Below are 88,714 nucleotides of genomic sequence, written 5' to 3'. Positions count from 1 at the left end.
ACCGCGTCGATCATCTCGGCCCGCACCGCGTCCGCCACCGCCTGCAGCTCCGATTCGGGAAGCTGGCGCAACGCAGCCGGCTCCGGGACACGGTCGAGAAGCGCGCTCAGCTCGGGGGAAATCGCCACGGCATCAACCTCTATCGGACGGGATCGGTCTGACCGCCGAGCCTCAGGATATATCGAGCGGCGCCACGCCCTCGGGCCGCCCGTCGGCACCGAGGGTGATCCGCTGGATCCGCGCCTCGGCCCGCTTCAGCAGCGCCTCGCAGTGCTTCTTCAGCACCTCGCCGCGCTCATAGATCGCCACCGACTCGTCCAGCGGGACATCGCCCCGCTCGAGCCTGCGCACGATCTCCTCGAGTTGCTCCAGCGCCTTCTCGAAGGGCAGGTCGCCGGCGGCCTGGGCCACCTCGGGTCTGCTCGCGTTCATCCCACACACATCCTTTGGGTCGGTTCTAAGGCGGCAGCCGGTGCGGCCACAACCCACGCGAGGGCGGCACCGGGGCGATCCGCACCGTTTTGGCGTGACGCGGCGGCCTTTGCGCCACACTCGGCGCGCCTTGCGGAATGCCCTTCGGACGACCGCGCGCAGGGCGGCCGGGGCCGACAACCGGAAGTTTCGGGAGCGGCCGTCACGGAAGCGTGAGACAGAAGGGCGTCCCCTCGAACGCCTCGGCGCCGCGGCCGATCCGGGCGATCGCCGCGACCATGCGGCCGTCCCGGTCGAGCATCCGGTCGGCGATCGCCACGAACAGGGGATTGGGGGTGGCCGACGGGGAGGCCGCCCGCAGGGCGTCGGCGATCGCGCCCTCGTCGCGCTCCGGCGCCAGCGCGCAGGCGGCGATATAGGCCGCCGCGGTGGAGCGGCTGATCCCGGCATAGCAATGGATCACCAGCGGCTTGTCCCGGGGCCAGGCCCGCGCGAAGGCCAGGATGCCGGCGACGTGCTCGTCAGCCGGCAAAACGTGTCCGTCCCGGGGCTCCGCGATATCGCTGACCCCGATGACGGCGTGATTCTCCGCATCGATCAACGCCGGCCGCTCGAGCGGCGTGCCGACATTGACCAGCGTGAGCACGTGGCTCGCCCCGGTGGCGGCAACGGTCTCGGGTAAGCGCGAGAGCGGGCAGACGTGAAGACTCGGCATGCGGCGGCCCATGGCGTGGGATCGTGACGGATCGAGGGCGGAGGCCTCCGGCTCAGGCCCGGCACAGGGCCTGGAAACGGTCGAGGAACTGCGCTTCGGCCTGGGCGGTGGGCCACGGTTCGGCTAGCGTCCGGACGGACTCGGGCAGGTCCGGGGCCGCGCCGAAATAGAGCTCCGCCTCGTCGGGCGCGAAGCCCGCGAGTTCCACGGCCTCGATATGGGCGGCGATCCGGTCGGCGCGCTTGACCAGGCGGCCGAGGGCGGGCGCGGGCTCGGCCAGGCCGAAGCGGCCGCGCACGGCGGCGAGCAGGCGCAGCTCGACCCCGCGATAGGCGTCGCCGATCGCGGCCTTGAGCGGCGAGATGATGTCGCCGACCACGTATTCCGGGGCGTCGTGCAGCAGCAGTTCCAGCCCCTCGGGATCGGTGCAGCCGGGGGCGATGTGGCGGCCGACCGCCTCCACCAGCAGGCTGTGCTGCGCCACCGAGAAGACGTGCGGCCCGCGGGTCTGGCCGTTCCAGCGGGCGACCCGGGCGAGCCCGTGGGCGATGTCGGCGATCTCGATGTCCCGGGGCGCGGGGTCGAGTAGGTCGAGGCGGCGGCCGGACAGCATCCGCTGCCAGGCCCGGGGCGCCGGATCGTGCGTCTCGCTCATGCCGGGCGCCCCAGTTCGGCGCAGGGCGCGTGCCGGTGGCAGCCGACGAGGTGGTCGTTGACCATGCCGACGGCCTGCATGAAGGCGTGCACGATGGTCGGCCCGCAGAAGGAAAACCCCTCCGCCTTGAGAGCCTTGCCGATCGCCCGGGAGACCGGCGTCTCGGTCTGGACCTCGGCGCGGGCCCGGGCGGTACCCTGGATCGGCTGCCCGTCCACGAAATCCCACAGGAACGGCGCGAAGCCGGGGCCGCTCCCCTCGATGCGCAGCCAGGCCCGGGCGCCCGCGATCGTGCCCAGGATCTTGGCGCGGTTGCGGATGATGCGGGGGTCGCTCATCAGCCGGGCGACGTCGGCCTCGCCGTAGCGGGCGATGGCCTCCGGATCGAAGCCCGAGAATGCGTCGCGGAACCCGTCGCGGCGGCGCAGGATCGTGATCCAGGACAGGCCGGCCTGGAAGCCGTCGAGGATCAGCTTCTCGTAGAGCGCGCGGCCGTCGCGCTCGGGCACGCCCCATTCCGTGTCGTGGTAGGCGACGTAGAGCGGGTCGTGGCCGGCCCACCAGCAGCGGGGGCAACCGTCGGGATGGTCGATCAGGCCGGTCTCGGACATCCCGCCGGTTTAGCGAGAACAGGAGCGGAACGCCATCGCCGCTCCGCGGTCCGATGCCCGCTCAGGCCGCCGGCGATCCGGCCGCCTCCGGCAGCGCGAAAGTCGCGTAGGCCGGCTTCTCGAGCGTCACCGGACGATCGCCGGCCAGCGGCGTCGCACCGGCCGCCAGCGCGTCGGCCAGGCGGTCGAGCCGGACGAGAGCGAGGCCGTGCGCGCCCGCGGCGCTGCCGGTGGTGCCGAGCGCCTTGCCGCCCGCGGTGATCTCGGTGCCGGGGGGCGGGGCCTCGCCGGCGTAGCGGGCCGCCAGCATCCGGGTGCGGGCGGTGCCGCGGTGCTGCATCCGCGAGACCACCTCCTGGCCCACATAGCAGCCCTTCTTGAAGTCGACGCCGCCGAGCTGATCCATCAGCGCCTCGTGGGGGAAGGCATCCCCGTAGGCGTAGTCGCGCCCGCCCTCGGGCACGGCGAGTGCGATGCGGTGCCGGTGATAGTCGGCCTCCGCGGCATCCGCCGAGAAGGCGCCCTCGGCCGCGTAGAGCCGGGCGCCGAGATCGATGTGGCGGGTATCCGCGACCATGTCGGTCTCGACCGCCGGGGAGGCCCCCGCCCAGGAAGCCGCCACCGCCACGGTCGGGTCGACCGCGATCGCGACCTGCGCGCGCAGCCGGTAGAGGGTCAGGCGCTTGGCCAAGTCGGCGGCGCGGTCGATGGCCGTGTCGAGCCGGAACCCGTCCGGGATCCGCGAGATCAGGAAGTCGAACAGGATCTTGCCCTGCGGCGCCAGCAGGGCGCCGAGGCGGGCCTCGGCATCCTCAAGGGTCTCGACGTTGCAGGTCAGCACGCCCTGGAGCAGCGCGGCGGCCTCCGGCCCGGTAACGGTGACGAGGGCACGGTCGGGCAGCAGGGCGACGGGCATGGCAGGCAGATCCTCACGCGACGGGGGCGATCCGGCGTTCCGGATCGCGTGGCCGGGAGGTAGGTGCTGCGGGTGCCCGCCTCAACCGTCCGAATCGCCCGACGCCGCTCTCCTCAATGCTGGAGGGTCGTGGTGAAGGCGCCGCCGCGGATGCGCTCCGGAAAGCCTTCGGCGTAGCGCGCGGTGGCCTCCTCGCCGTAGGTCATCACCAGTTCCTGGAACGCGGCGAACAGGGCGGCCTGCGCCATGCAATCACCGTCGAGCCCGTCGAGGCAGCCTTCCGCGAACGCTTCCGAGACGTAACTCAGAGCGACGCGTTTCTCCTCGACATCGACCTCGATGGGGGCGGTCTGAGAGATGTGCTGCATGGGCCCGATACTTCCGTTGCGCCGGGCACGGGACCCGGCGGACGAGAGAATGATAGGCGGCTCCCCGCGCCTCGGCCAGCCGGGAATTTCAGATCGGTTAACGCGAGCGCTCGAACTTGATGCTTTTCGGGGATGCCGGAAAGGTGTGTTGCCTCTGCATCACCCGCCGAATCGCCCGGCCAAGGCGTGCGACAGCCTGTCGCCCTCGGCGACGTAGCGGGCGGCCGCCTCGTGCGCGGCCGGGGTGCAGACCCGGTAGGTCAGCGCGTAGCTGCGATAGCCGCGGTTGTAGGCGCCCGCCAGCCGGTCGCGGCGGGCCGGGGTCACACCCTCGGAGTCGATCAGCGCCTTCATGCGGGAGGGCCATTCCGCAGCGTCGGGCGCCGCGCAGAGGCTGCGCAGGAAGGCGAGCGCCCCGATGATCTCGGACATCCGCATCAGGTCGCGGTCGTAGGGAGCGGGCGCGTCCGCCTGCGGGCTCGTCTCCTTGGCGGATTCCTTGGGCGCCTCCTTCGCGGGAGCCGGCGCCGCGCGGGTGCCGCGCTGCTGCGCCAGGGCCGGGCCGGCCAGGGTCGCGGCCAGGCACAGGATGACCGGAAACCTCACGCGCGCGCCCCTCTGTCGCGCACCCGCGCGAACGCCTCGTCCAGGGTGTCGATCAGGCCCGGGGTCGTCGCGAGGCCGGCGACCTCCTCGCGCGTCGCCCAGCGGACCCCGAGGGCCTCCGGCCCGGCCACGGGCTCGCCGCCCAGCCACAGGGCGGCGTGCGGATGGACGACATAATGGTGGCGGGCGCGGCCCGCCTCGTCCCGGACGATGATCTCCGTGGGCGAGAGCACGCCGACCACCTCGGCCGTCAGGCCGACCTCCTCGGACAGTTCGCGCAACGCCGCCTCGGCCAGCGCCTCGCCCGCCTCGACGAGGCCGCCCGGCAGGGTCCAGACGCCGCGCATCGGCTCGTTCGCCCGGGCCGCCAGCAGGACGCGCCCGTCGCGGATCACGGCGATCGACGCCCCCACGAACGGCCGGGTCGGGAACAGGCGGCTGCCGCCATCGGCCACGCCCTCGGTCATGGCTTGCCTCCGTCCGGGGCGATGACGGCGACGCGCCCGTCGGCGAGGCCGACGAGCAGCCGCGTCGCCGCGCCCTCGCCCAACGCCACGATGCCGGTGGTCGCCGGCGCCGGCAGCGGTATGCGCAGGCGCTCGTGCAGCGACCCCTTGGCCTGGACGAGGGCGATCTCCGGACGGCCCGCCACCGGCAGGACGAGCTCGGGCGGCCCGGCAGCCGGGATCGCGACGGCGAGGTCGGCATCGCCCTCGCCGGCCGCGTAGCCCGGGGCCTCGCCGGCCGGTTCGATCGTGCCGGGGGACAGCGTCCAGAGCTGCAGCCCCCCCCGGGCGCTCACCGTCGCGGCCTGGACGCCGCCGGAACCGGCGAAATCCGCGATGCCGGCGATCTTGAGGGGCGGCCCGGGCTGCGGCGGCGTGCGCGCGGTGACGGCCCAGCCCGCCTGACCGTCCGGGCGCCCGATCAGCACGAGCCCGCCCGCATCCGCTCCCGCGAGGGTCGCGGCCAGGAGGGCGGGGCGGCCCGCGAGGCGCAGCAGGCGCGGCCGGAGCGGCGCGAACACCGCGTCGCCCCCCGCCGGCACCGTGACGGTGGCGACCGGGACGGGTTTCGGGTCGGTGCTGACCGCCATCGGCTGGCGTTCGCGGATCGTCAGGACCGCGGCGGCCTCGCCCCCGTCGGGCGCCCGGGTGCGGCCGGTGAGATAGGCGCTCAGCGCCCCGGCCAGGACCCGGCGCGAGCCCGGCAGGGCGCCCCGCGGCGTCTCGGCGGCGGTCAGTCCCTCGACGGCGTCGCGGCCGATCGGCCGGACCGTGACCGCGCCGTCGACCACGTTGAGCACCGCGCCGCCGTCCTCGCCCCAGACCACCGCGATCGGGGCGCTCTCCTCGTCACCCGCCGACGGGTCGGATTTTGCGCCGGCGATCGGCAGCAGGCCGGAGGTCGCCACCGAGACCGCGGCCTCGCTGCGCGGCCCGCGCAGGGCCCGCACCGTGAAGGGCAGGTCCAGGATCCGGACGCCCGGCGCCTCCGCGCGGGCAGGGGCGAGCGGCGCGCACAGACTCAGGCCGAGGAGGATCGCGAAGCTTCGGCGCCCGACGGCCGGAGTGTGGCGCATGGCGGTCGGCCGCCCGGATCGCCGGGTCAAACGTGCTGGCCGCCGTTGATGTGCAGCTCGGCCCCGTTCACGTAGGACGAGGCGTCGGTGCACAGGAAGTAGATTGCCTTGGCGACCTCGTCCGGGGTGCCGAGCCGCCGCTGCGGGATCTGCTCCACGAGCTTTTCCGTGCCGGGCGACAGGATCGAGGTGTCGATCTCGCCGGGGGAGATCGCGTTCACCCGCACGCCGAGGGGGCCGAAATCGGCGGCCATCTCGCGGGTCAGGCCGGCCAGGGCCGCCTTGGAGGTGCCGTAGGCCGCGCCCGCGAAGGGGTGGACCCTGGAGCCGGCGATCGAGGTGACGTTGACGATCGAGCCCCGGGCGCGGGCGAGCTCGTCGCGCAGGCCCCGGGCGAGCAGGATCGTGGCGAAGACGTTGACCTGGAACACCCGCTGCCAGCCGTCGAACTCGGTGGCCAGGGCCCCCAGGCGCTCGCCGCCCGGTCCCTTGGGCGAGATGCCGGCATTGTTGACCAGGGCGTGCAGCACGCCGCCCTCGGCGTCGAGCCGGCCCCGGACCTCCTCGATGGCGCGCATCGTGTCCTGCGCGTCCGCGAGATCGACCTGGAGGTGGTCCTCGGGACCCATCTCCCAGGGGCAGTTCTCGGGGAAGGCGTGGCGCGAGCAGGTGATGACCCGCCAGCCGGCCGCCGAGAAGCGCTTGACCGTGGCGTGGCCGATGCCCCGGCTCGCGCCCGTGAGCAGCATGATGCGCCGGCGTTCGTTGACGGGGAGGGCCAAAGCCGTAAGCCTCGCTGGCGGGGTTTCGGATCGCGTCCGGATCGGGCGCTCGTCGTCCCGGTGAGCCGGACGGGTCTAGGCTGACAGGCCTCGAAAATCCAGAGTGCGTCACGCGCGTACGGTACGGGAGATGGGGCAAGCCATGACGGATACGGACCGCCTGCCGGAGATCCCCGCCGAGACCCTCTCGGCGGCGCAGGCCGCGGCCGCGGAGGCGTTCCGGGCCGAGCGCGGGGTCCCGGTCTTCGGGCCGTTCGTCCCGCTGCTGCGCAGTCCCGAGCTTATGCTATGCGCCAGCCGCATGGGGCTGTACCTGCGCTACGGCAGCGCCCTGCCGCTGCGGATCAGCGAGTTCGTGATCCTGATCGTCGCCCGGTTGTGGAGCCAGCAGGTCGAGTGGCAGATCCACCACCCGATCGCCCTCAAGGCCGGGGTCGCGCCCGAGACCGCACAGGCCCTGGAAGAGGGGCGGCGCCCCGACACGATGAGCGCCGAGGAGGCGCTCGCCTACGCGTTCTCGATCGAGCTGCAGCACAACCGTGCGGTGAGCGACGCCACCTACGCCGCCGTGGTCGCGCAGTTCGGCGAGCAGGGCGCGATCGATCTCACCGGCATCAACGGCTACTACGCGCTGCTCGCCATGACCATGAACGTCGCCCGCACGGCGCTGCCAGAGGACGGGCCGCCGCCGCTGCAGCCGCTGGTGCGGTAGCGCCCCCGGCGCTTGTCGCGCCGGCCGCTTCGGTCTAACCGTCCCTCTATCCCGTGGGCGCCCGACGCGCGGCGCCCCGCCAACCCCCGAAAAACCGACCGGACGAAGCCATGGTCGCCCATACCCGCGCCGCCACGGCGCCGATGCCCGCGGATCCGGCGCTCGCCGGCGCCCGCATCCTCGTCGTCGAGGCGCGCTACTACGAGGCGCTCGCCGACGAGTTGCTGGCCGGCGCGCTCGCGGTGATCGAGGCGTTCGCCGCGCACGCCACCGTGGTCACGGTGCCGGGCGCCCTGGAGATCCCCGCCGCGGTGGCGATCCTGGCGGACGACTACGACGCCGTGGTGGCGCTGGGCTGCGTCATCCGCGGCGAGACCGGGCATTACGACATCGTGGCCGGCGAGAGCGCCCGCGCCCTGATGGACCTCTCGGTCCAGCGCCGGCTACCGCTCGGCAACGGCATCCTCACGGTCGAGACCGAGGCGCAGGCGCTGGAACGCGCCCGGGTCGCCGAGATGAACAAGGGCGGCGGCGCGGCCGAGGCGGCGCTCGGGGTGCTCGCCCTCAAGCGCGCGGCCGAGGCGGCGCGCCCGCGATAACGAGAACCGACATGACCGGGACCACCGAAACCAGGCCGGACGACGCCACCCCGGACAGCGCCGACAGCGCCGCCCAGGAGACCGCCCGCGCCATCAGCCCGCGCAGCGGCGCGCGCCTCGCCGTGGTGCAGGCGCTCTACGAGATGGACATTTCCGGCAAGGGCGTCCTCGACGCGCTCGCCGAGTTCGAGGCCTTCTGGATTGGCCAGGAGGTGGACGGGATCGTGCATCCCAAGGCCGAGACCGCCTTCTTCCGCGACCTACTGCGCGGCACGGTCGAGGAGCAGCGGGCGATCGACCAGAAGCTCGACCAGGCTTTGGCCCAGGGCTGGCCGCTGCGGCGGATCGAGATCGTGCTGCGGGCGATCCTGCGGGCGGGGGCCTACGAGCTCCTGTTCCGGCCCGACGTGCCGGCACCGGCCGCAATCTCGGAATATGTCGACGTGGCCCACAGCTTCTACACCGCCGACGAGCCGGGTCTCGTCAACGCCGTGCTCGACCGGGTCGCCCGGGAGGTCCGTCCGGGCGAGGTCAGCGCGCCCAAAGGCGGCGGCAAGTCTGCCGGCAAGCCGGGCCCCGGAAAGCCCGCCCCCAAGAAGGCCTAAGCCGTGGCCGGGCCGGATCGCGCCTCCGAGGAGGGGCTGATCGCCCGCTACTTCGCCCCCCTGGCGGGGCCGGGGGCGGACGGGCTGCGGGACGATGCCGCGACCCTGACCCCGACCCCCGGGCACGATCTCGTGGTCACTGCCGACGTGGTGGTGGCCGGGATCCACTACTTCTCCGACGATCCCCCGGCCTCGATCGCCCGCAAGGCGCTTGGGGTGAACCTGTCCGACATCGCCGCCAAGGGCGCGGTGCCGCGCGGCTTCCTGCTGACCCTGGCGCTGCCCGACGACTGGACCGAGGCCTGGCTCGCGGGCTTCTCCGAGGGGCTCGGGGCGGCGGCCGACGAGGCCGGCTGCCCGCTGCTCGGCGGCGACACGGTGCGGTCCGGCGGGCCGGCCTTGATCGGGGTCACCGCGTTCGGCGAGGTGCCGTCCGGCGGCATCGTCCGGCGCGGCACCGCGCGGGTCGGCGACCGGATCTGCGTCAGCGGCACGATCGGCGACGCCGCGCTCGGGCTGCGCCTGCGCCTGGAGCCGGAGGCGGCCTGGGCGACCTCCCTCGATCCGGCGCAGCAGGCGCTGCTGGCCGACCGCTACCTGCATCCGCGCCCGCGCCTCGCCTTGGCGGCCGCGATCCGCCGTCACGCCTCGGCCGCGATGGACGTGTCGGACGGGCTCGCCGGCGACCTCGCCAAGATGCTGGGCGCCGGCCGGACCGCCCGGATCGGGACCGTGCCGCTCTCGGAGGCCGCCGCCCGGGCGCGGGACGCGGAGCCCGGCCTGATCGAGCCGATCCTGACCGGCGGCGACGATTACGAAATTCTCTGCACGGTCGCCCCGGAAACCCTCGACGCCCTCCTCGCCGAGGCGGCGCAGGCCGGGATCCCGCTCACCGCCATCGGCACCGTCACCTCAGGCGACGGCCCGCCCGGCTTCGAAATGGGCGACGGCACCGCGCGCGTGTTCGCGGCTGGGGCGTTCAGCCACTTCTGAGGCGGGGCCCGGGCTGGTCCGGCCGAGGACGATGTGGGTCACGCCCTCGGGCTGGCGGCCGATCTGGCGGCGGACCTCGTCCATCATCCCGGCGGCCACGATCGGCATCCACAGGGCCAGGTCGCCGGGCGTCAGCGCGGAGCGGCCGGTCAGCGCCTCCTCCGGGCGGGGCGGCGTCGAGAGGGCCCGCTGCAGGATGTGCAGCAGCTCGCCCTGGATCGCCTCCGGCTGGGCCGCGACCCGCTCGGCGATCAAGAAATGCACCGCTCCGGTCAACACCTCGATCGTCGCCGCCAGCTTGGCGACCTGGTCGCTGCTCATGTCCAGCCCCATCCGGTTATACAACCGAAAGTAGAAGGCCGTATGGTTAACCGTGGGTTAAGCCCCGCGATCCGGCGACGAATCCGGTCCCATCGGCAGCCATCCCCTCGACGAGAGGAGGCCGCGCGATCCGCGTCCCGGCGCAGAGCCTTCGCAGCAAAGCCGCGCCGTTCATCAATGCAGTGCAGCATTCGCACGCTGCAGTGCCAACAACATCGGATGCGGCGTTTGCGCTCACCGGCGAAGTTTGGCAACTAGAGTCGGATCGATCACGCCATGATCGGTCCGATTCTAATCCTCTGCCGAGACGCGTCCACGTCGCCGAACCGGTCACCCTGTCGGCAATGGTCGCGCCAAGACGAACCTTTGGGAAGGAATGCCCCGAATCGAGCGCCACGTCCCATGACCGTCTCCGGGCGGTCAAGCTCGACACCAATCACAAGCCCCCGCCAGGCACGATAAAAATAAGGACGGTAGAGAGCATGATCCCTTTGACCTTGATCATCGTGGGCGGGCTCTGCGCCGTCGCCTACGGCATCGTCACGATCCTCGACGTGATGCGGCGGGATGCCGGCACCCAGCGCATGCAGGAGATCGCCGCCGCCATCGCGGAGGGCGCGCAGGCCTATCTGAAGCGGCAATACCTCACTATCGGCCTGGTCGGCGTGGTGCTGTTCGTGCTGCTGGCGGTGTTCCTCGGGATCAAGGTCGCGGTCGGCTTCCTGATCGGCGCGGTCCTGTCGGGGGCGGCCGGCTTCATCGGCATGAACGTCTCGGTGCGCGCCAATGTCCGCACCGCCCAGGCCTCCTCGACCTCGCTGGGCGCCGGCCTCGACATGGCGTTCAAGTCCGGCGCGGTGACGGGCATGCTGGTGGCCGGCCTCGCCCTGCTGGGGGTGGCTCTCTACTACCTCTACCTCACCCGCGGCGCCGGGCTTGACCCGTCGAGCCGCGAGGTGATCGACGCGCTGGTGGCGCTCGGATTCGGCGCCTCGCTGATCTCGATCTTCGCCCGGCTCGGCGGCGGCATCTTCACCAAGGGCGCGGATGTCGGCGGCGACCTCGTCGGCAAGGTCGAGGCCGGGATCCCGGAGGACGATCCCCGCAACCCGGCGACCATCGCGGACAATGTCGGCGACAATGTCGGCGATTGCGCCGGCATGGCCGCCGACCTGTTCGAGACCTACGCGGTGACCATCGTGGCCACCATGGTGCTGGCCGCGATCTTCTTCTCCGGCCCCACCGGCAGCGGCCGGGCGGTGCTCGAGCCGATGATGCTCTATCCGCTGGCCATCGGGGCGGCCTGCATCGTCACCTCGATCGCCGGCACCTACGCGGTGCGGCTTTCCGCCAACCAGTCGATCATGGGCGCCCTGTACAAGGGGCTGATCACCGCGGGCGTGCTCTCGGTGGCGGCGATCGCCCTCGTCAACCTGACCCTGCTGGGCGGCTTCTCCACCGCCTTCACGACCTCGACGGGCGTGACCTTCACGTCGGGCGGCCTGTTCGGCTGCGCGGTGATCGGGCTCGCCATCACGGCGCTGATCGTGGTGATCACCGAGTACTACACCGGCACCAATTTCCGCCCGGTGAAGTCCATCGCCGACGCCTCGGTGACCGGCCACGGCACCAACGTGATCCAGGGCCTGGCGATCTCGCTCGAATCCACCGCGCTCCCGGCCATCGTGATCGTGGCCGGCATCATCGCGACCCATGCGCTGGCCGGCCTGTTCGGCATCGCCATCGCGGTCACCGCCATGCTGGCGCTGGCGGGCTTCATCGTGGCGCTCGACGCCTTCGGGCCGGTCACCGACAATGCCGGCGGCATCGCCGAGATGGCCGGCCTGCCCCCGGACGTCCGCAAGTCCACGGACGCGCTCGACGCAGTCGGCAACACCACCAAGGCGGTGACCAAGGGCTACGCGATCGGCTCCGCCGGCCTCGGCGCCCTGGTGCTGTTTGCCGCCTACACGTCCGACCTGAACTACTTCATCGCCAATGCGAGCCCGACGCAGTACCGGTTCTTCCAGGGCGTCAGCGTCGATTTCTCCCTGTCCAACCCCTACGTGGTGGTCGGGCTGCTGCTCGGCGGCCTGATCCCGTTCCTGTTCGCCGGCATCGCCATGACGGCGGTGGGCCGGGCGGCGAGCGCGGTGGTCGAGGAGGTCCGGCGCCAGTTCCGGGAGAAGCCCGGGATCATGCAGGGCACCGACCGGCCGGATTACGGCCGCGCGGTCGACATGCTGACCCGGGCGGCGATCAAGGAGATGATCGTCCCGTCGCTGCTGCCGGTCCTGTCGCCGATCGTGCTGTTCTTCGTGATCCAGCTCATCGCGGGCAAGAGCCAGGCCTTCGCCACGGTGGGCGCGAGCCTGCTCGGGGTGATCCTCACCGGCCTCTACGTCGCGGTCTCGATGACCTCGGGCGGCGGCGCCTGGGACAACGCCAAGAAGTACATCGAGGACGGCCACCACGGCGGCAAGGGCTCCGACGCCCACAAGGCCGCGGTGACCGGCGACACGGTGGGCGACCCCTACAAGGACACGGCCGGCCCCGCAGTGAACCCGGCGATCAAGATCACCAACATCATCGCCCTGCTGCTGCTGGCGGTGCTGGCGCATTATTGAGGGGCGGGGCCCGGCGCCGATCCGCGCCGGGCTTACGCGCAGCGCGCGATTGGTGAAGGTCGCGTGTCCTTGGGTTGCTTCGCTGCGCTCGCAATGACGGTGAGGCCACGACGAGGTCTGGGCGAACATCCCGCCCGTGCCATCCTCCTGAAGCAGCGGAGCGAAGCGGAAACCTCCTTCGAGGCCCGCTACGCGGGCGCCTCAGGATGAAGGCGGCGGATGGGACATCCGAAAGCCTGTTGGCTTTCCAGGCCGGCACATCAGCCAGTCGGCCTTCGATATCGCTCTATCGGATGGCGCGCTCGCCCTAGGCGTCCTCGATCCGCCGAGTCTCACCCGCCCATAGTTCCGAAACCGCGAGGATGATCCCACCCCCCTGAGACGTGCGCTCGCGCACGGACCGAGCCCCGGTGCTGCGCTGCACCCTGGCATCACCGCGCAGCGACGCCACCTCGGCGTCTGACTGACGGGCGGCGCCGCCGCACCAGCACGAGGTTTCCATGCCGTCCCTGCTAGACCCGATCCGCATCGGCGCCATCGAGGCGAAGAACCGGATTTTCATGGCCCCGCTCACCCGCGGCCGCGCCACCCGTGAGCATGTCCCGACCCCGCTCATGGTCGAGTATTACGCCCAGCGCGCCGGCGCCGGCCTGATCCTCACCGAGGCCACCGGCATCTCCCAGGAAGGCCTGGGCTGGCCCTTCGCGCCGGGCATCTGGTCCGACCAACAGGTCGATGCCTGGCGGCCGATCGTGAAGGCCGTGCACGATCGCGGCGGCAAGATCGTCTGCCAGATCTGGCATATGGGCCGGCTGGTCCATCCGGACTTTTTGGGCGGCGCCAAGCCTGTCGCGCCCTCGGCCATCGTCGCCCCGGACCAGGCGCACACCTATTCGGGCAAGAAGCCCTATGCCGAACCGCGTGCGCTTGAGGTCGCCGAGATCCCGCGGCTGCTCGCCGATTACGAGCGCGCCACCGCCAACGCCATCGCGGCCGGGTTCGACGGGGTGCAGATCCACGCCGCGAACGGCTACCTGATCGACGAGTTCCTGCGCGACGGCACCAACCACCGCACCGACCAGTATGGCGGCTCCATCGCCAACCGCGTGCGGCTGCTGCGCGAGGTGACTGACGCGGTCGCCGGCGTCGCCGGGCCCGAGCGCACCGGCGTGCGCCTGTCGCCGAACGGCGAAATCCAGGGCTGCAACGATTCGGATCCGGAGCCCTTGTTCGTGGCCGCCGCCCAGGCGCTGGCCGACAGCGGCATCGCCTTTCTGGAGATGCGCGAGCCCGGCCCCGACGGGACCTTCGGCAAGGCCGACCACCCGCCGATCGCCCCGGCGATGCGCAAGGTGTTCCGCAACCCGATGATCCTCAACGCCGATTACGACGGGATCAGCGGCCAGAAGGTGCTGGATGCCGGCGAGGCCGACGCGATCGCGTTCGGCCGGACCTACATCGCCAACCCGGACCTGGTCGAGCGCATCGCCAAGGGTGCGCCGCTCGCCAAGGACGAGGCTGCGACCTGGTACAGCCAGGGACCGAAGGGCTACACCGACTATCCGACCCTGGACGAAGCCCGGGCGGCCTGACCCGGGTCGACGCGGTACCGGAGCCCGCGCGACGGGGTCCGGTACCGCGGTGGTCGCGGAGCGATGGTTTCCGAGGACACGTCCTGCGCTGCCGTCGCCTCTCTGGCGCGCAGGGGCGGGAGCGGTCGCCCCATATGTCCCGGCGCGCTTGTGCTCGCAGTGTTTCACGCGCCCCGGCCCGATCCGGTCCGTGGCGCCGGTCTCGACGGTTGGATTACGCTGCCCGGCAGCCCGGAAACGGGACCGTGAAAACCTTAATCTGCGGCGATGCCTATGCAGCCGCCTGTCACGCGCCTATTTGAGCGCGAGACCATGGATGCGCCGCCCCCCAATACACGCGCGGATTTCGAACCGACCGACCGGCGCTGGAGCAGAGCGGACCGGCTCGCGGAACTGCACGACCTCGCCATCCTCGATAGCGAGCCGGAGCCGCTCTACGACGACCTCGTCCGGATCGCCGCCCATGTCTGCCGGGCGCCGGTGGCCCTGGTCAGCCTGGTCGATGCCGAGCGGCAATGGTTCAAGTCGGAATTCGGCCTGGGCAAGCGCGAGCTGCCGATCAACTGCTCGGTCTGCGCCCACACGATCGAGGCCGGCGAGAGCCTGATCATCCCGGATCTCGCCGACGACCCGCGGACCATCGACAACCCGCTGGTGACCGGCGGCCCGGGCTTCCGCTTCTACGCCGGGGCGGTGATCCGGGGCACGCAAGGGATTCCGCTCGGGGCTCTGTGCGTCCTCGACCGGACGCCCCGGCCCGAGGGGCTCGACGCCGCCCAGACCGCGACCCTGACCGCCCTGGCCCGCCAGATCTCGACCCTGCTGGAATACCGGCGGACCCACGCCCAGGTCGCCGCCCGGGAGGCCGAGCTCGCCGCCAGCGAGCGCCGCTTCCGGGTCATGACCGCGGCGATGCCCCAGATGGTCTGGACAACCCTGCCGGACGGGTTCCACGACTATTACAACGACCGCTGGTACGAGTTCACCGGCATGCCCTACGGCTCGACCGACGGCGAGGGCTGGAACGACGTGTTCCACCCGGACGACCAGGAGCGGGCCTGGACGCGCTGGCGCCACTCGCTGGAGACCGGCGAGCCCTACGAGATCGAGTACCGCCTGCGCCATCGCGACGGCGCCTACCGGTGGACGCTGGGCCGGGCCATGCCGATCCGCGACGCCGAGGGGCGGATCGAGCGCTGGTTCGGCACCTGCACCGATATCGACGACCTGAAGCGGGCCGAGGCCGAGGCGCGCAAGCTCGCCGCCATCGTCGAGGCCTCCAAGGATTTCATCGGCCTCTACACGCTGGGCGGTGCCGTCACGCATCTCAACGAGGCCGCCCTGGCGCTGGTCGGGCTGCCCGACCTCGCCGCCGCCCGCCGGCACCGGATGGAGGATTTCTTCTCCCCGGAGAGCCGCCGGGTCCTGGCCGAGACCGTGCTGCCGGCGGTGCAGCAGAAAGGCTACTGGGAGGGCGAGCTCGCCTTCCGGCATTTCGGCACGGGCGAGGCGGTCGCGGTCCTGTACAACATCTTCCCGGTGCGCGACCCGACCGGTGCCGAGATCGGCTACGCCACCGTCACCCGGGACCTGCGCGAGGCCAAGCGCGCCGAGGAGGCCCGCGACCTGCTGATCCGCGAGCTGTCGCACCGGATCAAGAACATCTTCGCCGTGGTCGGCGGCCTGGCGGCGCTCACCGCCCGCAGCGATCCGGCGGCCAAGCCGTTCGCCTCCGCCTTCCGGGAGCGGCTCGGCGCCCTGGCCCGGGCCCACGAATATGTCCGCCCGCATTCCCCCGACAGCGCCCCCGAGGTCGCGGGCCAGACCGTGCTCGGGCTGATGCGCCTGATCATGGCCGCCTACGAGGAGGGCGGCCGGGCCCGGGTGGCGATCTCCGGCGACGATGCCGAGATCGGCGAGCGCACCGCCACGGCGCTCGCGCTGATCATGCACGAGCAGGCCACCAACGCGATGAAGTATGGCGGGCTCTCCACCAAGGAGGGCGGCGTCAGCTTGAGCGGGCTGCGCGACGGCGAGCGCTACACCCTCACCTGGGCCGAGGCCGGCGGGCCCCCGGTGACGGGAAGACCCTCCCGCCAGGGATTCGGCACCGTGCTGGCCGAGCGCAGCGTCGCCGGCCAGCTCGACGGCGTGCTGGAGCACGATTGGGCCCCGGAGGGCCTGCTGATGCGGCTCAGCATGCCGCTGGCGAATCTCCGCCACTGACATGGCGCGCCGCCCCGGCGAGGCCGGGCCCTCTCTCGTCGTGCTCGATTTCGACGGCACGCTCGCCGACAGCTTCGCCTGGTTCTGCTCGGTCCTGAACGGCGTCGCCGACCGCTACCGCTTCCGCCGGGTCGAGGCTCACGAGGTCGATGCGCTGCGGCTGCAGGGCGCCCGGGCGATCGTGGCCCATCTCGGCATCCCGCGCTGGAAGCTGCCCTTCATCGCCCGCCACATGCACGCGCTCGCCGCCCGCGACGCGGCCCAGATCACGCTGTTTTCCGGGGTGCCGGCGATGCTGGCCGGCGTGCAGGAGGCCGGGGTGCCGCTGGCGATCCTGTCGTCGAACCGCGCCGACACCATCCGCCGGGTGCTCGGCCCCGAGAATGCCGGCCGGATCGACGCCTATGCCTGCGGCGCCTCGCTGTTCGGCAAGGCGCAGCGGCTCCGGGCGCTCCTGGCGCGCCGCGGCGTTCCGCCGGAACGGGCCCTGTGCATCGGTGACGAGGTGCGGGATTTCGAGGCCGCGCGGGCGCTCGGCTGCCCGTTCGGGGCGGTGGCCTGGGGCTACACCGATGCCGGCGCGCTGGCGGCGCTCGGCCCGGACCATCTCTTCGCCGAGCCGGCCGAGATCGCGGGCCTGCTGCGCGGGCCCGAACAGGCCTGACACAGGTCGGGGTTTCAAAAGGTCCCCGACCTTTTGCGGGTGCAGGGCGGAGCCCTGCGAACCGCGATGGCTCCACTCCTGAACCCCGCCGAAGGGCTAAGCCCTTTGGAAATTCCCGGCTTGTGTTCAGAGGCCGCGGTTGGCGCCCGGGACGACGCTGGTGCCCTTACCGGTGCCGAACGGCTCGTAGCGGGTCAGGCCGCGGAACAGCTGGCTGAGGAAGGCCCGGTCGGCGCCGCTGGTCGGCGTGGTGCGCTCGATGAAGTCGAACACCCGGCCGTCCTGCAGGCCGTAGAGCGCCACGCGCTCGACCTTGAAGCCGGGGGTGAAGTAGACCGCCGTGACCTTCTGGTCCTCGACCTGCTCACCCAGGAACATGATCGTCCGGCTGGTGTTCTGGGAGATGTAATACCAGGACTTGTTGCCCACCGTGGAGACCGTCGACGGCGTGCCGAGGATCTGCAGCACCTGCTCGGGGCTCATGCCGGGCTTGATCGTGGCGAGCGCCGCCTGGTCGATCTGGTAGCCGTGGCGCAGCTCTTCGCCGACGCAGCCGGCGAGGCCGGCGCCCGTGAGGCCGAGCAGCGCGAGGCGCGCAAAGGACTGGACGAGACGGCGCCGCATCGGGCCCCCAGAGAGCGTGTTGACGGACGAGCGACGCAGGCCGCCGCCGGTCCATGTCTCCGACGGCGCTTGCGCCTTGGGCGTGGGTTGCCGTACCGCGGGGATATGGCTTTGACAAGGCAAGCTTGGCCACAGGGCCGGCCTACCCACCGCGGCCGCGGCCGGGTTTTCCCCTCTGCGAGGCACCGATGATCGCCGGGCTGTTCCGTCGCGACAACGCCCGGCGGCGGGCCGTCGAGGGGCTGCACACGGCCATCAGCGCGGCGGCGCGGCAGCCGGGCCTGTACACGCGGCTCGCCGTGCCCGACACGGTCGAGGGCCGGTTCGAGGCCCTGTGCCTGCACGTGATCCTGGTCCTGCGCCGGCTCAACCGGCTGCCGGCCCCCGCCGCCGACGTGGCGCAGGATCTGGTGAATTCGGTCTTCACCCAGCTCGACGCGTCTTTGCGCGAGCTCGGCGTCGGCGATATGGGCGTCGGCAAGCGGATGAAGAAGCTCGGCGCCGCCTTCTACGGGCGGGCCACGGGCTACGACGCGGCGCTGGATTCCGGCGACGCCGCCGCCCTCGCCGTCGTGCTCGCCCGCAACGTCCTCGGCGGGGAGGGTGACGCGGCGGGCCTCGCCGCCTACGTGCTGGCGGCCGACGCGGCGCTGGCGACGGAACACCTCGACGGGCTGCTCGCTGCCGGGCCGCCCTTCCCGGAGCCGGACGCCTTCGCGCCGGCCCCGACCGGAGACAGGATATGAGACACCGTACGGGCCCGGAGAGCGGGCCGCTCGCGCGCTGGGTCAATGTCGAGCGCCTGCCGCAGGGCCGGGGCGCCGTCACCGTCGAGGCGAGCCCGGCCGAATGCACGGCGCTCGCCGCCGACTTCAAGATTCCCGCCATCCGCGACCTCGTCGGGCGATTCGAGATCTCGGGCTCGACCAACCGGATGACCGTGACCGGCACGGTCGAAGCCGTGGTGACGCAGATCTGCACGGTCAGCCTCGAGCCGTTCGAGGGGCCGGTCCGCGAGCCGGTGGAGGTGGTGTTCACCGATACCGACCAGCTCGCCGGCACGGACGCCGAGGATGTCGAGGTGCCCGATCCGCTGATCGGCGGCCGGATCGATTTCGGCGCGCTCACGGCCGAGTTCCTGGCGCTGGGCCTCGACCCCTATCCGCGCAAGCCCGGCATCGCCTTCGAGCCCGTGGTGGTCGGCGAGGATGCGGGTCCCTTCGACGCGCTGCGCCGGCTCCGCGACGGGGAGGGGTGACGGCGGCCCTGCCCTGGCACGGTCCCTGAGCGAAAGCAGGATTGAGCGGCAGGTTTCTGCCGAGGGGCATCCAAGCCACCCCCTCATCCCGAGGTGCCGGCGTGCGGCGGAGGCCTTGAAGGAGCCCTCCAGCCGGCCGCGCGATCCCTGGAGGCCTCCTTCGAGGCGACCGCGACGCGGCCGCACCTCAGGATGAGGGGGGGTATTAGGATTGCTCGGGATCCCCCCGCAAAGCTCCAGCCCCGCCCGCCCCGAAACAATTGCCCGACCCGACCGGCCCGATTTCATTTGCCCGGCGGGCCGGTATCGCTATGGTCCGCCGCGCTTGGCGGGCGGCTCTCGTCCGTTCCGCCGCCGTTCCCCCTGCCGAGACCGCGACCCGCAAAGACATGTCCCAACGCGTGTGCATCTCGCTCGACGCCATGGGCGGCGACCACGGGCCCTCGACCGTCGTGCCCGGCGCCGCGCTGGCCCGTGAGCGCCATCCCGGCATGACCTTCCTGCTGTTCGGCGACGAGGCGGTGATTGCCCCGCTGGTCGCCAAGGAGCCGCGGCTGAAGGATTGCGTCGAGATCCGCCATACGAGCGTGGCCGTCGCCATGGACGACAAGCCCAGCCAGGCGGTGCGCCAGGGCCGGGGCAAGTCCTCGATGTGGCAGGCGATCCAGGCGGTGCGCGACGGCCAGGCCGATGCCTGCGTGTCGGCCGGCAACACCGGCGCGCTCATGGCGATGTCGAAGATCTGCTTGAAGACCATGTCGGGCATCGAGCGCCCGGCCATCGCCTGCCTGTGGCCGACCGTGCGCGGCGAGAGCGTCGTGCTCGATGTCGGCGCCACCATCGGCACCGACGCGGAGCACCTCGTCGAGATGGCCGTGATGGGCTCGGCCATGGCCCGCATCGTGTTCGACCTCGACAAGCCGACCGTCGGCCTGCTCAACGTCGGCACCGAGGAGATGAAGGGCAACGAGGCGGTCAAGGAAGCGGCGCGGCTGCTGCGCGAGATGGACAGCCCGGGGCTGACCTATCACGGCTTCGTCGAGGGCACGGATCTCGGGCGCGGCACCGTCGACGTGGTCGTCACGGAAGGTTTCACGGGAAACATCGCGCTCAAGACCGCCGAGGGCACGGCCAAGCAGATCGGCAGCTATCTGCGCTCGGCCATGACCCGGACGCTCGCGGCCAAGATCGGCGCGCTGTTCGCCCGCCAGGCGTTCAAGGCCCTGAAGGACAAGATGAATCCGAGCCGTGCCAATGGCGGCGTGTTCCTCGGGCTGGAGGGCATCGTGATCAAGAGCCACGGCTCGGAGAACGCGCAGGGCTTCGCCGCGGCGATCGACCTGGCCCACGACATGGCCCGCCAGGACATGATCCGCACGATCCGCGAGATGCTCGACCAGACGGCGGTCCTGGCGCCGGCTTGAGCGTCCGCAGAAGTACGAGATGGAAACGGGCCTTCTTCGAGCGCACCTGACGAAGCTTCCGTTCAAGAGACGCGTAGCGCCGTCCCCATCATGGCGAGCGCAGCGAAGCAACCCGGTGCAGCGGGCGATCCCCGAAGGTGACGTATCCCTAGGTTGCTTCGCTGCGCTCGCAATGACGGATGGGATCGTCGGGCGGGCGATCCGACCGCAAACCGACCGACACAGGGGCGGACCCGCCATCCGGTCTGGGGCGTTCAAACAAAACACGACCGCGTATGCCTCCCAGATCCGCGAGGGGAGGGCGATTCGCGTAACATGGTCAAGGCGTTGACGGCCGGCGGGAATGTCCAAGCCCACCGTCCGGGAAGGAAAGCGATGTCAGCCCTCCGCACAGATTCTCCGCAGGCGCTGCGCTCGGTGGTGGTCGGAACCGGGTCGAGCCTGCCCGCCCAGGTGGTGACCAACGCCGCCCTGACCGAGCGGGTCGACACCTCGGACGAGTGGATCGTCCAGCGCACCGGCATCCGCCAGCGCCACATCGCCGATGCGAGCGAGACCACCTCGGTCCTCGGCGCCCGGGCCGCCCAGGCCGCCCTCGACGATGCCGGCCTGACCGCCGACGACATCGACCTCGTGATCTGCGCGACCTCGACCCCCGACCACACCTTCCCGGCCACCGCGACCCAGATCCAGGCGGCGCTCGGCATCCATCACGGGGCGGCCTTCGACCTGCAGGCGGTCTGCGCCGGCTTCGTGTTCGCGGTCTCCACCGCCGACAAGTTCCTGACCACCGGCTCGGCCCGCCGGGCCCTGGTGATCGGCGCCGAGACCTTCTCGCGCATCGTCGACTGGGAGGACCGCACAACCTGCGTGCTGTTCGGCGACGGCGCCGGGGCGGTGGTGCTGGAGGCGCGCGCCGATGCGGGCGACCGGGGCGTGCTCTGCGCCAGCCTGCGCTCCGACGGTCGGCACCGGGACAAGCTCTACGTCGATGGCGGGCCGGGCTCCACCGGCACCACCGGGCGGCTGCGCATGGAGGGGCGCGAGGTGTTCCGGTTCGCGGTCGGGCAGGTCACCGACGTGATCGCCGACGCCTTCGCGCAGGCCGGCCTGACCGCGGAGGACCTCGACTGGTTCGTGCCCCACCAGGCCAACCGCCGGATCATCGAGGCCTCGGCCGACAAGCTGGGCATCGCCCGGGAGAAGATCGTGCTGACCGTCGACCGCCACGGCAACACCTCGGCCGCCTCGATTCCGCTGGCCCTCGACGTCGCCCGGCGGGACGGCCGGATCCAGCCCGGCGACCTCGTGATGATCGAGGCGATCGGCGGCGGGTTCAGCTGGGGCGCGGCGCTGATCCGCTGGTGAGCGGCTGGAGCGATTCCACGCCTCCCCGCGGTTGACCGGGCGGCGGGCGCCGATTAGCGTGCCGGATCATAGGGATACACCTTCAGCTTACGGTGCGGCGAGGTTCGCCGCCCCTGTGGGCTGCCGGAAGAGAAGAGCGGGCGAGGGGACACGGCATGGCAGGCAAGACGGTGACGCGCGCCGACTTGAGCGAGGCCGTCTACCACCAGGTGGGCCTGTCGCGGACCGAATCCGCCGCGCTGGTCGAGACCGTGCTGTCGGAGATCTGCGCCTGCCTGGCCGCCGGCGAGACGGTCAAGCTGTCCTCGTTCGGCTCCTTCGTGGTGCGCAGCAAGGGCAAGCGCGTCGGCCGCAACCCCAAGACCGGCGTCGAGGTCGCGATCGAGCCCCGCCAGGTGATGGTGTTCAAGCCCTCCAACGTGCTCAAGGCCAAGATCAACGGCCAGGCGATCAACGGGCTGGACAAGCACGACGAGGACGCCTGAGCGGCCGTTTCTCCAGCGATGGCGCGCTCTCCGTCGCCCGCAGCGGGGGAGGGAGACGCGAGGATCGGGCTTCTGTCGCCCCGAGACGATAAACAATATCCTTTCAACCCTCGGTAAGGCTTGAGCCCGGCCGCGCGGGCCGGCAAGATCGTCCACTCCCCGCCGATCGTCAGACAGCCATGCCTCCAGCCCTCGCCGCCGACACGCCGCTCGAACCGATCGGCGAGAAGAGCGCCGGCGCCTTCCGCACGATCAGCGAGGTTTCCGAGGAGCTCGACGTGCCCCAGCACGTCCTGCGGTTCTGGGAGACCCGATTCGGCCAGATCCGCCCGGTGAAGCGGGCGGGCGGCCGGCGCTATTACCGGCCCCAGGATGTCGAGCTGGTCGCCGGCATCCGGCAGCTCCTCTACGTGCAGCGCTACACCATCGCGGGCGCCCAGCGGGTGCTCAAGGAGAACGGCATCCGCTTCGTCCAGGCGGTGGGCCGGGGCGAGGCCAAGGCCGCCGAGCCGCAGATCCAGGAGGTCGAGGGCGGCCTCGATGCCGGGATCCGGGCCGACACCCCCGACCGCGCCGCCCTTCTGGGCGTGCTGGAGGATCTGCACGCCTGCCGGTCCCTGCTCGACGGGCTGTGCCGGCCCTACGACCGGGACGTGTGAGTCTCGCCGCGGCCTCGCGCAGGCCGTGTGAGGTGCATCGCGCACGCATCTTGCGGAACGGGCGAACTTTCCTGCCGGAGCCCGCGTTGACGCCCGCATGGCCGCGCCCAAATCCAAGCTGTCGCCCAGCCAGGAGCTGATGGCCCGCCTCATGCGGATCGTCCGCTCCTGTCCGGATGCGGCCTCCGAGGTCCTCGAGCTGATGTTCCTCGTCAGCCAGATCGAGGCCGCGACCTCGATCGACCGGGAGTACCGGGACGCCAAGCGGGTGATCAGCCGCCTGCGCAATCCCCTGTGGGAGATGGGCCCCCCGGATCGGGAGAAGCTGCTGGCGGCCGCCGAGACGATCCGCCGGGTCTGCCGCCTGCCCGAGGACCAGATTCCGCCGGTTCCGATCGCCGATGCCGGCGAGCGCGCCCGGGTCGAGGCGCGGCTCGCCGTGGCCCTCGCCGGGGAGTTCGACGCCGCCCAGATCGCGCGGGTCACCGGCGTGGTCGCCGCGGTGCTGCAGGACTAGGATCGGTTCCGGAAAACATTCGGCGTCCCGGCTCTGTCCGGGACGGGACAGCGATCCCAAAACCCTCGACGGCCGTGCCCGGCGTCCCCACATGCTGCTCGACCGATGGAAGGGGCGCCCGGCCGTGAGCCCGGAATCCGACCCCGGATCGGCACCGGAGAGACGCCGTCATGACCGCCCTTCGCCCGCTCGCCACGCTGCTCGCAAGCGGCCTGATCCTCGCAGGTCCGGCGCTGGTCCCGGCCTTCGCCCAGACCACCGTGACCCGCTCGAAGACGGTGGCGCCCGGCAAGACCGTGCGACTCGAGATCGCCCCGAATCTCAAGAAGGATTGCACGCCGGGCCCGATGCCGGAATTCAAGGTCTCGGGCGCGCCCAAGAACGGCTCGGTGATCACCAAGGTCGGCAAGCTGAAGACGCCGGCGAGCTACCGCTGCCCCAACAAGGAGGCCGCGGTCCAGGCCCTGTTCTACCAGCCCAACAACGGCTTCACCGGCTCCGACGAGGTGACCTTCGAGGTCAAGGGCGCCGACGGCCAAGTTCAGACCCAGAACATCAAGATCACCGTCGGGGCGACCGGGTCAAAATCCGGGGAGGATGCCAAGAAAGAAGGCACGGATCTCTAAGCAGAGGCAGGAAACCCTGGCGCGTGCATAGTTTTTCATCCTAAAATGCTCGCTCGAAGGAGACTGAAATCAACGTTGGAGCACGTCTAGGCTCGGTTTTGGCCAGATGAGTGTTGCAAGCAATCGACAGGCCGGCTGCGCGTTCGCCGCGCTGCGACAAAAGCGGGCCTGTCGGTTGCATCCGAGCCGAGACAGGATGAAGCTGTCAGGGTCTGAGAGGGTTATCGAATGTCGATGCATGCGACGAACGACCTTTTCCAGAGCTTCGCCCGAGGGTACGAGGCCCGCCGCGATACGGAGATGACGCTCTCCGAGTATCTCGAGGCCTGCCGCGACGAGCCGCTGATGTACGCCTCGGCCGCCGAGCGCATCCTGGCGGCCATCGGCGAGCCGGAATTCGTGGACACCGCCAAGGATTCCCGCCTCGGCCGGATCTTCATGAACCGGACGATCCGGACCTACCCGGCGTTTCGCGAATTCTACGGCATGGAGGAGACGATCGAGCGGATCGTCTCGTTCTTCCGCCACGCCGCGCAGGGCCTGGAGGAGCGCAAGCAGATCCTCTACCTGCTCGGCCCGGTCGGCGGCGGCAAGTCGTCGCTTGCCGAGCGCCTGAAGGCGCTGATGGAGGTCCACCCGATCTACGTGCTGAAGGCCGGGGACGAGGTCTCGCCGGTGTTCGAGAGCCCGCTGGGCCTGTTCGAGCCGGACACGATGGGCGAGGAGATCCAGAAGCGCTACGGCATCCCGCGCCGCCGGCTCACCGGCCTGATGAGCCCCTGGGCGCTCAAGCGCCTCGACGAGTTCAACGGCGACATCTCGCGCTTCAAGGTGATCAAGGTCCGGCCCTCGCGGCTGCGGCAGATCGCCATCGCCAAGACCGAGCCGGGCGACGAGAACAACCAGGACATCTCCTCGCTGGTCGGCAAGGTCGATATCCGCCGGCTGGAAACCCTCTCCCAGGCGGATCCCGACGCCTATTCCTACTCGGGCGGCCTCAACCGGGCGAACCAGGGCGTTCTCGAATTCGTCGAGATGTTCAAGGCGCCGATCAAGATGCTGCACCCGCTGCTCACCGCGACGCAGGAGGGCAACTATGTCGGCACCGAGAATATCGGCGCGATCCCGTTCACCGGCGTGATCCTGGCCCACTCGAACGAATCCGAGTGGCAGACCTTCAAGACCAACAAGAACAACGAGGCCTTCATCGATCGCATCTACGTGATCAAGGTCCCGTACTGCCTCCGGGTCACGGAGGAGCAGCACATCTACGAGAAGCTGATCTCCAGCTCGGAGCTGTCGGACGCCGCCTGCGCCCCCGGCACCCTGGAGATGCTGGCCCGGTTCTCGGTCCTGTCGCGCCTGCGCGAGCACGCCAATTCCAACGTGTTCTCGAAGATGCGGGTCTATGACGGCGAATCGCTGCGCGAGGTCGATCCCCGCGCCCGCTCGATGCAGGAATACAAGGACACCGCCGGCGTCGACGAAGGCATGGACGGGATCTCGACCCGCTTCGCCTTCAAGGTCCTGGCGGCGACCTTCAACCACGACACCACCGAGGTCTCGGCCGACCCGGTGCACCTGATGTACGTGCTCGAGCAGTCGCTCCGCCGGGAGCAGCTGCCGCCCGAGACCGAGAAGAAGTACCTGGAATTCATCAAGACCGAGCTGGCCCCGCGCTACGCGGAGTTCATCGGCCACGAGATCCAGAAGGCCTATCTCGAATCGTACCACGATTACGGCCAGAACCTGTTCGACCGCTACATCGACTACGCCGATGCGTGGATCGAGGACCAGGACTTCAAGGATGCCGAGACCGGGCAGCTCCTGAACCGGGAACTCCTCAACCAGGAGCTCACGAAGATCGAGAAGCCCGCCGGGATCGCCAACCCGAAGGACTTCCGCAACGAGGTGGTCAAGTTCGCCCTGCGGTCCCGGGCCCAGCACGGCGGCCGCAACCCGAGCTGGACCAGCTACGAGAAGCTGCGCGAGGTCATCGAGCGGCGCATGTTCAGCCAGGTCGAGGAATTGCTGCCGGTGATCTCCTTCGGCTCCAAGAAGGACGGCGACACCGAGAAGAAGCACGGCGAGTTCGTCGAGCGCATGGTCGCCCGGGGCTACACCGAGCGGCAGGTCCGCCGCCTGGTGGAATGGTACATGCGGGTGAAGCAGGCCGGCTGAGGGACGAAGACTCCGCCCGGGGTCGAGCCCGGGCGGCCCAGTTTCGACCCTCCGCCGCCATAGTTTCGGACGACCGGCCGGAGAGGCTCGCAAGCATGATGTGGGACAAGGAAAACCCGCTTTTCCGAACACATCATGCGGCAGCGGCGCGTTAGACCAGACTGTGCGAAAGGGGGAAGCCTCTTTCGGACGACAGCATGGTATAACGGGAGGCTAGAACCGGCCGGAGCACGCGGGACGAGGGTTTTCGCAGCGTATGCACATCGTCGACCGACGCCTGAATCCAGGGGGCAAGAGCCTCCCCAACCGGCAGCGCTTCCTGCGTCGCGTGAAGGACGTGGCCCAGCGCGCCGTACGCGAATCCGCCCGCGAGAAGGACATCAAGGATCTCGGCAAGGACGGCCGGGTGAGCGTGCCCGTCGACGGCGTGCGCGAGCCCCGGTTCTCCCGTCAGCCCGGCACCGGCCTGCAGGACCACATCCTGCCGGGCAACAAGACCTACGTGGAGGGGGACACGATCGAGCGGCCCCCGGGCGGCGGTGGCGGCCGCGGCTCCGGCGAGGGCGGGGAGGGCGGCGAGAACAGCGAGGACGCGTTCCGCTTCGTGCTCACCCGCGAGGAGTTCTTGGAGCTTTTCCTGGAGGATCTGGAGCTTCCGGATCTCGCCAAGCGGCGCCTCGCCGTGGTCGAGACCGAGGGGCTGCGCCGGGCGGGCTACACGGTGACCGGCTCGCCGGCCAACCTCGCCCTGACCCGAACCTTGCGCAACTCGATGTCGCGGCGGATCGCCCTCAAGCGCCCGAAGCCCGAGGAGGTCGCGGCGCTGGAGGCGCAGCTCGCCGCGATGCGCGAGTCGGATCCGGGCCGGCCCGACGTCGAGCAGGCGCTCCTGCGCTTGCGCGAGCGCGCCAAGCGCATCCCCTATGTCGACCCGATCGACCTGCGCTTCCGCCGGTTCGAGCCCTATCCGCGGCCGATCGCCCAGGCGGTGATGTTCTGCCTGATGGACGTGTCCGGCTCGATGACCGAGCACATGAAGGACCTCGCCAAGCGGTTCTACATCCTGCTGCACATCTTCCTGACCCGCCGCTACCGGCACGTGGAGATCGTGTTCATCCGCCACACCGACCGCGCCACCGAGGTGGACGAGGAGACCTTCTTCGGCTCAAGGGAGACCGGTGGCACCCTGGTCTCCTCGGCGCTCGTCGAGATGAAGCGGGTCATCGCCGAGCGCTACGACCCCAACGACTGGAACATCTACGCCGCCCAGGCCTCGGACGGCGACAACGTCTCCTCCGACGGCCCGACCTCGACGGAGCTGCTGCGCGCGCACATCCTGCCGGCCTGCCAGCACTTCGCCTATCTCGAGGTCGGCGACGAGAACGGTCCCCGGGCCGGGTTCGTGGAGCATCGCACCACCCTGTGGCGGACCTACGAGGCCATCGCCAAGGCCGGCGGCCCGATCGCCATGCGCAAGGTCAACCACCGCCGGGAGATCTACCCGGTCTTCCGCGAGCTGTTCGGCCGCAAGGACGCGCGGGCTGAGGCGGAGGCGTGAGATCATGAGGTCGCCGACACGCGCCTCTCCCTCCCCCCTCTGCGGGGGAGGGTGGGCCGGCCGTCAGGCCGGGTCGGGAGAGGGGAGCCCCGGTTCCGGGGAAAGCACAGCCGTCATGAAGGCCAACGTTTTCTTCTGCGCCGTTGCTCCCCTCTCCCGACCCCCTTCGGGGGCCACCCTCCCCCGCAAAGGGGGGAGGGAGTTCCCGTCCCGCGGATATACGCGACACAGTCGGATCGAACGGGAGGCCGCATGACGCTCGTCAAGGCACGGACGCCCCAGACAATCTCCGGCGGCCAGAAGCCCCTGTTCACCGGCAACGACTGGGATTTCGACACGATCCGGCGCATCCACGACGCCTGCGAGGGCATCGCCGGGCCGGAGCTCGGGCTGTCCTGGTACCCGAACCAGATCGAGATCATCACGGCCGAGCAGATGCTCGACGCCTACGCGTCGATCGGCATGCCGCTGTTCTACAAGCACTGGTCGTTCGGCAAGCACTTCGCCCAGCACGAGGCCGGCTACCGGCGCGGCCTGATGGGGCTCGCCTACGAGATCGTCATCAACTCGGACCCGTGCATCTCCTACGTGATGGAGGAGAACACGGCGACGATGCAGACGCTGGTGATCGCGCACGCCGCCTTCGGCCACAACCACTTCTTCAAGAACAACTATCTGTTCCGGCAATGGACCGATGCCGAGGGCATCCTCGATTATCTGGATTTCGCCAAGGGCTTCATCGCCCGCTGCGAGGAGCGCTACGGCCACCAGGCCGTGGAGCAGGTGCTCGACGCCGCCCACGCGCTGATGAGCCAGGGCGTCCACCGCTACCCGCGCAAGAAGCGGCCGGACCTCGCCTCCGAGCAGCGCCGCGAGCGCGAGCGGATCGAGCACGGCGAGCAGATCTACAACGACCTCTGGCGCACCCTGCCGCAGAAGACCGGCGCGGTGCGCTCGGATGCGGCCGCCGAGCGGCGCAAGGCCCTGCTCGAGCTGCCGCAGGAGAACATCCTGTATTTCCTGGAGAAGGTCGCGCCCCGGCTGCGGCCCTGGCAGCGCGAGATCCTGCGGATCGTCCGGCTGGTGGCGCAGTATTTCTACCCGCAGCGCCAGACCAAGGTGATGAACGAGGGCTGCGCGACCTACAGCCACTACCGGATCATGAATTCCCTGTCCGAGAAGGGGCTGATCACCGAGGCCGCCTATCTCGAGTTCCTGCAATCGCACACCAACGTCATCCGGCAGCCGACCTACGACGACCGCTCCTATGGCGGCCACAACCCCTACGCGATCGGCTTCGCGATGATGCAGGACATCGCCCGGATCGTGGAGCAGCCAACGGCCGAGGACCGCGAGTGGTTCCCGGACATCGCCGGCACCGGCGACGCCATGGCGGTGCTGCGCGATTGCTGGGCGAATTACCGCGACGAGAGCTTCATCCAGCAATTCCTGTCGCCCAAGCTGATGCGCGACCTGCGCCTGTTCCACGTGGTCGACGACCCCGACGAGCCGGAACTGCGCGTCGAGGCGATCCACGACGAGCGCGGCTACCGCAAGATGCGCCGCTCCTTCGCCCGCCAGTACGATGTCGCCTGGCTCGACCCGGATATCGAGGTGGTGGACGTGGATCTGGAGGGCGACCGCCGGCTGATCCTGCACCACAAGGCGATGAACCGGATCACCCTGCAGAAGGACGACGCCAAACGGGTGCTCCAGCACCTCGCCGACCTCTGGGGCTACGACGTGGTGCTGAAGGAGATCGAGCCCGCCACCGGCACGGTGCTGGGCGAGATCAGCGCCAGCGCGCGGCCGATCTTCTTTTGAGGTTTTCGGGGCGTCTTCCCACCCGCCCCCTCATCCTGAGGTGACGGGTGATCGAAGATCGGCCGGCCTCGAAGGATGAGGGGGTGGATTGGATCACCGGTGGATTGCCCCGCCCCCCAACCCATGCTGCAACCAGGCATGAGCGCCCCGATCCTCACCCTCGCCGAGACGCGCGACTTCCTCGACCGCGAATTCCCGCAGATGCAGGCCGGCGGGCGGGCGTTTCATCTGGAGGCGGTGGGGCCGCTCTCGGCGCGGATGCGGATGGAGGGGCAGGAACGGTTCCTGCGACCGGGCGGTACCGTGTCGGGGCCGGCCATGATGGCGCTGGCGGATTACGTGCTCTACGCCGCGATCCTCGCCCAGATCGGCCCGGTGGCGCTCGCGGTGACGACCAGCCTCACCTTCAACTTCCTGCGCAAGCCCGCTCCCGGCGACCTGCTGGCGGAATGCCGGCTGCTCAAGCTCGGGCGGCGGCTGGCGGTGGGGGAGGTGGGGATCACCGCCCCGGGCAGCGACGACCTCGTCTGCCACGCCACCGGCACCTACGCGATCCCGCCGCGCTAGAGCCAGATGACGCTCCCTAAGCAGGGTGGTCGGCGGAGCGGACACACATGGCGGTCCGGTCCTGATCGACGCTTCTCCAACCCATCCCGTCATCCTGAGGTGTGAGCGAAGCCAGCCTCGAAGGAGCCCTCCAGCCAGGCGCGCGATCCCTGGAGGCCTCCTTCGAGGCCATCGCTTCGCTCCGGCGCCTCAGGATGAGGGGGTGGGTTGGACGGGCGCTGATCGAGATGAAGCCCCCCGTCATGTGCCGGCCCCGCGGTCAGGCGCCCGGCCGCGCCTCGGTGAGCCGGGCGGCGTAGCGGGCGATCAGGTCGACCTCGAGGTTCAGCCCGTCGCCGGCGCGCCGCTCGCCCCAGGTGGTGACCTGGAGGGTGTGGGGGATCAGCAGCACCGAGAAGACGTCGCCGTCGACGCTGTTCACGGTGAGCGAGGTGCCGTCGAGGCAGACCGAGCCCTTCTCGGCGATGAAGCGCGACAGGCCCGCGGGGGCACGCAGCGTGAAGCGGTCGCTCGGCCCCCAGGCGCCAGCCGTGACGCTCTCGCGCTCCAGGATCTCGGCGACGCCGTCGACATGGCCGGTGACGAGGTGGCCGCCGAGCTCGTCGCCGATCTTCAGGGACCGCTCCAGGTTGATGCGCGCCCCGGCCACCCAGCTGCCGACCGTGGTCCGCGCCAGGGTCTCGGCGGCGGCGTCCACAGCGAAGACGCAGCCGCCCTCGGTGGGCTCCACCGAGACCGCCGTCAGGCACGGGCCCGAGCAGGCGATCGAAGCGCCGAGCGCGATGGTGGCCGGGTCGTAGGAGGTGCGGATCGTGATCCGGCGCAGGTCGCCCTCGCCCGCGATCGAGACGATGGTGCCGACGTCGCTGACGAGACCGGTGAACATCTCTAAACAACCTTCTCGTAGGTGGCGGCCTCGTCGGGGCCGAGCTGCAGCCGCTCGGCCAGCCGGAAGTTGTTCGGGTCTGCCAGCGCAGCGGTCAAATCTGGGCCCAGCGCCTTCAGGCCGCCCACCGCCCCGAGTTCGGCCGGCCCCGTGACCAGCGTGCAGGCCTCGATCAGATCGGCCCGCGCCAGGGCATTGGCAAGGCGTGGGCCGCCCTCGCTGCACAGCCGCGTCAAACCGCGCTCCCCGAGATGGGCCAGCGCATTCGGCAGGTCGACGCGGCCGGCCACATCCGCCGGCAGGATGGCGATCTCGACGCCGAGCGCCTCCAGGGCCCGCCGGGCATGGGCCGGGGCGGAGCGGGTGGTCAGGACCAGGGTGGCGGTGTCCCGGGCTGTCCGGGCGAGCACGCTGGCCGGCGAGAGCATCAGGTGCGAATCGAGCACGATCCTCAGGGGCGAGCGGGCGCCGAGACCCGGCAGACGGACGGTCAGGGACGGGTCGTCCGCCCGGGCGGTGCCGATGCCGATCAGGATCGCGTCGGCATGGGCCCGCCAGAGATGCACCGCCCCGTCGGCCACCGGGCCGGTGATCCGCAGGCGGTCCGGGCCGGCGCTCGCGCAGAAGCCGTCGCGGGTGCGGGCGAGCTTGAGGTGGACGGCCGGCCGGCCGCGGGTGACCCGGGTGATGTGGCCGATATGGTCGCGGGCCGCCGCCTCCGCCATCAGGCCGGTCTCGACGGTGACGCCCCCCCGGCGCAGGAGGGCGTGGCCCCGCCCGGCCACCCGCGAATCCGGATCCTCGACGGCGCTGACCACCCGGGCGATCCCGGCGGCCAGGATCGCGTCGGTGCAGGGGGGCGTGCGGCCGTAATGGGAGCACGGCTCCAGGGTGACGTAGAGGGTTGCGCCTTTTGCTGCCGCCCCGGCCTCGGCGAGCGCCAGGGGCTCCCCGTGCGGCCGGCCCCCCGGCGCCGTCGCCCCGGTCCCGAGGATCCGGCCGGTGCCGGGCTCGACCACGACGGCGCCGACCGACGGGTTCGGCCAGGTGGTGCCGAGCCCGCGGCGTCCGAGCGCCAGGGCGAGGCGCATGAAGCTGGCATCGTCGCTCATGAGCGGGCGGTCCGGCGGCGGGGCGGCGCGTCCGGCTCCGGCTCCTCGGGGGGCGGCTCCGGCTCGGCCCCCACGGTCAGCAGGCCGTCGCCCAGGGTGCCGAGCAGGGCCTCGAAATCCTTGGCCTCGCGGAAATTCTTGTAGACCGAGGCGAAGCGCACATAGGCGACGTCGTCGAGGCCCTTCAGCCCGGCCATCACCAGCTCACCGATCGCCTCGGAGGTCACCTCCGGCTCGCCCGCGCTCTCGAGCTGCCGGGTGATGCCGCTGACCAGGCGCTCGATCCGCTCCGGGTCGACGGCGCGCTTGCGCAGGGCCACGTCGATGGAGCGCTGGAGCTTGTCCCGGTCGAAGGGCACGCGCTTGCCCGAGCGCTTGAGCACCACGACCTCGCGCAGCTGCACTCGCTCGAAGGTGGTGAAGCGGCCGGCGCAATCCGGGCAGACCCGGCGGCGGCGGATCGCGGCGCCATCCTCGGAGGGCCGGGAATCCTTCACCTGCGTCTCGGAGCCGCCGCAATAGGGACACCGCATGGGATCTGTACTCGACGCATGGAAACGGCCGCGGACCGGTCTGGTCCGCGGCCGTTTCCTAGACTACGCGCCGGCGGGCCGGAAGGCCGCCGGGCACAGGCTTCAGCCGTAGATCGGGAACCGGTCGGTCAGCGCGTGGACGCGGCTCTTCACCGAGGCCTCGACCTCCGGATCGCCGGCCTCGCCCTTGGCCACCATGCCGTCCAGCACCTCGACGATGAAGCCGCCGATCTGCTTGAACTCGGCGACGCCGAAGCCCCGCGAGGTGCCGGCCGGGGTGCCCAGGCGGATGCCCGAGGTGATGGTCGGCTTCTGGGTGTCGAACGGCACGCCGTTCTTGTTGCAGGTGATGTCGGCCCGCGACAGGGCGGCCTCGGCGGCCTTGCCGGTGAGGCCCTTCCGCTGCAGGTCGACCAGCATCAGGTGGTTGTCGGTGCCGCCCGAGGTGATGTCGTAGCCGCCGGAGATCAGGGTGTCGGCGAGCGCCTTGGCGTTCTCCACCACCTGGCGGGCGTAGATCTTGAACTCGGGCTTCAGGGCCTCGCCGAAGGCGACCGCCTTGCCGGCGATGACGTGCATCAGCGGGCCGCCCTGGAGGCCGGGGAAGATCGCCGAGTTGAACTTCTTGGCCAGCGCCTCGTCGTTCGTCAGGATCATGCCGCCGCGCGGGCCGCGCAGGGTCTTGTGGGTGGTGGTGGTGACCACGTGGGCGTGCGGGAACGGCGACGGATGCACGCCGGCCGCGATCAGCCCGGCGAAGTGGGCGGCGTCGACCATGAAGTAGGCGCCGACGGAATCGGCGATCTCGCGGAACTTGGCGAAGTCCCAGTGACGCGGGTAGCCGGAGCCGCCGGCGATAATCACCTTCGGCTTGTGCTCCTGCGCGAGCTGGGCGACCTGCTCCATGTCGATGCGCTGGTCATCCCGGCGCACGGTGTAGGAGACCGGCTTGAACCACTTGCCCGAGACGTTGGGCGGGGCGCCGTGGGTCAGGTGGCCGCCGGCCGCGAGGTCGAGGCCCAGGAAGGTGTCGCCGGGCTGCATCAGGGCCAGGAACACGCCCTGGTTGGCCTGCGAGCCGGAATTCGGCTGCACGTTGGCGAAGCCGCAATCGAACAGGCGCTTGGCGCGCTCGATGGCGAGGTTCTCGGCGATGTCCACGAACTGGCAGCCGCCGTAGTAGCGCCGGCCCGGATAGCCCTCGGCGTACTTGTTGGTCAGCACCGACCCTTGAGCCTCCAGAACGGCGCGGGAGACGATGTTCTCCGAGGCGATCAGCTCGATCTCGTGCTGCTGGCGGCCGAGTTCCTTCGACACCGCCTCGGCGATCTCGGGATCGGCCTCGGTCAGCGGGGCGGCAAAGAAGCTGTTCGAGAAGTGCTTGTCGGCGGCGGTACCGGCGCTCATGGTCTGCCTCTGTTCTGGTAGGGGCGGGGCCCGGCCTTTCGTCGGCGTGCACGGGCGGGCATTCGAGCGGGATTCCTACACGGGCCGGCTCGTGCCGCCAAGCACAGGCATTTTGGATCGGCGCAAAGAATAATTTGCCGCAGGTGAGCGCAAGCTGGCCGACTTGAGCCGGCAGGCAGCCTCCCTCTGACGCGATCGAATCGCTCGACAAAAGGAATCTAATCCTGTAATAAAACATGAACAAACTTTTAGCGAGTCATGCTGCCATGTGGCGTGCTGATCGAGATTGGAGCTTGGATCATCACATCGCTGGGCTTCGCGTTAGCCTTGCGTTCATTGCTCTGGCTATTCTCGAGATAAAAGCTGGCTTCCGGCAGGATCAACCGAGAAACGATAAAGGCCGATGGTCTGGCGGCGGCGGATCGATCATTGTCACGCAAAAAGACAGCACTGGCGATCCGCGAATCGATGCAAAGACAGATCAGATTCTCGATGTTCTGAAAGAGGTCATCGAGAGCAGCGATCCCGGGCAGGGAGCTCTTTAGGGCATTGAGATTCACGCCAAGGCTGCGGCGCGCATGCGAGAACTCGATCTTCCCGGCATCGGGAAGCATGGCGTAGAACAGAGCTTCAGCGCTGGCGATACCGTGCGTTACGGTTTGGATGGGAGCGTCCGGACAGATATTAAATACCGCGATGGCAGAACCAGCGCCGCACCCATTAGGGCGATCTGGGATCTCAAGACCGGTCGAGCGAGACTGACGTCAAAACGAGTTGGCGAATTGAGGGACGCCGTCGGCGTGGATGGCAGCGTTCCTGTCATCGAACTTCATATCGATCGCAGCATCACCGTAAAAAACCATATGTTTTACAATTTTATTATTGGGGCAGCACACGCATGACCATGGAAGCCTATGCCCTTTGCACGCAGCCCATTTCCAGCATCTCGGAATGGCGGGCCGCCATCGATGCGATAGGATTCGACTTGAAGCTCGAAGCAGATCAAATTCCGCCAGCCGTATCAGGTCACCTTCCCGCCACATGGCAGGGGCGTGGGGCAGGCTTCGAGTGCTCGGTCATTCCGTTCTCCGACTTGGCGGAGACCTACCCCGAAACGGATTTCGGGGGACCATGGGCCTGCGCGTACGCCTTCTATTTCGCGACGTTCCCGGCCTGCGCGGGGACCTGGATCGCGATTGCCGCCGGTCTCAGGCTAACGGGCGGGATCGCCTTCGACCCGCAGGAGGACAAACTGCTGACTGCTGAGGCCGCAATTCGCTATGCCCACGACACGGTGGCCAGCATCGCAAGGCTTGAGGCGCAGTTCGGCAGAAACACGTCCCTCTGAGTCCGGATCGGGCGAACGTCGACCGCGGTCAGGAGACGAGATTCGTCTCCACCAGCACGGTTTCGGTCTCGAACGCGGCGGCATGCCACGTCCCGGCGGGGAAATGGAACACGCTGCCCGCGGCGAACGGCGTGCGGCCCTGCTCGGTCTCGAGGAATCCGGAGCCGGAGATCACCTGCACGAACTGCTCGTGCGCGTGGCTGTGGCGCCCCGCCGAGACGCCCGCGGGCACCACGACCCGCACGAGGCTCGCCCCGGCGCCCGGGATCGTGCGCTTGGCGACGCCGTTGCCGGCAACGGTTTCTTCGCAGGTGTCCCAGGCGGTCAGGTGGTCGGTCATCGGGCTCTCTCCGTCGCCGCAGGAGATGCCTTCGGGCCGCGCCTGGTCAACGTCCCTGGCGATCCAGATCGTGCGTCAACCGGTCCCGCCCTCGGGGCCGCGGCCGCGCCGGGGCTTGTGCGGGTTCGGCTCGGGCTTCGGCGGGGCGGGGTCCGCGGGCTTGCCCGAGGACGGCCAGAGGGTCTCGAACAGCTCCTGCATCGCCCGGATGTTGTGGCCCTGCACCTCCGCGCCGGTGCGCATCATCTGCTCGATCATCGCGGAGCCGGCCTCGCCGGCCTTCTCCCCGGCGGTCTTGGAGGCGGCCTTGGGGGCAGGCTTCGGCGGCGGGGCCGGATCCGCGGTGGCGCCGGGCATGAACGCCTTGGCCATCTCGCCCCAGGCGGGGCCGAACGGGAACGGCACGGGGGGCGGGGGCGCCGCCGGCCGGGCCTGGGCGGGCTCGGCCTGGGGCTGGTTGAGCATGACGTGGACGATGCTGGCCACCACGGCGCCCGCCATCATCGGCAGCATCTGGCGCAGCACCTGCGCGCCGACGCCGCTGGTGGCCGAGGCCTGGCGCAGCACCGCCTGCATCAGCTGGGCGGAGCCGAACATCTGGGTCAGGGCTTCGAGCCCCTGGGGCGCGGCGGCGCGGGCGACCTCGGGCATGCCGAACATCCGGGCGAAGGCGTTCGGGTCGAGGCCGGCGCCGCGCTGGAGGCCGAGGGTCAGGGCCGGCATCAGCGCCTCGAAGGCGCGGGCGGTCTGCTCGGGGGTCAGGCCGAATTGCTGGGCCATCGCCTGGATCCCGGCCTCGCCCTGGGCCTGGAACATCTCGAGCGGGTTGAACATGACGCCTCGTCCCCGTCCCGGTCGGACCGGCCGGGACGGGCCATGGTGACCGGTTGCGCGGCGAAATACCAGTTCCCGCGCGAGGATCTTGTGCTCAGCGCGCTCCGGCGGCCCGATCGGACGGTATTGCGGGCCGCGGCCGGCTCAGCTCACCGGGCCGGGATGGGGCTGACCGGCGGGCAGGGGCGCCTCGCGCTGCGCGGCCGCGTGGGCCTCATCCGGGGCACGGACGCGCCGGCCCCGGGTCTCCAGCCGGTCGACGGTGCGGCGGGCGAGCAGGATGCCGGTGATGCCGAAGACCAGGGAGCCGAGGCCCATGCCGGCCACCACGCCGCGCGGCCCGTAGAGCGCGGCGCCGAGCATCGCGGGCGGCACGGTGCCCAACGTCGCCCGGCCCCAGTTCAGCAGGGTCGAGCGGATCGGGAAGCCGAGATTGTTGAAGGCGGCATTGCCCAGGAACAGCAGGCCGTTGAAGAACCAGATCGCCCCGCCGGCGAGGCAGAAGAAGCCGAACAGGTCGCGCGCCACGCCCTGCAGCCCGAACAGGGACGCCAGGGGCTCGCGGGCGAGCGCCAGGACCAGCCAGACCAGGGCCGTGTAGGCGAGCGTCACCCGGATCGCCTCGCGCAGGACCCCGCGCATCCGGTCGAACCGGCCCGCGCCCCAATTCTGCGCCAGGATCGGCCCGATCGCCCCCGACAGGGCGAACAGGCCGCCGAACGCCACGGGGGTCAGGCGGTCGATCACGGCGGCGGCCGCCACAGCATCGGCCCCGTAGCTGGCAAAGAGACGCGCCAGGAAGGCGCTCGCCACCGAGGGCGCGAGGTTGGTCAGCACCGCCGGCCCCGCGACCGCCGCCAGCACGGGGGCGTCCGCGACCATGTCGGCGACCCGCGGCAGGCCCAGCAGCCCGTGCCGGCTGACGCCGCGCAGGCCCACCACCACGAAGGTCGCCCGCGCCACGCAGATCGTGATCGCCGCGCCCTCCACCCCGAGGCCGGCGCCGAAGATCAGCAGCGGGTCGAGGAAGGCGGTGACGATGGCGCCGGCCAGCGTCACCATCATGGCCTGCCGCGCCTCGCCGACCGCCCGCAACAGGCCGGTGAACAGCATGCCGGCGGCGAGCAGCAGGTTCGACGGCAACGTGATCGTCAGGAACAGCTCGGCCACACGCAGCGTCTCGCCGCTGGCGCCGATCAGGCTCAGCAGCCGCTCGGACAGGGCGAAGATCAACAAGGCGATGAGCCCGGCGGCGAGGCTCGCGAGCCCCAGGGACGAGCTCGACAGGCGCCGCGCCGCCGCGCGATCCCCCGCGCCCACCGCCCGCCCGACCAGGGCGCCCGCGGCGATCATCAGGCCGATATTCACCGCGGTGGCGAAGAACTGCACGATCGCCGCGAAGCCGATCGCCGCCGTGAGCTTCGGGTCGCCGAGCTTGGAGACGTAGAACAGCGACAGCAGATCGACCACGAAGATCGCCATCAGCCCCACCGAGCCGGTGGCGGCCATGACGACCACGTGCCGGAGGATCGAGCCGGTGACGAACCGGCCCGCCTGGGCCGGGGATGCGCTGTCAGGCATCGGGACGGTCACGCATCCCGGGCGGTGCCTTCCGATTCCAGCTCGGGCTCGTGATCGACCTCGATCTCGGCCTCGGCCGGCTCCTGCGGGGCGGGGGCGGGCTTCTCGAGGAGCCGCTCGGCCGCCTCGCGCCGGTCGTTGCCGATCAGGTCGCGGGTCTCGGTGCTCAAGGCGCGGGCCGGGCGGACCGGCTCGGTCAGCGGCTCGGGCTTCAGCTCCGCGGCGCCGCGCATCCAGCCGGCGCCCTCCGGCAGGGCGCCGGCCTGCTGCAGCACCAGGCGGGCGATGTCGCGCTTGCGCACGTCCTCGGCCCGGGCCGCGGCGACCTCGGGCGACAGGCCGAGCCCCTCCAGGGCCGCCCGCCCGAAGGCCAGGGCCGATTCCGCGGTCTCGCGGATCTGGTAATCCACGTCCCGGTTCATCAGCTCGACGGCGTGCAGGCGGTCATAGGCGCGCACGAAGGTGCGGACGTTCTGGAATTCCTCGTGCACGATGTCGACGATCTTGAGCGCGCCGGCGCGGTCGTCCACGCAGATGCAGACCAGCTCGACCCGGCCGATCCCGGCGGCGCGCAGCACGTCGAGGCGGGTGCCGTCGCCGTAATAGATCCGGAAGCCGAAGCGCGAGGCCGCGCGCAGCTGCTCCACGTCCTTGTCGATCACTGTCACCGGGATCCCCTCGGCGAGCAGCACCTGGGTCAGCACCTGCCCGAACCGGCCGAAGCCGATCACCAGCACCCGCGCCTCGCCGCTCTCGGCTAGCTCCGCCGACGGCTCCGACACATCGACCTGCTCGCGGGCGGTGCGGCGCTCGATCAGCTTGTCGAGGCCCTTGGCGGCGATCGGCCCGATCAGCATGGTCAGCGCCGCGAGCGCCACCGCGAAGCGCGTCGCCGTGGGGCCGGTGAGCCCAAGATCCTCCGCCTGCGGCAGCAGCACGAAGGCGAACTCGCCCGCCGGGGCCAGCACGGCCGCACCGCGCAGCGCCCCGAGGGTGTCCGAGCCGAACAGCCGGAACAGGCCGGCGACCAGCGCGACCTTGACCAGAATCGCGCCCAGCGTCGCCCCGAACAGGGCCGGCCAAACCTCCCGCACCAGGCTGCCGTCGATCGACATGCCGACGCTCATGAAGAACAGGCCGAGCAGCATGCCGCGGAACGGCTCGATCTCGGCCTCGAGCTGGTGGCGGAAATTCGATTCGGCGAGCAGGATGCCGGCCAGGAACGCGCCCATCGCCATCGACAGGCCGACCTGCTCCATCAGCAGCGCGGTGCCGAGCACCACGAGCAGCGCCGCCGCGGTCATGACCTCGCGGGCGCCGCTGGCGGCGAGCAGCCGGAAGAACGGGTTGAGGCCGTAGCGGCCGACCAGCACCACCGCCAGGATCGCCGCCACCGCCTTGCCGGTGGAGATCGCCGCCGCCCCGAGCCAGGGACCGCCGGTGGCGTCCCCCGCCGTGGCGAGCAGCGGCATCAGCGCCAGGATGCCGACCACCGACAGGTCCTGGAACAGCAGCACCGCGAAGGCACGGCCCCCGTAGGCGCTGCCGAGATCGCCTCGTTCCTCCAGGAGCTGCAGGGCCACCGCGGTGGCCGACAGGGCGAGCGCGATGCCGATCACCGAGGCCGCCCCGAGGCTGAGCCCGGCGGCCAGCCCGACGCCGCCCAGGACCAGCGCGCAGGCGACGAGTTGCGCCGCGCCCAGGCCGAAGATGTCGCGCCGCATCGAGACGAGCTGCGACAGGTGCAATTCCAGCCCGACGATGAACAGCAGCAGCACCACGCCGATCTCGGCGACGCTGGCCGCGGTGTCGGGCTCGGCGATCAGCGACAGGCCGGAGGGGCCGATCAGCACGCCGGCCACCAGGTAGCCGAGCACGGCGCTCTGGCCGATCAGCCGGAACACCGGCACGCCGATCACCGCGGCGGCCAGGAAGGTCAGGACCGGCGGCAGGAAGCTCGCATGTTCGACGGGGCTCGCCATGCAGATCTTCTCGGCGGATATCTTCGGGTTCGCGGGGCGCAGCCCCGGCTTAGCGCGCGCGGAGCCGCGATGCGAGATGTGCAGGGGTGCCGTTCGGCACAAGCGGGTTTTTGCGCCGATGGCGATTCAGATCGTATGGGTCCGTTCGGCACGTCCGGCCGGATGTCCCGGCGCGGAAAATCTCGGATCACACGCAACCCAGCCCGACCTGCTCGCCCCATCCAGCCTCACAGGAGATTTGGGTGGGCTATACCAAAATATGGTACATTGCGGTATCGGGAGGTTGCCATGGCAAAGAACACATCCGTGTCGCTCGGGGACCATTTCGCCGGATTCATCGATCGTCAGGTTGCGGACGGGCGCTATGGATCGGCCAGTGAGGTCGTCCGCGCGGGCCTACGCTTGCTCGAAGAGCACGAGGTCAGGATAGCCGCGCTTCAGGCAGCCCTGATCGCCGGGGAAGAGTCCGGTCCCGCAGAGGAGCTGGACAGCCCTGCTTTCCTTCGGGAGATGCGCGCCAAGTATGGCCGCTAGCCCCCGCGCCCGGTTCACCCCCCTCGCCCGTGCCGACCTGGAAGAGATCTGGCGCTACACGTTCGGCCGGTGGTCACCGGACCAGGCCGATCGCTACCACCAGGCAATCGTGGACGCGGCCGGCGAACTCGCCACCGGCGCGAAGGTCGGCCGTCCCGTCGAGATCCGCGCCGGCTATCTCAAATACGCGGTCGGATCGCATGTCATCTTCTACCGGCGGACAGAGGCCGGGATCGATGTCATCCGCGTCCTGCATCAGCGTATGGACGTGCCGTCTCGCCTCTCCTGAAGCGACGCGATAGCGATCCGCTCGGATTTCCAGCCTGCGTTAGGCGAGGTCGCTAGGGGCCCGGCTTGGGGCGCCCACAGGCTGTCCCGTCCAACATGCGGCCGGACCTTTTCTGGAGCCGCGTCGCGCTGATCGTGCACGCGTTTCCGGCTCCGCAATGCGAAGCCCTCACGGCACGCGCCCGGGATCACCCCAGCAGCCGCGACCGGGCCCGGCGCGAGCCGTCGATGAACTCGAAGCCGCCGGCCGCGCTCAGCATGTGCAGGCGCGAGCCCGGCCAGGCCGCCCCGGGGCCGAGGCGGGTCTCGACCCGCTGCTCGTAGCCCTCCGCGTCGAGCCGCAGGATGCGGGCGAGGCCGAGCGCCGCGCCGTAGCCCCGGCGGCAATCCTGCACCGGCCGGATCAGCGCGCCGTCGCGGGCCACGATCGGCCCGGCCGCCCGGGCCGAGCCGACATCGATCAGCACCGGGTTGCGCGGATGCGGCGTCCAGGGACCGCGGAAATGCGGCGCGCGCCAGAGATGCAGGGTGTCGGAATAGCTGCCCCCGCCCGCCCGGACGGTGGCGAACATCCACCAGCACCCGTCGTGGTGCAGCAGCGTCGCGTCGCCCGCCACCACGTGGTCGACCAGCACCGCCTCGTGGACCCAGCCCCCCGGAAAGGCGGTGGCCCGGTACAGGTCGATCGTGCCCGAGGCGTGGGATTCCGGGATCATCCAGACTGCCCCGTCCGCCTCGAACACGAACGGGTAGGAGAGGTGGGTCTCGAGCTCCAGCACCGGCTCCGGGCGGCCGCGCGGGCCCGTCGCGTCGAAGCCGAGGGCGGAGATCACGCCCTTGCCGCGGCGATAGTCGAATTCCTCGACGAACAGGGTCACGGACCCGCCATGCGCGATCGCGAACGGGTCGGCGTAGAAACGCCGTCCGTCATCGGGCAGGTCGGTCCAGCCGCCCTCGGGGTGGCGGCGCAGGTCGATCAGGTCCGGGCCGACGATGCGCCGCCAGCCGACCCGCCATTGCGGGCTGTGGAAGCAGAGCGCGTAGAGCCGGCGGGCAATTTGCCGGGCCAGCCCGCTGGCCGCACGCCGGCTGACGCCGAGGCCGCCGAGGTCGAAGGAGGCCTGCCGCTGCAGGGCCGTCGCGGTCCCGTCCGGCAGGTGCGTCGAGGCGGCGCCGTCGAGCGCCGCGGCGATCAGCGTGATGCTGCGGGCGAGGTAATCCTCGAAGGCGACCAGCATCACCGTGTGGGATTCCGCGCCGAGGCGCCCGACCGCCACCGGGATTCCGTCCGGCCCCCGCAGGGCCGCCACCGGGGCGCGGCCGGCGAACAGGGCGGCGAGCAGGCCGGCTTCCCCCGGCATGCCGTCGAAATCGAGCCGCCAGACCGGCTGTCCCCGGTCCGCGACCGCGTCCGATTCGGCCTGGCCGCCGGAGAGATCGAGGACGAGGTCGGGTTCGCCCGCCGCGACCTCCGCCCCGTAGGTCCCGAACGCCATCGGCTCGGCCGCCGTGGCCAGGCCCGGGCGGGGCAGGCCGTGGATCGCCGCTTCCAGGCGGAACAGCAGCTCGGCATTGGGCGGCAGGCCATGCGCGCCGAGGACCCATTCGACCTGGAGGCGCCGGTCGGGCCGCTGGCCGAGCTGGTCGAGAAGGCGGATGTGCCAGCCGCGCAGGGTCCGGCGGTCGAGGCGCACGGTGATCTGCCGCGCCACCGGCCGGCTGTCGAGTGTCCGGGGCTCCGGCCAGACCGGTCCGCGGCCGCTTCCGATTGTCGGCTGATCCGCGCCTCCGATCGAGCGCTCCATCAGGCGGACGACGCTGTCGGTCTTCGCTGAGGCGGCGTCGCGAAGGCTTGCCGTCCCGGTTCGGAGGGAGGGGGTCCCGTGCGGCGTGTCGAATCCCGTAGCGACGCTCACCGCGAATCCAGACCTTGAGGGACCTCGAAGACGACCGACGATACGGTCGTCGCCTGAACGAATGCTATCGCTTTGCGACGCAATCCAACAAGTCCGGCCGCCTCTCCACCGTTCCGGGCGGTTAATCCGGATCGGAGTCTGTTGATGAACAAAAGCACCGCGTCTCACGCAGCGCGATAACCCGTCGCCGCGCGGCCGTGATACCATGCCGCGCGGCCATCCCGGCGCAAAGCGGGAACTCACGGATTGGCTTGGCGGTTCGCCCGTTAGACGTGATGCGGAGACACGACATGACACGCAAGATGATGCCGCTGGCCGCGATGCTGCTCATCGGCCTCCCGAGCGCGGCCTTCGCCTGGGGCGGCGGTGGTGGCGGCGGTGGAGACAGCGGCAGCGGGCTCTCGCCCTACGCGGCGCTGAGCGGCAACGATCGCTCGGCCGGCGTCAACAACGGCAATTACCGCGATCCGGCCCTCGACCCCTATATCCGGGCCTACGATCCCGAGGCTGCGGCCCGCGCCGCGACGCCCCCGGCCGCCCAGCCGCGCCTGCGCATGCGGCCGTATTACGGGTATCCGTACTGAGCGACCTCGTGCCTGCCGGGACCCCCAACGGGAGGCCCGGTGGGCGCGTCAGGACCGCTCGGAGCCGGCTGCCTTGACCTTCTTGAGCACCCAATGGCCGCCCGACGGCTTGCAGCCGGTGCCGCGCACGAAGCGGCTGCGGCCGGGGCCGATCACCGAGGCCAGGAAGTTCCGGCAGATCAGGTCGTCGGCCACGTAAGGCAGGCCGGTCGGGTTGACCGCGCCGTGCAGGCCGGTCTCGGGGTTGTCCCACTTCACCGGACGGCCGTTGCCCTGGGGGTCCAGGGCGACCGACAGCGCCGCACGGGCCCGCCGCCAATCCTCCTCGCCGAGATCGTTGCCGAAGCTCGCCGGCCGCTTCTCGATGCTGCCGGTGACCACGGGCTCCTCGGCCACGGGCGGCGCGGCTGCCGCAGGCTCGCCCCGGAAGACGAGCAGCGGCTGGCTGCAGCTGCACAGGACCATCGCCAGCGACAGGGCTGCCATCGCCACAGGGACGCGCAACCGTCGACTTGGCTCTTTACACGCGCATCGCCGCATTACACCTGACTCACGACGGGCTATCCGCTCGACCGAACATGCCGATGTCGGTGCCCCCTCAGGCCCTTGACGCGGCAGGCAGGAGTCTTGCCGTGGATCAGTTAAGGACCGATGACCCGAAGGCCGGCGCGCCTGCCCCGACCTTGGACTTTACCCTGAGCGAGGATCCGTTCGCGCTGTTCGCCGCCTGGATGCGCGAGGCGGAGGCCGCCGAGCCCGAGGATCCGAACGCGATGGCGCTGGCCACCGCGGGCTCGGACGGGCTGCCGGACGTGCGCATGGTCCTGCTGAAGGGCTTCGATGAGCGCGGCTTCGTGTTCTACACGAACGTCCAGTCCGCCAAGGGCGAGGAGCTGGCCCAGAACCCGCAGGCCGCCCTGGTGCTGCACTGGAAGAGCCTGCGCCGGCAGGTCCGCGCGCGCGGGCCGGTCTCGCCGGTGACGGCGGAGGAGGCCGACGCCTATTTCGAGAGCCGCCGCCGGGAGAGCCGCCTCGGCGCCATCGCCAGCCAGCAATCCCGCCCGCTCGCCGACCGCGCCGCGCTGATGGCCGAGGTGACCGAGCTCGCCGCCCGCTATGAGAACGGCCCGATCCCCCGGCCGGAGCACTGGACCGGATTCCGTATCGCCCCGGTGTCGCTGGAATTCTGGCAGAACGGCGATTACCGCCTGCACGATCGGGTCCGGTTCACCCGCACCGGCAACGGCTGGAGCCGCGCGCGGCTGTATCCGTAGCCGAAGTCTTGGTTTCACAAGGTCCGAGACCTTGTGCGGGTGCAGGGCAGAGCCCTGCGGTCCTCGTGGGCTCCGCCCCCGAACCCCGCCACAGCGCTGAGCCCTTTGGGAGCCCTTGAAACGAAGAGAGCCCCGGCGGGGCCGGGGCTCTCGACGTGACGCGGATTGCGACGAGGCTCAGGCCTCCTCGCCGTCCTTCTTCTCGCCGTCCTCGGAAGCCTCTTCGGCCTTCTCCTCGGCGGACTCGGCCGACTGCGCCTCGGCGATCGCGGCCTCCTCGGCCTCGACCTCGGCACCCAGCACGGTCGGCGGGACGATGTTGGCGACCGGGTCGGTCGGCTCGCCGGTGTGGCTGCCGGCCGGGATCTTGATGTCGGCGACGTGGATCACGTCGCCGATCTCGCGGCCGGTCAGGTCGACCTCGATCGCGTCCGGGATCTGGTCCGGGGCGACCTCGAGGGTCAGGGTGTGGGCGACGATGTTGAGGGTGCCGCCGAGCTTCTTGATGCCGGGGGCCGCGGCCTCGTTGATGAAGTGCACCGGCACCTCGACGGTCACGGTCTGACCGGAGACGACGCGCAGGAAGTCGACATGCAGCGGCACGCCGCTGACCGGATCGAGCTGGAAGTCGCGCGGGATCGCCCGGACGGTCTTGCCGCCGGCCTTGATCTCGAACAGCGTGGTCTTGAAGCCGCCGGCATAGATCAGCGTGCGGGCGCGGACGAGGTCGATGGCGATGGATTGCGGCGGCTGGCCGCCTCCGTACACGACGGCGGGAACTTGACCCTGGCGACGAACGGCCCGGGCGGCCCCCTTGCCGACCCGGTCGCGTGCCACGGCCTCAAGCGTCTTGACTGCGCTCATGGCGTGATCCTTCAAAAGATGGCTGGACCCGGAAAACGAAAAAGCCGCCCGACGCGGACGGCTGTGACCTTCCCGGTGCGCCCCTGCCTCCAAGGGTGTCGGGGGGCGCGCCGTGCGCATACACGGACGGGGGCGGATTGGCAATGTTCAGGTGGGGCCACGCCGTGCCGCGACCGCTCTCAGCTCTGTTACGTCATCGAATCATTTGGCCACGCAGAGCACACCGTCATTGCGAGCGCAGCGAAGCAACCCAGGTCAGCGCGCGGTCGCAGGACGTAGCGCCACACTGGGTTGCTTCGCTGCGCTCGCAATGACGATGAGGCTTAATGCCGGCCGGCACGTATCGAGGCGGCGTGAACGAGGCTCACGAGCGAGCCCGTTACCGTCATTCCTGGGGTTCTCTGTCGATGCTTCCCGCCGATGAGGTGCGCGCCGCGCTGCGCTCCCAGGCTTCCCGTTCAGTTCAAGAACCCTACGGCCGCAGCCCCGCCAGCGCCCGCCGGGCCCGGCGCCGTTGCAGCCACACGGTCAGGCCGAGGGCGGTGCCGATCACCAGGGCGGAGAAGGCCGTCGTGGTGGTGCCGAGCGCGTAGATCTCCGGCGTCGTCACCGTGGTGGTCAGGCCCTGCAGCTCCAGCGGCAGGGTGTTGCGGCCGCCGATCGCCTGGCTGGTGCGGGCGAGCTCGTCGAAGGACAGGGTGAAGCCGAACAGGGCGACGCCGACCAGGGCCGGGGCCAGGATCGGCACCACCACGTGCCGGAGCGTCTGCGCCCCGGTGGCGCCGAGGTCGCGGGCGGCCTCCTCGTAGGCGGGGCTGAACCGGTTGAACACCGCGAACATGATCAGCAGGCCGAAGGGCAGCGTCCAGGTGAGATGCGCCCCGAGCGCCGAGCTGTAGAGGCCCATGAGGGTGCCGTGATCCTGCAGGAAGCCCCAGCCGGTGGCCTCCGCCAGCGCCTTGATCCCGTCGTCGAGGAGCCGGAATTCCAGCCCGATCCCGAGCGAGACCACGATCGAGGGCACGATCAGGCTCGACACCGCCAGGGCGAAGACCAGGCCGGCCCCCCGGAACCCCTTGCGGAAGGCGAGCCCGGCATAGAACGCGAGGGTGACGGTGAGCGCCATCACCACCAGCCCGAGCATCAGCGAGCGCCGGAGCGCCGCCCAGATATCGACGACGCCGACCCCCTCCCACAGCTTGGCGAACCAGTGGATCGAGACCCCGTTCATCGGGAAGGTCAGGCCGCCGGACGGGCCCTGGAAGCTCAGGGCCAGGATCGTCAGGGTCGGGCCGTACAGGAACAGGACGTAGAGGGCGAAAATTCCGGCGAGCCCGTAGAAGGCGAAGCCGCGCGGCCGGTCCATCCTACAGCTCCATCCTCAGAGTTCTCTGCGCAGGTCGATCATCCGGGTCAGCCCGAGGATCATCAGCAGCACGGCGGCGAGCAGCACCACGGCGTTGGCGGCCGCCGCCGGGAATTGCAGGTAGGCCATCTGCACCTGGATCACCTTGCCGACGCTGGCGATCTGCTGCCCGCCCATCATGCCGACGGTGACAAAATCGCCCATCACCAGGGTGACCACGAAGATCGACCCGATGGCGATGCCGGGCTTGGCCAGCGGCAGCACCACGTTCCACAGGGTCTGGAACCCGGACGCGCCGCAATCGCGCGCCGCCTCGATCAGCGACCGGTCGATGCGGGCCAGGCTGTTGAAGATCGGCACGATCATGAACACCGTGTCGAGATGCACGAAGGCCAGCACCACCGCGAAGTCGGAATAGAGCAGCCCCTCGATCGGCGCCTTGATCACCCCGAGGCTGCGGAGCGTGTCGTTGACCAGACCGTTGCGGCCGAGCAGCGGGATCCACGAGATCATGCGGATCACGTTCGAGGTCCAGAACGGGATCGTGCAGAGCAGGAACAGGCCCATCCGCACCGTGTCCGAGCGGATGTGGAAGGCCAGGAAGTAGGCGATGGCAAAGCCCAGCGGCAGGGTGATCGCCAGGGTCAGCGCGACGAATTTCAGGGTCGAGAGATAGGTCCGGACCGTGGTGCACAGGTCGGCGGAGAGGCAGCCGTCGAACACGTCGGCGTAGTTCTGCAGGGTCAGCGCCGGGGTGATCGCGTACTCGTTGTACTCCCAGAACGACACCACCGCGGTGAGCAGCAGCGGCACCACCAGGAAGACCAGGAACACCAGGGCGAGGGGCGCCGCCTGGAGATAGGCGAGGCTCGTCCGCGGGCGCCGGGGCGCGGCCGCGATCGGCGCGGCAACGGTTTCGGCGGTGCGGGGGAGGGCGAGGTCGTTCATCGGATCGGCCTCGACGATGCCGCGTCACCCGGCTGCCAGCGTTGGACTCCGAGGCTTGTAGCGGTCGCGACGTGCCCCCTCTCCCGCACGGGAGAGGGGACCCGCGCCGCGTCCGGAACAGCGCGAGGGCCATAGCTTCCCACACCGAGGAGGGAGGGGAAGGAAAGCACCAGCCCGCTCACGCGGCGATGAACTCGTTCCACTTGCGCACCATGTAGGTGTTCTCGTCCATCACGGCGTTCCAGCAGGCGACCGCGCCCATGCGCTGGTCGAAGGAGCCGCCGTCGCGGGTGGCGCCGACCTTCTCGATCAGGGTGCCGTCCGGGCCCAGGATGTCCTTCTCGGCGGGCTTGCCCTCCATCCAGAACGCCCATTCGTAGGGCTGCATGTTCTCCTTCGCGGTCTCCAGCACCGCGGAATAGTAGCCCTGGCGGTTGAGATAGGCCCCGGCCCAGCCGGACAGGAACCAGTTGATGAAATCGTAGGCCGCGTCGAGCTTCCGGCCGCTCAGCGTCTTCGGGATGCCGAAGCCCTGGGCCCAGGCGCGGTAGCCCTCCTTGAGCGGCTGGTAGATGCAGGGCACGCCCTGCGCCCGCACCTTGGTGACGGCGGGCGACCACATCGACTGGATCACCGTCTCGCCCGACGCCATCAGGTTCACGGATTCATTGAAGTCCTGCCAGAAGGCCCGGAACTGGCCGGCGCGCTTGGCCTCGATCAGCACCTTGATGGTGCGGTCGATCTCGGGCTTCGTCATGTTGCCCTTGTCGCCGTAGGTGTAGTCGCCCGTGGCCTCCACCACCATGGCGGCGTCCATGATGCCGATGGACGGGATGTTCAGGATCGACGCCTTGCCCTTGAACTCGGGGTTGAGCAGATCCTTCCAGCTCTCCACCGGCCGCTTGATCAGGTCGGGCCGGATGCCCAGCGTGTCGGCGTTGTAGGTGGTCGGGATCAGGGTCAGCCACTCGGTCGGCGCGGAGGCGAAGGTCTTGGCGGTCTGGCCCTCGAGGTAGAACACCTTCCGGGGCGCCGTGCCCTGGTCGCCGATCCGCTTCCCGTTCACCTCGCCTCGGGTGAACACGCCGGTGATCTTGTCGGCGAGCTTGATCCGCTTGGCGTCCAGGCCGCTGAGGTTGCCCGACGGGATGATCTTCTTGAGGCTGAAATACTCGGTGTCGACGAGGTCGAAGGAGTTCGGCTGGGTGACCACCCGCTTGGTCACCTCGTCGGTGACCACCGGAATATATTCGAGGGTGATCCCGAGATCCTCCTTCACCTTCCGGGCGATGTCGGCGGACTGGCTCACCGCGGTGCCGAGGTAGCGCAGGGTCACGGGCTCGGCCGCGTGCACGGCCGGGAAGCCGGTCACCGGCGTCGCCGCCAGGGCCGCGGCCCCCTTCAGCAGCGTGCGCCGGCTCGGCTTCGAGAACGGGTCCATGGTCGTCTCCAACTGTCTACGCGTCGAGGCGGTGGGCGGCGGCGGCGTCCCAGCCGACCGGGATCGTGTCGCCCGGACGGAGCGGGCGGGCCGCGAAGGCGGAATCGCTGAGCACGGCGGTCAGCGCGGCCGGGCTCTCGGCCAGGGTTTCGGGCGGCCGCTCCAGCCCGTCGGCATCGAGCCCGACATGGACGCTGGTGCCCTGGTACTCGACCGCGACCACCCGGGCCGCGAGCGCGCCGGGGCCGGCCGCCTCGCCCAGCCGCATCCGGTCGGCCCGGACGGCGATCATCCCGTCGGGCCGGCGGATCACGTTGTGGCCGCCGATGAACCGGGCCACGAAAGCGGTGGCCGGCCGCTCGAACACGGTGCGCGGGTCGGCGGCCTGCTCGATCCGCCCGGCATTCATCACCACCACCAGGTCGGAGAGCGCCATCGCCTCCTCCTGGCTGTGGGTGACGTGGATGAAGGTGAGCCCGAGCTCGGTCTGGATGCGCTTCAGCTCGACCCGCATCCGCACCCGCAGGAACGGGTCGAGGGCCGAGAGCGGCTCGTCCAGAAGCAGCACCTTCGGGCCGGTGACGAGCGCGCGGGCGAGCGCCACGCGCTGCTGCTGGCCGCCCGAGAGCTGCGCCGGCAGGCGCCCGGCGAGGTGGCCCATCTGCACGAGCTCCAGCATCGCCATGGCCTTGGCCCGGCGCTCGGCCTTGCCGATCCCGCGCATCCGCAGGCTGAAGGCGACGTTGTCCCGCGCGTCGAGATGCGGGAACAGGGCGTAGCTCTGGAACATCATGGCGGTGCCGCGCTCGGCGGGCGTTGCGTCGCCCACCGCCTTCGGGCCGATCACCACGTCGCCGGCGCTGGCGCACTCGTGCCCGCCGATCATCCGGAGCGTCGTGGTCTTGCCGCAGCCGGAGGGGCCGAGCAGGCAGCAATAGGCCCCGGACGGCACCTTCAGGTCGATGGCGTCGACCGCGGTCGCCGCGCCGTAGCGCTTGGTCAGGCCGATCAGCTCGACATTCATGCGAGGCTCCCCCGCCGCCCGCTCCGCGCGACACACGGTCGAGACATCATCGCGCGTGAAGGCCGCGCCATGCCCCCTCTCCCGTGCGGGAGAGGGCTGGGGTGAGGGACCAGGTCCATCCGAAGAAGTCGCATCCCTCACCCTGTCCCTCGCCCGTACGGGAGAGGGATCCGCGCCCAATCCGGCCGAGGATATGTCCGCGGCCTTGATCCAGCCTGATCGCCCACAGCCCCAGACGGCGGAGCAAGGGCCGGGCCAGGAGGCGTCATGCGCCCTGCCGCTCCGCCGGATCGACCGCCCGGTCGAGCACCCGACCGCGGCCCGGCTCGGACAGGACCTTGCCGTCCTCGGCGATCACCTGCCCGCCCGCGATGGTCATCACCGGCCAGCCGGTGACCGCGAACCCCTCCCAGGGGGTGTAGTCGGCGCCGTGGTGCAGGATCGCCTGGCGGATGGTCTCGCGCTTGTTCGGATCCCACAGGGTCAGGTCGGCGTCGAAGCCCGGGGCGATCGAGCCTTTGCGCGGATAGAGGCCGTAGAGCTTGGCGTGGTTCGTCGCGGTGAGCGCGGCGAACTGGTTCAGGCTGATCCGGCCCTTCGAGACGCCTTCGGAGAAGAACACCGGCAGCCTGGTCTCGACCCCCGGGATGCCGTTCGGGATCCAGCGAAAGGACGATTTCCCGCGCGGGTTCAGCTTGCCCTGCGGGTCGTCGTAGCGGAACGGCGAGTGGTCCGAGGAGACCACGTCGAAGATGCCCCGCCGGATGCCGGACCAGACCGCCTCCTGGCTGGCCTCGTCCCGGGGCGGCGGCGAGCAGACGTATTTCGCCCCCGCCATCGGGTCGTCGAGGCCGAGCCCCTTCATGTGCTCGGCCGTCAGGGTCAGGTATTGCGGGCAGGTCTCGGCCCGGATCTTCAGGCCGCGTCCTTGAGCCCAGGCGATCTGCTCGGTGGCCTCGCGGCCCGAGACGTGGACGATCACGATCGGCAAATCGATCAGCTCGGCATGGCTGATCGCCCGGTGCGCCGCCTCGCGCTCGACCACCTCCGGCCGGGACAGAGCGTGGCCGTAGGGCGCGGTCTCGCCGGCCCGCTCCAGCCGGTCGCTGAGATAGCGGATCGCGTCGTAGCCCTCGGCGTGAACCATCACCCGGGCGCCCTGCCGCCGGGCGACGTGGAACACATCGAGCAGCTGGCGGTCGTTCAGGACCAGGTCGTCGTAGGTCATGAACACCTTGAACGAGGTGTAGCCGTCGGCGACCAGGGCCGGCAGCTCCTGGCCGAGCACCGCCTCGCTTGGGTCCGCGATGATCATGTGGATCGCCACGTCGACGTGGCACTGGCCCTCGGCCTTGGCGCGATAGGCGTCGACCGCGCCGCGCAGCGACCCGCCCCGGGGCTGGACCGCGAACGGCATCACGCAGGTGTTGCCGCCGGCCGCCGCCGCCCGGGTCGCGCTGGCGAAATCATCGGCCATGACGATGCCGGGGCCGGGATCCTGGGCGATGTGGACATGGCTGTCGATGCCGCCGGGGAGCACCAGCAGCCCGGAGGCGTCGATCACCCGGGCGGCGTCGGCGATGCCCTCGGCCACAGCCACGATGCGCCCGCCGCGCACGCCGACATCCGCCCGCACCGTGTCGCTCGCCGTGACCACGGTGCCGCCGCGGATCGCCAGGTCGAATTCGGGCATGATGCGCTCTCCTCCGCGCCCGCGGGCGCCTGTCGGAACGGACGGATGCATCGTCCGCGCCGATTCGGACGCTGCGAGGAGGGCACAGCCATCCGGCAGGGTCCAGAGTGCGCACGTCATGGGTTCCCAAAGGGCTCAGCCCTTTGGCGGGGTTCGGGGGCGGAGCCCCGATGCATCGGGCCAAGCCCGACACCAGGGCTCTGCCCTGGACCCGCGAAAGGTCACGGACCTTTCGAAACCGAGACTCGGGTTCGGAGAGTCGAGGGGGCGGCTTCGTGGAACTCACGCCACACCCGCCGCATGTGACGGGCGGAGCCGAAGCCCGCGCGGTCGGCGACCTGCTCGAGGGCGAGGTCGGTCTGGGCGATCAGGTCCCGGGCCAGCGCGATCCGGGCGCGGTTGACTGCATCGGTCACCGTCATCCCGGCATGGACCCGGAACAGCCGGGCGAGGTTGCGCGGGCTCGCTCCGGCGAGGCGGCCGAGGATCTCGGGGGACCAGGCGCGGGCGGGTTCGGCCGCGATCGCGTCCTGGGCGCGGTGCACCACCGGATGCAGGTGGCTGCGGCCCTCCAGCCAGGGCGAGAGCTGCGGGTCGTCGGCGCCGCGGCGCATATAGACCACCAGGGTCCGGGCCGCCGCCAAAGCCGCGGCCGGGCCGGCCCATTCGGCGACGAGGTGGAGCATCAGGTCGACGCCCGCGGTCACGCCGGCGCTGCTGAACCGGTCCCGGTCCTGCACGAACAGCCGGTTCTCCAGCACCCGGGCCCGGGGCGCCAGGGCAGCGAGCCGGGCGCAGCTGGCGTGGTGGGTGGTGCAGGCATAGCCGTCGAACAGCCCGGCCCGGGCTGCCAGCAGGGTGCCCTCGCAGACCGTGACCAGGGTGTGGCCCGGCCGGACCGCGCCGCGCAGCCAGTCGACGATCAGCGCTTGGGCGGCCTCATCGTCCGGATCGGCCGCGCCGCCGAGCACCCGGGACGCCGCGCCCGGCACGAGCACCACGGTGCCCGGCGGGATCGAATCCGGCAGCGGCTCGGTCCCGCTGAGATCCAGCCCGATTGAGCAGCGGGTGCGCGGGGCCGGCGCCACGTAGCGCACCGAGAACGCGACCCGCTCCTGGGCCGCCCCGGCGATGCGCAGGACCTCCATAGGCCCCGCGAGGTCGAGCAGCAGGGTGCGCGGCGGCAGGACCACCAGGACCGGGATACGCCGCGCCGCCGCGCTCATGCGGCGACCGGCAGGTCCCGGCCGGCGAGCGCCTGTTCCACCGTGGCGATGCGGGCGAAGCGGTCCACCAGCACCAGCTCGGTGCGGGCCTTGATGTCGTCTGCCGCGAACCGACGGCCGTCCGGGTGGATCATCGCGAAGGTCAGCGTCGCCTCGGTGACGTAATCCACCTGCCAGCCGCTGTCGGAGGCGTGGCGGGTGGTGGTCTCGCAGCATTGCTCGGTGCGGATCCCCGACACGATCAGCCGGCGGATCCCGTGCTCTGTCAGCCAGCCCGCCAGCCCGGTATCGACCAGCGCGCTGTGCCGGCGCTTGTGGAAGATGGCGTCCGGCGCGATCACGATGGGCTCCAGGGTGCGGACGTGGCCGGACTCCACCGAGAACGGACCCGTCTCCGCGACGTGGAACACCTGCAGCACCGGAATCTTGCGCGCGACCGCGCCGTCGATGAGCGCCTGCAAGCGTTCGGTGAAGCGCGGCACATCCGCCTCGCTCCAGAACGGCCGGTGACGGAAGGACTCCTGGACATCGATGACCAGCAACGCAACATCGGACATTTCGTGTCTCCCGCTTGGTGAAGCGAGCGGCAGGATCGCGCTCTGACGAAACGCGCGAAAGAAACCGTACAGCCAACCAGCGGACATATCCGGCCATACACGGAGGATACAGCATGGGCGATCCGAACAACATCTTCGTGCTGACCGGGGCGGGCGTGTCGGCCGAGAGCGGGCTCGGTACCTTCCGCGACCGCGGCGGCATCTGGGCGCGGTTCGACCCGATGAAGCTCGCCACCCCGGAGGCCTATGCCGCCGATCCCGACACGGTGCTCGACTTCTACGACCATCGCCGCCGCGGCGTGATCGCGGCCGAGCCCAACGCGGCGCATGTCGCCCTGGCCCAGGCCGAGGCGCGGCTGGCCGCGCGGGGCGGGCGGCTGTTCCTGTGCACGCAGAACGTCGACGACCTGCACGAGCGGGCGGGATCGCGCGCGGTCGTCCACATGCATGGCGAGCTGCTCAAAGCCCGCTGCACCGCCTGCGGGACGGTCACGCCCTGGCGCGACGACCTCGACCGGGCCTCGATTTGCCCGGCCTGCGGGGGCGTCGGCCGGATGCGGCCGGACGTGGTCTGGTTCGGGGAGATGCCGATGCATCTCGACGCGATCGAGGATGCGCTTGCCGCCGCCGACCTGTTCGTGGCCGTGGGGACCTCGGGCGCGGTCTACCCGGCGGCGGGCTACGTGCGGGAGGCTCGGGCCCGCAACATTCCCACCTGCGAAATCAACCTGGAGCCCTCGGACAACGCCGACGCGTTCGACGATGCCCGCTACGGGCCGGCCAGCACGGCGCTGCCGCGCTTTCTCGCCGATCTCGGGCTGTGACCCGCCGGATCGCTGCAAACCGTTGAGAGGGTAAACGATTTCGATTCGGGAGCCCGTCCCTCGCGACAGGACCAGAGTCTTAAATGATGCGAATCACATCCGCGCGAGCTGTCAAGAACTGGTCGGACAGTTGCCCACCGGTTACAACGGTCAAGCTTGGGTTCGGCGTCGCGGCCCGCCCAGGCGTTCGTTGAAGCCACAAGGGGAAGACAAAGACCCATGCAGCACTTCACCGTAACCGACCGCGAGCGCGACACCGTCCTGGCGGCCCTGCGCTATTATCAGTTCTACCGGATGCAGGGTCATCCGTTCGACCCCCGCCAGGACCACCTGATCGACACCATCGCGTCCCGGGCCGGGGACGCCCTGGATCTCGCCGAGATCGACGACCTCTGCGCCGGCCTGAACGGCAACCCCCACGCGCTCGCCGCCGCGGCCGCCTGAGGTCGCCGCGCGGGGCGGGCTTCGCGCCGCCCCGGATCGTCCCGGCCGCCTAGCCGCCGGGGCCGGGGATCGTGACCTCCGAGATGAGCGATGCCGCCGCCGGAGCGATCCCCGACCGCGTTTCACCGATCGGGACGCGGCGCCGATCCCCGCGGACCTCGGGGATCCACCCGGTTCCGAACGAGGCACGGGTCTCGTCTCCCGGATGGGCTGCGATGTTCATACATCGCTGGCGGATACAGGCCGAGGCTAGCCCCAAGCGCGCCTCCCTCCCCCCTCTGCGGGGGAGGGTGGGCCTCGCGTGAGCGAGGGTCGGGAGAGGGGAACCCGGGTTCAGGACAGGGCGCGACCGGCATGACGGGCATAGCCCTGTCCTGCACCGTCGCTCCCCTCTCCCGACCCCCTTCGGGGGCCTCCCTCCCCCGCAGAGGAGGGAGGGAAGGTGCGTGTCGGCCTCGGAGAGACATCTCCTGCGGCCTAGAACCGTCCGGACCGCGTTCTGTGAATCCGCTAGCCCGCACGACAGAGGGGGCATGGCGCCGTCCCTAGGTAGATCTGCAAGCACCGCAGCCAGCCCGCCTCCCGGGCAGCCACGGCATCATCGCACCGGTGCTACGCCGAACCGGCAGCGCCTCAGGGCGCCTTCTTCAGCTGGCTCTCGGCGCGGGCCACGCCGGCCTCGCAGCCCTGCGCGTCGCCCTTGGAATCGGCGGTCCGTGCCTCATCCAGGGCGACCTTGGCCTGCTGTGCGGCATCCGCGCCTTCGCCGGCCTGGGCCGACTTCTCGGGCGGCGCCTGGGGGGATTCGTTGGCGCGCTCGCCCTCGGTGCCGGTCATGCCCTCGCCGCCGCGCTTGGCGGCGTTGCCCTGGCCGCTGGTGGAGGCCGAGATCGAGGCGGTCGCCTCCGACGTCACCCGCTTGGACAGGGCGTCGATCTTGTCCGAGCACGGGGAGGCGAGGACCGGGGCCGCCATCAGGACCAGGGCCAGGGGCACCGTGACGGAAACCGTGAAGGCGGCGGGACGCATCATCGTGTCGAACTCTCTCATGTCGGGGGGCCGGGGATCAGGTCCCCGGTCCCCCAACGCATCGCGAGGGAGTGCGGTTCAGGCGCTCAGCTGGTCGCGGATCGGCAATTGCCGCACGCGCCGACCGGTGGCGGCGAAGACCGCGTTGGCGATGGCCGGCGCCACCGGCGGCACGCCGGGTTCGCCGACGCCGCCGAGCGGGCCGTCATAGGAGCCGGTCGGCACCAGGTGCACGCGGACAACCTTCGGGGCGGCGTCGATCCGGATGATCTCGTAGCCGTCGAAGTTGTTCTGCTGGGCCCGGCCCTGCTTGAACGTGATCTCGGAGGTGAGGGCGAGCCCCATCCCCATGACCACGGCGCCTTCCATCTGCGAGCGGATGCGCTCCGGGTTCACCTGCGGCCCGCAATCGACCGCGATGTCGATGGCGTGGACCTTCACCTGGCCCTTGTCGTCGACCTCCACCTCAGCCGCCACCGACGTATAGGTGACGAAGCTGTAATGGCCGGCGATGCCGAGGCCGCGGCCCTTCGGCATCTGCCGTCCCCAGCCGGCGCCCTTGGCGGCGGCTTCGATCACGCCGCGCAGGCGGCCGGTATCGATCGGGTAGAGCTTCGGATCCTCGCCGTGGTTCCAGACGTCGCCGATGGAGGTCGGGTCGATTGTCCGGGCCGGGCCGATCAGGTCCAGCAGGTACTCCTTCGGGTCGCGGCCGGCGGCATGCGCCAGCTCCGACACGAAGGACTGGATCGCGAAGGCGTGGGGGATGTTCGAGACCGAGCGGAACCAGCCGATCCGGACATGGGCGGCGGCCTCCGGGTTCTCCATCCGGGCGTTGGGCAGGTTGAACGGCGTGTTCACCAGACCCATCCCGAGCTCGAACGGCAGCTCGTGCTTCGGATCGGGCGCGAAGATCGAGCCGATCGTCGGCGCCACCGAGCGGTGCAGCCAGGCCACCGGCATGCCCTTCTCGTCGAGGCCGGCCTCCAGGCGCTCCACCGAGATCGTGTGGTAGTAGCCGTGGTGGATGTCGTCCTCGCGGGTCCAGGCGAGCTTGACCGGCGCGCCGTCCACCGCCTGCGAGCACAGGGCGGCCTCGACCACGTAATCCGGCTTGGACTTGCGCCCGAAGCCGCCGCCGAGCAGCGTGACGTTCACCTTGACCTTGTCGTCGGGCAGCTTGAGCGCCTTCATCAGGCGATCGTTGGCCGCCTGCGGACCCTGCGTGCAGGCCCAGGCCTCGCAGAACCCGTCCTTGACCCGGGCCACGGCGGCCGGGGGCTCCATCGGGGCCTGGACGAGGTGGGGCACGAAGTACTCGGCCTCGACCTTGGTCTTGGCCTTGGCCATCGCGCCGTCGACGTCGCCCTGGTTGCGCACGACCTTGCCGGGCTTGCGCGCGGCGGCCTCGAGCTCCTTGCGGAACACGTCGGTGTCGTAGCCGGCGTTCGGGCCGTCATCCCAGGTGATCTTGAGCGCGTCGCGCGCCTTCAGGGCCGCCCAGGTGTTCTTGGCGACCACCGCGACGCCGCCGAGCGGCATGAACTCGCTCGGGATCTCGCCGCCATCGATCTTGAAGATCTTGACGACGCCCGGGACCTTCTTGGCCTCGGTGTCGTCGAAGGACTTGACCTTGCCGCCATAGACCGCCGGACGGGCGACCACCGCGTACAGCATCCCGTCGAGCTTGGTGTCGAGCCCGTAGACGGCCCGGCCCGTGGTGATGTCGAGATTGTCGATCAGCCCGATCTTGCCGGTGCCGATGTACCGGAAATCCTTCGAGTTCTTCAGCGTGACGTTGGTCGGAACCGGCAGCTCGGAGGCCGCCTGCGCCACGGCGCCGTAGCCGAGGCTGCGCTTGGACTTGGCATGCGTGAGCGTGTGGTTGGCCGCCGTCACCTCGGAGGCCGGCACGCCCCATTGCTTGGCCGCGGCCTCGATCAGCATCAGCCGCGCGGCGGCGCCGGCATGGCGGAAATGCTGGAAGAAGTGGCGCAGCGAGCGCGAGCCGTCGGTGTCCTGGTTGCCGAAGCGCTGCTCGTCGCCCCAGGCCTGGACCACCTTCACCTTCGGCCAGTCGGCCTCCAGCTCGTCGGCGACGGTGAGCGCCACGGAGGTGCGCACGCCCTGGCCCATGTCGGAGCGGTGGTTGGTCACCGTGACGGTGCCGTCCGGGGCGATCGACACGAAGATCTTCGGGTCGTCGCGCCAGCCATGCGGCATGCCGTCGGCGCCGAACTTCTGGGCCTTCTGCTCGGCGGTCTGGCCCTCGTCGGCCCGGGCGTCGCGCAGGGACAGGGCGAGCACCAGGGCACCGGCGCCGCCGAGGATGCCGCGGCGGCTGACATTGGCGAGCACCGGCTTGGCGGTCGGCTTGGCGTTGGCCAGTTCGGCCATCATCTGGGCGTCGTGAATCACAGGCGCTCTCCCTTGCCGGCGGGCGCCGTCTGGCCGGCGGCCTGATGGATCGCCGCGCGGATCCGCGGATAGGTGCCGCAGCGGCAGATGTTGCCGCTCATCGTGTCGTCGATGTCCTGGTCGGACGGCTTCGGCGTGTCCTTGAGCAGCGCGGCGGCCTGCATGATCTGGCCGCACTGGCAGTAGCCGCACTGGGCGACGTTGAGGTCGCGCCAGGCCACCTGCACGGGGTGGTTGCCGTCCGGCGACAGGCCCTCGATGGTCACGACCTCCTGGTCCGCGGCCGCCGAGATCGGCGTGATGCAGGCCCGGGTCGCCGCGCCGCCGAGATGGATCGTGCAGGCGCCGCACAGCGACACGCCGCAGCCGAACTTGGTGCCGGTGAGGCCCAGCTCGTCGCGCAGGTACCACAGCAGCGGCATGTCGGGATCGCCGTCGAAGCTGCGCGCAGCCCCGTTCACGGTGAGTTTGATCATCGAAATATCCTGTCTGGCGACGCCGGGACGGCGTTCAGTCGGGTCCGAGCCGAGCCAGAGGCGCCGACCGGTCGTCCGGTCCACGCATCCGCCTGTGCGGGCTAACCCGACGAACGGGCCTCTGGGTTCAGAATAGGAAGAATTCTAATCCACCCCGGGAGTCTTGTGCAACGCAAGGTGGATGCGGCACGCCGCCGGAGGCCCGCGCCAGGGACATGCCGCGTGCGGCGGCGCACATGCGGACGCGGTGGGAGGATGGCCGGAGATCGAGCTCGATCTCGATTTCACCGACCGGCTGGTCGACGTGATCGACGAAGGGTTCGACGCGGTGATCCGCACCGGCGAGGCGCGGGATTCCCGGCTGATGACCCGGGTGCTCGGCAGCTATGAACTCAAGCTGGTCGGCGCCCCGGCCTATTTCGCCGCCCACGGAATCCCGGAATCGCCCGGGGACCTCGCCGGGCATTGCTGCCTGCGCCATCGCTTCCCGACCACGGGCCGGCTGGAGGATTGGCTGCCGGATCCGGGCGATCCGATCGAGCTGCGCACCGCGGCGACGTCCAACACCATCGAGCCGCTGGTCTGCCTGGCCGAGCGCAGCCACGGCATCGCCTGCCTGCCGGATTTCGCGGTCCGTGCGCAGATCGAGGCCGGGACGCTGATGAGCGTGCTGGACGGTGCGGTGCATCGCTGCGGCACCTTCCGCATCCTCTGGCCGTCGAGCCGCCAGCTCGCGCCGAAGATCCGCGTCTTCGTGGATTTCATGGCGGAGAACCTGTTCGCGCCGCCGTGACGATCAGGGTTTCAAAAGGTCGGTGCGCTTTTGCGGGTGTAGAGTCCTGCCCATCACTCGGGGGCGCCGCCCCCGAACCCCGCCAAAGGGCTGAGCCCTTTGGAAACCCGGCACCGCCATTGGCGGAGCGTTACGGGACGGTCTCCAGATCCGTCCTGCGGAACTCGTCGGCCGTGGCGAGGATCGGCACGTTGAAGAACCGCGCCGCGGCGTAGTGGAGACAGTCGCCGAGATTGAGACCGTGACGACCTGCCCGGTATCGATGCGCCGCCGACAGGGCGAGGGCCGTCGTCGCGTTGGCGGGGGGAAGATCGCAGATTTCGATGCCTCGGGCTTCGAGGAATTCGAGGACGATCGGCCCGACGGCTTTGACCGTCATGTCGAACTTGTCGGGCCGCGCGAGGGCCAGCACCGTTTCCAGGATCGCGACGGGCGAGGTCCTGCAGCGGTTGGCCGAGGCGAGCGCGGCAGAGATCCGGCCGGCTTCCGGCTCATCCGCGAGCAGGGCGACGAGCGCGGAGGCATCCACGAACATCAGCGGCTTTCCCACATCGCGTCGTAGACATCCCGCGGAAGGGGCGTCCGGGCGGCCTCGCCGAGGGTGATTCCATGCTTCTCGCGCAACCGTGCGGCGGTCGCTTGCGGCGTCTCCCCCTGGTGCCTGCGCGCGATCGCCTCCCGCATGGCGATGACGATCGCTTCGGTGATGCCGACTCCCGCCAGGGCAGCGAACTGGCGCGTCAGCGCATCGGCTTCGGGATTGTTGACGTTGATCGGCATGCCGGTTCGCCCTCGACGAGCGATGTAGATAATCGCACGCGCAGATCTACACCAGGGCCGGCGCTACACCGTCACCTGCGTCCCCACCTCGACCACACGCCCGGTGGGGATCTGGAAGAAGTCCGTTGCGTCGTTGGCGTTCTTGGCCAGGGTGATGAAGATGCGGTCCTGCCAGAGCGGCATGCCCGAATGGGTCGCCGGGCGGATTGAGCGGCGGGACAGGAAGAACGACGTCGCCATGATGTCGAACTTGAAGCCCTGGCGGCGCAGCAGCACCAGGGTCTTGGGGATGTTCGGCGTCTCCATGTAGCCGAACTTCATCACCACCCGGAAGAAATGCGGCCCCACCGGCTCGATCCGGACCTTGTCGGCCTCGTTCGAGCGCGGCGTGTCCACCGTCTCGACGGTGAGGATCACGTTCTTCTCGTGCAGCACCTTGTTGTGCTTGAGGTTGTGCAGGAGCGCGGCCGGGGCGATCTCGGGGTCGCTCGTCAGGAACACCGCGGTGCCGCGCACGTGGTGGGGCGGGCTCTTCTCCAGCATGCCGACCAGCTCGACCAGCGGCACGTCGGTCTTGCGGGTCTTGTTGAACAGGATCGTGACCCCGCGCACCCAGGTCCACATCAGGATCACGAGGCCGCCGGCCAGGATCAGGGGCACGTAGCCGCCCTCGACCACCTTGATCAGGTTGGAGAGCAGGAACAGGAACTCGACCACGATGAAGGGCAGCATCACCAGGGCGGCGGCCACCGGCGACCAGCCCCACATCCGCCAGATCACCAGGAAGGTCATCGAGGCGGTGAGCAGCATCGTGCCGGTCACCGCGATCCCGTAGGCCGAGGCCAGCGACGACGAGGTCTTGAACAGCACCGCCAGCAGGACGACGCCGATCATCAGCAGCGCGTTGATCTGCGGCAGGTAGATCTGCCCGGCATGCGATTCGGAGGTGTGGCGGATCTCGAGGCGCGGCAGCAGGCCGAGCTGGATCGCCTGCCGGGACAGGGAGAAGGCGCCGGTGATCACCGCCTGGCTCGCCACCACGGTGGCCAAAGTCGCCAGCACCACCATCGGCAGCAGGCCCCAGGCCGGGACGAGCTGGAAGAACGGGTCGGCGGTGTCGGGTTTCTCCAGCACCAGGGCGGCCTGGCCGAGATAGTTCAGGGCGAGCGCCGGAAACACGAGGCAGACCCAGGCGACCTGGATCGGCTTGCGGCCGAAATGCCCGAGATCGGCGAACAGGGCCTCGGCCCCGGTCACTGCCAGGAACACCGCGCCCAGGGCCACCAGCGCCCCGGTGCCGTGGCCGAGCAGGTAATGCACCGCGTACCAGGGGTTGGCGGCGCGGAACACCTCCGGGTGCAGGCCGATATGCGGCAGGGCCGCGAGCGCCATGGCCAGGAACCACACGATGGTCATCGGCCCGAAGAAGGCCGCGACCTTGGCGGTGCCGCGGTTCTGCACCAGGAACAGGGCGACGATGATCGTCACCGTGATCGGCAGCACGTAATCGTCCAGCGCCGGGGTGACGAGCTTCAGCCCCTCCACGGCCGAGAGCACCGAGATCGCCGGGGTGATCACCGCGTCGCCGTAGAACAGCGAGGCGCCGAGCAGGCCGAGCATGAACACGATGCGCGAGCCGCCAAGCGCCTTCCGGGCCAGCGCCATCAGCGAGAGGATGCCGCCCTCGCCGTTGTTGTCCATGCGCAGCAGGATCAGGACGTATTTGACCGTCACGATCAGGAACAGCGCCCAGAGGATCAGCGAGACGGTGCCGATCACCTCCTCGGGCAGCAGGATGCCGTCGGTGCGGGCGGGGACCAGCGCCTCGCGGAAGGCGTAGAGCGGGCTGGTGCCGATATCGCCGTAGACGACGCCGACCGAGCCGACCAGCAGCGTCCAGAAGCCGGCATGGCCGTGGCGGGTCTCGGCCTTCTCGGGGGCGTCGAGGGCGCCGCCGGGCGCGGGCCCCTGCGCCGGGCCGGTGCCGCCGGTCTCGCCGACCGCCGGGGCGGAATCGGGCGGGGCGTCAGAGGCCGCGGGCACGGGCTGGGCTGCTACGCCGGGTGCGAAGGTCTGGCTCATGCGGGATGTCGGAGGCTCGGGCGTGGCCGGCGTTTCGCGGGTCGGCTCAGGGGCCTGGTGGGGCCGGGCAGGAGGACGCGAAAACTCCGCCGAACCACGCGGGCCGGCCACCAGGCCGACCACTCACGGGATCGTGCGGCCTTGCTATCACGGCCTCGGGCGGCCGGGAACCGGGTGCGCCGCGAAGATCGGGGTTTGGGTGGACGCGGAGGCGACCGGCTCAGTCGCAATCTCGGATTTAGCGGGCGTTCGGCAGAAGCGGAAGGAAGTATCCTTCTTTCTTGGTCTCAGGAAACTCCCACCCTTCAATCGCTCACCTTGTCATCCCGGGGCCGCGAAGCGGAGCCCGGGATCCAGATCCATAGGTGTAGCAAGGTCTTGCGCCGTCAGCGGATCTGGATCCCGGGCTCGCCTGCGGCGCCCCGGGATGACGGGGTGATTTATTTCGCTGCCGTTCTTTGGTGTGATCGCCCAGCCGCCCGGCGCGACCTGCGTCGCGCTACTCGGCCGCGGTGCGCGTGCCGCCGCCCTGCTGGCCGAATCGGCGCTCGATGTAGTCGATCACGACGTTCTCGAAATCCTTGGCGAGCGTCGCGCCGCGCAGCGTCATGGCCTTCTTGCCGTCGATGAACACCGGGGCGGTCGGGGTCTCGCCGGTGCCCGGCAGGGAGATGCCGATATCGGCGTGCTTCGATTCGCCCGGGCCGTTGACGATGCAGCCCATCACGGCGACGTTCAGGCCCTCGACGCCCGGATAGGTCTTCTTCCATTCCGGCATGGAGGTGACGATCCAGTTCTGGATGTCCCGGGCCAGCTCCTGGAAGGTGGTCGAGGTGGTGCGCCCGCAACCGGGGCAGGCCGCGACCATCGGCACGAAGGTGCGGAAGCCCATGGTCTGCAGGAGCTCCTGGCTCGCCTTGACCTCGACGCTCCGGTCGCCGCCCGGCTCGGGGGTCAGCGAGTAGCGGATCGTGTCGCCGATCCCTTCCTGCAGCAGCACGCCGATCGCTGCCGAGGCGGCCACCAGGCCCTTCGAGCCCATGCCGGCCTCGGTCAGGCCGAGATGGATCGCGTAATCCGAGCGGCGGGCGACCTCGCGGTAGACCGCGATCAGGTCCTGCACCGCCGAGACCTTGGCCGACAGGATGATCTTGTTCTGCGGCAGGCCCAGCGCCACCGCCCGGTCGGCCGAGCCGATCGCCGAGCGCACCATCGCCTCGCGCATCACCGCGCGGGCATCGATCGGCCGCGGCAGCTTGGCGTTCTCGTCCATCAGGTGGGTGAGCAGCTCGCCGTCGAGCGAGCCCCAGTTGGCGCCGATCCGCACGGTCTTGCCGTACTTGATCGCCTGCTCGATGATCGAGGAGAACTGGGTGTCCTTCTTCTCCTTGAACCCGACATTGCCGGGATTGATCCGGTACTTCGCCAGGGCCTCGGCGCAGGCCGGATGGTCGGCGAGCAGCTTGTGGCCGATATAGTGGAAGTCGCCGACCAGCGGCACGTGCACGCCGATCCGGTCGAGGCGCTCGCGAATCTTCGGCACCGCGGCGGCGGCCTCGTCCCGGTCGACCGTGATGCGGACCAGCTCCGAGCCGACCCGGGCGAGCTGGGCGACCTGCGCCACTGTCGCGTCGATGTCGGCGGTGTCGGTGTTGGTCATCGACTGCACGACGATCGGGGCGCCGCCGCCGACCGTGACCGCGCCTTCGCCCTCGCCGACCGTGACGCCCACGGTGCGGTGGCGTGGCGCGGGGCCGGCGATCTCCGGACCACCGCTGGCCAGCAGGGACTCGGGGGCGGGATTCTCGGAGCGGATGGCTTCCATGACTTCCATCGTGGACCTTCGCGGGCGCGCTTTGCGGAAGCGCCGGAGCCTTTCGAGGCCGGCCGGGCGTTTCGCGGCGCGCGCCTCGCCGGAGCTTCGGGGCTGCGGGCCGACCGCACTTAGCTGCGGACGACGCCGCGCAGCGTCAAGCCGACGCCACGCATGACAGCATCGCGGCTGTCATGTCGTATCTGGCCGCGGATGTCGAGTTTGCCGAGGGCGCGACATCGGTTTTCGTCCGCCCTGTTGCCGAATCGCGCGGTCCGGCCGGCTCTCGGACCGGCGGACGGCCCCGGCGCGGTTGATGTTGCAGTGCAGCATCCCATTTACGGGATCCTGTTCCTGGAGGCCGACATGAGCGAGCACCCCCACGGCGGTGAGCCGCACAACCCGGCGACCGCCGTCCCCGAAATTCCGGTCTCGGACGGGATCGAGCCCTTGGCGGTGCAGCCGGCCCACCAGCTCCTCGCCGGCCCCCGGGCCGAGAAGCCGGTGGCTTTGGCCCTGCAGGGCGGCGGCGCGCACGGGGCCTTCACCTGGGGCGTGCTCGACGCGCTGATCGAGGACGGGCGCCTGGCCTTCGAGGCGGTGACCGGGGCAAGCGCCGGAGCGATGAACGGCGTCGTGATGGTCGACGGCTGGCTGAAGGGCGGGCCGGACGGCGCTCGGGAGGGGCTGGAGCGGTTCTGGCGCGAGGTCAGCCTCGACGGCGATCTCGGGCCGACGCAGCGCAACTTCGTCAGCGGGTTGTTCAACCTGTGGAAGGGCAACCCGGTGGCCGAATTCTGGGCCAAGATGCTCTCGCCGAGCCCCTACGTGTCGAACCCGCTCAACATCAACCCGCTGCGCAAGGCGCTGGCCGAGCAGATCGATTTCGAGCGCCTGCGCGAGGCCGAGACCGCGGGCCTGTTCGTCTCGGCGACCAATGTCTGGACCGGCAAGCTCGCGGTGTTCGAGCGCGAGCGCCTGACCGTCGATCACCTGATGGCCTCGGCCTGCCTGCCGACGGTGTTCCAGGCCGTGGAAATCGACGGGGTGCCCTATTGGGACGGCGGCTATCTCGGCAACCCGCCGCTCTACCCGCTGCACCGGGCCGCCCAGACCCGCGACATCGTGCTGGTCCAGATCAACCCGGTCGAGCGGCGCGAGACCCCGCGCACGGAGAGCGAGATCCGAGACCGGCTCAACGAGATCACCTTCAACGCCAACCTGATGCGGGAATTGCGGGCGATCGACTTCATCGACGGCCTGATCGAGGACGGCACCCTCGGTCAGGGGGGCTACCGCCGGGTCCTGGTGCACCGCATCGACGGGACCGACGCGCTGGAGGATTACAACGCCGCCTCCAAGCTCGACGCGCGCTGGACCGTGTTCAAGCGCCTGCGGGACAAGGGCCGCGCGGCCGCGCAGGCCTGGCTCGCCGAGACCTACGGGACGATCGGCCAGGCCTGTACACTCAATCTGCGGGATGCGTATCAGTAAAGATCCGTATCTCCGACGCTTGGATCGATTTTTGTCAGGTGTCTGTGCGGTAGATTTGAGGGCCGGTGTTCAATAAGTGCTGTATATTTGCGTCATATGGCGCTTAATTGCCCGTCTGATGTGCGACCATAAAGCAGAAAATCCCAGTCGTAAGATATCTTTCATGGAGCTGCGCTAGCTCGGTCCCTTCACCGAAGACCGACAGGGCGCGGTGATTCTTGCTCCTGGGAGGACGGGCCGTGGGATTTCGTCTGATCGACCTCAAGACCGGCGTGAAGATCGCGCTGATCATGGCCCTGATGCTGGCGATCACGGCCGGCGTCTCGGCGATCTCGTTGCGCAACATCGGGTTGATCGAGGACGCCGAGGCCTGGACCGTCCATACCCACGAGGTGCTGGCGGAGGTCGAGCGGACGGTCGTGGCGATGATCGACCGGGAGACCGCCCTGCGCGGCTACCTGATCTCCGCCGATCCGCGCTTCCTCGAGCCCGAGGAGGCCGGGCGGAAAGCTTTCGCGGCGTCCTGGGAGGCGGCGCGCAAGCTCACGGCCAACAACCCCACCCAGCCCGCGCGCCTCATGGAGCTGAAGGCGCTGGTCGAGCGCTGGAGCGCCGAGGTGGCGGACCGCGAGCTTGCCCTGATGAAGGATCCGGCGACCCGGGAGGAAGCGCGGCGCCTCGAAGGCTCGGGGGTCGGCAAGGCGGTGATGGACGCCGTGCGCGCGAAGGCGGCCGAGATCGCGCAGGTCGAGCAGGACCTGCTGAAGGTGCGCAGCGCCGCCTCGGCGACCGCCATCGCGTCGTCGCGGGCGGCCAACCTGATCGGCCTCGGCCTGATCGTCCTCACCGCCCTGGTCGGGTCGCTGGCCCTGCATAAGGGCATCGGCAAGCCGATCCACCAGATGACCCAGGCCATGACCCGGCTCGCCGCCAACGACCTCTCCACCGAGATCCCGGCGGTCGGGCGCCGCGACGAGATCGGCGCCATGGCGAGGGCCGTGCAGGTCTTCCGGGACGGGCTCGCCCGCGCCAAGGCCCTGGAGGAGGAGGCCGCCCAGACCCAGGCCAGGGTCGAGGCGCAGCGCAAGGCCGCGATGCGCGACATGGCCGCCTCCTTCGAGAGCGCGGTCGGCGGCATCGTCCGCGCCGTCACCACGGCCGCGACGAATCTGAAATCCACCGCCGAGACCATGAGCGCCGCGGCCACGGAGACCGCCGCCCAGTCGACCACGGTCGCGTCGGCGGCCGAGGAGGCGGCCTCGAACGTCAACACCGTGGCGGCGGCGGCCGAGGAACTCGGCGTCTCGGTCAACGAGATCGGCCGCCAGGTCCAGGCCTCGGCCGACCTCGCCGACGCCGCCGTGACCGAGGCCGGGAAATCCGCGGAGCTGGTGCGCAGCCTGCGCGACCGCGCCGCCAAGATCGGCGCCGTGGTCGACCTGATCAGCGGCATCGCCTCGCAGACCAACCTCCTGGCGCTCAACGCGACCATCGAGGCGGCGCGGGCCGGCGAGGCCGGTCGCGGCTTCGCGGTGGTCGCCACCGAGGTCAAGGAACTGGCCGGACAGACCGCCAAGGCCACCGACGAGATCGCCCGGCAGATCGGCGAGATCCAGTCCTGGACCGGTGAGACCGTGGAGGCGATCGGCGTCATCGTCGGCCGCATCACCGAGATGAGCGGGCTGTCCACCGGGATCGCCGCGGCGATCGAGGAGCAGGGCTCGGCCACCCAGGAGATCGTCCGGAACGTCGGGCAGGCGGCGTTCGGGGCCAGCGAGGTCACGGCCAACATCGCCGGGGTCGCCAGCGCCGCCGAGGGGGCCGGAGCCGCAGCAACCCAGGTGCTCGGCTCGGCCTCCGAACTCTCGGTCCAGGCCGAGCGGCTTGACGTGGAGGTCCACCGCTTCCTCGACACGGTGCGGGCCGCCTAGGCGAAGCGCGGGGCTTCGAACCCCGCCGAAGGGCCGCGGGCGCTTCGGCGTCCCGGTGTTGGGATCTTCCGCGGCGCGCCCTAGATCCTGCTCGGGCGTGCCAGCGCCCGTGACCCTGCGAGGCCGCCATGACGTTGTTGCGCCGCGAGGCCCTGATCCTGCTCGGTGCCGGGCTCGGTGCCGGGATTGCCGGCGCGGCCCGGGCCGCCTCCGGGCGGGCGACCGACTTCGCCTTCGAGCATCCGGAGGGCGGCGCGATGCCGCTCTCGGCCTATGCCGGCCGGCCGATCCTCGTGGTCAACACCGCCACCGCCTGCGGCTATGCCGGGCAGCTCGCCGGGCTGCAGACCCTGTGGACCCGCTTCGGCGACCGGGGCCTCACGGTGATCGGCGTGCCGTCGCCGGATTTCGGCAACCAGGAACCGCTCGACGGGCCGGCCATCGCGGAGGCCGCGCGGAAGAACCACGGCGTGACCTTCCCGCTGACCGCCAAGACCCGGGTGAAGATGCCGGGCGCCCATCCGTTCTACCAATGGGCGGCGTCGGAGCGGCCGGGCGAGACGCCGCGCTGGAACTTCCACAAGTACTTGATCGCCCGGGACGGCTCGCTGGCCGCCGCCTTCGCCACGCAGGTCGAGCCCACCGATCCCCGGATGGTCTCGGGCATCGCCGCCACCCTCGATCAGGCCTGACCGGGTCCCGCGGCCGCAAAGCGGAGGCCCGGGATTAAACGCCCGGCCTGCCGCGTTCACACCCTATGGCATCAGACAAGCACAAGCATCCGGACATCGTCGATCTGCTGGTGCCCCTGAGGCGCTATGCCCGCTCGCTCACCCGCGACGCGCTGCGGGCGGACGACCTGGTGCACGATACCCTGGTGCGCGCCCTGGAGATGCAGGGATCCCTGCGCCCGAACACCAACCTGCGCACCTGGATGATGACGGTGCTGCACAACGCCTTCATCGACGAGCAGCGCCGCCGCCAGGTCGAGGCGCGGCACGCCGACGCGCTGGTGCGGATGAGCGAAGACATGGCGCCCCCCGCCCAGGAGGGCCGGGTGCGCCTCGCCCAGATCCGGCAGGCCTTCCTGACCCTGCCGGAGGAGCAGCGCGCCGCGCTCCACCTCGTGACGCTCGAAGGCATGGCCTATGCCGACGCCGCCGCGGTGCTCGGCATCCCGATCGGCACGCTGATGTCCCGCCTCGGCCGCGGCCGGGCGGCGCTCCGGGCCTTCGAGGAGGGCAGCCGGGCCAAGGCCGAGGCCGAGACCGAGGCGAGCCGGCCCGATGCGCGGCGCGGCACCTTCACCGGCCTGCGCCTCGTCACCTCCGACGAGTCGCGGGACCGGCCGCCCCTGAAACGCGCCGCGGGTGATGCCTGAGGCATCGGGCCCGCACGAGGCCGGCATCGCAGAGCCGGCACCTATGATGATGACGACCGGCGGATCCGCCCCGGCGGCACGCTGGAACCGAGGACTTCACCGATGATGGATCCGATCACAGACGACGATCTCATCGCTTTCGTCGACGGGCAGATCGACCCGATGCGCCGTCTCGATGTCGAGGCGCATCTGGCCGCCCATCCCGGGGCCGCCGCCCAGGTGATGGCCGACCTGCACGATCGCGACGCGCTCCGGGCCGCCTTCGGGCGCCTGCCCGGGCCGGGACCCGACCGCAACGTCGTCCTGGCGCGCCGCTTCGACCGCAACCTGCGCTGGCACCGGGTCGCCTCGCGGCTCAAGCGTGCCGCCGCCATCGCGGTGCTGGTCGGCGCGGGCTGGCTCGCCCATGACGAGATCGGTCGCTTCGGCGTGCCCGACACCCTCGCGGCGACCCCTGATCCGGCGCTGATCGCCGATGCCCGCCAGGCCCGCGCCGTGGCGCAGCTGCGCAAGAGCATCGCCAACCAGGGCGACCACCCGGCCTACGACCGGGCCCGCCTCCAATCGGTCACCGGCATCGACCTGCCGCCGCTCCCGGCCGGCTGGCAGGTGCGCGACATCCAGATCTTCCCCGGCCGCCACGGCACCGGCATCGAGATCGCCTTCGAGGCCGGCACCTTCGGTGAGGCCTCGCTATTCGCGACCCGGGGCCTGCGCGGCGGTCCGGCCGCCCTCACGGGCTCGGATGACGGCGCCCTCCTATCCTGGAACGCCGGCGACACCGCCTACGCGCTGAGCGGCCCGCAGGACGATGCCGTGCTGCGTCAGGCCGCCGGCCTGCTCGGGGCTGACGCGGCGGCGCGCTGAGCGATTCGCGCGGGGACGCTTGAGCATCGGCCGTGTCATTCCGGGGCGCCGTAGGCGAGCCCGGGATGACGGGACTGGGGTATCGACGCCTGTGAGCCGGCGCGTCCTACCGGAAGATCTGCCCGCGCACCCGCCACTCGACAGGGCGCCCCGCCGGGTGCCAAAGATCGGCCATGCAGGCGGCCGATTCAGCACAACGGAATGACGGGCTGACGGCCCTGTTCGAGGCCGCGCGGGCGGTGCGCGAACGGGCCCATGCGCCCTATTCCCGGTTCCGGGTGGGGGCGGCTTTGCGCGACGAGCACGGCGCGATCCATGCCGGATGCAATGTCGAGAACGCGGCCTACCCGGTCGGCACCTGTGCCGAGGCCGGGGCGATCGCCGCGATGATCGCGGGCGGCGGCCGGCGCATCGCCGAGATCCTGGTCTGCGGCGACGGCGCGGGCCTGGTGACGCCCTGCGGCGCCTGCCGCCAGCGCATCCGTGAATTCGCCGGGCCGGACACGCCGATCCACGCCGCCGGGCCGGACCGCGTCGCCAAGACCTTCACGCTGGCGGCGTTGCTGCCCGAATCGTTCGGGCCGGAGACGCTGGGTGACTGAGGCCGCCGCCCTCGACGCGCTGCGAGCCGCCGGTTTCGGCGGCGGCTACGCCTGCGCCCTCGTCACCGGCACCGGGCTCGGCGGCATCGCGGCCGCACTCGAGGATTCAACCGCCCTGGATTACGGCCGGATCCCCGGTTTCCCCGGCGCCGGCGTCAGCGGCCATGGCGGCCGGCTGCATCGCGGACGCCTCGATGGGCGGCCGGTGCTGGTGTTCGAGGGCCGGGCGCACGCCTACGAGCGGGGCGACGCGGCGGCGATGCGGGTGCCGCTCGCCTGCGCGGCCGGCCTCGGCGCAAAGCGCCTGCTCCTGACCAACGCCTCCGGGTCGTTGCGGCCGGAGCTCGGCCCCGGCAGCCTGATCCTGCTCGCGGACCACATCAACCTGTCGGGGATGAACCCGCTGATCGGCGAGGCGAGCGACGCCCGCTTCGTGCCGATGACCGAGGCCTACGATCCGGCGCTGCGCGCCCAGCTCCGGGCGGCGGCGGGGGCCTGCGGGCTTCCGCTCACGGAGGGCGTCTACGCCTGGTTCTCCGGCCCGAGCTTCGAGACCCCGGCCGAGGTCCGGATGGCCGGCATCCTCGGGGCCGATCTGGTCGGCATGTCGACGGTGCCCGAGGTGATCCTGGCCCGCTTCCTCGGCCTGCCGGTTTCGGCCGTGTCGGTGGTGACCAACCTCGCCGCCGGGATCGCCGGGGGCGCCCCCCATCACGCCGAGACCAAGGCAGTGGCGGCCCGCGCCGCGGCGGATCTCGGCCGCCTGCTCCGGGCCTTCGTGGCCGGCCTGCCCGCCGAGGAGACCGAACATGGATGAACCCGATGCCGGTGCGGTCGCCCGCCGGGCGCTGCCGCTCCTCGATCTCACCGACCTGACCGAGACCTGCACCGAGCCGAAGATCGAGGCCCTGTGCCGGGATGCGCGCAGCGGCGGCGTCGCGGCGATCTGCGTCTGGCCGCATTTCGTGGCGCAGGGCGCCCGGGCGCTCAAGGGCAGCGGCATCCGGGTCGCCACGGTGATCAACTTTCCCGCCGGAGGCGAGGATTGCGCCCGGGCGACCGACGACACCGCCGAGGCCCTGCGCGACGGCGCCGACGAGATCGACCTCGTCCTGCCCTATCGCGCCTTCCTGCGCGGCGATGCGGACACCGCCCGCGACATGATCGAGGCGGTGCGCGACACCTGCGGAGCCGCGTCCCTCAAGGTCATCTTGGAGACCGGCGAGATCGCCGATCCCGACGCGATCCGGCGTGCGAGCCGCCTGGCGCTGGCGGCGGGGGCCGACTTCCTGAAGACCTCCACGGGCAAGAGCCCGGTCTCGGCGACCCCGGAGGCCGCCGCGGTGATGCTGGCCGAGATCCGGGCGAGCGGCCGCCCCGCCGGGCTCAAGGTGTCGGGCGGCCTGCGCAGCGTCGCCGATGCCGGCGCCTATCTCGCGCTGGCCGACCGGATCATGGGGGCCGACTGGGTGAGCGCGAAAACATTCCGGCTCGGGGCGAGCAGCCTGTTCGGCGCCCTGATGCAAGCACGGGAGTCTTGAGGGCATGCGCCTGCCGCAGGAAACCATCCGGGCCAAGCGGGACGGCCTGACGCTCGATCCGGAGGAGATCGCGGCCTTCGTCCGCGGCCTCACCGACGGCGCGGTCGGGGAGGGGCAGGCGGCGGCCTTCGCCATGGCGGTGTTCTTCCGCGGCCTCGCGCTGCCCGAGCGCGTGGCGCTGACCCGGGCGATGGCCGAATCCGGCCGGGTGCTCGCCTGGGACCTGCCGGGCCCGGTTCTCGACAAGCATTCCACCGGCGGCATCGGCGACACGGTGAGCCTGCCGCTCGCCCCGATGGTGGCGGCCTGCGGCGGCTTCGTGCCGATGATCTCCGGCCGCGGCCTCGGCCATACCGGCGGGACGCTCGACAAGCTCGCCAGCATCCCGGGCTACGACGCCACCCCGGGGCTCGACACGTTCCGCCGGGTCGTTGGTGAGGTCGGCTGTGCGATCATCGGCCAGACCGCCGAGCTGGCCCCGGCCGACCGGCGCCTCTACGCGATCCGCGATGTTACCGGCACGGTCGAATCCCTCGACCTGATCACCGCGTCGATCCTGTCGAAGAAGCTGGCCGCCGGGCTCCAGGGCCTGGTGATGGACGTCAAGCAGGGCTCCGGCGCCTTCATGACCGGGCTCGACGAGGCCAGGGCGCTGGCCGAGAGCATCGTCACGGTGGCCGAGGGGGCCGGCCTGCGCACCGCCGCGCTGATCACCGACATGGACGCGCCGCTCGCCAGCGCCGCCGGAAACGCGCTCGAAGTGGCCTACGCGCTCGATTACCTGACCGGCGCCCGCCGGGAGCCGCGCTTCCACGCGGTCACTCTGGCCCTCGGGGCGGAGATGCTGGTCGCCGGCGGGCTCGCGCCGGACCGTGACGCGGCGTCCGAGCGCCTGGAGACGGCTCTCACCTCCGGCCGGGCAGCCGAGATCTTCTCGAACATGATCGCGGCGCTCGGCGGCCCGGGCGATCTGCTGAAGGCTCCGGCGCACTACCTGCCCGCGGCGCCGGTGCAGCGGCCGGTCCGGCAGGACGGCACGGTGGCAGGCATCGACACGCGGGCGATCGGGCTGGCGGTGATCGGGCTCGGCGGCGGCCGGACCCGGCCCGAGGACGCGATCGACCCGCGGGTCGGGTTCACCGATCTCGCGGGTCCCGGGGATGCGTCCGGCCTGCTCGGGATCGTCCATGCGGCCGACGCGGCCGCCGCCGACCGGGCGGAGGCGGGTCTGCGGGCGGCCTACCGGATGGGCGAAGCGCCATCCGGCCGGCCGCCGATCATCGAGCGGGTGGGAGCCGGGTAGGACCCGGCCCCGTCCGCCTTACCAGCGGCCGTAGCCGTGACGGTGACCCCAGCCGCCGTGACGGTGATGGCCGAAACCGCGATGGTGGCCCCAGCCGTAATGATGGCCGCGTCCGCGGCCCCAGCCGTGATGGTGGTGGCCGCGGAAGCCCGGTCCAAAGCCGTGACGCGGGCCGAAGCCGTGGCGATGGCCGTATCCGTAGCCGTACTGGACATCCACGATGTCGCCGGCGCCCTGATGCAGGCCGGGGTCGAGGCCGAGCGGCGCGGCCATCGCGGGCGCCCCGAGGGTGACCCCTCCGAGCGCCAGGGCGGCGGCGGCCAGGCGTAGGCGTGCGGTCTTGGTGAACATCGGCGTCCTCCTGTGCCTCTCCGGCCGCGCTGCCGCGACCGGCTGTGCCCCCGGTGTGACGCCTTTAAGTTGACGCTGACGTGAGTTCGGCCCTCAGGCGTTGTTCAGGTTCGGCGAGGAGCGGAATGGGCGTGGTTGGGATCCCGCCAGCCACGCCGTCATCACGCGCGCAGCGAAGCGACCCGGGGATCCGCCACGTTAGGGAATCGCGCGCTGCCGGATTGCTTCGCTGCGCTCGCAATGACGGTGAGGGCGATCCGGTATCGCCGAGCGGTGGTGCCCTAGGGCCGCCGGTACACCCACACCCGCGCGGGCGGCAGGTTCAGCCAGACGCGGTTCGACCGGTCGGCGGTGTAGCTGCCGGCCTCGCACCGGGCCGGGATCGGCGGCACCACCGCGTAGGTGAACTGCACGAAGGGCGCACCCGGCTGCATCAGGTCGTGAGCGGCGTTGAGCAGGTCGAGGCGCTGCTCGAGCGGCTTGGTGAACAGCGGCAGGCTCGAGATCGTCGCGGCGGCGGGCTGGGCCAGCACCGTCTTCAGGGTCGCGCGCATGTCGTAGGCGTCGCCCCGGATCACCGTGACCCCGGGGAAGCGGCGGGTCAGCAGGCGGCAGAAATCGGGGTTGAACTCCACCAGGATCAGCCGTGAGGCCGCGATGCCCCGGCGAATCAGCGCCTCCGTGACCGGGCCGGTGCCGGGGCCGAGCTCGACCACCGGGCCCTCGCGGCGCGGATCGACATAGGACGCCATGGTCCGGGCGAGCATCTTGCCCGAGGGCGTCACCGCGCCGGTGACCAGCGGCCGCTCGAACCAGGACCGCAGGAAGCGGGCCTCGTCCTCGAGAGGGTCGCGCCGCGGCCCAAGACTGTCACCCCTGGCGGCAGGGGCCTTCGCGCTGGGACGGCGGAGCGGCGGCAAGTCCTGAATTCCTCGAAGCCGATGGGAATGGAAGGCTAAGGCAACGCGCCGTCTTACAGTCAAGCTGGCCCGGCGCCTAGGGTAAGCATGCCACGCTCGCCCGATGCATAACGGGCGTGCACGGGTTCGGATCCGGCCTTGGAGCGCGCGCAGCCGAAGGGGAGGCCGGTTCGGCGTCGGCGAGCGCGCTCAATCAAAGCCTCATGGCCGGACGGCGCTGCCAAAGAAGTCCCGGACCTTGGCGAAGAAGCCCGCCGATTCCGGGTGGTTCTCCGGGGAGGCCGACTGGTCGAACTCCTGGAGCAGCTCGCGCTGGCGCTTGGTCAGGTTCTGCGGAGTCTCGACAAAGACCTGGATGTAGAGGTCGCCGACCTCCCGCGAGCGGAGCACCGGCATGCCCTTGCCCTTGATCCGGAATTGCTTGGCGGTCTGCGTCCCGGCCGGGATCCGCACCTGGGTCTGCGAGCCGTCGATCACCGGAACGGTGATCTCGCCCGAGAGCGCGGCCGTGACCATCGAGATCGGCACCCGGCAGAACAGGTCGGCGCCGTCGCGCTGGAAGAACTCGTGCTGCTTGATCGAGAGGAAGACGTAGAGGTCCCCGGGCGGGCCGCCGCGCAGGCCGCTCTCGCCCTCGCCGGCGAGCCGGATGCGCAGGCCGTCATCGACGCCCGCCGGCACGTTGATCGAGAGCGTGCGCTCGCGGTTGACCCGGCCGGCGCCCTGGCAGGTGGTGCAGGGATCGTCGACGATCTCGCCGCGGCCGTGGCAATTCGGGCAGGTGCGCTCGATGGCGAAGAAGCCCTGCGCGGCCCGGACCCGGCCGTAGCCCGCGCAAGTCGGGCAGGTCCGCGGCTTCGAGCCGGGCTTGGCGCCCGAGCCGTCGCAGGCCTCGCAGGTCACCGAGGTCGGAATTCGGATGGTCTCGGCCTTGCCGATGAAAGCCTCTTCGAGGGTGATCTCGAGGTTGTAGCGCAGGTCGGAGCCGCGCTCGCGACCCGGGGCGCCACCGCCGCGCCCGCGCTGGGCGCCGCCGCGGCCGTCGCCGAAGAAATTGTCGAAGATGTCCGACATGAAGTCGCCGAACTCGTTGCCGAATCCGGGGCCGCCCCCGCCCTGGCTGAAGGCGGCATGGCCGAACTTGTCGTAGGCCGCGCGCTTCTGGCCGTCCGAGAGGCACTGATAGGCCTCGTTCAATTCCTTGAACTTGATCTCGGCTTCCTTGTCGCCGGGATTGCGGTCGGGATGATAGGTCATTGCGAGCTTGCGGAAAGCGACCTTCAGCTCGCTTTCCGTGGCGGTCTTGGCGACCCCCAGGATCTCGTAATAGTCCCGCTTCGACATCCCACCCAGTCTCCGGACAATCAGAAGGCGCTGCGATCCCTGGGCCCGTCAGGTCCGCCGCGGCGGGTCCCTCGGGGCAGGTCTTGAGCAGGGTGAGCGGGTCGAGGCATCGTCGCGATCATGACGATCCCGCCGATCTAGCATGAGCCGGCCGGCCCGACGCTGACGGCGGACGATATCCGGTTCCTGCGGCACCCGCGCAACAGCGCGTCTCAAGCAGAGGCGGGGCCGGATCGCTCCGGCCCCGCTCGGTTCTGTCGAAACTGCGCCTCAGGCGCGCTTCTTCTGGTCTTTCTCGTCGACCTCCTGGAAGTCGGCGTCGATGACGTCGTCCTTCTTCTCGGAGGCGCCGGCCTCGGCACCGGCCTCGGCGCCGGCACCCTGGTTGGCGCTATACATCGCCTCGCCGAGCTTCATCGAGGCCTGCATCAGGTCCGTGGTCCGGGCCTTGATGGTCTCGACGTCGTCACCCTCGAGAGCGGTCTTGAGCGCGGTCATCGCGGTCTCGATCGCGCCCTTGTCGGCGGCCGGGACCTTGTCACCGAACTCAGTCACCGACTTCTCGGTGGCGTGGATCAGGCTCTCGCCCTGGTTCTTCACCTCGACCAGCTCGCGGCGCTTCTTGTCCGCCTCGGCATTGGCCTCGGCGTCCTTCACCATCCGGTCGATATCGGCATCCGAGAGGCCGCCCGAGGCCTGGATGCGGATCTGGTGCTCCTTGTTCGTCGCCTTGTCCTTGGCCGTCACGTTGACGATGCCGTTGGCGTCGATGTCGAAGGTCACCTCGATCTGCGGCATGCCGCGGGGCGCCGGCGGGATGCCGACGAGGTCGAACTGGCCGAGCAGCTTGTTGTCGGCCGCCATCTCGCGCTCGCCCTGGAAGACCCGGATCGTGACGGCGTTCTGGTTGTCTTCGGCCGTCGAGAAGGTCTGGGACTTCTTGGTCGGGATCGTGGTGTTGCGGTCGATGAGCCGGGTGAACACGCCGCCCAGCGTCTCGATGCCGAGCGAGAGCGGGGTCACGTCCAGGAGCAGCACGTCCTTGACGTCGCCCTGGAGCACGCCGGCCTGCACGGCGGCGCCGATCGCCACGACCTCGTCGGGGTTGACGCCCTTATGCGGCTCCTTGCCGAAGAAGGACTTCACCACCTCCTGGATCTTGGGCATGCGGATCATGCCGCCGACCAGCACCACCTCGTCGATCTCGGAGGCCGAGACGCCGGCATCCTTGAGCGCCTTGCGGCAGGGCTCGATCGTGCGCTGCACCAGGTCGTCCACCAGCGACTCGAACTTCGCCCGGCTGAGCTTCAGCGCGAGGTGCTTCGGGCCGGTCTGGTCGGCCGTGATGTAGGGCAGGTTGATCTCGGTCTGCGTGGCCGAGGACAGCTCGATCTTCGCCTTCTCGGCGGCCTCCTTGAGGCGCTGGAGGGCGAGCTTGTCCTTGGTCAGGTCGATGCCCTGCTCCTTCTTGAACTCGGCCGTCAGGTACTCGACGATCCGGTTGTCGAAATCCTCACCGCCCAGGAAGGTGTCGCCGTTGGTCGACTTCACCTCGAACACGCCGTCGCCGATCTCGAGGATCGAGACGTCGAAGGTGCCGCCGCCGAGGTCGTAGACCGCGATGGTGCCCGCCTTCTTCTTGTCGAGGCCGTAGGCGAGCGCGGCCGCGGTCGGCTCGTTGATGATGCGCAGCACCTCGAGGCCCGCGATCTTGCCGGCATCCTTGGTCGCCTGACGCTGGGCGTCGTTGAAGTAGGCCGGGACCGTGATGACCGCCTGCGTGACCGGCTGGCCGAGATGCGACTCCGCGGTCTCCTTCATCTTCTGCAGCGTGAAGGCGGAGATCTGCGAAGGCGAGTATTTCTTGCCGTCGGCCTCGACCCAGGCATCGCCGTTGTCGCCGCGGACGATCTTGTAGGGGACGAGGCCCTTGTCCTTCTGGGTCATCGGGTCGTCGTAGGTGCGGCCCACGAGACGCTTGATGGCGAAGAACGTGCGCTCGGGGTTCGTGACCGCCTGGCGCTTGGCCGGCTGGCCGACGAGCCGCTCGCCGTCATCCGTGAAGGCGACGATCGACGGCGTGGTGCGGGCGCCTTCCGAATTCTCGATGACCCGGGGCTGCGTGCCTTCCATGACGGCCACGCAGGAGTTCGTGGTGCCCAGATCGATACCGATAACTTTACCCATGGTGGGATCCCTCTTCTGTCGCGTTCAAGCAGACCGCCGAGCCCCGAAGCAGCTCGGCCCATGGCGGGTTGAGTGTGATGTGAGTATGGGACCCGGGCCGGATCAAGGGCCGTGAACGGCTGAAATCCAGCGCATAATCCCGCGTCGAGGGCGATATAAGAACCCCCGGACGGGCTCGCAAGGCGAAGCCGGCCCGTTCGGTCCGGCCGGCGCGTTTTTCGCCAAAGCCTTGTCCGGACTGAAAAATCCCGCCGTGAGGCCGGGTTTGGCCCGATGGCGTCGCCGCATTTTGTTGCTCCGCTGCCACGTCCAGGCCATCGATGGCGTGTTAACACTTCGACAAGGGGTTGAGCGTGGCCCCGCCACCTCGTCTTCCCGTCAGAGCCCGATGCCACGGACCCGCCGCCTCCTGCTCCCCCTTCTGACAGCCGCCCTCGCGCTGCCCGCCACGCTCGCCGCCCCGCCGGCGCAGGCTCAGAATTTCTTCGAGCGCCTGTTCGGCATCAAGCCCGAGCGCCCGCCGGTGCCGCCCCGCGGCGTGCCCGAGGGCCCGCCCGCCGCCCCGGCCCCCGGGGAGCCGGGCCCGGCGGCCCCGGGTCCCGAGGCGCCCCGGCCGGCGCCGGTCCCGGCGCGCCCGGTGGTGCTGAAGGCTCCCTCCGAGGACGGCGTGATCGGGCAGGAGCTGCAGCTCAACGGGACGTCCGGCACCCTGAAGCTGGAGCGGGCCGGCCCATCCGTGACGGCGCGGATCAAGCTGCCCGGCACCAAGATCTCCCAGCCGGCCGAATCCTGCACGGTGCCGCTCGCGAACGGCAATCCCATCACCCTGTCCTCCGAGGGCAAGCCCGAGGGTGCGCCGCGCTTCGAGGCCGCCGGGGCCGAGTGCCCGCTGCGCTTCGACGTGGTCGAGGGCGGAATCCTGGTCTCGTCCCTGGGCCAGGGGCCGGTCTGCACCTTCTCGAACGCCGATTGCGCCACGACACCCGTGGGTCTCTGGGGCCCGGCCGGCGCGACGCTGATCCCCCGGGCCGGGGAGTTCGACACCGCCCGGGGCGTCGCCGACAAGGCGGTGCGCGACAATTACAAGCTGATGACCCAGCGCGCCCGGCGCGAGGACGTCCGGCCGATCGTGAGCGAGCAGGCGGCCTTCTCGGCCGACCGCGAGCAGCTCTGCCGCGGCTACGCCCGCGAGGGCACGCACGGCTTCTGCCACCTCCGGGTCACCGAGAACCGGGCCCTGGCGCTCGCCACCCGGCTCGGCGCCAACACCGCGGTGCCGACCGCTTCGGTCGCCCCGCGCCGGTCGCGGCCGAAGCCGGCCGCCGAACCCGCGGTCGATGGGGTGAACCCGGACACGGCCGGCGAGATGCCGCCGGAATAGCGGTCGGTCAGGGCATCGTCCCGATCCGCAAGCCGGCGGTCGCCCGTTCGGGACGCGGCCTCAGGCCCGCCCGGCACTCATCGACAGCATGGCCGGGTCGATGCCGTTGGCCCGCAGCGCCAGCTCGTACTTGGCGTCGAGGTCGGTGTCGAAGATCAGCGCCGGGTCGGCCGGGCAGTTGAGCCAGCCATTGGCCATGATCTCGCTCTCGAGCTGCCCCGCCTGCCAGCCGGCATAGCCCAGGGCCAGCACCGCGCTCGCCGGCCCCTCGCCGCTGGCGATGGCGCGCAGGATCTCGACCGTGGCGGTCAGGCAGATGCCGTCGTCGATGATCAGCGTCGATTGCTGGATGTGGAAATCGTCGGTGTGGAGCACGAAGCCGCGCCGGCCCTCCACCGGGCCGCCCATCAGCACCGGCATGTGCCCGACCCGCTCGCGCAGCCGGATCGCGTCCGCCTCCGGGGCGACGTCGAGCTGGACCAGCAGGTCCGGCATGCTGATGTCGGTGGCCGCCTTGTTGACGATGATGCCCATCGCGCCGTCGGCCGAATGGGCGCAGACATAGATCACCGAGCGGGCGAAGCGCTCGTCGGCCATCCCGGGCATCGCCACGAGGAACTGGCCGTCGAGGAAGCTCGAGCCGGTGAGCGTGGAATGCGTGGGCGACGCTGGGTTCGGCATGCGCGTATGCTACGCGGCCGCCGGGCCTTGTCCAGCGGACAAAGCGCGCGGGCCCGTTGCCGGCGCCGCCCCCGAAAGGCGCTGTCGAATCTGCGGGCGGATCGCTATATTTCTCGGCCTTCGGGCCTTGGACCGCGCGCAGGCCCGACCCGGCCGTGGACGGAGGCGTTCCCTGGCGGAAGCGGCATCACCGGCCGCCTCCGACAGCGCGGCGCAGCCGCCCGGATCCGGCGGGCAGCACAAGCGCATGGCCGAGGCGGCCAAGCTCACGGCGCGGCTTTCTTCGGCGCCGCCTCATCAGGCTGCTCGGCGCGTGACGACCGCCGCCGCCCCGTCCTCGACAGGCCCGGCCCGCCACGCTAGGTCAGGCGCGATTGTTCAGCGCGCGATCCGAGCGCGCGTCAGCGAAGGGACCCGCGATGATCCAGGTCGGCGACCACCTGCCCCAGGCGACCTTCCGGGTGACAGGCCCCGAGGGCCCGATCGCCCGCACCACCGACGACGTGTTCAAGGGCCGGCGCGTGGTGCTGATCGGCGTGCCCGGCGCGTTCACGCCAAGCTGCCACCGCAACCACCTGCCGGGCTTCGTCGCCAAGAAGGACGAGATCCTGGCCCGCGGCGTCGACGCCATCGCGGTCACCAGCGTCAACGACGTGTTCGTGCTCGACGCCTGGGCCAAGGCGAGCGGCGCGGAGGGCCTGGAATTCCTGGCCGACGGCAATGCCGATTTCGCCAAGGCCATCGGCCTCGAGATGGACGGCACCGGCTTCGGCCTCGGGATCCGCTCGAAGCGCTATGCGATGCTGGTCGAGGACGGCGTGGTGAAGATCCTCAACATCGAGGAGACCCCGTCGAAGACCGAGGTCTCCGGCGCCGAGGCCCTGCTCAAGGTTCTCTGAGGCCATCGGGGCTTCGCGCCCCGAACCCCCGCCAAAGGGCCTCGGCCCTTTGGGATCCCGGGACCTGATTGCGCTAGCTCCGGTGCGCGCCGGCGAGGTCGATGTCGTCCAGGGCGTCGTGGTGCAGGAGCAGCACGCCGGTCGCCGCCGCCAGGCGGCGCGCCGCCGGCGTGAACCCGGCATTCGACACCACCGCGGCCCGGTCGCCCGCCCAGTAGCGCAGGGCGGCCGCCGCCTCCTGCACGGCGGCGTTGCCCACCGGCTTCGCCAGCCGCTTGCATTGGACGATCAGGCGCAGGCCGTCGCGCACCGCCACGATATCGGCGCCCTGGTCGCCGCTCGGCGGGGTCCGATGCGCCCGCCACCCCGCCCGGGCCAGGCGCTCGGCGCAGTAGCGCTCGTAATCGATCCCGTCGCCCGGCGCCTCGTCCTCCTCGGGCAGCGCGACGGCCGCCGCTTCCGCCTCCACGATAGCCAGCATCCGGGGGCGCTCCGACTCGGCGAGGTCGGCAAAATGCGGCCCGATCTGCGGCAGGACGGTGCGGTCGAGGAAATACGCGCGCTCCCGCAGCCAGCCATCCTCGATCCGGTTGCCGTAGGCGTCGCAAAAACTCTCCTGCCGCCGCCGCAGCGCCAGGGTCTCGGCATGGGCCCGGGCGATCCGGCGCACCCGCCTCCGGAACCGCCGGGGCCGCCCGAGATGGCGCATCAGCACCAGCGCGAGGGCGAGCCCCGTAGCCGCGAAGGCAGGCGGTCCGTACCAGAGCCCGAACGGGCAGCCGATCGCGGCCGTCCAGAACAGGCGGGCGACGGGGTTGGGCTTGCCGGGCATCGGATCTCGGGTCGCGGATGTGCCCGTCGACCCTGGCAAGCGCCCCTTGCCCGATGCTGAATCCCGGCGGGAAAGCTGTGGATGCCGGCCCGCTTGCCTAGCCCGTCCGGCCCTTCCGGCGCTGGTGGCCGAGACCCATGCTCTTGGCGAGGCTGGAGCGCGCGGCGGCATAGTTCGGCGCCACCATCGGGTAGTCGGGGGCGAGGCCCCATTTCTCCCGGTAAGCCTCGGGCGTCAGGTTGTAGTGGGTGCGCAGGTGCCGCTTGAGCGACTTGAACTTCTTCCCGTCCTCCAGGCACACGATGTAGTCGGGCTGGATCGAGCGCCGGACCGAGACGGCCGGCCGGAGTTCCTCCGCCGGTGGGGCCGCAGGCTGGCTCAGGCCGTGCAGGGTCGCGTGGACCGCGGCGATCAGCCCGGGCAGTTCCGGCGCGGGCACCGGATTGTTGCTGACGAAGGCCGACACGATGTCGACGGACAACGTGAGATAATCCAGGTCCTCTCCGACCGTGGCATCCATTCCGAAACCTCCCATCGCTTCGTCTCGGCCGCCATCGTTCGGCGTGTGCCGGCCGGAATCTGTGTCTGCTGAGGCTGATACAGGCCTATAAAGGCGCAGGTACTATGGTGCGATCAATATAAGGGCAAGACCAAATTATAAGTCCTCACAACAGCCGACATGGTCGCGGCGTGCTTTGTCGTATACTGTACAGAGCCGGCTAGAAGGCTCGCCGCCCAAGTGGAGGCCGGCCCGGCGCGCGAACGCGTCGCAACAGGGGTTTGGCGCCGAACCCGGTCGCATCGGGGCCGGGATCGGTTCCGGCGCTAGGGGGGGCGCCGCGGTATCGGTGCATCCGGGCGTTGCACGCGCGGGAGATTGTGCCATCTGGTAGGACGACGGGTGCGCCCGCGGGCGGGGCGCCGCACGCCCCTCCCATGTGCGTCACCCCGGGCGAGGGGCACCCCATGCGCGCGCACAGATTCAAGCCTTCGGCGCCGTGAGCACCTACCGCTTCGACAAGCTCCTGGCGCCGCGCTCGGTCGCGCTGGTCGGGGCCGTGGCGCGGGAGGGCTCCCTCGGGCGCAGCGTGCTCGACAGCCTGCGCCGGGCAGGCTTTCCCGGCGCGATCCTGCCGGTCCAGCCCGATCACGATTCCGTGGACGGCCTGCCCTGCGTGCCGCGGGTCGCCGACCTCACGATGGTGCCGGATCTCGTGCTGATCGCGGTGCCGCCGCCGAGCGTGCCCGAGGTGGTCGCCCAGGCCGCCGCGATCGGCGCCGGGGCGGCCGTGATCCTCACCGCCCGGCTCGGCCGCGGGCCGGAGGATCCCGGCCCGGTCGCGCACCGGATCGCCCGGGCGCAGGGCCTGCGCCTCCTCGGACCCGACAGCGCCGGCCTGGCGGTGCCCGGCGCCAAGCTCGATGCCAGCCTGTTCGCCCACGCCCCGGCGGCGGGAGACCTCGCGCTGGTCTCGCAATCCGGCACGGTGGCGGCCGCCATCGTTGAATGGGCCGCCCGGCACGGGACCGGCTTCTCCGCGGTGCTGTCGCTCGGCAGCGTCCTCGATATCGGCGTGGCCGACTGCCTCGATTATTTCGCCGCCGATTACCGGACCCGGGCGATCCTGCTCTGCCTCGACCGGGTGGCCGATGCCCGCCGGTTCATGTCGGCGGCCCGGGCCGCCGCCCGCGCCAAGCCCGTGGTGGTGCTGCGCGCCGGCCGGCACCGCCCCGACACCCGGGCCGCCGTGACCCATACCGGCGCGCTCGCCCGGCCCGACGCGGTCTATGCCGCGGCCTTCCGGCGGGCCGGCCTGCTGGCCGTGCAGGATCTCGACGGCATGTTCTCGGCGGTCGAGGCGCTGGGGCGCCAGCGGCCGTTCCCGGGGGACCGGCTCGCGATCCTGACCAACGGCCGCGGCATCGGCCTGCTCGCCGCCGACCGGCTGACCGAGCGCGCCGGCATCCTGGCGCAGATCCCCGAGATCGAGGGGCGGGCGGCCGGTAACCCGATCGACCTCGGCATCGATGCCGGCGGTCCGGCCTTCTCGGCCGCCCTGGAACCGCTGCTCGCCGACCGGGCGAGCGACGCGGTGCTGGCGATCCACGTCCCCACGGTCCGCTCCGATGCCGGCGCGGTGGCCGGGGCGATCGCCGACACGGTCAAGCGCGCCCGCGCCGGCCAGACCCGCAAGAAACCGGTCTTCGCGGTGTCGCTCGGCGATGCCGAGGCCGCGCGCGCGGCCTTCGCGCAGGCCGGCATCCCGCATTTCACCACCGATTCCGAAGCGATCGAGGGGTTCCTGCATCTCGTGCGCTACCGCGAGGCGCAGGACGACCTGATGCGCACGCCGGATTCCCTGCCGCGGGACTTTTTCCCCGACATGGCCCGGGCGCGCTCGATCATCGCCGCCGCCCTGCGCCAGGGCGCGGCCTGGCTCGACCCGATCGCCGTGAACGGGCTGCTGGAGGCCTACGGCATCCCGACCGTGCCGATCGCCCTCGCCCCCGATCAGGACGCCGCCGCGGCCGCTGCCTGGCCGATCATCGCGGCGGGCGGCACCGTGGCGCTCAAGGTCGTCTCGCCCGACGTGGTGCACAAATCCGATATCGGCGGCGTCCATCTCGACCTGACCAGCGAGGCCGATGTCCGCGAGGCCGCGCGCAGCATCCTGGCCCGCGCCCGCCGGGAGCGGCCGGATGCAAGGGTCACGGGCTTCGCGGTGCAGCCGATGGTCCGCCGGGGCCAGCGCCGGGAGCTGATCGCGGGGCTTGCCGAGGACGCGGTGTTCGGCCCCGTGGTGGTGTTCGGCCGGGGCGGCACGGCGGTGGAGGTGATCGACGACCGCGCGCTGGGCCTGCCGCCGCTCGACCTCGCGCTCGCCCGCGACCTGATCGGCCGCACCCGGGTCGCCCGGCGCCTCGAAGGCTACCGCGACGTGCCACCCGCGGATATCGGGGCGATCGCCCTGACCCTGGTGAAGCTGTCCCAGCTCGCCGCCGACCTGCCGCAGGTGCGCGAGCTCGACATCAACCCGCTCTTGGCCGACGAGACCGGCGTGCTGGCGCTGGACGCACGGGTGCGGATCGGGCGCGCGGAGCGGGGCCGCCACGGCCGCGGCCACCCGCGCTTCGCGATCCGTCCCTATCCGGCCGAATGGGTCCGCACCCTCAAGCTCAAGGACCGGACGATCCGGGTCCGCCCGGTGCGCCCCGAGGACGAGGGCCTGTTCCTCGCCTTCTTCAAGGGCCTCGACCCGGAGGATCTGCGGCTGCGCTTCTTCGGCCCGGTGCGCGAGTTCAGCCACGCCTTCCTGGCCCGGCTGACCCAGCTCGACTACGCCCGGGCCATCGCCTTCGTGGCCACCGAGGTCGACCCGCAGGGCGGCGAGCGCATGCTCGGCGCCGTCCGGCTGCACGCCGACGCCAACCATGAGAGCGGCGAATACGCCATCGCGGTCGGCCGCGACGCGCGGGGCACCGGACTCGCCTTCGCGCTGATGCGCCTGATGATCGACTGGGCCCGCTCCGAGGGGATCGGCCGGGTCGAGGGCATGGTGCTCGCCGAGAACCGCCCGATGCTCGCGGTCTGCCGCCGCCTCGGCTTCACCCAGGGGCGGGATCCGGAGGATCCGGGACTTGTGAAGGTGAAGCTGGAGCTCGGGGGCTCGCAAGCTGGATTCGGTACGATCTGATAGATATCGATCCGAAGATCAGCAGCAGCCATTCAAGTCAATAAATTTTTATATCTGACAATAGAATACCGCGGGTATCCGAACGTAAATTATGATAACAACAGTCACGATTATTTAAGTGGACTACGTGCCGGGATATAATTAAACAGCTCTATCCAATGCGTTTTTGACCGCATTGCATTTCAATTTTACGTGGAATTTGAGATATATTTGAGAATACAGATGGAAAAAATACGCCATCGACACGAGTCTTTAGCTCGAGATGCTGTTATTGCGCACCAAAAGGGACAGCTCAACAAGGCCGAAAGGTTGTATCGTGCTTTCCTGCTGGCGGAGCCGGACCATCCGGGTGCCCTGCATTTGCTGGGAACGCTCCTGCATCAGAGAGGCGACAGCGCAGAAGCCCTGCCGCTGCTGAACAAGGCCGCCCAAACAACCCCTCAGGATGCTGAGATTCACAACAACCTGGGCGTGGTCCTGAACACCCTCGGGCGGCCCGCCGAGGCGGCGGTGGCTCTCGAACGGTCGCTTGAACTCGATCCGCTGTCAGCCTCGACGCACAACAATCTCGGGGTGGCCTATCGCGCGCTCCGTCGCCTGCATGAGGCGGTCGCGTGCTTCGAACATTCCCGGGCCCTCAAGCACGACGCCGGCACCGTCAATAATCTCGGCCTCGCTTATCTCGATCTGGAGCGCGTGGAGAATGCGACCCGATGCTTCCGGGAGGCGATCGCCCTCGATCCCGCCTCAGCGCAGGCGCATCTCCACCTCGCCTTCGCCTTGCGGAAGGCCGGCGACCTCCTCGGCGCGCTGGAGAGCCTCGACGCGGCGGCGCACCTCGATCCCGGGCACGGCCAAGTGCTCGCGATGCGTTCGCACCTGCGCCAGATCCTGTGCGACTGGCGTGCCTTCGCGACAGACCGAAAGATGCTTTCGCTCGATGTGGGCCCGTGGCGGCGCCGCGATCCGCCGTCGCCCTTCCCGGTCCTTGCCCTGACCGACGATCCCGGCGTCCAATTGAAGCGCGGCCGTGATTACGCCGCGCCGCTAGCCCTGCAGGCGCCCCGCGCGTCCGGTCCCAGGCATCCCGGCCGCATCCGGCTGGCCTACCTGTCGCCGGACTTCCGGGCTCATCCCGTCGCGGCCCTCATGGTCGATGTGCTGGCGCTGCACGATCGCGAGCGATTTGAGATCGTCGCCCTGTCGTATGGCCCGGACGACGGCAGTCACTTGCGCGCGCGGATTGCCGAGGCCGCCGACCGATTTGTCGATGCTCACGGGTGGTCGGATGCCGAAGCGGCCGGCTTCCTGCGCGCGTGGCCCGCCGACATCGCCGTCGATCTGGCGGGTTTCACCACCCTGAGCCGGCCCGGCATCCTGGCCTCGCGTCCGGCCCGGGTCCAGGGCAACTACCTGGGATTTCCCGGTCCGACCGGCGCCGATTGGATCGACTTCACGGTGGGAGATGCCTTCCTGGCGAACGAAGGCAAGCTGCAGGGCGGCTTCTCGGAGACGATCATCGCGCAGCCCGGCTGCTTCCAGGCCAACAGCCGCCGGCCGCCAAGGTCGGCACTGCCGGCGCGTTCGACAGAGGGGCTTCCCGAGGCCGGGTTCGTGTTCTGCTCGTTCAGCAACAGCTACAAGATCGTGCCGACCATCTTTGCGATCTGGATGCGTCTCTTGCAGGCTATTCCCGGCAGTGTGCTCTGGCTCTTGGCCGACAACGAGCCGGCTCGGGGCAACCTGCGGCGAGAGGCCGGACTTCACGGCGTCGATCCGCAGCGCCTCGTCTTCGCGCAGCGCGTGTCCTACGAGGCGTACCTCGCCCGTCTGCCGCTGGCCGACCTTTTCCTCGACACGTTCCCCTTCAATGCCGGAACGACGGCAAGCGACGCCCTCTGGATGGGCTTGCCGTTGATGACGTGCTCCGGGCGCGCTTATGCCAGCCGCATGGCTGGAAGTCTTCTGACGGCGCTCGGCCTTCCCGAACTCGTCACGGATAGCCTGGACGCCTACGAACGTCAGGCTCTGCAACTCGCGAGAGATCCTGCGACCCTCGAACAAGTGCGCGCGCGCCTCGATGAAATTTTGCGGTCAGGCCCCGCTGTCTTCGACCCGGGGATCTTCACGCGTCGGCTCGAGGCGGCGTTCGAAGCCTTAGTCTGAGGATCACGCCCCGCCGGACCGATCAAGCCGTCGGCAGGCCCGGGTTCAGCGCGACGGCTGGGACGCGTCCGGATTGCCCCCTTCGATAGCCGGCTTCACCGCCGTCGCCTTGCTGACCACCGGCTTGGCGGGAGCGGGCTTCGCCGCGGCCGGCTTGGGTGCGGCCGGCTTGAGTGCCGCGGGCTTGGGCATCGCCGCGGGCTGCGCGGCGCCGGCCGGTGGGATCGCCCCGGTGGCGGCGGGCTCCGGTGCCGGGGGCGGCGTGTCGAGGTTGTAGATGTCGTCGCGGAAATGCGCCTTCCCGTCCGGGGTAGCGTAGCCGGTGAGGTAGACGAAGGTCACCGGCACCGGCTTGACCAGCTTGATGTCGCGGCGCTCGCCGTCGGCGATGCCGGTCTCGATCTCGATCGGGCCCCAGCTCGTGCCGGGCCCGTTCGGGCCGTCGGTGCCCTGCAGCAGCCAGCCGACCAGCTCCTTGACCTGGCCGACCCGGACGCAGCCGTGGCTGTGGAAGCGCACGGCGGCGGCGAACAGCGATTTCGCCGGGGTGTCGTGCATGTAGACGGCAAAGCGGTTCGGCATGTCGATCCGCACCTGGCCGAGCGAATTGTCGAAGCCGGAATCCTGGCGCAGCGTGTAGGCCGC

At 70.5% G+C, this 88,714-nt stretch carries 88 protein-coding genes (1 of these 88 running past the window's edge); 42 read left to right on the top strand and 46 right to left on the bottom strand.

Annotated features, from left to right (window positions below; genetic code table 11):
• Nucleotides 1-171: 171 nt before the first annotated feature.
• The 10 genes from BMZ47_RS20995 to BMZ47_RS20950 all read right to left on the bottom strand — a co-directional run bounded on the left by BMZ47_RS20995 (nucleotide 172) and on the right by BMZ47_RS20950 (nucleotide 6,634).
• Nucleotides 172-432 (bottom strand): exodeoxyribonuclease VII small subunit, encoded by a 261-nt coding sequence (locus BMZ47_RS20995; RefSeq protein WP_007564235.1) that lies wholly within the window; start codon nucleotides 430-432, stop codon nucleotides 172-174.
• Nucleotides 433-634: 202 nt separating this feature from the next.
• Nucleotides 635-1,147: a tyrosine phosphatase family protein gene (locus tag BMZ47_RS20990; RefSeq protein ID WP_091864067.1), complete on the bottom strand. Its 513-nt coding sequence runs from the start codon at nucleotides 1,145-1,147 to the stop codon at nucleotides 635-637.
• A gap of 52 nt (nucleotides 1,148-1,199) precedes the next feature.
• Nucleotides 1,200-1,802 (bottom strand): HD domain-containing protein, encoded by a 603-nt coding sequence (locus BMZ47_RS20985; RefSeq protein ID WP_091864057.1) that lies wholly within the window; start codon nucleotides 1,800-1,802, stop codon nucleotides 1,200-1,202.
• The gene (locus tag BMZ47_RS20980; protein ID WP_091864056.1) at nucleotides 1,799-2,413 is read right to left on the bottom strand and encodes a DNA-3-methyladenine glycosylase I; all 615 of its coding nucleotides are present in this window, start codon (nucleotides 2,411-2,413) and stop codon (nucleotides 1,799-1,801) included. The genes BMZ47_RS20985 and BMZ47_RS20980 overlap by 4 nt, the downstream gene beginning before the upstream one ends.
• A 61-nt stretch (nucleotides 2,414-2,474) precedes the next feature.
• Entirely contained in the window at nucleotides 2,475-3,329 is an 855-nt protein-coding gene (ygfZ, locus tag BMZ47_RS20975) for a CAF17-like 4Fe-4S cluster assembly/insertion protein YgfZ (protein ID WP_091864055.1), read from the bottom strand.
• 113 nt (nucleotides 3,330-3,442) lie between these two features.
• Nucleotides 3,443-3,697, bottom strand: a complete 255-nt coding sequence (locus BMZ47_RS20970) for a hypothetical protein (protein WP_007564226.1) — start codon at nucleotides 3,695-3,697, stop codon at nucleotides 3,443-3,445.
• A gap of 159 nt (nucleotides 3,698-3,856) precedes the next feature.
• Nucleotides 3,857-4,303: a TIGR02301 family protein gene (locus BMZ47_RS20965; protein ID WP_007564223.1), complete on the bottom strand. Its 447-nt coding sequence runs from the start codon at nucleotides 4,301-4,303 to the stop codon at nucleotides 3,857-3,859.
• Nucleotides 4,300-4,770: an NUDIX hydrolase gene (locus BMZ47_RS20960; RefSeq protein WP_091864054.1), complete on the bottom strand. Its 471-nt coding sequence runs from the start codon at nucleotides 4,768-4,770 to the stop codon at nucleotides 4,300-4,302. The genes BMZ47_RS20965 and BMZ47_RS20960 overlap by 4 nt, the downstream gene beginning before the upstream one ends.
• A complete protein-coding gene (locus BMZ47_RS20955) occupies nucleotides 4,767-5,885 on the bottom strand; it encodes a hypothetical protein (RefSeq protein ID WP_091864053.1) in 1,119 nt (372 codons plus the stop codon). The genes BMZ47_RS20960 and BMZ47_RS20955 overlap by 4 nt, the downstream gene beginning before the upstream one ends.
• 26 nt (nucleotides 5,886-5,911) lie before the next feature.
• Entirely contained in the window at nucleotides 5,912-6,634 is a 723-nt protein-coding gene (locus BMZ47_RS20950; protein WP_039903081.1) for an SDR family NAD(P)-dependent oxidoreductase, read from the bottom strand.
• Between the two features lie 175 nt (nucleotides 6,635-6,809).
• Between BMZ47_RS20950 and BMZ47_RS20945 the strand changes: the two genes are divergently transcribed.
• The 4 genes from BMZ47_RS20945 to thiL all read left to right on the top strand — a co-directional run bounded on the left by BMZ47_RS20945 (nucleotide 6,810) and on the right by thiL (nucleotide 9,576).
• Entirely contained in the window at nucleotides 6,810-7,379 is a 570-nt protein-coding gene (locus BMZ47_RS20945; protein WP_091864052.1) for a carboxymuconolactone decarboxylase family protein, read from the top strand.
• A 110-nt stretch (nucleotides 7,380-7,489) separates the two neighbouring features.
• Nucleotides 7,490-7,978, top strand: a complete 489-nt coding sequence (gene ribH / locus BMZ47_RS20940; RefSeq protein WP_050734059.1) for a 6,7-dimethyl-8-ribityllumazine synthase — start codon at nucleotides 7,490-7,492, stop codon at nucleotides 7,976-7,978.
• 11 nt (nucleotides 7,979-7,989) lie between these two features.
• Nucleotides 7,990-8,583: a transcription antitermination factor NusB gene (gene nusB, locus BMZ47_RS20935; protein ID WP_091864051.1), complete on the top strand. Its 594-nt coding sequence runs from the start codon at nucleotides 7,990-7,992 to the stop codon at nucleotides 8,581-8,583.
• 3 nt (nucleotides 8,584-8,586) lie between these two features.
• On the top strand, nucleotides 8,587-9,576 hold the full coding sequence (thiL, locus tag BMZ47_RS20930; protein WP_091864050.1) for a thiamine-phosphate kinase: 990 nt from the start codon (nucleotides 8,587-8,589) through the stop codon (nucleotides 9,574-9,576).
• On the opposite strand, the gene BMZ47_RS20925 is transcribed toward thiL, so the two are convergent.
• Nucleotides 9,496-9,897, bottom strand: a complete 402-nt coding sequence (locus BMZ47_RS20925) for a hypothetical protein (protein ID WP_007564204.1) — start codon at nucleotides 9,895-9,897, stop codon at nucleotides 9,496-9,498. The two genes, thiL and BMZ47_RS20925, sit on opposite strands and share 81 nt — an antisense overlap.
• A gap of 482 nt (nucleotides 9,898-10,379) precedes the next feature.
• On the opposite strand from BMZ47_RS20925, the gene BMZ47_RS20920 reads away from it, so the two are divergent.
• From BMZ47_RS20920 to BMZ47_RS20900, 4 genes are all read left to right on the top strand, one after another.
• The gene (locus BMZ47_RS20920; protein WP_091864049.1) at nucleotides 10,380-12,524 is read left to right on the top strand and encodes a sodium-translocating pyrophosphatase; all 2,145 of its coding nucleotides are present in this window, start codon (nucleotides 10,380-10,382) and stop codon (nucleotides 12,522-12,524) included.
• A 500-nt stretch (nucleotides 12,525-13,024) separates the two neighbouring features.
• Nucleotides 13,025-14,116 (top strand): alkene reductase, encoded by a 1,092-nt coding sequence (locus BMZ47_RS20910; RefSeq protein WP_091864047.1) that lies wholly within the window; start codon nucleotides 13,025-13,027, stop codon nucleotides 14,114-14,116.
• A gap of 312 nt (nucleotides 14,117-14,428) precedes the next feature.
• Entirely contained in the window at nucleotides 14,429-16,342 is a 1,914-nt protein-coding gene (locus tag BMZ47_RS20905) for a PAS domain S-box protein (protein ID WP_007564193.1), read from the top strand.
• 1 nt (nucleotide 16,343) lies between these two features.
• Complete coding sequence (locus BMZ47_RS20900) at nucleotides 16,344-17,006, top strand: HAD hydrolase-like protein (protein WP_091864046.1); 663 nt, start codon at nucleotides 16,344-16,346, stop codon at nucleotides 17,004-17,006.
• 126 nt (nucleotides 17,007-17,132) lie between these two features.
• Here the strand turns inward: BMZ47_RS20900 and BMZ47_RS20895 are convergent, their stop codons facing one another.
• On the bottom strand, nucleotides 17,133-17,630 hold the full coding sequence (locus BMZ47_RS20895) for an outer membrane protein assembly factor BamE (RefSeq protein WP_007564197.1): 498 nt from the start codon (nucleotides 17,628-17,630) through the stop codon (nucleotides 17,133-17,135).
• Nucleotides 17,631-17,818: 188 nt separating this feature from the next.
• Between BMZ47_RS20895 and BMZ47_RS20890 the strand changes: the two genes are divergently transcribed.
• The 12 genes from BMZ47_RS20890 (at nucleotide 17,819) to BMZ47_RS20830 (ending at nucleotide 30,097) form a co-directional block, all read left to right on the top strand.
• The gene (locus BMZ47_RS20890; RefSeq protein ID WP_091864045.1) at nucleotides 17,819-18,376 is read left to right on the top strand and encodes a ubiquinol-cytochrome C chaperone family protein; all 558 of its coding nucleotides are present in this window, start codon (nucleotides 17,819-17,821) and stop codon (nucleotides 18,374-18,376) included.
• Nucleotides 18,373-18,888: a YceD family protein gene (locus BMZ47_RS20885; protein WP_007564201.1), complete on the top strand. Its 516-nt coding sequence runs from the start codon at nucleotides 18,373-18,375 to the stop codon at nucleotides 18,886-18,888. Before BMZ47_RS20890 ends, BMZ47_RS20885 begins: the two co-directional genes overlap by 4 nt.
• Before the next feature lie 389 nt (nucleotides 18,889-19,277).
• Nucleotides 19,278-20,312, top strand: coding sequence for a phosphate acyltransferase PlsX (gene plsX / locus BMZ47_RS20875; protein WP_007564188.1), 1,035 nt, complete (start codon nucleotides 19,278-19,280; stop codon nucleotides 20,310-20,312).
• A 375-nt stretch (nucleotides 20,313-20,687) separates the two neighbouring features.
• Nucleotides 20,688-21,680, top strand: a complete 993-nt coding sequence (locus tag BMZ47_RS20870; protein ID WP_007564186.1) for a beta-ketoacyl-ACP synthase III — start codon at nucleotides 20,688-20,690, stop codon at nucleotides 21,678-21,680.
• A 155-nt stretch (nucleotides 21,681-21,835) separates the two neighbouring features.
• Complete coding sequence (locus BMZ47_RS20865; protein ID WP_007564184.1) at nucleotides 21,836-22,165, top strand: integration host factor subunit alpha; 330 nt, start codon at nucleotides 21,836-21,838, stop codon at nucleotides 22,163-22,165.
• A 179-nt stretch (nucleotides 22,166-22,344) separates the two neighbouring features.
• Nucleotides 22,345-22,824, top strand: a complete 480-nt coding sequence (locus BMZ47_RS20860) for a MerR family transcriptional regulator (protein WP_091864043.1) — start codon at nucleotides 22,345-22,347, stop codon at nucleotides 22,822-22,824.
• 97 nt (nucleotides 22,825-22,921) lie between these two features.
• The gene (locus tag BMZ47_RS20855; protein WP_007564179.1) at nucleotides 22,922-23,341 is read left to right on the top strand and encodes a hypothetical protein; all 420 of its coding nucleotides are present in this window, start codon (nucleotides 22,922-22,924) and stop codon (nucleotides 23,339-23,341) included.
• 170 nt (nucleotides 23,342-23,511) lie between these two features.
• The gene (locus BMZ47_RS20850) at nucleotides 23,512-23,967 is read left to right on the top strand and encodes an Ig-like domain-containing protein (protein ID WP_007564177.1); all 456 of its coding nucleotides are present in this window, start codon (nucleotides 23,512-23,514) and stop codon (nucleotides 23,965-23,967) included.
• 228 nt (nucleotides 23,968-24,195) lie between these two features.
• Nucleotides 24,196-26,148 carry a PrkA family serine protein kinase gene (locus tag BMZ47_RS20845; protein WP_007564175.1) on the top strand — a complete coding sequence of 651 codons (1,953 nt, stop codon included), beginning with the start codon at nucleotides 24,196-24,198 and terminating at the stop codon, nucleotides 26,146-26,148.
• Nucleotides 26,149-26,404: 256 nt separating this feature from the next.
• Nucleotides 26,405-27,706 (top strand): YeaH/YhbH family protein, encoded by a 1,302-nt coding sequence (locus tag BMZ47_RS20840; protein WP_050734045.1) that lies wholly within the window; start codon nucleotides 26,405-26,407, stop codon nucleotides 27,704-27,706.
• A gap of 252 nt (nucleotides 27,707-27,958) precedes the next feature.
• A complete protein-coding gene (locus BMZ47_RS20835) occupies nucleotides 27,959-29,530 on the top strand; it encodes a SpoVR family protein (protein WP_091864042.1) in 1,572 nt (523 codons plus the stop codon).
• 138 nt (nucleotides 29,531-29,668) lie between these two features.
• Nucleotides 29,669-30,097, top strand: a complete 429-nt coding sequence (locus tag BMZ47_RS20830) for a PaaI family thioesterase (protein ID WP_091864041.1) — start codon at nucleotides 29,669-29,671, stop codon at nucleotides 30,095-30,097.
• Between the two features lie 259 nt (nucleotides 30,098-30,356).
• Here the strand turns inward: BMZ47_RS20830 and BMZ47_RS20825 are convergent, their stop codons facing one another.
• The 5 genes from BMZ47_RS20825 to BMZ47_RS28155 form a co-directional block, all read right to left on the bottom strand.
• Nucleotides 30,357-30,983 carry a riboflavin synthase gene (locus BMZ47_RS20825; RefSeq protein ID WP_091864040.1) on the bottom strand — a complete coding sequence of 209 codons (627 nt, stop codon included), beginning with the start codon at nucleotides 30,981-30,983 and terminating at the stop codon, nucleotides 30,357-30,359.
• A gap of 2 nt (nucleotides 30,984-30,985) precedes the next feature.
• Entirely contained in the window at nucleotides 30,986-32,095 is a 1,110-nt protein-coding gene (ribD, locus tag BMZ47_RS20820) for a bifunctional diaminohydroxyphosphoribosylaminopyrimidine deaminase/5-amino-6-(5-phosphoribosylamino)uracil reductase RibD (protein WP_091864039.1), read from the bottom strand.
• Nucleotides 32,092-32,628 (bottom strand): transcriptional regulator NrdR, encoded by a 537-nt coding sequence (gene nrdR / locus BMZ47_RS20815; RefSeq protein ID WP_007560431.1) that lies wholly within the window; start codon nucleotides 32,626-32,628, stop codon nucleotides 32,092-32,094. Before nrdR ends, ribD begins: the two co-directional genes overlap by 4 nt.
• A gap of 102 nt (nucleotides 32,629-32,730) precedes the next feature.
• Entirely contained in the window at nucleotides 32,731-34,035 is a 1,305-nt protein-coding gene (gene glyA / locus BMZ47_RS20810; protein WP_007560429.1) for a serine hydroxymethyltransferase, read from the bottom strand.
• Nucleotides 34,036-34,283: 248 nt separating this feature from the next.
• The gene (locus tag BMZ47_RS28155; RefSeq protein ID WP_139221029.1) at nucleotides 34,284-34,595 is read right to left on the bottom strand and encodes a hypothetical protein; all 312 of its coding nucleotides are present in this window, start codon (nucleotides 34,593-34,595) and stop codon (nucleotides 34,284-34,286) included.
• A gap of 18 nt (nucleotides 34,596-34,613) precedes the next feature.
• Between BMZ47_RS28155 and BMZ47_RS28150 the strand changes: the two genes are divergently transcribed.
• Together BMZ47_RS28150 and BMZ47_RS20805 are read left to right on the top strand one after the other, a co-directional pair.
• The gene (locus BMZ47_RS28150) at nucleotides 34,614-34,937 is read left to right on the top strand and encodes a hypothetical protein (RefSeq protein ID WP_139221028.1); all 324 of its coding nucleotides are present in this window, start codon (nucleotides 34,614-34,616) and stop codon (nucleotides 34,935-34,937) included.
• Nucleotides 34,934-35,383, top strand: a complete 450-nt coding sequence (locus tag BMZ47_RS20805) for a hypothetical protein (protein WP_007560424.1) — start codon at nucleotides 34,934-34,936, stop codon at nucleotides 35,381-35,383. The genes BMZ47_RS28150 and BMZ47_RS20805 overlap by 4 nt, the downstream gene beginning before the upstream one ends.
• Before the next feature lie 28 nt (nucleotides 35,384-35,411).
• Here the strand turns inward: BMZ47_RS20805 and BMZ47_RS20800 are convergent, their stop codons facing one another.
• The 4 genes from BMZ47_RS20800 to BMZ47_RS20785 form a co-directional block, all read right to left on the bottom strand.
• Nucleotides 35,412-35,723, bottom strand: coding sequence for a cupin domain-containing protein (locus BMZ47_RS20800; protein ID WP_007560422.1), 312 nt, complete (start codon nucleotides 35,721-35,723; stop codon nucleotides 35,412-35,414).
• A 75-nt stretch (nucleotides 35,724-35,798) separates the two neighbouring features.
• The gene (locus tag BMZ47_RS20795; RefSeq protein ID WP_091864038.1) at nucleotides 35,799-36,557 is read right to left on the bottom strand and encodes a DUF937 domain-containing protein; all 759 of its coding nucleotides are present in this window, start codon (nucleotides 36,555-36,557) and stop codon (nucleotides 35,799-35,801) included.
• 144 nt (nucleotides 36,558-36,701) lie between these two features.
• On the bottom strand, nucleotides 36,702-38,138 hold the full coding sequence (locus BMZ47_RS20790; protein ID WP_091864066.1) for an MATE family efflux transporter: 1,437 nt from the start codon (nucleotides 38,136-38,138) through the stop codon (nucleotides 36,702-36,704).
• 8 nt (nucleotides 38,139-38,146) lie between these two features.
• Complete coding sequence (locus BMZ47_RS20785; protein WP_007560414.1) at nucleotides 38,147-40,120, bottom strand: monovalent cation:proton antiporter-2 (CPA2) family protein; 1,974 nt, start codon at nucleotides 40,118-40,120, stop codon at nucleotides 38,147-38,149.
• Nucleotides 40,121-40,408: 288 nt separating this feature from the next.
• Between BMZ47_RS20785 and BMZ47_RS20780 the strand changes: the two genes are divergently transcribed.
• Together BMZ47_RS20780 and BMZ47_RS20775 are read left to right on the top strand one after the other, a co-directional pair.
• Complete coding sequence (locus BMZ47_RS20780; RefSeq protein WP_007560412.1) at nucleotides 40,409-40,654, top strand: type II toxin-antitoxin system ParD family antitoxin; 246 nt, start codon at nucleotides 40,409-40,411, stop codon at nucleotides 40,652-40,654.
• Nucleotides 40,644-40,943 carry a type II toxin-antitoxin system RelE/ParE family toxin gene (locus BMZ47_RS20775; RefSeq protein ID WP_091864037.1) on the top strand — a complete coding sequence of 100 codons (300 nt, stop codon included), beginning with the start codon at nucleotides 40,644-40,646 and terminating at the stop codon, nucleotides 40,941-40,943. The genes BMZ47_RS20780 and BMZ47_RS20775 overlap by 11 nt, the downstream gene beginning before the upstream one ends.
• A gap of 187 nt (nucleotides 40,944-41,130) precedes the next feature.
• On the opposite strand, the gene BMZ47_RS20770 is transcribed toward BMZ47_RS20775, so the two are convergent.
• Complete coding sequence (locus BMZ47_RS20770; RefSeq protein ID WP_091864036.1) at nucleotides 41,131-42,747, bottom strand: glucosamine inositolphosphorylceramide transferase family protein; 1,617 nt, start codon at nucleotides 42,745-42,747, stop codon at nucleotides 41,131-41,133.
• Between the two features lie 401 nt (nucleotides 42,748-43,148).
• Here BMZ47_RS20770 and BMZ47_RS20765 point away from each other — a divergent pair, with 401 nt between their 5' ends.
• Nucleotides 43,149-43,442, top strand: a complete 294-nt coding sequence (locus BMZ47_RS20765; protein WP_007560405.1) for a hypothetical protein — start codon at nucleotides 43,149-43,151, stop codon at nucleotides 43,440-43,442.
• A gap of 48 nt (nucleotides 43,443-43,490) precedes the next feature.
• Here the strand turns inward: BMZ47_RS20765 and BMZ47_RS20760 are convergent, their stop codons facing one another.
• The gene (locus tag BMZ47_RS20760; RefSeq protein WP_047170758.1) at nucleotides 43,491-43,982 is read right to left on the bottom strand and encodes an RT0821/Lpp0805 family surface protein; all 492 of its coding nucleotides are present in this window, start codon (nucleotides 43,980-43,982) and stop codon (nucleotides 43,491-43,493) included.
• A 92-nt stretch (nucleotides 43,983-44,074) separates the two neighbouring features.
• Between BMZ47_RS20760 and pdxH the strand changes: the two genes are divergently transcribed.
• A complete protein-coding gene (pdxH, locus tag BMZ47_RS20755) occupies nucleotides 44,075-44,716 on the top strand; it encodes a pyridoxamine 5'-phosphate oxidase (RefSeq protein ID WP_208601079.1) in 642 nt (213 codons plus the stop codon).
• Nucleotides 44,717-44,893: 177 nt separating this feature from the next.
• Here the strand turns inward: pdxH and BMZ47_RS20750 are convergent, their stop codons facing one another.
• The 8 genes from BMZ47_RS20750 to BMZ47_RS20710 form a co-directional block, all read right to left on the bottom strand.
• Nucleotides 44,894-45,580, bottom strand: coding sequence for a 50S ribosomal protein L25/general stress protein Ctc (locus tag BMZ47_RS20750; RefSeq protein ID WP_007560399.1), 687 nt, complete (start codon nucleotides 45,578-45,580; stop codon nucleotides 44,894-44,896).
• A 472-nt stretch (nucleotides 45,581-46,052) separates the two neighbouring features.
• Nucleotides 46,053-46,946: an ABC transporter permease gene (locus BMZ47_RS20745; RefSeq protein ID WP_091864034.1), complete on the bottom strand. Its 894-nt coding sequence runs from the start codon at nucleotides 46,944-46,946 to the stop codon at nucleotides 46,053-46,055.
• A 15-nt stretch (nucleotides 46,947-46,961) separates the two neighbouring features.
• On the bottom strand, nucleotides 46,962-47,894 hold the full coding sequence (locus BMZ47_RS20740) for an ABC transporter permease (RefSeq protein WP_091864033.1): 933 nt from the start codon (nucleotides 47,892-47,894) through the stop codon (nucleotides 46,962-46,964).
• Nucleotides 47,895-48,072: 178 nt separating this feature from the next.
• The gene (locus BMZ47_RS20735; RefSeq protein WP_091864032.1) at nucleotides 48,073-49,335 is read right to left on the bottom strand and encodes an ABC transporter substrate-binding protein; all 1,263 of its coding nucleotides are present in this window, start codon (nucleotides 49,333-49,335) and stop codon (nucleotides 48,073-48,075) included.
• 16 nt (nucleotides 49,336-49,351) lie between these two features.
• Nucleotides 49,352-50,359: an ABC transporter ATP-binding protein gene (locus BMZ47_RS20730; protein ID WP_091864031.1), complete on the bottom strand. Its 1,008-nt coding sequence runs from the start codon at nucleotides 50,357-50,359 to the stop codon at nucleotides 49,352-49,354.
• 265 nt (nucleotides 50,360-50,624) lie between these two features.
• Entirely contained in the window at nucleotides 50,625-52,052 is a 1,428-nt protein-coding gene (gene hydA / locus BMZ47_RS20720) for a dihydropyrimidinase (RefSeq protein WP_091864029.1), read from the bottom strand.
• A 221-nt stretch (nucleotides 52,053-52,273) separates the two neighbouring features.
• Nucleotides 52,274-53,278 carry a GlxA family transcriptional regulator gene (locus BMZ47_RS20715; protein WP_091864028.1) on the bottom strand — a complete coding sequence of 335 codons (1,005 nt, stop codon included), beginning with the start codon at nucleotides 53,276-53,278 and terminating at the stop codon, nucleotides 52,274-52,276.
• Entirely contained in the window at nucleotides 53,275-53,835 is a 561-nt protein-coding gene (locus BMZ47_RS20710; protein WP_091864027.1) for an isochorismatase family protein, read from the bottom strand. The genes BMZ47_RS20715 and BMZ47_RS20710 overlap by 4 nt, the downstream gene beginning before the upstream one ends.
• Before the next feature lie 113 nt (nucleotides 53,836-53,948).
• On the opposite strand from BMZ47_RS20710, the gene BMZ47_RS20705 reads away from it, so the two are divergent.
• A complete protein-coding gene (locus BMZ47_RS20705; RefSeq protein ID WP_091864026.1) occupies nucleotides 53,949-54,659 on the top strand; it encodes an SIR2 family NAD-dependent protein deacylase in 711 nt (236 codons plus the stop codon).
• 219 nt (nucleotides 54,660-54,878) lie between these two features.
• Nucleotides 54,879-55,103, top strand: coding sequence for a hypothetical protein (locus BMZ47_RS20700; RefSeq protein WP_007560382.1), 225 nt, complete (start codon nucleotides 54,879-54,881; stop codon nucleotides 55,101-55,103).
• Between the two features lie 633 nt (nucleotides 55,104-55,736).
• Here the strand turns inward: BMZ47_RS20700 and BMZ47_RS20695 are convergent.
• The 3 genes from BMZ47_RS20695 to BMZ47_RS20685 form a co-directional block, all read right to left on the bottom strand.
• The gene (locus BMZ47_RS20695) at nucleotides 55,737-56,135 is read right to left on the bottom strand and encodes a hypothetical protein (RefSeq protein WP_091864065.1); all 399 of its coding nucleotides are present in this window, start codon (nucleotides 56,133-56,135) and stop codon (nucleotides 55,737-55,739) included.
• A gap of 75 nt (nucleotides 56,136-56,210) precedes the next feature.
• Nucleotides 56,211-58,550, bottom strand: coding sequence for a xanthine dehydrogenase family protein molybdopterin-binding subunit (locus BMZ47_RS20690; RefSeq protein WP_091864025.1), 2,340 nt, complete (start codon nucleotides 58,548-58,550; stop codon nucleotides 56,211-56,213).
• Nucleotides 58,547-59,026, bottom strand: coding sequence for a (2Fe-2S)-binding protein (locus BMZ47_RS20685; RefSeq protein WP_007560376.1), 480 nt, complete (start codon nucleotides 59,024-59,026; stop codon nucleotides 58,547-58,549). The genes BMZ47_RS20690 and BMZ47_RS20685 overlap by 4 nt, the downstream gene beginning before the upstream one ends.
• A 247-nt stretch (nucleotides 59,027-59,273) precedes the next feature.
• On the opposite strand from BMZ47_RS20685, the gene BMZ47_RS20680 reads away from it, so the two are divergent.
• Nucleotides 59,274-59,819: a LysR substrate-binding domain-containing protein gene (locus BMZ47_RS20680; RefSeq protein ID WP_091864024.1), complete on the top strand. Its 546-nt coding sequence runs from the start codon at nucleotides 59,274-59,276 to the stop codon at nucleotides 59,817-59,819.
• A gap of 130 nt (nucleotides 59,820-59,949) precedes the next feature.
• On the opposite strand, the gene BMZ47_RS20675 is transcribed toward BMZ47_RS20680, so the two are convergent.
• From BMZ47_RS20675 to ispG, 4 genes are all read right to left on the bottom strand, one after another.
• Nucleotides 59,950-60,354: a type II toxin-antitoxin system VapC family toxin gene (locus tag BMZ47_RS20675; RefSeq protein WP_091864023.1), complete on the bottom strand. Its 405-nt coding sequence runs from the start codon at nucleotides 60,352-60,354 to the stop codon at nucleotides 59,950-59,952.
• The gene (locus BMZ47_RS20670; protein WP_091864022.1) at nucleotides 60,354-60,599 is read right to left on the bottom strand and encodes a type II toxin-antitoxin system VapB family antitoxin; all 246 of its coding nucleotides are present in this window, start codon (nucleotides 60,597-60,599) and stop codon (nucleotides 60,354-60,356) included. The genes BMZ47_RS20675 and BMZ47_RS20670 overlap by 1 nt, the downstream gene beginning before the upstream one ends.
• Before the next feature lie 63 nt (nucleotides 60,600-60,662).
• A complete protein-coding gene (locus BMZ47_RS20665) occupies nucleotides 60,663-62,681 on the bottom strand; it encodes a potassium transporter Kup (protein ID WP_091864021.1) in 2,019 nt (672 codons plus the stop codon).
• Between the two features lie 499 nt (nucleotides 62,682-63,180).
• Complete coding sequence (gene ispG, locus BMZ47_RS20660; RefSeq protein WP_091864020.1) at nucleotides 63,181-64,515, bottom strand: flavodoxin-dependent (E)-4-hydroxy-3-methylbut-2-enyl-diphosphate synthase; 1,335 nt, start codon at nucleotides 64,513-64,515, stop codon at nucleotides 63,181-63,183.
• A gap of 345 nt (nucleotides 64,516-64,860) precedes the next feature.
• On the opposite strand from ispG, the gene BMZ47_RS20655 reads away from it, so the two are divergent.
• The 9 genes from BMZ47_RS20655 to deoA all read left to right on the top strand — a co-directional run bounded on the left by BMZ47_RS20655 (nucleotide 64,861) and on the right by deoA (nucleotide 73,613).
• Complete coding sequence (locus BMZ47_RS20655; RefSeq protein WP_091864064.1) at nucleotides 64,861-65,988, top strand: patatin-like phospholipase family protein; 1,128 nt, start codon at nucleotides 64,861-64,863, stop codon at nucleotides 65,986-65,988.
• A 290-nt stretch (nucleotides 65,989-66,278) separates the two neighbouring features.
• A complete protein-coding gene (locus BMZ47_RS20650; protein WP_091864063.1) occupies nucleotides 66,279-67,919 on the top strand; it encodes a methyl-accepting chemotaxis protein in 1,641 nt (546 codons plus the stop codon).
• A gap of 128 nt (nucleotides 67,920-68,047) precedes the next feature.
• Nucleotides 68,048-68,611, top strand: a complete 564-nt coding sequence (locus BMZ47_RS20645; protein ID WP_091864019.1) for a glutathione peroxidase — start codon at nucleotides 68,048-68,050, stop codon at nucleotides 68,609-68,611.
• Nucleotides 68,612-68,676: 65 nt separating this feature from the next.
• A complete protein-coding gene (locus BMZ47_RS20640; RefSeq protein WP_091864018.1) occupies nucleotides 68,677-69,300 on the top strand; it encodes a sigma-70 family RNA polymerase sigma factor in 624 nt (207 codons plus the stop codon).
• A 102-nt stretch (nucleotides 69,301-69,402) separates the two neighbouring features.
• Nucleotides 69,403-70,167 carry an anti-sigma factor family protein gene (locus BMZ47_RS20635; protein WP_007560359.1) on the top strand — a complete coding sequence of 255 codons (765 nt, stop codon included), beginning with the start codon at nucleotides 69,403-69,405 and terminating at the stop codon, nucleotides 70,165-70,167.
• A 173-nt stretch (nucleotides 70,168-70,340) separates the two neighbouring features.
• Nucleotides 70,341-70,769, top strand: coding sequence for a cytidine deaminase (locus BMZ47_RS20630; protein WP_091864017.1), 429 nt, complete (start codon nucleotides 70,341-70,343; stop codon nucleotides 70,767-70,769).
• Nucleotides 70,762-71,586, top strand: a complete 825-nt coding sequence (locus BMZ47_RS20625) for a purine-nucleoside phosphorylase (RefSeq protein WP_091864016.1) — start codon at nucleotides 70,762-70,764, stop codon at nucleotides 71,584-71,586. Before BMZ47_RS20630 ends, BMZ47_RS20625 begins: the two co-directional genes overlap by 8 nt.
• A complete protein-coding gene (deoC, locus tag BMZ47_RS20620; RefSeq protein WP_091864015.1) occupies nucleotides 71,579-72,310 on the top strand; it encodes a deoxyribose-phosphate aldolase in 732 nt (243 codons plus the stop codon). Before BMZ47_RS20625 ends, deoC begins: the two co-directional genes overlap by 8 nt.
• 4 nt (nucleotides 72,311-72,314) lie before the next feature.
• Nucleotides 72,315-73,613: a thymidine phosphorylase gene (gene deoA / locus BMZ47_RS20615; protein ID WP_091864014.1), complete on the top strand. Its 1,299-nt coding sequence runs from the start codon at nucleotides 72,315-72,317 to the stop codon at nucleotides 73,611-73,613.
• Nucleotides 73,614-73,631: 18 nt separating this feature from the next.
• Here deoA and BMZ47_RS20610 read toward each other — a convergent pair whose 3' ends face one another.
• The 4 genes from BMZ47_RS20610 to dnaK form a co-directional block, all read right to left on the bottom strand.
• Entirely contained in the window at nucleotides 73,632-73,964 is a 333-nt protein-coding gene (locus tag BMZ47_RS20610) for a hypothetical protein (RefSeq protein ID WP_091864013.1), read from the bottom strand.
• 281 nt (nucleotides 73,965-74,245) lie between these two features.
• Nucleotides 74,246-74,884, bottom strand: a complete 639-nt coding sequence (locus tag BMZ47_RS20605; RefSeq protein ID WP_091864012.1) for a class I SAM-dependent methyltransferase — start codon at nucleotides 74,882-74,884, stop codon at nucleotides 74,246-74,248.
• 201 nt (nucleotides 74,885-75,085) lie between these two features.
• Nucleotides 75,086-76,228 carry a molecular chaperone DnaJ gene (dnaJ, locus tag BMZ47_RS20600; protein WP_007560344.1) on the bottom strand — a complete coding sequence of 381 codons (1,143 nt, stop codon included), beginning with the start codon at nucleotides 76,226-76,228 and terminating at the stop codon, nucleotides 75,086-75,088.
• 270 nt (nucleotides 76,229-76,498) lie between these two features.
• A complete protein-coding gene (gene dnaK, locus BMZ47_RS20595) occupies nucleotides 76,499-78,415 on the bottom strand; it encodes a molecular chaperone DnaK (RefSeq protein WP_007560342.1) in 1,917 nt (638 codons plus the stop codon).
• A 388-nt stretch (nucleotides 78,416-78,803) separates the two neighbouring features.
• Between dnaK and BMZ47_RS20590 the strand changes: the two genes are divergently transcribed.
• A complete protein-coding gene (locus BMZ47_RS20590; protein WP_091864011.1) occupies nucleotides 78,804-79,796 on the top strand; it encodes a hypothetical protein in 993 nt (330 codons plus the stop codon).
• 60 nt (nucleotides 79,797-79,856) lie between these two features.
• Here BMZ47_RS20590 and BMZ47_RS20585 read toward each other — a convergent pair whose 3' ends face one another.
• Nucleotides 79,857-80,477, bottom strand: a complete 621-nt coding sequence (locus tag BMZ47_RS20585; RefSeq protein WP_050734012.1) for a YqgE/AlgH family protein — start codon at nucleotides 80,475-80,477, stop codon at nucleotides 79,857-79,859.
• A gap of 419 nt (nucleotides 80,478-80,896) precedes the next feature.
• Here BMZ47_RS20585 and BMZ47_RS20580 point away from each other — a divergent pair, with 419 nt between their 5' ends.
• Nucleotides 80,897-81,376, top strand: a complete 480-nt coding sequence (locus BMZ47_RS20580) for a peroxiredoxin (RefSeq protein ID WP_091864010.1) — start codon at nucleotides 80,897-80,899, stop codon at nucleotides 81,374-81,376.
• A 73-nt stretch (nucleotides 81,377-81,449) separates the two neighbouring features.
• Here the strand turns inward: BMZ47_RS20580 and BMZ47_RS20575 are convergent, their stop codons facing one another.
• The gene (locus BMZ47_RS20575) at nucleotides 81,450-82,208 is read right to left on the bottom strand and encodes a restriction endonuclease (RefSeq protein WP_091864009.1); all 759 of its coding nucleotides are present in this window, start codon (nucleotides 82,206-82,208) and stop codon (nucleotides 81,450-81,452) included.
• A gap of 97 nt (nucleotides 82,209-82,305) precedes the next feature.
• Nucleotides 82,306-82,728: a Ros/MucR family transcriptional regulator gene (locus BMZ47_RS20570; protein WP_091864008.1), complete on the bottom strand. Its 423-nt coding sequence runs from the start codon at nucleotides 82,726-82,728 to the stop codon at nucleotides 82,306-82,308.
• Between the two features lie 478 nt (nucleotides 82,729-83,206).
• On the opposite strand from BMZ47_RS20570, the gene BMZ47_RS20565 reads away from it, so the two are divergent.
• Both BMZ47_RS20565 and BMZ47_RS20560 read left to right on the top strand, forming a co-directional pair.
• Complete coding sequence (locus tag BMZ47_RS20565; RefSeq protein WP_091864007.1) at nucleotides 83,207-85,903, top strand: bifunctional acetate--CoA ligase family protein/GNAT family N-acetyltransferase; 2,697 nt, start codon at nucleotides 83,207-83,209, stop codon at nucleotides 85,901-85,903.
• A gap of 222 nt (nucleotides 85,904-86,125) precedes the next feature.
• Entirely contained in the window at nucleotides 86,126-88,069 is a 1,944-nt protein-coding gene (locus BMZ47_RS20560; RefSeq protein WP_244536891.1) for an O-linked N-acetylglucosamine transferase, SPINDLY family protein, read from the top strand.
• Between the two features lie 45 nt (nucleotides 88,070-88,114).
• On the opposite strand, the gene BMZ47_RS20555 is transcribed toward BMZ47_RS20560, so the two are convergent.
• Nucleotides 88,115-88,714, bottom strand: the final stretch of a protein-coding gene (locus tag BMZ47_RS20555) for a L,D-transpeptidase family protein (protein WP_091864006.1). The gene runs 1,014 nt beyond the window's last position; 600 of the gene's 1,614 nt are visible here — the last part of the coding sequence; the start codon falls outside the window, past its right edge — the gene reads right to left on this strand; it ends in the stop codon at nucleotides 88,115-88,117.

Origin of the sequence: Methylobacterium brachiatum (assembly GCF_900113845.1) — a bacterium.
Taxonomy (GTDB): Bacteria; Pseudomonadota; Alphaproteobacteria; order Rhizobiales; family Beijerinckiaceae; genus Methylobacterium; species Methylobacterium brachiatum.
This window is presented reverse-complemented; position numbering and strand designations above follow the sequence as displayed.

Coding starts and splice junctions, on each gene's coding strand:
- BMZ47_RS20995 (WP_007564235.1), bottom strand. CDS start 432: ATGAACGCGAGCAGACCCGAGGTGGCCCAGGCCGCCGGCGACCTGCCC.
- BMZ47_RS20990 (WP_091864067.1), bottom strand. CDS start 1,147: ATGCCGAGTCTTCACGTCTGCCCGCTCTCGCGCTTACCCGAGACCGTT.
- BMZ47_RS20985 (WP_091864057.1), bottom strand. CDS start 1,802: ATGAGCGAGACGCACGATCCGGCGCCCCGGGCCTGGCAGCGGATGCTG.
- BMZ47_RS20980 (WP_091864056.1), bottom strand. CDS start 2,413: ATGTCCGAGACCGGCCTGATCGACCATCCCGACGGTTGCCCCCGCTGC.
- ygfZ (WP_091864055.1), bottom strand. CDS start 3,329: ATGCCCGTCGCCCTGCTGCCCGACCGTGCCCTCGTCACCGTTACCGGG.
- BMZ47_RS20970 (WP_007564226.1), bottom strand. CDS start 3,697: ATGCAGCACATCTCTCAGACCGCCCCCATCGAGGTCGATGTCGAGGAG.
- BMZ47_RS20960 (WP_091864054.1), bottom strand. CDS start 4,770: ATGACCGAGGGCGTGGCCGATGGCGGCAGCCGCCTGTTCCCGACCCGG.
- BMZ47_RS20955 (WP_091864053.1), bottom strand. CDS start 5,885: ATGCGCCACACTCCGGCCGTCGGGCGCCGAAGCTTCGCGATCCTCCTC.
- BMZ47_RS20950 (WP_039903081.1), bottom strand. CDS start 6,634: ATGCTGCTCACGGGCGCGAGCCGGGGCATCGGCCACGCCACGGTCAAG.
- BMZ47_RS20945 (WP_091864052.1), top strand. CDS start 6,810: ATGACGGATACGGACCGCCTGCCGGAGATCCCCGCCGAGACCCTCTCG.
- ribH (WP_050734059.1), top strand. CDS start 7,490: ATGGTCGCCCATACCCGCGCCGCCACGGCGCCGATGCCCGCGGATCCG.
- nusB (WP_091864051.1), top strand. CDS start 7,990: ATGACCGGGACCACCGAAACCAGGCCGGACGACGCCACCCCGGACAGC.
- BMZ47_RS20925 (WP_007564204.1), bottom strand. CDS start 9,897: ATGAGCAGCGACCAGGTCGCCAAGCTGGCGGCGACGATCGAGGTGTTG.
- BMZ47_RS20920 (WP_091864049.1), top strand. CDS start 10,380: ATGATCCCTTTGACCTTGATCATCGTGGGCGGGCTCTGCGCCGTCGCC.
- BMZ47_RS20910 (WP_091864047.1), top strand. CDS start 13,025: ATGCCGTCCCTGCTAGACCCGATCCGCATCGGCGCCATCGAGGCGAAG.
- BMZ47_RS20905 (WP_007564193.1), top strand. CDS start 14,429: ATGGATGCGCCGCCCCCCAATACACGCGCGGATTTCGAACCGACCGAC.
- BMZ47_RS20900 (WP_091864046.1), top strand. CDS start 16,344: ATGGCGCGCCGCCCCGGCGAGGCCGGGCCCTCTCTCGTCGTGCTCGAT.
- BMZ47_RS20895 (WP_007564197.1), bottom strand. CDS start 17,630: ATGCGGCGCCGTCTCGTCCAGTCCTTTGCGCGCCTCGCGCTGCTCGGC.
- BMZ47_RS20890 (WP_091864045.1), top strand. CDS start 17,819: ATGATCGCCGGGCTGTTCCGTCGCGACAACGCCCGGCGGCGGGCCGTC.
- BMZ47_RS20885 (WP_007564201.1), top strand. CDS start 18,373: ATGAGACACCGTACGGGCCCGGAGAGCGGGCCGCTCGCGCGCTGGGTC.
- plsX (WP_007564188.1), top strand. CDS start 19,278: ATGTCCCAACGCGTGTGCATCTCGCTCGACGCCATGGGCGGCGACCAC.
- BMZ47_RS20870 (WP_007564186.1), top strand. CDS start 20,688: ATGTCAGCCCTCCGCACAGATTCTCCGCAGGCGCTGCGCTCGGTGGTG.
- BMZ47_RS20865 (WP_007564184.1), top strand. CDS start 21,836: ATGGCAGGCAAGACGGTGACGCGCGCCGACTTGAGCGAGGCCGTCTAC.
- BMZ47_RS20860 (WP_091864043.1), top strand. CDS start 22,345: ATGCCTCCAGCCCTCGCCGCCGACACGCCGCTCGAACCGATCGGCGAG.
- BMZ47_RS20855 (WP_007564179.1), top strand. CDS start 22,922: ATGGCCGCGCCCAAATCCAAGCTGTCGCCCAGCCAGGAGCTGATGGCC.
- BMZ47_RS20850 (WP_007564177.1), top strand. CDS start 23,512: ATGACCGCCCTTCGCCCGCTCGCCACGCTGCTCGCAAGCGGCCTGATC.
- BMZ47_RS20845 (WP_007564175.1), top strand. CDS start 24,196: ATGTCGATGCATGCGACGAACGACCTTTTCCAGAGCTTCGCCCGAGGG.
- BMZ47_RS20840 (WP_050734045.1), top strand. CDS start 26,405: ATGCACATCGTCGACCGACGCCTGAATCCAGGGGGCAAGAGCCTCCCC.
- BMZ47_RS20835 (WP_091864042.1), top strand. CDS start 27,959: ATGACGCTCGTCAAGGCACGGACGCCCCAGACAATCTCCGGCGGCCAG.
- BMZ47_RS20830 (WP_091864041.1), top strand. CDS start 29,669: ATGAGCGCCCCGATCCTCACCCTCGCCGAGACGCGCGACTTCCTCGAC.
- BMZ47_RS20825 (WP_091864040.1), bottom strand. CDS start 30,983: ATGTTCACCGGTCTCGTCAGCGACGTCGGCACCATCGTCTCGATCGCG.
- ribD (WP_091864039.1), bottom strand. CDS start 32,095: ATGAGCGACGATGCCAGCTTCATGCGCCTCGCCCTGGCGCTCGGACGC.
- nrdR (WP_007560431.1), bottom strand. CDS start 32,628: ATGCGGTGTCCCTATTGCGGCGGCTCCGAGACGCAGGTGAAGGATTCC.
- glyA (WP_007560429.1), bottom strand. CDS start 34,035: ATGAGCGCCGGTACCGCCGCCGACAAGCACTTCTCGAACAGCTTCTTT.
- BMZ47_RS28150 (WP_139221028.1), top strand. CDS start 34,614: ATGCGAGAACTCGATCTTCCCGGCATCGGGAAGCATGGCGTAGAACAG.
- BMZ47_RS20805 (WP_007560424.1), top strand. CDS start 34,934: ATGACCATGGAAGCCTATGCCCTTTGCACGCAGCCCATTTCCAGCATC.
- BMZ47_RS20800 (WP_007560422.1), bottom strand. CDS start 35,723: ATGACCGACCACCTGACCGCCTGGGACACCTGCGAAGAAACCGTTGCC.
- BMZ47_RS20795 (WP_091864038.1), bottom strand. CDS start 36,557: ATGTTCAACCCGCTCGAGATGTTCCAGGCCCAGGGCGAGGCCGGGATC.
- BMZ47_RS20790 (WP_091864066.1), bottom strand. CDS start 38,138: ATGCCTGACAGCGCATCCCCGGCCCAGGCGGGCCGGTTCGTCACCGGC.
- BMZ47_RS20785 (WP_007560414.1), bottom strand. CDS start 40,120: ATGGCGAGCCCCGTCGAACATGCGAGCTTCCTGCCGCCGGTCCTGACC.
- BMZ47_RS20780 (WP_007560412.1), top strand. CDS start 40,409: ATGGCAAAGAACACATCCGTGTCGCTCGGGGACCATTTCGCCGGATTC.
- BMZ47_RS20775 (WP_091864037.1), top strand. CDS start 40,644: ATGGCCGCTAGCCCCCGCGCCCGGTTCACCCCCCTCGCCCGTGCCGAC.
- BMZ47_RS20770 (WP_091864036.1), bottom strand. CDS start 42,747: ATGGAGCGCTCGATCGGAGGCGCGGATCAGCCGACAATCGGAAGCGGC.
- BMZ47_RS20765 (WP_007560405.1), top strand. CDS start 43,149: ATGACACGCAAGATGATGCCGCTGGCCGCGATGCTGCTCATCGGCCTC.
- BMZ47_RS20760 (WP_047170758.1), bottom strand. CDS start 43,982: ATGCGGCGATGCGCGTGTAAAGAGCCAAGTCGACGGTTGCGCGTCCCT.
- BMZ47_RS20750 (WP_007560399.1), bottom strand. CDS start 45,580: ATGAGCGCAGTCAAGACGCTTGAGGCCGTGGCACGCGACCGGGTCGGC.
- BMZ47_RS20745 (WP_091864034.1), bottom strand. CDS start 46,946: ATGGACCGGCCGCGCGGCTTCGCCTTCTACGGGCTCGCCGGAATTTTC.
- BMZ47_RS20740 (WP_091864033.1), bottom strand. CDS start 47,894: ATGAACGACCTCGCCCTCCCCCGCACCGCCGAAACCGTTGCCGCGCCG.
- BMZ47_RS20735 (WP_091864032.1), bottom strand. CDS start 49,335: ATGGACCCGTTCTCGAAGCCGAGCCGGCGCACGCTGCTGAAGGGGGCC.
- BMZ47_RS20730 (WP_091864031.1), bottom strand. CDS start 50,359: ATGAATGTCGAGCTGATCGGCCTGACCAAGCGCTACGGCGCGGCGACC.
- hydA (WP_091864029.1), bottom strand. CDS start 52,052: ATGCCCGAATTCGACCTGGCGATCCGCGGCGGCACCGTGGTCACGGCG.
- BMZ47_RS20715 (WP_091864028.1), bottom strand. CDS start 53,278: ATGAGCGCGGCGGCGCGGCGTATCCCGGTCCTGGTGGTCCTGCCGCCG.
- BMZ47_RS20710 (WP_091864027.1), bottom strand. CDS start 53,835: ATGTCCGATGTTGCGTTGCTGGTCATCGATGTCCAGGAGTCCTTCCGT.
- BMZ47_RS20705 (WP_091864026.1), top strand. CDS start 53,949: ATGGGCGATCCGAACAACATCTTCGTGCTGACCGGGGCGGGCGTGTCG.
- BMZ47_RS20700 (WP_007560382.1), top strand. CDS start 54,879: ATGCAGCACTTCACCGTAACCGACCGCGAGCGCGACACCGTCCTGGCG.
- BMZ47_RS20695 (WP_091864065.1), bottom strand. CDS start 56,135: ATGATGCGTCCCGCCGCCTTCACGGTTTCCGTCACGGTGCCCCTGGCC.
- BMZ47_RS20685 (WP_007560376.1), bottom strand. CDS start 59,026: ATGATCAAACTCACCGTGAACGGGGCTGCGCGCAGCTTCGACGGCGAT.
- BMZ47_RS20675 (WP_091864023.1), bottom strand. CDS start 60,354: ATGTTCGTGGATGCCTCCGCGCTCGTCGCCCTGCTCGCGGATGAGCCG.
- BMZ47_RS20670 (WP_091864022.1), bottom strand. CDS start 60,599: ATGCCGATCAACGTCAACAATCCCGAAGCCGATGCGCTGACGCGCCAG.
- BMZ47_RS20665 (WP_091864021.1), bottom strand. CDS start 62,681: ATGAGCCAGACCTTCGCACCCGGCGTAGCAGCCCAGCCCGTGCCCGCG.
- ispG (WP_091864020.1), bottom strand. CDS start 64,515: ATGGAAGTCATGGAAGCCATCCGCTCCGAGAATCCCGCCCCCGAGTCC.
- BMZ47_RS20655 (WP_091864064.1), top strand. CDS start 64,861: ATGAGCGAGCACCCCCACGGCGGTGAGCCGCACAACCCGGCGACCGCC.
- BMZ47_RS20650 (WP_091864063.1), top strand. CDS start 66,279: ATGGCCCTGATGCTGGCGATCACGGCCGGCGTCTCGGCGATCTCGTTG.
- BMZ47_RS20645 (WP_091864019.1), top strand. CDS start 68,048: ATGACGTTGTTGCGCCGCGAGGCCCTGATCCTGCTCGGTGCCGGGCTC.
- BMZ47_RS20640 (WP_091864018.1), top strand. CDS start 68,677: ATGGCATCAGACAAGCACAAGCATCCGGACATCGTCGATCTGCTGGTG.
- BMZ47_RS20635 (WP_007560359.1), top strand. CDS start 69,403: ATGATGGATCCGATCACAGACGACGATCTCATCGCTTTCGTCGACGGG.
- BMZ47_RS20630 (WP_091864017.1), top strand. CDS start 70,341: ATGCAGGCGGCCGATTCAGCACAACGGAATGACGGGCTGACGGCCCTG.
- deoC (WP_091864015.1), top strand. CDS start 71,579: ATGGATGAACCCGATGCCGGTGCGGTCGCCCGCCGGGCGCTGCCGCTC.
- deoA (WP_091864014.1), top strand. CDS start 72,315: ATGCGCCTGCCGCAGGAAACCATCCGGGCCAAGCGGGACGGCCTGACG.
- BMZ47_RS20610 (WP_091864013.1), bottom strand. CDS start 73,964: ATGTTCACCAAGACCGCACGCCTACGCCTGGCCGCCGCCGCCCTGGCG.
- dnaJ (WP_007560344.1), bottom strand. CDS start 76,228: ATGTCGAAGCGGGACTATTACGAGATCCTGGGGGTCGCCAAGACCGCC.
- dnaK (WP_007560342.1), bottom strand. CDS start 78,415: ATGGGTAAAGTTATCGGTATCGATCTGGGCACCACGAACTCCTGCGTG.
- BMZ47_RS20590 (WP_091864011.1), top strand. CDS start 78,804: ATGCCACGGACCCGCCGCCTCCTGCTCCCCCTTCTGACAGCCGCCCTC.
- BMZ47_RS20585 (WP_050734012.1), bottom strand. CDS start 80,477: ATGCCGAACCCAGCGTCGCCCACGCATTCCACGCTCACCGGCTCGAGC.
- BMZ47_RS20580 (WP_091864010.1), top strand. CDS start 80,897: ATGATCCAGGTCGGCGACCACCTGCCCCAGGCGACCTTCCGGGTGACA.
- BMZ47_RS20575 (WP_091864009.1), bottom strand. CDS start 82,208: ATGCCCGGCAAGCCCAACCCCGTCGCCCGCCTGTTCTGGACGGCCGCG.
- BMZ47_RS20570 (WP_091864008.1), bottom strand. CDS start 82,728: ATGGATGCCACGGTCGGAGAGGACCTGGATTATCTCACGTTGTCCGTC.
- BMZ47_RS20560 (WP_244536891.1), top strand. CDS start 86,126: ATGGAAAAAATACGCCATCGACACGAGTCTTTAGCTCGAGATGCTGTT.